This is a genomic window from Variovorax sp. P1_H2, assembly GCF_056405295.1.
Genome location: NZ_JBFUCJ010000012.1, coordinates 1 through 83,548, shown reverse-complemented (window position 1 = coordinate 83,548; position 83,548 = coordinate 1). Strand labels below are relative to the sequence as shown.

The following is an 83,548-nucleotide window of genomic DNA, read 5'->3' as shown; positions in this document are numbered from 1 at the left end:
AATTCATTCTGTGCATGCTTCCAAGGTGGAGCATACACAGCCAATTTCAATGGTTCAGTGGACTAGGTCCGCTTCCATCACGGAACCTGCCTTGCCGATGATTCGAAAGTCGCTTCACTGTCAACGAGCTTGAACGACGTCAGGCGGCCGCGTCGGTTCGAGGCAGATCGCATCGGCCGCTCATGGCGAACCCGAAGGAGATGACATGGTCACCTACGTTGGTTTAATGAGTTTCACCGAAGAGGGCGTGCAAACGGTCAAGGTAACGACCAAGCGCGCCGCCGCGGCCAAGGAAGAAGGCCGCTTTCAACCTTCGCGAACTGCTGAGTGCAGGAGAGCACGGCGTCATACCGACCGAGCGGAGGTGGCATCATGACCGCCAAACTCGTTGGAAATGCAGGCGTTTGCCGCAGCGCCGTCGTGGCTGGTGTCCTCGCTTTCAGCGGCGGAAACATCGCGTTCGCCCAAGGCACGCTCAACACCTGCCTTTCGGGCTACGAGGTCTCGCGCGGCACTGACGTGGCCGGCGGTCTGCTGACCAAGGGCGTGATCTTCGCCGGCGTCGACAACCTTTCCAGTGACGGTGGCGTCCCGACCCCTGCCACATGTCACTGGACCACGAACGGCAACGGCGGTAGCTGGACCGCAAAGATCGACCGCATCGGCGTTGCCGGCATCGGCGGCAGCGGCGTCACAGTCGTCGGCGGAAGCTGGTACTGGTTCGATCGCGACAACAACGTGCACTTCGGCCGGGTCCAGGGGGGCTTCGTACGGTGGCCGGGCACTGCCGATCAGGACATCGGCTGCGGCGCAGGCGTGGYGCAGTTCGCACTGTCGATGCGAGACCAATTTTCTCCCGGCACCATCGCTGGCTGCCTCGACGACACCCACCTCGACCCGGCGAAGCAACCGTTCATCTTTCCGCCGCACATTTCGGGTGCACTCCGCCTGAACTGAGCGCCGGCGCGGCGACGGCGACCGCGAAGCAGTGTGCATGGCCGCCGTTCGGCGGTGCCGGTCAGCCATGTGCAGATCGCCTTCGCGGTCACCTCGCGTGCGAGCTTGCCTGCCAGGCGTCTTTGCCGGAAGGCACGGATGGCATCGTAGCCGTGGAGGTTCTCGCCTGCGCCGTAGCGCAGCGTGTGCGGTGAATCCCAGAACAGGCGGTCGAGCACGTGGATGTCGTTGCCCACCAGCGCGCGTCCATGACCTTGGCCGCGAGCTGACGCTGCTCGCGCGCGCTCATCACGCCGTAGGCCACGTTGAAGAGGATGTCCGGGATATGGCGCTAGATCCGTGTCGTTGCGTCCTCAGTCGTGCAGTAACCGCTCCGGCAGGACAAGACCGAGTGCAGCCGCGCAGTCGAGGGCTCGACGGGAAGGGAATCCAGGGGTAGAACGCGGTACTCGGCCCCTGCCTCTCGAAATCGCAAGCTTTGACTGGCGACTCTCATAGGTGCGGCGCTTCCTGGCAACGGCCGATGGGACGGCGATGCAGCGCCACGATGAGGAGATCTGGCTATGAGAAGTGGATCCGACGCCCTCGATATTCCCGTCTTTCGGGCCGTCGCCGCTCGATTCGCACGTTCTGGCATGCACCCCTCCCTTGCGCCTTTTCTCCCGTCCGCGCTCGTGCTGGCCGTGCTGCTCACTGGCTGCGCCTATCCCGTGCCGGTTGCGGTGCAGCAACCAGCGACCGTCACGACCACCACCACGACCATCACCACGCCGAGACCGGCGGGCACCGCAACGACGGTATCCACCGCGCCCGCGGCGGACGGCACATTCAATCAGGCCCAGATCGACCAGATGATGGCGCCCATCGCCCTGTATCCGGACTCGCTGCTGTCGCAGGTGCTGATGGCGTCGACCTATCCCGCCGACGTGGCTGACGCCGCGAAGTGGTCGAAGGCCAATCCTCAGCAATCCGGCGACGCCGCTGTGCGCGCCGTCGAGAACCAGCCTTGGGATCCAAGCGTCAAGTCGCTGGTGGCCTTCCCGCAGGTGCTGCAGACCATGGGCGACAAGCCCGACTGGGTGCAGAACCTGGGCGACGCCTTCCTTGCGTCCTCGAAGGACGTGCTCGACTCCGCCCAGCGACTGCGTGCCCGGGCGAGAGACAGCGGCAACCTGAAAACGACCGAGCAGCAGACTGTGACCGTCCAGCAAGAGGCGATCACCATCGAGCCGGCCAACCCGCAGACGGTCTATGTGCCCCTCTACAACCCCACGGTGGTGTACGGCACCTGGCCCTATCCGGCCTACCCGCCGTACTACTGGTACCCGCCGGCGATGTACTACCCTGGCTACTATCCCGGCGCGGCGCTCGCCACCGGCATCGCCTTCGGCATCGGGGTCGCGGCCACGGCGGCGCTCTGGGGCAATTGCAATTGGGGCGGTGGCGACATCAACATCAACACGAACCGCTACAACAGCATCAACACCAACCGGCAACTCAACGCCAATCAGAACCGCTTCCAGCACAACGCGCAGAACCGGCGCGGCGTGCCCTACCGCGACAGCCGCAGTCAGCAGCAGTTCGGCAAGAACATGCCGGGTGCGGAGAACCGCGCCGACTTCCGCGGGCGCGACGCACAGCGGCAGCAGGCGCAGTCGACGCTGCAACAACGCGGCATGGACCCGGGCGCCGGACGCGAGCAGTTGCGCAACGATCCGGCCACCCGCCAGCGCGCCGACGCAGCCGCACGAGGCCAAGGAGGGTTCGGCGGCAACGATGGCCCGTCGCGCGCAGGCGCGCGCGGCAGCGCAGGTGGTGAGAACGCCTTCAGCGGTGCCGGCAATGCCGGGCAAGCGCGCCAGCAGATAGACCGCGGCAACGCCAGCCGGCAGATGTCGCAGCCCTCGGGCGGTCGCGGCGGCTATGGTGGCAGCGGTTACAGCGGAGGAAGCAGCCGCGGTGGATACAGCGGCGGCTACGGCGGTGGCGGGGGCCGCGCTGGCGGCGGAGGGCGCGGTGGCGGCCGCGGAGGCGGCCGCCGATAACCAAAGGAGCACGCCATGCACATGCCCAACTGCCGAACCCCTGCACGGCTCGCAGCCGTCGCGCTGATTGCCGTTGCGCCCCTGCTCGTCCCCGGCCTCGCCGGGGCGCAGCAGCCCTATCCCAGCGCCGAGGCGGCCGCCCAGACCTTCCACGATGCTGTGTCCCGCGATGACTCCGTGGCGCTTCGCAAGGTACTGGGGGCCGACTGGAAGCGCTTCTTTCCGACCGACGAGATCGGGCGGGCCGACCTGCAAGCCTTTCTCGCCGCCTGGGACAGGGCGCACAAGGTCGTGGCGACCGGCCAGGACAAGGCCGTGCTGGCCGTCGGCGACGGCGGCTGGACATTGCCCATTCCACTGGTCATGAAAGACGGCAACTGGCGCTTCGATCCGCGAGCGGGCGCCGACGAGATGCGGACCCGGCGCATCGGCCGCAACGAACTGGCCACCATGCAGGCGGTGCTGGCCTACTTCGACGCTCAAAAGGAATATGCCCAGCGCGATCGCGACGGCGACGGCGTGCTCTCGTACGCGCACAAGTTCGCGAGCACACCCGGCCAGCGTGACGGACTGTACTGGCCCGACGACGCACAGGGAGAAAGTCCACTGGGACCGCGTTTCGGTGGCGTGAGGCCGGGTGAGGGCTATCACGGCTACCACTACAAGATCCTCACGGCCCAGGGCAAGGATGCACCGGGCGGCGCCTACGACTACATCATCGGCAATCGCATGCGCGCCGGCTTCGCCCTGGTCGCCTGGCCGATTCGGTATGGCGACACCGGCGTGACCAGCTTCATGATCAGTCACGAGGGCGTGCTCTACCAGAAGGACCTGGGACCAAACGGCGCCGCGATCGCGCGGGAAATGAAGACCTTCAATCCGGATTCGACCTGGAGCAAAGTGAGCGCGCCTTGAATGCAGCGGCGGGCGTGCGTCAAGCATCAGGGCACACTCCGAAGGTCCTTCAGGTGCCGAACGGTTTGCTTCGCAGATAGCAGGACTACCGATGCCCGCCGCCTGACCTGGATTGACTTGGATCAAAGCGATATCAACAATCGGCCAGACGCGCCATGAAACCACTTTTCCAGGAAATCCGCCAAAGCCCACTGCTGTGGCTTCTGGCGTTTGTGCCGGTGGTATTCGTAACCGGAAAGCTCAAGCCCGAATCCCACACGTTGCTCTTCGTGCTGTCCGTGCTCGCCATCGTGCCGCTGGCCGCATTGCTGAGTCACGCCACCGAATCCGTTGCGGCCAAGACGGGCGATGCCGCGGGCGGGCTGCTCAACGCCACGCTGGGAAACCTGACCGAACTGGTCATTGCGCTCACTGCCTTGAGGGCAGGACAGATCATGCTGGTCAAGGCGTCCATCGCCGGCGCGATCGTCACCAACACGCTGTTCGTGCTGGGCGCGTCGTTCCTGCTCGGCGGACTCAAGCACCACGTTCAGGAATTCAACCGGGTCAGCGCCCGCATGCAGGCGGGCCTGCTCTTCCTGGCCACGGTCGCATTGCTGATTCCTTCGGCGATGATCAAGGCCGACTCGGAGGCAGCGGCTGCGTTCACGCAGTCGCTGAGCGTGGGCTTGTCGGTGCTGCTCATCGTGGCCTACGCACTGGGCATGCTGTTTTCGTTGAAGACGCACCGCGAGCTGTTTGCCAGCGCAGCACACGGTGATGACAGCGAAGCGCCTTGGCCCATCGGGCTGGCTCTGGCCACGCTGGGCGGCGTCACTTTGCTCGTGGCGCTGGTCAGCGAGATCTTCGTGGAGTCGGTGCAGAAGGCGGCCGAGGCGTTCGGGATGACCCCCGCATTCGTGGGCTTCATCGTCGTGTCGCTGGTGGGAGGTGCGGCGGAAATGGGTTCGGCGTTCTCCGGCGCGCGCAAGAACCGGCTCGACCTGAGCGTGGGCATCGCCTTGGGCAGCGCGTCGCAGATCGCGCTGTTCGTGGCACCGGCGCTGGTGTTGCTGAGCTATTTCATCGGACCGGCCCCCATGGACCTGCAGTTCTGGCCGGGCGCCGTGGTGATGGTGATCATCGCCACCCTCACGGCGGTGTTGGTCACGAACAGTGGGCGCTCGGCGTGGTTCGTCGGTGTGCTGATACTGATGGTCTATCTGATCTTCGCCATGACGCTCTACCTGATGCCACCCAGGGCGATGGAATGAATGTGCATCCGGGAGACCTCGTCCAATTGTCCCGGAACGTCCCCAACGCAGCGGTTCGGCGAGTCTCCTGGATGCGGGTCGGATTGACGAAGCCATCGCGCAGTGGAAAACTGGCGCGATCGTCGTCCGCTCGGATCCGGACCCACGAAAGCGCAATCCCCTGCGACGGCGTGCGTGCCACCACTTCAACCGACGAAAAGGAGCCCGGGATGACAAAGACGATGAAGGCTGCCGTGGTCCGCGAATTCGGCAAGCCGTTGACGATCGAGGAGGTGCCGGTGCCTGAGGTCGTTCCAGGGCAGGTGCTGGTGAAGATCGCCGCTTCGGGCGTATGCCACACCGACCTGCATGCCGCCGACGGTGACTGGCCTGCCAAGCCGTCGCTGCCCTTCATACCGGGTCACGAGGGCGTCGGTCATGTCGCCGCCGTTGGCGCCGGCGTGAAACACGTCAAGGAAGGAGACCGGGTGGGTGTGCCCTGGCTGCACACCGCGTGCGGTCATTGCGAACACTGCATCACCGGATGGGAGACCCTCTGCGATCAGCAGCAGATGACCGGCTATTCGGTCGACGGAGGGTACGCGGACTATGTTCTGGCCGATCCCGGCTATATCGGGATCCTGCCATCGAACGTCGGATTCTCCGCGATCGCCCCTGTGCTCTGCGCCGGCGTCACGGTCTACAAGGGCCTGAAGATGCTCGATTGCAAGCCGGGCGACTGGGTCGCCATCTCCGGCGTCGGTGGGCTCGGGCATCTCGCTGTTCAGTACGCGAGAGCCATGGGCTTCCATGTCGCGGCCATCGATGTCGACGACGCAAAGCTGAAGTTGGCGATCGAGGTGGGTGCCGAGTTGGTCGTCAACGCCTCCCAGGCGGATCCGGCTGCGACGTTGCAGCGCGAATTGCGCGGGGCCCACGGTGTCCTGGTCACGGCAGCTTCGCGCTCAGCCTTCTCGCAGGCCATAGGCATGCTGCACAAGCGCGGCACGATGTCGATGGTAGGTCTTCCGCCCGGTGATTTCGGACTTCCGATCTTCGATGTGGTGCTCAATGCCAAGACCGTGCGCGGGTCGATCGTCGGGACGCGCAAGGACTTGCAGGAAGCGCTGGCCTTCGCGGGAGAGGGCAAGGTTCACACCGTCGTGACGGAAGACCGCATCGAGAACATCAATGGAATCCTTGATCGCATGCGGCGCGGAGAAATCGAGGGTCGCGTGGTGTTGCGCCTCACCGACGAGCCATAGGCCTGGCTTGCATGCCTGGCGGCCGGCGCGCGGGCGCATGGATCGATCCCACCGCGCAGCGATCAACGTCGTCCGCCGCCGCGTCCGCCCCACCCGACGAGCCGCCAGCAAGGGTGGCGCCGCCACTTCCCCCTTGGGAGTACTTCCCGTGCCTTGAGCATTCTCGAGTGAAGGCGTCCTGCAGCAATCCCCTGTCAGAAATGTAGCCAGGTGCCGATGGCCCATGCCAGCATCGGAGCCACCAGCAACCAGCGGTAGTCCGAGCCTAGAGCGAAGTTGACCGCGCTCATGAGGCCAACGGTGACGAGACCCRTGAATGCCAAGACGCTGACCGTGCCAAGCCGCCCAGTCTTCGGCTGCGACAGCGCAACGTAAAGCGTGAGTGCGCCAGCGCCGGCCATGAAGCCCCCCATCACGACAAAGACCCTCGCGAGCCATTCCTCAAGCGCCGGCGCAGCCGCCCGTATGCCTTCCAGCGTGACTCCGATATACCGCAGATCCTCCGGCAACAGCGGAGGCCGAAACAAGACGAAAAAGGCACCGAGCCCCAACAACCATGCGCCGCAACTGCCCATCAGCCATCGCGACCACCGATGCCGCGTCATGGTCAGTCCAAGCGGGCACTGCGCAGTCGCAGTGCATTGCCGATGACACTTGCCAACGAGAGCGCCATCGCAGCCGCGGCCACTCGAGGCGTCACGGCGGCGAGCGCCAGAAACGTGGCTTGTTGTCTGGCATGTCCGTCTCGACGCTGCCGACAGATGTGGCTACTTGGCCGCTGGAGGCACTGCCGCCTCGCGGTCCACCATCATCTGCATCATCATTTCCATCATGTCCATGCGCTGCATCATGTCCTTCTGCATGGACGGGCCGCCGGGCATCGAGGACATGCCTCCGCCCTGCATCGGCATGCCGCCACCCTTTTGGCTCATCATAGGCATGCCACCGCCCATCTGTCCCATCATGGCCATGCCGTCCTGCATCACCTTCATGTGGTCCTTCATCAACGCAGCGCGCTCTGACGGGGTTTTGGCGGCCATCATCTTCTGATGCATSTCCTGCATCGTCTTCATTTGCTGGTCGAACTTGCCCGGGTCGACCTTCGGTGCGGTTTCAGCCGCCGGGTGATGCGCMTCRTGYTCKTCGGCCTGTTTGGCTGTCGAAGCGGGAAATGAGGAGCAACCGGCAAGCGCGACCGCTGCGGCCGCAGCCAAGATACTTTTGAGCTTCATGTTCTTCACTTTGCGACTTGAGGGCTCGGGGCAGCACTCGATGGCATGCCACGATGCTCGCGAGGACCGCCTTCGAACTTGATGCAAATCAAGGCAGGTGCGCGAACCCCGGCTCAATTTCACAAACCCAAGAAGCCTTCCGGGCTGTCCTTGACTATCCGCAGCAGCATCCGCTTCGCTTGGTCGCAGCAGGGATGGGCGAGGTGCCGTCAGTGACCAATGGGCTGTACCCGGCGTCCCGGATGACGTCGCTCAGTTGTTGAGCGGTTGCAGCGGTCGGCTCGATTMGAAGGCGGTGTGCGACCAGGTCGAACTGGATTTTTGCGCCTTTGTCGATGCTGGCTACCGCCTTGGTGATGGTGCTCACGCAGTGACCGCAGGTCATGTCGTTGACTTCAAAGGTAATCATGGCTTTGCTCTCAGGGTGTTTTCGATGAGACGAATGTCGACCCTCCCATGATGGAAAGGTCAAGTCGTCCAGCAGAACCCCTGAAGCGGCAAGCTTCTTCCGGGATTGATTGACCTTCCCACGAGGCAAGCTTTAAAGCTTCGCGCTACGCTCTCCGTAGAACTCCGCCTCCAGGCGTAAGTCAAGACGGTGAAGTCATCTTGATCGCTTGTCCTCCACGGCCGGCGCGTGCCCTTCGAGCACGCAGCCCCCGACGCTCGCCGTGTGGCAGCTGCCATAACGGTCGGGCAGATCAGCACTTTGTCCCTAACCACAAAGGTCATTCCAAGCTCTTCACAGGACCGGGAGCAAGCGTGACCGTGCCTTGCGCCAGATCGATGTCTTTCCCCATCGCATCGGATTCATGTGACGTGGGCATGGCTGCATCCTTTCCATTTCCTCGCACCCCTTGGTATCCATGCCCTTCATGCCCATGCACCAGACCAGGCGCACGACGCGCCCGAGGGTTGGCGGCTCATTGAGAGCCTTGGGCGACAAGCTCACTATTAGGCAAGGGTCCACGTCGGGTTTCAAAAAGGAGAGTGACGACTACGTCGTATCGTCGATCAACTATGGCGACGAGGAACCGATCCGAATCAACGATTCCGGCAAGGCAGCGGTCGCTCGCGCCCTCGGAGTTCTTCTCCGTCCGGCAACTTGGGCGGAGCCCATCAGGAATTGTTGGCCGGCTGGGCAGTCAAACCCAGGTAGTGGCGACGCCTGCATGCCAGCGGGGCGATCCGCGCCACGCTTGGAGCTGGCGGCTCGAAAAGGTGTTGCCGTAGGCGAGGTGATCGGGTCAGTGTTGGTCGACCGGGCCACGCAGAACAGGGGGGTCATGATGAAAGCCAAATATGTCTTCGCCATCCTACCGCTCGGGGCCCTCGAGACGGCATTTCACGCTTGGGCTCTCGCCGTGGCGCTGGTCACCATCGCGGTTGCCTCTGCTCATGCAGACTCGAGCCTTCGCCTCGTCCACGTCCATGGAATGTCGTACAGCGCCGACGGAGAGACGCTGATGGTGTCCAGTCACGATGGCCTTGCGATGTACGCAGGCGGACGTTGGTCCAAGGCGGAGGGGCCGGCGCACGACTACATGGGCCTCTCCGTCACCCACGACGCGCTGTACAGCAGCGGGCACCCGGCGAAGGGTTCCGAGTTGCCCGATCCCGTTGGCGTGATGAAGAGCCGCGACGGTGGCAAGACTTGGCAGCAGATCGGACTCACGGGCGAAGCAGACTTCCACGTACTGGCAGCGAGCTACTTCACCAACGCGGTGTACGTGTCCAACAAAGCGGCGAACACCCTCATGAGCCAACGGGGCATCTATTACACGCTCACCGACGGCATCAAGTGGCAACGGGCTGCGGCCAATGGACTGGGGCGCTGGCTCCACAGCCTAGCCGTGCATCCCACTGACGCTGCCGTTGTCGCCGCTGGCACGGACGAAGGTCTCTACATATCCCGAGACTCGGCCGAGAGCTTCGAGCGATTGGTCGGCGGAATGGTAACCGCCGAAGGCTTCGACTTGGACGGGCGACACCTTTGGTTTAGCACCTATGCTGGCAAGGCGGTGCTGGCGAGGATCGCATTGCAGGCTGGAGGGAAGGCCGAAGAGGTCCCGATCGCAGTCTCGACAGACGATGCGGTGGCATACATTGCTCAAAATCCCGTTCGCCGCTCCGAGATCGCTGTCTCGACCTTTCAGCGGAATGTCTTCATCAGCAAAGACCAAGGAAGGACCTGGACGCAGGTGGCAAGGGACGGGGCGACTTCTGAGTAGTTCGCCGTCCAGCGCCGGCGCGACACGTCTCTCCCGGTGAGTTCCAGGCTTGCACGCGCCCCTCAGCGCGCCGCGTCAAGGGATCGACAGGCTGAACTTGACACTCGCCCTGTCCTTGCCAGCACAAAGCGCGGCACACCGGAGATCTGGGAGTGGCGGCCCGGCTCAGGAAGAATAGGACGGCTTGTAGAGCGGAGATTTCGATTTCCTCGACAAGCTTGCGGGGTCTACGAAGTACAGGCCTGAGAAGCTCTGAACGTTCTTTTCAGGGTGGCCAGGCAAATACAAGGACCGCTCCGGCACGCGCCATTCGTCCCAGAGCGTGTAACCAAGCATCCGACGATGCGCCCAAGCGCGTGCCCAACCCATCGGCATCGGCGGGCGCTGCGATCCGGCATGATGGCCGGCCGTCGCCGGGAGCTCTCATGGAAAAGATCGATCTCAAGAAAGAACTGAAGCATCTCTACCAACCTTCCGCCAAGGCGGTGGTTCAGGTCGATGTTCCGAGGTTCAGGTTTCTCATGGTCGACGGTCGGGGCGATCCCAACACGTCGCAGGCGTATGCGCAGGCCGTGGAGGCGTTGTTCTCCGTCGCCTACACCGCCAAGTTCATGGTCAAGAACGGGCCGCAAGCGATCGACTATGCCGTCATGCCGCTCGAAGGGCTCTGGTGGGCCGATGACATGTCCGTCTTCGTCGCCGATGACAAGGCGAAATGGCACTGGACGATGATGATCATGCAGCCGGACTTCGTCGCGGACGAAGTCGTCGAAGCGGCCATTGCCGAAGTGCGGCGAAAGAACGCGCTGCCGGCGATCGACAAGCTCCGGCTGGAGAGCTTTTCGGAGGGGGTGTGCGCTCAGGTCCTGCACGTCGGGCCGTTCTCGGAAGAAGGCCCCACGGTGGAACGACTGCACGATTTCATCGATGCGCGAAGTGGCCGGGCCGGCAAGCATCACGAGATCTACTTGAGCGACATACGGCGAGCCGATCCCAAGAAGTGGAAAACCATCATTCGCCAGCCGATGAAATGATGACCGCTCATCCTGCTGCTGCGCCGCAGCGGGGCGCTCAGGCCGCCTGCACGGCAGCGAGCCACAGCTGCGCTCCTTGCTGTGGCGTCGGGGCCCAGGTCACGTTGTAAGTGCCGGCCACGCTAACCTGTCTGACGGCAACGGCGCATTGCACCAATGGACCCGATTCCAGTACCGAATCGATCACCGTGAACCCGTTGTTGGGCACGGCCGTGTGCTCCGGGCCGACACCCGCGTCGCCCCACCACCATGCGACGAGCAGCGCAGCGCCGGTGGTGGTGACACTGGCGCTGGTCAAGGGCTGACCCGACAGCACCTCGCGCCACTGCACATCCCGCACGACGCCACCACCGGTGATCTCGACAACGCTCAGGGTCGTCTCGTCGGTGGCTTTGGGCTTCGCCACGGTGACCGCGTGACCGACCAGGCCCCGGGCCTGCTCGCAGGCATACAAGACCGTTCCCGAGCTTGGCCAGAAGGTGTAGGTGTGCGCCACATCGAGCTGGACGAAGGAATTCCCCAAGTTGTCCGTCGGCGCGATGGCAGAAAGCACACCCCGCCCGACGCAGGCCAACAGGGTGCTTCCGGTCGTGCGGGTGGACATGCCGGAAGTGGACAGCGATGGGGACGACACGCCGTCATGGTTGAAGACGATCGCGTGGGCGCCGAGGGCTGGCGCCGTTGTTGCAGGTGCGGGTGCGGGTGCGGGTGCAGGTGCAGGTGCAGGCGCAGGCGCAGGCGCAGGCGCAGGCGCAGGCGCAGGCGCAGGCGCAGGCGCAGGCGCAGGTGCGGGTGCGGGTGCGGGTGCAGGTGGAGGAGCAGCTACTGTTGTCTGGACGCCGGAGCTTCCGCCACAGGCCGTGAGCGTTGCACTCCCGGATACCATGCTGACCGCCGCAAACGTCCACATGCGGCGCAACAGGTCGCGGCGCTCGTTGATCAGCGCAAATGACGCGCTGTCGGAGGGTTCATTCATGCGGGCACCGCGTTGTCTTCTCCGACATGGTCGTCAAGGCACCTTGGGAAAAAGGCTTGCTGCTCAATCATTGAGACCTCCGCAAATATGTGGTTTCAACTGGGCGAACGCGCCAGCGCCTGTGGGCGTGAAAACATCTCGAATCGTCCTCGCGCCTTGGCTGTAAGTCAATCTGCCCCATTTGCGTCGAAGCACCACAGCATGAACCCCGCGTGAGCACCGGAGGGCCACGACTTCGCGCCCGAATGGCTCAAACTACGAAACTTCACACCCGAGCCCTTCCCCCGGAGCAATCCTTGGCATCCAAAGTCTTCCGCGTCGCACTATCAGCTTCGGCCGCTGCCCTCGGAGGCATCGCGGCCTACTGGACCCTGCTGGCCACACGCCAAGGACACATCCTGTTCGACGCTCGCAAGCACCCCGTCGTTCACCTGTCTGACGACTTTTCCACGTACTCTCACACGGTGCCGGGCGGGATGGTCCGCGGGTATGTCTATCACCGCCAAGGCGAGGACGCGCTGCAGGACCTGTTCATCTATTTCGCGGGCCGAGGCGAAGACGTCCGCGCCACCGCACAGGCGCTGCACTGGCTTCCGGAAGGCTTCGGGTTCGCCGCAGTCAACTATCGGGGGGTGGCCGACTCGCAGGGGCACCCCTCCGAGGTCGCCTCCGTCAACGACGCGAGGCAGTTTGCCAATCACTTGCGCCGAGCCTTCCCGCACGCACGTCTGCACGTCGTCGGTCGAAGTCTGGGGACGGGCGTGGCCATTCAGCTGGTGGCGCGACAAGACTTCTCGAGCCTGCAGCTGGTCACGCCATACGACTCGATGCTGGAGGTGGCAAAGAAGCGCTTCCCGCTCGTTCCGCTTTCCCTGTTGCTGCGGCACCAGTTCAACTCCCTGGCGCACTGCAGGGAGGTCGCAGCGAAAACCCAGGTCTTGCTGGCCGAGCGGGACGATGTCGTGCTGCCGGAGCGCTCGGAGAAGCTCATCGCTGCCTGGCCGACGCCCATCTGCGTGCAGACGATCCATGACTCCGACCACCACAGCATCATGGGCCTCGAAGTGACCTGGCTCCATCTCATCGACTTCGCATTGACAGCCGTCCTCCCGGAGCCCAAGGCAGCATGAGCGCCGCTCGGCCGCCCGAAGGCGCTCGCACCGCAGTGCGAAGCACGAAGGTTCTGCAATGACCCGCTGCACATATTCATTGCCGCAGGTCGCTTCGCGCAGGAGCACAATGGTCAACGACCCGTCGGAAACGGCGTTGCCGCGCCCGCGTCCGGCGGCGACCGATCAACTGCAACGCCATGGCAGGCGACTCTTCCTCCACCGAAGCGCCGGTGCTCCCGGATCGCTCGGGCCAACTGTTGCAACTGGTGCGCAGCCTGGCCGAAGAGTTGCATCGCGGCAGCGGGTTCGCGAAAAGCCTCGGACTTGACCATTCGCTCGCGCGCGACTACGGGCTCGACAGCCTGGCGCGCGCCGAGTTGCAGATGCGGATCGAGCGCGAGTTCGGCATTGCGTTCGCCGAGGCAGCGTTCACCGAAGCCGAGACGCCGCGCGATCTGTTGCGCGCGCTGGCCCTCGCGCCCGCTGCCGACGGCTCATTCGTCGCCCTACCCGAGCCTGCCGCCGAAGCGACCGAGATCCGCTGCCCGCCGGACTCCATCGCGACCCTGGTCGACGTGCTCGACTGGCATGCCGAACACCATGGTGACCGGCTGCTCGTGACGCTCGAATCCGATCACGGGGCGATCACCCAGCTCAGCTACGCCCGACTGCAGATCGACGCACTCGCGGTCGCCGCCTGGCTGGCCGAGCAAGGCTTCGGCGCCGGCGACGCGGTGGCCGTGATGTTGCCGACCGGCAGCGACTTCTTCGCTGCCTTCTACGGCGCGCTGTACGCCGGCTGCGTTCCAGTGCCGCTGTACCCGCCGGCGCGGCTGTCGCAACTCGAGGATCATCTGCAGCGCCTCTTCGGCATCCTGCGCAACGCCGAGGCCACACTGCTGATCACTGTCGCGCAGGCGAAGCCGCTCGCGCGGCTGCTGAACGCACATTGCGAAACGCTCAGGCAGGTGGTGACGGTCGCCGAGCTGGTCACTGCCGGCGCGCCCGCAGCGTCTTTCGTGCGGCCTGCGATCCGCTCCGATGCCACCGCGTTCCTTCAATACACCTCGGGCAGCACCGGCAGCCCCAAGGGCGTCGTGGTCAGCCATGCCCACCTGCTCGCCAACGTGCGGGCGATGCAGCGCGCGGCGCGAATCACGAGCAGCGACATCTTTTTGTCGTGGCTGCCGCTGTACCACGACCTCGGGCTGATCGGCGCCTGCATCGGCAGCCTGTACGTCGGCTACCGGCTGGTGCTGATGTCGCCGCTGGAGTTCCTGGCGCGGCCGGCGCGCTGGCTGTGGGCCATCCACCGCCATCGCGCAAGCGTCTCGGCAGCGCCCAATTTCGCTTACGAGCTGTGCCTGAACAAGCTCGTCGACACCGACCTCGAAGGCCTCGACCTGAGCTGCTGGCGGCTCGCTTTCAATGGCGCCGAGCCGGTGAGCGCGGACACGATCGAGCGCTTCGCGTCGCGCTTCGCACGCTGCGGATTCCGGCGCGAAGCGATGTTCACTGTCTACGGGCTGGCCGAAGGCGTTCTCGGCGTCACGTTCCCGCCGGTCGGCCGCGGTCCGCTCGTCGATCGCGTCGACCGCCGCACGCTGCTTGAGCGCGGCGTCGCCAGGCCCGCCGCTGCCGGTGACGCGAAGGCGCTGCAAGTCGTTTCTTGCGGATTGCCGCTGCCCGGGATCGAGGTGCGTATCGTCGGCGAGGCCGCGCAGGAACTGCCCGAACGTGAGCAAGGCCGGGTCCAGTTCCGTGGGCCGTCGGCGACCAGCGGCTACTACCGCAACCCGGCGGCGAACGCTGCGCTCATCGACGGCGAATGGCTCAACACCGGTGACCTCGGCTACTTCGCTGCCGGCGAGCTGTACCTGACCGGTCGCGCCAAGGACGTGATCGTCCGCCGCGGCGCCAACATCCACCCCGCCGACCTCGAATCCGCGCTCGCAAGCCTGCCGGGGGTCCGCAAAGGCGGCGTTGCGGTGTTCCCGGCGACCGATGCACGGAGCGGCAGCGAGCGTCTCGTCGTGCTGGCCGAGGTGCGCGACACCGACGCGCAGGCGCACCGGCAGATCAGGGCCGCGATCACGGCAGCCGCGGTCGACCAGATCGGCATGCCGCCCGACGACATCGTCATTGCACCGCCGGGAACGGTGCTGAAAACCTCGAGCGGCAAGATCCGCCGCGCCACCGCGCGCGAGCTGTACGAACAAGGCGCGCTCGGGCGTTCGCAGCGCGCGCCCTGGCGCCAACTGGTTCGACTCGTCGCCGGCGCAGCGGCCGCGCAGGCGCAGCGAAGCACGCGCAGCGCCGTGCGACTCGCCTGGGCCTGCTGGGCCGGGGCGGTTTTTTCGCTCGCCGGCATCGGCGCCTGGCTGACGACGATGGTGCTGCCGGACATGGCGCTGCGCCGGCGCGCAGCGCGCGCCTGGGCGCGATCGGCGACCTGGCTTGCCGGTGTCCAGGTGCACATCGAAGGGATCGAGCGGCTGCCGGCTTCGAGCGCCGCCCTGGTGGTCGCGAACCACGCGAGCTATGTCGATTCGATCCTGCTGACGGCCGCGCTGCCGCCGCGTTTCGGCTATGTCGCCAAACGCGAGCTGGCCACCACGATGGTGCTCGGCGTGATGCTCAAGCGGCTCGGCGCGGTGTTCGTCGAGCGTGCCGATGCCGCCGGCGCGGTCGAAGACACGGCGGTGCTCGAATCGCATGCGCGCGCCGGCGAGCTGCTGGTCGTCTTCCCCGAGGGAACGTTCAGGCGCGCGCCCGGGGTGCTGCCGTTCAAGCTCGGCGCCTTTGTTGTCGCAGCGCACACCGCGACGCCGGTGATCCCGGTTGCGCTGATCGGTACGCGGTCGCTGCTGCGCCCCGGGCAATGGCTGCCGCGCCGCACGGAGGTCGTGATCGAGGTCGGCGTGCCGATTGTCGCGTCGCAGCATGACTGGGCCGCAGCGATCGCGCTGCGCGACGCTGCCCGGCACGCGATCCTCGAGCGGGTTCCGGAGCCCGACACTGGAGCCGACCTCGAGCCTGCGGGCGCTCTCGCGCTTTGACGGCGGTCGCCTCGCCGGCGGCGGCACACGGAGCTCAGTGTCAAGTTGCCTTCGATCCAAGGCGTGGTCTTGTTGACCACGTCCCGTTGCTCAGCCTGTCTTCAGCTTCAGGATCATCGTCATCACGCCGGCCATGGCGGAATCGAGTTCCAGGTATCCCTGGAAGTCCTTGCCCTCCATCCAGGAAGCATCCCAGTTCTGGCGCTTGAGCGTTTTCTGCCAGGCATCGGTCTGAACTGCGCGGCGTGCCGCAGCGACCAACTCCTGCTGGCGTTTGGGTGGCACCGCCTTCCCGGTGAAGATGCCGCGCCAATTGGCGAGATCGGCGTCGACGCCCTGCTCGCGCGCGGACGGAATCCCGAGGAAGGGACGTTTCGCGGACACGCCGATGGCGCGCAGCTTGCCGCTGGCGATGCTTTCGCTGAATTCGCTGTAGCCCGAGATGCCGGCCACGGCCTTGCCGGACTCGAGCGCCTCCACGACCTGCGCGCCGCCCGCGTTGGGAAGGTAGACCAGATTGACGGTGCTGCCGGCAAGGCGCGCGAGCATGCCGGCGAACATGTGGTCGACCCCGCCCGAGGAGCCGCCCGCGATGGCCGTCGTGTCCGGGTTGGCGCGAAGCCTGCCGATCAAGTCCTTCACGGTGGCGATGGGCGAGTCGGCCTTCACCGCCACCACCTCGTAGTCACTCGTCAGCCGCGCAACCGGCTGAATGCGGCTCATGTCGACTGCGGGCTTCTGCAGCGCGACAGCGCCCACCATGACCATGCCGCTGATCAGAAGCGCATTCGGGTCCGCATCGTACTTCTCCACGTACTTCGCCAGCCCGATGGTGCCGCCCTTGCCGCCGATGTTTTCGTAGTCGATGGCGCTCGCCACGCCCGCCGCCTGCATTGCAGCACCCAACGCTCGGCCGGTTTGGTCCCAGCCGCCACCTTCGTTGGCTGGAATCACGATGCGCAACCGTGCAAGGGGGGCATTGGCCGCAGGATTGGACGGTCCCGCCTGGGACCACGCCGGGCCGGCCACGGCAACGCTTGCCGTCGCGGCAGCCAGCCAGGCGGCGAAGTCGCGACGCCGCAGGACTTCTCCGTTCGCGCTGGGCACGAGCTGGTTGGAAAAAGGCGAGTTACGGCGATCGATCTTTGGCATTTGTATCTAAAGGTAATTGGCGTTGCCCATCCTATTCAGTGCGAAAGCCATGCCGACGCGGGTAATCCCTGAGCGGCGATGCGCTGCGAGGATTTGGTCACGGAGCGTGAAGCTAAATCGACGCCTTGTGGATCCGATGATGTTGATGGTCACGTTGACCGACCTGGAAGCAAGTCTGTAAGCAGCATCGGTGTCGCACCCCCGTGAGCTGCGGCCGCGACGGCGCAGCCGATCGTCATTCAGCGGCCTGACCCGGCTTTGCCGTCTTGATCGGCATGCTCTTCTTGAAGGAAGTACCAGCTACGCCCGAGCGGGCTTGCCCCCCGTTCGCCGTCGGGTGAGCGCCAGGTTGGCCGTCATCATGGCCGCGACCAGCGTGACCAGCCACGAGAAGTACACCCACAGCAAGAACATGGGGAGCGCGGCGAACGCCCCATACAGTGCCTTGTACGTCGGCACCTTGACGAGGTAGGCGGTGAAGCCGCGCTTGCCGAGTTCGAAGGCCACGCTGGCGATCAAGCCGCCCGCGACGGCGTCGCGCAGCCGTACATGGGTGTTCGGAACGAGGTAGAACATGCTCGTCAGTGCAAGCACGCCGAGCACGAACGGCCCGAGGTCGAGCACGAATGCGAGCGATCGCGGCAGCGCGCCGATCAGGCCCACGGAACTGCCCAGCACATACGACGTGGCCCACAGGCTCAGGCCCAGAACGGGTGGCCCGACGGCCAGCATCAGCAGGTACAGGCCGACCCTCCTGAGCAACGGCCGATTCTTCCGGACCTGCCACATCTGGTTCAGTGCGTTCTCGACGGTCAGCAGCATCGCGACGGCTGCGCCCAGCAGGAAGAGCGAGCCGACCCAGGTCAGGCCGCTGGCGTTCGCGGCGAACTGGGTCAGGTACTTCAGGACCGTGCGTGCGATGTCCGCCGGAAGCAGCCTGCTCAGCAAGATCTCCTGCAGCGCGTCCTTGAAGCGCCTGAAGACCGGGAACCGCGTGAACAGCGCGAAGCTCGCGGCCAGCAAGGGCACGATGGACAACAAGGTCGTGAAGGTCAGGCTCCCGGCGACCTGGGGCAAGCGCTCTTTCCTGGCGCGTTGGAAGGTCAGGCGGGTCAGGGTGAACATGGATCGCTGAAAGAGAAAAAATGGACTGGCTTCGCGGGCGAAGCGACGACTGCCGCCGCCAGGTGGCGATTGTGATGGGTACCCCGGTCGCTTCAGCCGGTCGGATGCATCGACCGGTTGAATCCGCCGCCCGAACCTGCTGTTGCGGCGGCTCCAGAGCGGCCTTCGGGTCAGCCTCGGCGGCCCTGGTTGACAACACCTTTGCCGGCAACCAAGCTTCCGTTCGGAGGAAGTGGCCATGAATCAACGACGGACCTTCATGATTGGCGTGACCGCCGCAGCGATGTTGTTCAACCGTGGCGCGAGTGCCCAAACAAAGAAGGCTCCGGCTGCTGGCACGGAAGGCGATTTGCGCAATGCCATCGCGCAATTCGAGAAGGCTTGGAATCAGCATGACGTCGATGCCGTGCTGGCACTGATGACGGAGGACGTCTGGTTCACACAGGCGCTCGACTACTACGGGCGCATGAAGGGTAAGAAAGCGGTGAAGCCCACCTTCGAGTACGACGTCAAGAGTACCGACCTCCAATGGGAGGTGAAGCGCGTCCGCATGATGCCCGACGGAACAGCCAGCGTCGTGTTGCGTCAGGTCGGTTTGATTCCGCCCAAGACCGATGGCAAGTACAAGCGCGAAGACGTGAGCGAGCCCAGCTTCAGTCGCTGGCGTCTCGAAGACGGCAAGTGGAGGTTGTTCTTCTTCACGTCACACAAGGGCTGGGCTCTGGATGAAATGAAGAAGGACGGGCTGGACTAGCAAGAAGGTACAGGGCGCGCGGCCCACCCCGGTGCCGTGCGTCCTCGGTGTTGAAACTCAAGCCGCGGGTACGGCCGCGCCCACCTGTTGGTACACCGCCATCTCGAAACCCATGAGCGTCTCGACGACCGGCATGTCGAAGAAGGGCAGCAGCTGCGTCATCAGTACCCCGCCGATGCCCTTCGAGCGGTCGATCCAGTAGTACGAGTTGAAGACGCCCGCCCAGTCGCCGGTTCCGTTGCTGCGCATGCCCGGCAGATCGGCCAGCGTGAGATGAAAGCCCAGGCCCCAGGACTGCGGAACCGGAAGTGCGGGCACGTCGTTCGACAGCTCGGGCACCGTCGACTTCATCAGCGTCGGCAGCTGGATCTGGCCAAGGTGGTCTTGCAGCGCCATCTGCACTGTGGCGGGCTTCAGGATGCCGGCGCCGTCGTTCAGCCAGGCCTGCATGAAGCGGCCATAGTCCTGCACCGTTCCGTAGGAGCCGTGGCCGGCGGCGTCCCACTCCGGGGTGGGCGGCAGGTCGTGCGGCGATGGCGCGAGCGTGCCATCGGCTTGACGTTGCATCACGCGCAGCAGACGTTCGCGCTGTTCGGGGCTGGGCGCGAAGGTCGAGTCGTTCATACCCAGTGGCCCGTAGACGAATTGCCGCAGGTAGCTGCCGAGGCTCTGCCCCGAAATCTTCTCGACGATGAGCCCCAGCCAGTCGGTGTTGACGCCGTACTCCCACGCGGTGCCCGGGTCGTTGACCAGCGGTACCGACAGGCTGCGCTTCAGGCCCGACAGCGGGTTGGGCTCCCCCGTCAGCGCGTGGTACCGGAGCAGTTTTTCGTTGACGAAGAAGTACCCCAGGCCGGCCGTGTGCGTCATGAGCTGGCGCACCGTGGCCTTGCTGGCAGGCGGCCGAAGGCGCGGCTTGTCGCCGTCGAAGCCGTCCAGCACGGACATGCGGCCGAACTCCGGCAGGATCGATTCGACGGTGGCATCGAGGCTCAGTCGCCCCTGCTCCACGAGCTGCAGTGCCGCCGTGGTGGCGACTGCCTTGGTCATCGACGCGTTGCGGAACAACGTGCGTTCGCCCGCTTCGCCGGCAGCATGGTGGAAAAGCGGACCGTTGCGGTCGACGACCACCGCCGCAACGCCGTGCAGGATGCCCTTCGATACGGCGCCGTCCAGCAATGCCGCGATGGCCGAACCGTTGAATGCCATGATCGTCTCCTCGTCTCAAGGTGATGCATCCGCGCGCAGGGTCTTGTTCGCCGCACGGGCGGATATTCTGCGCCAAACAGATCGGACGGTGCCGTTGAATTCTGGAGCGGATTCAGGCCTTGCCGTCGCGGCTCGACGCCGGGTTGCGGGCCGAACGGGCGCATGGCCCCATGAATGCGCCAGTCAGTCCAGGTAGTCGAGAAACAGCGGCGTCACTTCCTGGAGAAACGAGATCTCCTTCGCGGCGATGCTTCGGGGTTCCAGATCGAAATGAATGAACGTGCCATAGGGCGTCCCGCACTCGCGGGTCAGCAGCCGCCCGTAGTACGACTCGACGAGACCGACGTAGGGGCGGTAGCTCATCAGGGCTTCGTCCTTGGAGACGTGGCCGGTCACGAATTCGCCCAGTTCCATCGCGTGCTTGCAAAAGCTCTTGTCCAGAGGAACGGCTTTCAACCAGGTGCGGTATTCAGCGCTGCGGTCGAAGACGTGCTCCGCGCGCATCGCTTCGCCGCTCAACTTGTAGATGGCCGTGTATCGGTACTGTGTCCTGTCGTTGAGGAGTGCCAATGCCGGGCGAATCCCATGGGTGGCAAGAACGCTGCGAACCGCCGCTTTCTGCGCGGACAAATCAATCTCGGACATAGGGGAATTCGGGTTAGGCGAAGTGAGCAAGCCCTGGCGGGGGGCGTGGGCACGGATTTTATTGACGCTCCCAAGCCCCGGGGATGTGGGGTTATATGTCCCCGGCTGGCTGGGGCGATTCACCGCCGAGGCGGGTCAAGACAATGACATGGCTCTGGCCAAGTGCGAATACACCGTCGCGACTCGGCGCAGATGGCGTGATTCCGGGTGCGTCAGCAGCCACAGTTCGGTCTGGCATTCGTCGACGATGCCGGTGAGCTGCAGCAGATCAGGCCGTCCCCGGGCCAGAAAAACCGGCAGCATCCCGACCCCCAAGCCAAGCGCCACGAGCTCCATCACCGTGAGGACGCTGTTGACGCGATAGGCGGGCGCGGACTTCGGGAAGCGGCGCTTGCGCCAGACCACGGACGGGTGTTCGGGCAGCGCATCGTCCGGTGCAATCCACGGCGCCTTGCCCGCCTCGACATCGGCGAAGCGCTTCACCGCCCCCTTCTTGGCGGCGTACAGGGCCATGCGAATCGGCCCCACGTGCTTGCCGACCAGATGCTGGGGAGGACGCTTGGTGGCCCTCACCGCAATGTCGGCGTCACGCCGCGTCAAGCTTGCGAGCTCGTTGCCCGTGTGCAGCTCGTACGCCAGCAAGGGATGTTTCGAATGCAAGGCCTTCAGCGCCGGCGCCACCAGGCCATGCAGGATCGTGTCCGTCGTGGTGATGCGCACCGTGCCCGAGACCTGGTCCGGCCGCACCTGGGCGGCAGACCGCGCCGACTCGAGCGCCGCTTCCACCTGCTCCGCCTGCTCGGCCAGCGACTGGGCCAGTTCAGTCGCCAGATAGCCCGAACGCGAGCGCTCGAACAGCGGTTGTCCCAGCCCGCGCTCGATGCGCTGGATGGATCGGAAAACCGTCGATGCATCCACACCCAGCCGTTCGCCGGCCGCGGCAAGCGTGCCCGCCCGGACCATCGCCAACACCATCTCGAGGTCCGAGGCGCTCAGCCGGTATTGCATCGGCGCATTCATTGATTTCTCCGGCGCCTATTTCATAGGCGAATGCGCAATATTAGATTCTTCTCATCGCCAATCTATTGGAAAAATGCAATGAACCCTTCGACCCACGGTGCGGCCGGTGGCTACGGCGTCGACCCTTTTGCGCGTCAGGCCGGGACCGATGGGGCGACCCCGTCGTTCAGGCTGGTGTCGCATGTGCTGTGCCCCTACGTTCAGCGCGCGGCGATCGTGCTCAAGGAGAAGGGCATCGCCTTCGAACGGCGGGACATCGACCTGGCCAACAAGCCGGACTGGTTTCTGCAGATCTCGCCGCTGGGCAAGACACCGGTGCTGATGGTTGGCGACAAGGCCATCTTCGAGTCGGCTGTGATCTGCGAATATCTGGACGAGACGGTGGCGCCGCGCCTGCACCCTGACGACGCGCTGGAGCGGGCACGTCATCGCGCCTGGATGGAGTTCGGGTCGGCGCTGCTGGGCACCATCGCGGCGCTCTACAACGCGCAAGACGACGACGCATTGGCCGCGCGTGCACGGGACATTCGGGCCCGGTTCGAACAGCTCGAGGCTGCGCTGGGCGCCGGCCCTTATTTCGCCGGCCAGGACTTCAGCATCGTCGATGCCGTCTTCGGTCCCGTGTTCAGATACTTCGACGTCTTTGACACGATCGACGACTTTGGCTTCTTCGTCGGCCTGCCAAGGCTGTGTGCGTGGCGCAGCGCGTTGTCCAGCCGGGCCTCGGTCCGCGAGGAGGTGCGCCCCGACTATCCCGAACTGCTGCGTTCGTTCTTGCTCGGGCGCCGGTCGGCGTTGTCGAGGCGCATCGTCTCGACCGAGATCCTCCGCGGCCGTCGTGCAGGGAAAGCCCCCCGCCGCTCACACGGGAATGACCTCCATGATCCACACCGGCGATGCGGTCTCGATGGCGCGCTCGAGCGCAAGGCCTGAGAGCTGGAGCAGTTCGCAAAATTCGGAGGTGGTGCGCTCTCGCGCAGTGCCGAACATGGCCATCATCTGCGTGTCGACCAGATAGCCCGTCGGCCGTCCGAGCGTTGGGTCGGGCTCCAGGATCTGTTCCACGATCAGCAAGCGCGTGCTCGGTGCCATGGCGGCACGGCAGTTGCGCAGGATTCGAATGCAATCGTCGTCGGACCAGTCGTGCAGCACGCGGGCCAGGAGGTAGATGTCCGCGCCTTCAGGGACGAGATCAAGAAAGCTTCCGCCTCGAACGTCGATTCTTCCGCCAGCTCGCGCTTCTGGCGGGATGGCCGCGACGACGTCGTCGCGGTCATAGACCAGGCCGCGTGGCCCTGGGAACCGCGCGAGTATTTGCCGCAAGGCCTCGCCGTTGCCGCCGCCGATGTCTGTGATCAGCTTCGCTTCAGAAAAGTCGAAGCTGGCGGCGAGGGTCTGGTGTCGGCGATCGGGGAAGTTCGCCATGAAGGCGTCGAAGCTTCGAGCCTCGTCGGGATGCTCGCGAAGGTACTGGAAGCGGCCCATGTTCCAGGCGGCCTGATGGGGATTGCCGCCAGCAAGGGCGGAATCCAGAAGGCCCCAAGCCTTCCACGAACCGGGTGCAGTCCAGAACTTCGCGCCATGGTGAAGACTGTTCGGTTCATCGGTCCTCAGGAGCACGGAGCGCGGAGAATGAGCGACGCTGCCGTCCGCGCCAATTCGAAAGACGCCGAAAGCGGCAAGCGCGCGCAGGACCCGCAGCAGCGGCGTGGCAAGCACTGAACATTCCTTGGACAGCTCGCTCACGTGGCGGCTGCCGTCTTTCGGAAGCTTGTCCGCAAGACCGAGATCAGCCACCAATCGGAGCATCCGCGAGACCTGAAATCCCCGGATGAGAAGATCGAGCGCTTCTCGATCGCCTTCGGTTCCATCGTCGGCCATGGCAAACCTCCGTGCTTGGTTGCCTGCACTCAACACCTGGTTTCCGGCGTCCTTCGGATTCGCGCTTGCCCGACCGGGGGCTGATGATGGCACATGCGAAGAACGACTGCGAGCACCAAGACGAGGCAAGCAGGTGCGCGATGGTCTTGGGAAAAGCACATGGCGTTTCATTGCAAAGCAACACGAAATTCCGTGAAACCTTGCCCGGAAGCTCGGCGCGCCGTCGTGACCCGGACCTGCTTGAAGGCATGGCTCGTGCTTGAATAGGCCGGTGGCGATTGCAGTCGATCGGGCAGCGCCTCCACGGCCTGTGCGGCGAGACGCATCCAGGCAAGCCATGCTTGATCGATCACTGCAACGGGACCCCTTTGAGCCACACGACGCTGCGCCGCATCGCGCCCACTCATGAATCGACAGTGCTCTACGTCTGCGAGCCGGCGTACGCCATGATCGATACCGCCATCCTGGCGCAAACGGGTTTCGACCTGCAGGTGCTGCCGCTCGATGCGCTCGAAGCGTTGTCGGACCGTGCGTGCGACGTCGCACTGGTGATCGTCGACTTCACGCCGCAGTCGCTCGCCTTCATCCAGGCCTTCGTCGCTTCCCGCGAGCCGAATGCCCTGTGGACGCCGTTGATCGCGTGCTGCCGCACCAGCGCCGACATCGAAAGGGCACTGGCCATGGGCGTCGACGACTTCCTGCTCGCCTTCGACGCCGTCACCGTGCGTTCCCGGCTGACGGTGATGATTCAGCAGAAGCTGCGCAACGACCAGCTGAACGGCATCCTGAACTGCACCTTCGACGGCATCGTCAGCATCGACGAAACCGGCGCGATACTCAGTTTCAACAAGGCCGCGCAGGACATGTTCGGCTACGAGGCAAGCGACGTGGTCGGCCGCAACGTGTCGGTGCTGATGGATGGCGCCGACGCCGGCCAGCACGACCACCACCTGGAGCGCTACCTCACGACGGGCACCGAGAACATCATCGGCCGCGGCCGGGAACTGGTGGGCCGCACCCGGAGCGGTCAGCTGTTCCCGCTGTTCCTGCAGGTGGCCAGCCTGCGCAGCGGGCCGGACCGCCTCTTCGTCGGCATCCTGAAGAACCTCTCGATGGACGCGCTGGCCAAGGCCCTGCGCGACGAGGTCCTGCACGACCCGATGACCGGCATCGCGAGCCGCCGCCGGGTGCTGAGCGTGATGCCCGACTGGATCGCCCGCCATTCGGCGACGCTGGCGCGGCCCTTCGCCCTCGTGTTCATCGATCTCGACGGCTTCAAGACCATCAACGACACCTACGGCCATGCGGCCGGCGATGCCATCCTCAAGGCGGTCGGGCAGCGCCTTCACGATGGCGTCGGCCGTTCGGACATCGCCGCACGCCTGGCCGGCGACGAATTCGTGGTGCTGCTGGACGGCATCGCGAGCCAGGCCGCCGCCGACCGCGCTGCGGCGCGGCTGGTCGAGAAGATCGCCGAGAAGGTCCGCTACGGCGAGCTGAGCATCGGCGTCCAGGCGTCGGCGGGCGCCGCGGTCTTTCCGGCCGACGGCTCGACCGCCGAGGAATTGCTGCGGCGTGCCGACTCGCTGATGTATGCCCACAAGCAGCGCCGCAAGGCGGCCCCCCGGCAGGGCAGTGAATCAGCTTCGACCCGCCCGCTGGCAGAGATGCTCGTCAAGGCCTGATCCACGCGAGCGAGCCGAAGACCTCCGGCGCGTAGCGCTCAGGCCGCGGCGCTCACCAGCGGCCGCCCCGCAAAGAAGGCCGCCAGGTTGTCCGCCACCCGCTCTCCCATCGCCGCGCGCGTCTCGTGCGTGTTGCTCGCCAGGTGCGGCAGCAGCACGACGTTGTCGAGCGCGAACAAGGCCTCCGGCACCCGGGGTTCGTCCTCGAACACGTCGAGGCCCGCACCCGCGATGCGGCCGCTGGCGAGCGCATCGACCAGCGCCTTCTCGTCGACCACCGAGCCGCGCGAGATGTTGACCAGGTAGCCCTGCGGGCCGAGCGCATCGAGGATCTCGCGCGACACCAGGCCGCGCGTCTCGGCGCCGCCCGCGCTCGCGATCACCAGGAAGTCGGCCCACTCGGCGAGCTCCTTCAACGTTGCGGCGTACCCGTAATCGACATCGGCCAGCGGCTTGCGGTTGTGATAGCGCACCGCCATGTCGAAGCCGGAGGCGCGGCGCGCAATGACGCGGCCGATGCGCCCCATGCCGAGGATGCCCAGGCGCTTGCCCGACACCTTGCTGGCCAGCGGGAACTGGCCCTTCAGCCAGGCGCCGCTGCGCACGAAGCGGTCGGATGCGGTGAAGCGCCGCGCCACGTCCATCACCAGCGCGAAGGCGGTGTCGGCCACGCAGTCGTTGAGCACATCCGGCGTGTAGCCGACCGCGATGCCGCGGGCGCGCGCCGCGTCGATGTCGATGGTATCGAGGCCGACGCCGAAGCTGGAGATCACCTTCAGATTCGGCAGCGCGGCGAGCAGCGCCGCATCGGCACCGAAGCGGGCCGAGGTGGCGAGGCCGACGAAGTCGCCGCCGTGCGCGGCCAGGAAGGCCTTGGCGTCGGCCTCCTTGTGCAGCGGATGGACGTCGTAGGTTTCGGCGAGGCGCGCCTCGAGCGCGGGCAGCAGCGGGCCGTTCTGGAGAATGCGTGGAACAGTCATCGAAGCCTTCATTCGGGCTGGATGCCCGCATCCTTGGCGACCTTCGACCACTTCACCATCTCGGTGCCGATGAAGTCGCCGAACTGCTGGGGCGTGCCGCTGCCGGGCTCGATGCCGTTGTCCTGCAGCGTCTTGCGCACGTCGGGCATCGCCAGGATCTTGTTGACCTCTGCGTTGAGCTTGGCGACCGTCGCCTTGGGCGTGCCGGCCGGCGCCAGCAGGCCGCCCCAGGTGCTGGTCTCGTAGCCGGGCACGCCGGCCTCCTGCATCGTTGGCACGTCGGGCAGCACCGACGAGCGCCGGGTCGTCGTCACCGCCAGCGCGCGCAGGCGGTCGGCCTTGATCTGCACGTTGGCCGCGGCCACGGTGTCGAACATCAGCGAGGTGCGCCCGCTGATCAGGTCGGGATGCGCCAGCGTGCTGCCCTTGTAGGGGATGTGCGTCATCTGGATGCCGGCCATCGACTTGAAGAGTTCGCCCGAGAAGTGCGGCGCGCCGCCGTTGCCGCTCGAGGCAAAGCTCAGCTTGCCCGGGTTGGCCTTGCCGTAGGCGATCAGTTCCTTGACCGACTTCACGGGCAGCTCGGGCGAGACGATCAGCACCAGCGGCACCACGTGCGTGAGCGCCACCGGCTCGAAGCTTTTCACGGTGTCGAAGGGCAGCTTGCTCACCATGCTCGGGTTGATCGCGTGGCTGCTCGCGACCAGTGCCAGCATGTGGCCGTCGGGCGGGCTCTTGGCCACCAGGTCGGTACCGATGATGCCGGTCGCGCCGGCCCGGTTGTCGATGACCACCGGCTGGCCCCAGGCCTCGGTGAGCTTCTGTCCGATCAGGCGCGCCGCCAGGTCGATGGCGCCGCCGGGCGAGGCAGGCACGACGATGGTGATCGACTTGGTCGGGAAGTTCTGCGCCAGCGCCGGCACGGCCGGCAGTGCGCCGGCGAGCGCGAGCAGGGCCGCGGTGGCGGCGAAGGTTCTGCGGTGCATGGGGTCTCCGTGTGTTTCGTGCGACTCAGCGCCCGGCGGCGTCCTGCGCTTTGCGCCAGGCCTCGTAGGCGGCGCGCGTCTCGGCGTTCGGCGGGTAGGTGCCGGCCAGCTTGGCGCCGCCCTCCACGCGCTGCAGGATGAATGCCTCCATCTTTTCCTGCTCGACGGCGTCGCGCGAGACTTCTTCCGCGAGGTGGTGCGGAATCACGACCACGCCTTCGTCGTCGCCGACCATCACGTCGCCCGGGTACACCGGCACGCCGCCGCAGCCGATCGGCACGTCGAGGTCGATCGCGTGATGGTGGATCAGGTTCAGCGGCGCGCTGCCGCCGGCGCAGTACACCGGGAAGTCCATCTGCGAGATCGGGCCGCTGTCGCGCACCGGGCCGTCGGACACCAGGCCCTCGGCGCCGCGCACCTTGAGCCGCGTCGTGAGGATCTGGCCGCCCGAGGCCACGCGCGTCTCGCCGCGGCAGTCGATCACCAGCACATGGCCGGGCGGCACGCTCTCGATGCCCTTGCGCTGCGGATGGTTCGGGTCGTCGAAGGCGCTGATCTGGTCGATGTCCTCGCGCGCCGGGATGTTGCGCATCGTGAAGGCCGGGCCGACCAGGTTGCCGCCCGTGGGCTTTGTCAGGCGCTTCACGTGCTGCAGATAGACGTTGCGCAAGCCGCGCTTGAAGAGCTGCGTGCAGAGCGTGGCGACGCTCACGTGGCGCAGGCGTTCGCGGGCTTCGTCGGAGAGGGGCGTGGGGGTGTCGGACATGTTCGGTCAGGGGATGAAGAGGGGGTCAGTTCGCGCTGGCGCCGGACTTGCGGACCAGTTCGCTCCAGCGCGGGATTTCCTTTTGCATCAGGGCGGCGAGTTCGGCCGGCGAGCCCGCGGCCACTTCCATGCCGAGCTGGTTGGTCAGCTTGTCTTTCACCTCGGGGGTGCGCAGGATCTTGTTGATCTCGGTCGAGAGCCGCTGTGCGATCGGCGCGGGCAGGCCCTTGGGCGCATACACCGCCTGCCACGACGCCATCTCGAAGCCCGGCACGCCGGCCTCCTGCATGGTCGGCAGCGTCGGCGCCAGCGCCATGCGCTTGCCACTGGTCACGGCCAGCAGCTTGAGCTTGCCGCCCTGCACCAGCGGCAGCGCCGCGGTGATCTGGTCGAACATGAAGGTGACCTGGCCCGACGAGACGTCGAGCATCGCGGGCGGCGTGCCCTTGTACGGGATGTGCGTGAGCTTCACGCCGATCATGTCGCCCAGCATCTCGCCCGCCAGGTGGGTCGAAGTGCCGGCGCCGGACGATGCGAAGGTGCGCTTCGACGGATCTTTCTTGAGCAGCGCCACCAGCTCGGCCACCGAGTTGACCCCGAGCGCCGGGTCGACGATGAGCACGTTCGGCAGGAAGGCCACCAGTGCGATCGGGTCGAAGTCCTTCACCGGGTCGTAGGGCAGGTTCTTGTAGAGGCTGGCGTTGATGGCGTGCGTGCTGATGGTGCCGCCGAACAGCGTGTAGCCGTCGGGCTTGGCCTTGGCGACGTAGCCGGCGCCGACCGCGCCCGCGGCGCCGGGCTTGTTGTCGACGACCACCGGCTGGCCCAGGACCTCGCCGAGCTTCTGCGCGATCAGGCGGCCGATGACATCGGTCGAGCCGCCGGGCGTGAAGGGCACGACGTAGGTGATCGGCCGGTTGGGCCAGGCATCGCCTTGCGCCATCGCGTGCAGCGACGCGGGCAGCAGCATCGAGGCCGCGCCGGCGCGCAGCAGCGCGCGGCGGTCGATCGTGGCGCCGCGGTGTTCTTGCTTCGTGTTCATTCGACCTTGACTCCGCGGCTCTTGATGACCTGGCCATAGCGCTGCTTGTCGGCGTCGATGGTCTTCTGCAGTTCGGCCGGCGTGCTGCCGCGCGGCGTGGCGCCCTGGGCGATCAGGGCGCGGCGCATGTCCTCGGTGGCCACGGCTTCCTTCACGTCGGCCGAGATCCGGTCGACCAGCGCCTGCGGCGTGCCGGCCGGCGCCAGCAGCGCGACCCACGAGCCCGATTCGGCATTGGGCACGCCCAGCTCGGCCAGCGTGGGCACTTCGGGCATGGCCGGCGAGCGCTGCGCGCTGGTCACGGCCAGTGCGCGCAGCTTGCCGGTCTTCACGTAGCCCGAGGTTTCGAGGATCGATGCGAACAGCATGTCGACATGGCCCGCCATCAGGTCGGACATGGCCGGGCCGCCGCCCTTGTAGGGCACGTGGACGAAGCTCACGCCCGCGGCCTGCTGGAAGATCTCGGCCGTGAGATGCGGCGAGCCGCCGCTGCCCGAGCTGGCGTAGGTGTACTTGCCCGGCGCCGCCTGGGCCAGCGCGATCAGTTCCTTCGGCGTCTTGGCCGGCACGCCCGGGTTGACGACGAAGGCGAAGGGCAGCTCGGCGAACAGCGACACCGGCGTGAAGGCGCGGTCGGCGTCGTAGGGCATCTTGTAGAGCGAGGGGTTGATCGACTGCGTGCCCACGTTGCCGATCAGCAGCGTGTAGCCGTCGGGCCTGGCCTTGGCCACGAGCTCGGCACCGACCAGGCCGCCGGCGCCGGTGCGGTTGTCCACCAGCACCGACTGGCCCCACTTCTGGCCCAGCCGCACGGCCAGCAGGCGCGCCGCGATGTCGGTGCCGCCGCCGGGCGCGAAGGGCACGACGAAGGTGACCGGCCGGGTCGGCCAGGCCGCCGGTCCCTGCGCGCTGGCGGCCGTCGGCAGCAGCAGCGGCGCGGCGGCCAGCGCGATGCCCGCGGCGATGCCGCCGAGGGAGCGGCGCGAGGACCGGCAGGGGGTGGGGGTTGTCTCCATGGGCTTCATTCCTTGGTCTCTGGATGTCTTCAGTGGATCTCGGGCTCGCCCTTGCCGGCACCGGCTGCGTCGCCGGCGTAGTCGGGGGCGAGGAAATCGAAGTCGCAGCCGGTGTCGGCCTGCTGCACGTGCTTCAGGAACATCACGCCGTAGCCGCGGCTGAACTTCGGAATCGGCTTCTGCCAATCGGCGCGGCGGCGCGCGAGTTCCTCGTCGCTCACGGCCATGTCGATGCGGCGCGCCTCGACGTCGAGCGTGACCAGGTCGCCGTCGCGCACCAGCGCCAGCGGCCCGCCCACGTGCGACTCGGGCGTGACATGCAGCACGCAGGCGCCGTAGCTGGTACCGCTCATGCGGGCATCGCTGATCCGCACCATGTCGCGCACGCCTTGCTTCAGCAGTTTCTGCGGGATCGGCAGCTGGCCCCACTCGGGCATGCCGGGCGCGCCCTGCGGGCCGGCGCTCTGCAGCACGATCACGCTGTCCTTGGTGACCGGCAGCTCGGGTGCGTCGATGCGCGCGGCCAGGTCGTCGTAGTTGCTGAAGACCAGGGCCGGGCCGGTGTGCTTGCGCAGGTGGGGCTCCATGGCGGCCGGCTTGATGACCGCGCCGGCCGGTGCCAGGTTGCCGTACAGCACCGCGAGGCCGCCGCCCTCGAGCAGCGCTTCGCTGCGCGGCCGGATCACGTCGGCGTTGAAGGTCTGGGCGCCCTCGATGTTCTGGCCCAGCGTGCGGCCGTTGCAGGTGCGCTGGCTGCCGTCGATCAGCGCGCCCATCTCCTTCAGGAAGGCGCGCAGGCCGCCGGCGTAATAGAAGTCCTCCATCAGGTACTTGCCGCCGGGCCGCAGGTTGGCGATGACCGGCGTGCCGCGCGCCAGTTCGTCGAAGCGCGCCAGGTCGAGCTGCACGCCGGCGCGGCGCGCCATCGCGATCAGGTGGACGATGGCGTTGGTCGAGCCGCCCAGGCCCAGCACGGCGGTGACCGCGTTGTCGAACGAGCCCGCGGTGAGGAAGTCCAGCGGCTTCAGGTCTTCCCAGACCATGTCGACGATGCGGCGGCCGGTGTGCGTGGCCATCATGGCGTGGCGCGAGTCGACCGCGGGAATCGACGAGGCGCCCGGCAGCGTGAGGCCCAGCACCTCGGCGGCGCTGGTCATGGTGCTGGCGGTGCCCATCGTCATGCAGGTGCCGGCCGAGCGCGCGATGCCGTCCTCCACCTCCTGCCAGTCGCTCTCGCTGATGTTGCCGGCGCGCAACTCGGCCCAGTACTTCCAGCTGTCGGAGCCCGAGCCCAGCACCTGGCCCCGGTAGTCGCCGCGCAGCATCGGGCCGGCGGGCATGAAGAGGGTCGGCAGGTTCATCGCCAGCGCGCCCATGACCAGGCCGGGCGTGGTCTTGTCGCAGCCGCCCATCAGCACGACGCCGTCGGCGGGGTAGGAGCGGATCAGCTCCTCGGCCTCCATCGCGAGCAGGTTGCGATAGAGCATGGTGGTCGGCTTCTGGAAGGCCTCGCCCAGGCTCATCGCCGGAATCTCGACCGGAAAGCCGCCGGCCTGCCAGACGCCGCGCTTGACCTCCTCCACGCGCTGCTTGAAGTGCGTGTGGCAGGAGTTCATGTCGCTCCAGGTGTTGAGGATCGCGATGACCGGCTTGCCGAGGTAGTCGGCGCGGCTGAAGCCCATCTGCGCGGTGCGCGAGCGGTGGCCGAAGCTGCGCAGATCCTTCACGCCGTACCAGCGATGGGAGCGGAGCTCTTCGGGCTGCTTGCGGCGGGGCGCGGGCGCGGGCGCGGGCGGGGTCGGGGCGGGCGGCGTGGGGTCGGTCATGGGGGGCGTCGTTGGTCGTCGGCTCGTCAGATACAAATGTTAGCGCTGTCATTTCGATTCGAACCCAGGGTTTACCTTGGGTAGATTCATGAAATTCGAGTCTGAATGTTTCCGCTGTCAAGGCCGGCGGAGGCCGTCGGAATGCCTCGACTCGCGGCTGCACCGCGGGCAGGCGTGCTGCGCCTCAGACGCTGTCGCGCTCGATCAGTGAAAAGCCGATGTCGACGATCTTCTGCGCGACCTCGATGCCCTTGGCGCGATCGACGATGAAGCGCGCGGCCTGGCGGCCGATCGCGGTGCCGTCGATGCGCACGGTCGAGATCGCGGGGTGCGCATGCTGCGCGAAGGCCAGGTCGCCGAAGCCCATCACGCCGATGTCGGCCGGCACGCGCATGCCGCGCGCATGCGCCTCGGTGATCACGCCGTGGGCCAGCGCGTCGGAGCTGCAGACCACCACGTCGGTCTGCGGGGCGGCCGTCAACAGTTCGGCCAGCGCGGCGCGGCCGCTGCCGAGGGTGGTCGGCGCCGGGACGGTGTGCACCGGCACCTGCGCCACGCCCAGGCCGGCCATGGCGGCGGTGAAGCCCGCGCGCCGCAGGTCGGCGCGCTGGTCGTCGCCGGTCACCACGGCCGGGTGGCGGTAGCCCTTGGCATGCAGGAAGTCCGCAATGGCCGCACCGGCCTTCTCATGGGAGAAGCCGACCAGCATGTCGACCGGCGTCGGCGTCAGGTCCCAGGTCTCGACCACCGGGATGCCCGAGGCGAGCAGCCGGCGGCGGCCGTCGGCCGAACGCATGATGCCGGTCAGCACGATGCCGTCGGGGCGGCGGCCGATGATGGCGTCGATCAGCGCGTCCTCGCGGGAGTGGTGGTAGCCGCTCTGGCCGAGCATGAGCTGGTAGCCGCTCTCGTCGAGGGCCTCCGTCAGGGCCTGGATGGTTTCGAGGAAGACCGGACCGGCGATGGTCGGCACCAGCGCCGCGACCAGCCGGCTGCGGTTGGACGCCAGTCCGCCGGCCAGCCGGTTGGGCACGTAGCCGGTGCGCTCCACCGCCGCGCGGACCTTCTCGCGCGTCTCCGGCGACACCAGCTCGGGCGTGTTCAGCGCCCGCGAGACGGTGATGGTCGACACGCCCGCGACCTTGGACACGTCGCTGAGGGTCATGCCGCCGCTGCCGCGGCGCGCCGAACGGCCGGAGGAATTCTGCTGGGTCACGAATGAGGGGCTCGGGTTGGAAGGAGGGCGAAGGGCGAAGGGCGCGGCAGCGCGTCGAATTATCGATCGATGCGTTCGCGGCACCACGAGGAACACCCCGGCGCGTCGCGCGCGATGTCATCGTCGCTTCATCGCGACGTCACGGCCGCTGCCTAGTCTTGGAAGGCCTCGACGCTCGTCGAGTCCCCACGATTCCAAGCAATGGAGTGTTCCCTCTATGTATTCCTGGTCCATCTTTCGCGCGCCGCTCGCGCTGTCGCTCCTGGCCTGTGCCCTGACCGCCTGCGGTGGCGGCAGCGGTAGCGGCGGCCTCGGCGAGGCCACCGGCGCCACGACCACCGGCACCGCCAGCAAGACCGACACCGCCACGGCCCCGTCCGGCGCGAGCAGCGAGCCCAGCGTGAGCTACGCACCCTGACGCCCGTTCCATCCATGCCGAAACCGACCCCGCCATGACCACACGTCGCAAGTTTCTCCAGAGCTCCACCGGCACCGGCATTGCCGCCGCCACGCTGGCCGCCTTTCCCCCCAGCATCCGCCGCGCGCTGGCCATCCCCGCCCACCACGACACCGGCACCATCAAGGACGTCAAGCACGTGGTGCTGCTGATGCAGGAGAACCGCTCCTTCGACAGCTATTTCGGCACCTTCAAGGGCGTGCGCGGCTACGGCGACCGCTTTGCCCTCCCGGCGCCCAACGGCAAGAACATCTTTCATCAGACCTATACCAAGACGACGCCGCCGAGCACCTACGTTCCCTACCGCCTCGACGAGAGCAAGGGCAACGCGCAACGCGCCGGCAGCACGCCGCACACCTGGTCCGACTCGCAGGCGGCGTGGGACCACGGCCGCATGTACAAGTGGCCGGACGCCAAGAACCTGCTGTCGATGGGCTACTACGACACCGCGGAAGTCCCGTTCCAGCGCGCGCTGGCCGAAGCCTTCACGCTGTGCGACCACTACCACTGCGGCATGCACACGGGCACCATCGCGAACCGCCTGTTCTACTGGAGCGGCACCAACGGCCCGAACGGCATCAGCCCGGTCGACGCCAGCAAGGTGCAGGTGGCCGCCTTGAACAACCAGTTCAACGGTGGCAACGACATCGGCCCGTCGACCCAGGGCTGGACCTGGACCACCTATGCCGACCGGCTGGAGAAGGCCGGCGTGAAGTGGAAGGTCTACCAGAGCCTGATCGACAACTACGGCTGCAACGAGATGATGGGCTTTCGCCACTGGCGCGCCGCGATCGAGCAGATGCCGGTGGCCCGCCGCCCGGTCTATGTCGCGGCGACGGACATCACGCAGCCGGTCACTGCCGCCGGCCCGCTCTACGACCCGGTGGTCGACGACGCGCTCAGCCCGCTGGCCAAGGGCTTCGGCAACACCATGCCGCAAGGTTTCCTGGAAACCTTCCGCGACGACATCCGCAACGGCACCTTGCCCGCGGTGTCGTGGATCATTTCGCCGTCGGCCTACAGCGAGCACCCCGGGCCGTCGAGCCCGGCGAAGGGCGGCTGGTACGTGCAGCAGGTGCTGGACGCGCTGACCGCCAACCCCGAGGTCTGGAGCAAGACCGTGCTGCTGGTCAACTTCGACGAGAACGACGGCTTCTTCGACCATCTGCCGACGCCGTCGGCGCCGTCGCGCAACGCCGACGGGACACTGGCCGGCGGCTGCACGCTGGCCGCTGCCGACGTGGCGGTCGAATACCACGACTACGCGCCCGCGACCTCGAGCCAGCCCGCGATCGATGGCCGGCCCTATGGCCCCGGCCCGCGCGTGCCGATGTGGGTGGTCTCGCCCTGGAGCCGCGGCGGCTGGGTCAATTCGCAGGTCTGCGACCACACCTCGACGCTGATGTTCCTCGAGAAGTGCTTCGGCGTGGTCGAGCCGCAGATCAGCAAGTACCGCCGTGCCGTCTGCAGCGACCTCACCAGCGCCTTCAATTTCGAGCGCCCCAACAACGAGCCGCTGCCCACCCTGGCCGGGCATACGACCAAGGACGAGGCCGATGCGCTGACCGCCGCCCAGCAGGCGCTGCCGAAGATCACCCCGACGACCGACGCCACGCTGCCGGCGCAGGCCACCGGCGTGCGCCCCTCGCGCGCGCTGCCCTACGAGCTCCACGCCAGCGCGCGGGCCGACTCACTCAACGGCCGCGTGCAGCTGCTGTTCGCCAACAGCGGCCAGGCCGCCGCCGTGTTCCACGTCTACGACAAGCTGAACCTGGCGGAGCGCCTGCCGCGCCGCTACGTGGTCGAGCCCGGCAAGCAGCTCGATGGCGACTGGGCCGCCATGGCCGACAACGCCGGCCTGTACGATCTGTGGGTGCTCGGGCCGAACGGCTTCCACCGCCACTTCAAGGGCGACCTGAACCGGCTGCGTGCAGGGGGCGTGGCGCTGCCCGAGATCCGGGTGGGCTACGACAAGCGCCGCGGCGACCTCCACCTTCAGTTGCGCAACGACGGCCGGCGCGATTGCCGCTTCACCGTGCAGTCCAACCAGGTCTATGCGCGTCCCGAGGCCTACGAGGCTGGCGGCAAGGACCGCCATGACGACCGCCGCGACGGCAACGGCCACGGCAACGACGATCACGACGACCGCGGTGTCTACGGCAGCAACCGCGACGGCTCGTCGAGCCTCCGCGTCAACGGCGGCGGCGACACCCGCATGCGCTGGAGCCTGGACGCCAGCGGCCAGTGGTACGACTTCGCCGTGACCTGCGATGCCGACCCCAGCTTCTACCGGCGCTTCGCCGGCCGTGTGGAGACCGGGCGGCATTCGGTGAGCGATCCGGCGATGGGGCTGGCAGACCGCTTCTGAACGCGAAGGCCTGCTGCTGCCTCACTGTCCGGCCATCCGCAGCCCCAGCAGAACGAGCACGGCAGCGGCCAGCAGCACGGTGGTGCACTGCCAGAAGCGCACAGGGTTCCGCTCGATCAGGGCCGACGGCCGCGGGCGCAGGAACTCCTGGCCCGGCGCCCTGAGGTCGTGTGCCAGTTCGGACACCGCCTGCTGGCGCTTGGCCGGGTCCGGGTGCAGGGCCTTCTGCAGCACCGCATCGACCCACGCGGGCAGGTCGGGCCGGAAGTGGCGCACCGGCACATAGCGCAGCCGGCTCGCGTCGGCGCGGGTCCGCACCCGCGAGACCTGCAGCCCATACGGCAACTGCGCCGTCAGCATCTGGTAGGCGAGGACCGCCAGCGAGAACAGGTCCGATCGTGCGCTGCCGCCATGGCCGACGAAATACTCCGGCGCGGTGTATTGCAGGCTCCCTTCGATGGCGAGCGCCCGGGGGTCTCGCGCGCTGTCGGCCAGGCCCGCCACGTGGGTCGTCGCCAGGTCGATGATCTTGACGGTGCCGGTGCGGTCGATCATCACGTTCTCGGGGCGAAGGTCCTGGTGCAGCATCTCCTTGCCATGCAGCGCCTGCAGGCCCTTGGCCAGCTGCTCGACGATGCCGCGCACGCTGTCCAGCGGGGGGCGGGGGTGGTCGACCATCCATTGCGCCAGCGTCTGGCCGTCGACGTACTCCATGGCGACATACAGGTGGCCGCGCGGCCGGTCGATCGCGCTGGCCTTCAGCACGTGGGGGCTGTCGATGCGGCGCGCCACCCATTCTTCGAGCACGAAGCGGTCGAGGTAGTCCGGGTTGTCGCGCAGGTCGACCGAAGGCAGCTTCAGCACCACCTGCCGGCCGGTCGCCTCGTCCACCGCCAGGTGCACGTGGCTGCGCGAGCTCAGGTGAAGTTCGCGCACCAGCGTGAATCCCTCGAAGCTTGCCCGCGGCGCCAGCGGCGGCGGGATCGCCAGGCCCTCGCGCTGCCGCTGCAGCTGCGCGGCATCGGCCAGCGGGAGTTCCTCGATGCGCAGCAGCTGCACCGTGCTGTCGTCGTCGCCGCCCTTCGCCCGTGCCGCCGACGCGAGCAGGCGGGCCGCCTCGTCGAGATCGTCGCCGCAGCGGGCGAGCGCGTGGTGCACCGCCTCGGCATCGATGTGCGCATAGGCGCCGTCGGTGGCCAGCAGGTAGACCTCGCCGACTTCCGCCGGCCAGCAGCGGTAGTCGATCTCGACGTTGGGGGCCGCGCCCAGCGCGCGCCCCAGGTACGACTCGACCGACGACACGTGAATGCGGTGGTCTTCGGTGAGCTGCTCCAGCGCATGCGGATGCAGGCGATGGATGCGCGCATCGCCGACATGCAGCAGGTGCAGGTCGCGGCCCTTGAGGATCAGCGCGCTGAAGGTGCAGACGTAGCCGCTGTCCTTGTCGAAGCGCGCGTCGCTGCGCATGGTCTGCGCATGCAGCCACGAGTTGGTGGCGCTCAGCACCCGCTGGGCCGAGCGGCGCACCGACCAGGCATCCGAGGTCGCGTAGTAGTCGTCGAGAAAGCCGCGCACCGCCGCCGCGCTCGCCACCTGGCTGACGCGGCTGGAGCCGATGCCGTCGGCCAGCGCGACCGCGATGCCCTTGGAGATGCGCAGCGATCCCTCCGGCAGCATGGCGCCGTGGAAATCCTGGTTCAGCGAATGGGGCCCGGCCAGCGAGTGCTGGCCGAGCGTCACGCGCAATGCGCTGCCCATCGGAGCGTGGCGCTCAGCTCAGGACGCGCTTCGGCGCGGTCTTGTAGTGGGTCGCGTACAGGGTCGCGCCGACGAAGGTCAGGCCGCCGACCAGGTTGCCCAGCACCGTCGGGAGCTCGTTCCAGATGAAGTAGTCCATCAGCGTGAACTTGCCGCCCAGCATCAGGCCGGTGGGGAACAGGAACATGTTGACGATCGAATGCTCGAAGCCCATGTAGAAGAAGATCATCACGGGCATCCACATGCCGATGGCCTTGCCGGACACCGTGGTGGACATCATCGCGGCGACCACGCCGGTGGACACCATCCAGTTGCACATCACGCCCCGGATGAACAAGGTCAGCATGCCGGCGGCGCCGTGCGCGGCATAGCCCAGCGTGCGGCCTTCGCCGATATGGCCGAGCTTCTCGCCCACGGCGTTGGGAGCCTCGCTGAAACCGAAGGTGAAGATGATCGCCATGAACACCGCGACCGTCAGCGCGCCCGCGAAGTTGCCGACGAACACCAGCCCCCAGTTGCGCAGGCACCCGCGCCAGGTGGCGCCGGGGCGCTTGTCGAGCACGGCCAGCGGCACCAGCGTGAAGACGCCGGTGAGCAGGTCGAAGCCCATCAGGTACAGCATGATGAAGCCGACCGGGAACAGCATCGCGCCGACCAGCGCATTGCCGGTGTTGACCGAGACGGTGACGGCGAACGCCGCCGCCAGCGCCAGGATGGCGCCGGCCATGTAGGAGCGAATGAGCGTGTCGCGGGTCGACATCAGGAGCTTGGATTCGCCGGCGTCGACCATCTTGGTCACGAACTCGGCAGGGACTAGGTAGGCCATGGGGATTCCTCGGGATCTTGAAAAGACGTGAAGCCGCGAGAGCGGCGGGGATCAGGCCAGCGCGACCAGCACGCGGCCTTCGTGGACGCGTACCGCATGCGCCCGCACCGAGTGCTCGGGCGCTTCCAGGCATTCGCCGCTGCGCAGGTCGAAGTGGTTCTTGTAGAGCGGCGAGGCGACGACGATGCGCTCGCCGATGCTGCCCACCAGCCCGCGCGAGAGCACGCTGGCCCCCGCCTTGGGGTCGACGTTGTCGATGGCGTAGAGCGCCTGTTGCCGGCCGACGCGAAAGATCGCGACATGCACGCCCTCGACCAGGGCGCAGACGCCGGTGTCGGGCAGGATGTCGCCGGCGGCGCACACGGCGGTCCAATGCAGGGATTCGGTGGTGGTGGTGGTCATCTTGGATCTCTTTCGAGCCTTCAGGCGGTGGCGACGTCGTTGGTGCTGGCCACGGCCCGTTCTTCCACGCGGGCGGGCCGGATCTGGCCGCGCTCCTGCACGAAGACGATGTGCTCGTCGGGCTTCTCGCTGTTGACGAAGGAGCGGAAGCGCTGGCGCGTCGCCGGGTCGTTCACCGCGGTCTTCCACTCGCACTGGTAGGTGTCGACCACGTGCTGCATCTGGGCTTCGAGCTCGGCGCCGAGTCCGAGCGTGTCCTCGATGAGCACGCCCTTCAGGTAGTCCAGGCCGCCTTCGAGGTTGTCGCGCCAGGTGCTGGTGCGCTGCAGGCGGTCGGCCGTGCGCACGTAGAACATCAGGAAGCGGTCGATCAGCCGGATCATCTCTTCCTTGCCGAGGTCCGAGGCGATCAGCTCGGCGTGGCGCGGCTTCATGCCGCCGTTGCCGCACACGTAGAGGTTCCAGCCGCGGTCGGTGGCGATGATGCCGACGTCCTTGCCCTGTGCTTCGGCGCATTCGCGGGTGCAGCCCGAGACGCCGAACTTGATCTTGTGCGGTGCGCGCAGACCCTTGTAGCGGTTCTCCAGCTCGACCGCCAGGCCCACGCTGTCGGCCACGCCGAAGCGGCACCAGGTCGAGCCGACGCAGCTCTTCACGGTGCGCAGCGACTTCCCGTACGCATGGCCGGATTCGAAGCCGGCGGCGATCAGTTCCTCCCAGATCGCCGGCAGCTGCTCCACGCGGGCGCCGAACAGGTCCACGCGCTGGCCGCCGGTGATCTTGGTGTAGAGGCCGTATTTCTTCGCCACCTGGCCGACCGCGATCAGCCCTTCGGGCGTGACCTCGCCGCCGGGCATGCGCGGCACCACGGAGTAGCTGCCGTCCTTCTGGATGTTGCCGAGGAAGTAGTCGTTGCTGTCCTGCAGCGCGGCCAGGTCTTTCTTGAGCACGAACTCGTTCCAGCACGACGCGAAGATGCTGGCGGCGGTGGGCTTGCAGATGTGGCAGCCCAGGCCCTTGCCGTGCTTCGCGAGCAGGTCCTCGAAGCTGCGGATCTCGCCGACGCGCACCAGGTGGTACAGCTCCTGGCGCGAGTAGGGGAAGTGCTCGCAGAGGTGGTTGTTGACCGCCAGGCCGCGCTTCGCCATCTCGGCCTTCATCACCTGCGTGACCAGCGGCACGCAGCCGCCGCAGGTGGCGCCGGCCTTGGTGCAGGCCTTCAGTTCGGCGGTGGTGCACGCGCCATCGCCGACCGCCGTACAGATCTGCCCCTTGGTGACGCTGTTGCACGAGCAGATCTGGGCGCTGTCGGGCAGCGAGTCGACGCCGAGCCCGGGCCTGGCCTTGCCGTCGCTCGACGGCAGGATCAGGAACTCCGGATCGGCCGGCAGCGCGATGCCGTTGAGCGCCATCTGCAGCAGGGTGCCGTACTCGGCCGCATCGCCGACCAGCACCGCGCCCAGAAGCTGCTTGCCGTCCTCGCTGACCACGATCTTCTTGTAGATCTGCTTGTGCTCGTTGATGTACTGGTAGGCGCGCGACTTCGGCGTCTTGCCGTGCGCGTCGCCGATGCTGGCCACGTCCACGCCCATCAGCTTGAGCTTGGTGCTCATGTCGGCGCCGGTGAAGGCGGCGTCGTCCTGCCCGGCGATGTGCTTCGCGGCCACGCGGGCCATCTCGTAGCCCGGCGCGACGAGGCCGAAGGTCTGTTCGTTCCACGAGGCGCATTCGCCGATCGCATAGACGTCGCGGTCGCTGGTGCGGCAGTGGCTGTCGATCGCCACGCCGCCGCGCGGGCCGACCGCCAGCACGCACTGGCGCGCGAGTTCGTCGCGCGGGCGGATGCCGGCGGAGAACACGATCATGTCGGTCTCGAGGTGGGTGCCGTCGGCGAACACCATGCGGTGCCGCGCGGCCGCGCCGTCGGTGATCTCCACCGTGTTGCGGCCGGTGTGCACGTGCACGCCCAGGGCCTCGATGCTGTTGCGCAGCGCCCGCCCGCCGCCTTCGTCGACCTGCACGGCCATCAGCCGCGGCGCGAATTCGACGACGTGGGTTTCGAGGCCCATGTCGCGCAGCGCCTTGGCGCACTCGAGGCCCAGCAGGCCGCCGCCCACGACCACGCCGCTCTTCGAGCGGGCGCCGCAGGCCTTCATGGCTTCGAGGTCCCCGATGGTGCGGTAGACGAAGCAGTGGGGCCGGTCGCGGCCGGGCACCGCCGGCACGAAGGGCGACGAGCCGGTGGCCAGCACCAGCTTGTCGTAGTGCACCACCTCGCCGTCGGCGGTGGTGACGGTGTTGTTGCGCCGCTCGATGGCCACGGCCCGGGCGGCCAGGCGCAGCGTGAAGCCGCTGCGCTCGAAGAAGCCGGGTTCGACCAGCGACAGGTCTTCGGCCGTCTTGCCGGCGAAGAATTCGGACAGGTGCACCCGGTCGTAGGCCGGGCGCGGCTCCTCGCACAGCACGGTGACCTGTGCACCGGCGAGGTCGAGCTCGTGGAGTTGCTCGAGGAACTTGTGGCCCACCATGCCGTGGCCAATCACTGCGATCTTCATGTCGGATCCTGCACGCAGCCGGTCTCCTGACGGGGTGCAGACCACAGGAAAGGCTGTCGGAAAGACAGCCTGCAGTGGGCCCCCGCGTGGAACGGATGCGAATTGGGTTGGAACAGGCGAACCGCCAGCGTCGTCGCTCTCGGTTCGCTCGAATCCCGCCGTCATTAGCGGAGGCACTGCAAAAATCCGCGGCAGCGGTGCCGGCGGAACAGTGGAAGGTGTCAAGCAACAACCGTGCCGGGCGCTCGGAGGGCTTTCGGCCCGGAATCAGGCTCGATCGGTCGGCAAGGGAGGGCGCGGCGCGCCGTTGTGGCGCATGGGTCGCCGGATTGGTGCGGCGCGCCAGGCAGGATGGATGTCGCTGTCGGGTCCGGTAGCGGAAAATGGGTCGCCCCCTGCTGAAGTTCAAGGAACCCCCATGTCCAGACTCCGCGTCCAGAGTTTCGCCATCTCCCTCGACGGCTACGGCGCCGGCCCGGGCCAGGACCTGCAGAACCCGCTCGGCCTGCGCGGCCCCGAGTTGATGGAATGGTTCTTTCCCACCCGCCTGTGGCGCCGGATGCAGGGCGAGGCCGATGGCGAGCACGGCATCGACAACCGCATCGCGGAGCAGGGCTTCGACGGCATCGGCGCGTGGATCCTTGGGCGCAACATGTTCGGCCCGGTGCGCGGACCCTGGCCGGACGACAGCTGGAAGGGCTGGTGGGGCGACGAGCCGCCGTATCACACGCCGGTGTTCGTGCTCACGCACCATGCGCGCGCGCCGCTCGCGATGGCCGGCGGCACGGAGTTCCGCTTCGTCACCGAAGGCATCCATGCGGCGCTGGCGCAGGCGAAGGCCGCGGCGGGCGGCCTCGATGTTCGCCTCGGCGGCGGCGTGTCCACGGTGCGGCAGTACCTGAGCGCGGGGCTGATCGACGAGCTGCACCTGGCCGTGCGGCCCGTGCTGCTCGGGGCCGGGGAGCCGCTCTTCCAGGGTCTCGACCTGCCTGCCTTGGGCTACACGTGCGCGGAGAGCGTCGCCGGCGAGCGGGCCACGCATGTGTTCCTGCGCAAACAGGCCTGAGGCGCGCCCATCCCCCCACAATCGCCCGATGAACAAACGACGCTTTCTCGGTACCGCAACCCTTGCCGGGCTGCTGCCTGCCACGCGCGCCCTCGCGGCCGACCCGGTCCCGAAGGGCCCGGGTCTGCTGACCGTCAGCGGGGGGGTCGGCAAGACCAACCGCGGTCCGGTCGATCCGTCGCTCGACCAGTTGATGACCAAGCACGGCGTCAAGTTCGACAAGGCGTACGTGCTCGACGCCGAAGCCCTGCGCCGCCTGCCGGTCGTCCGGATCAAGGCGACGCTCGAGTACGACGCCAGGATGCATGCGCTTTCCGGCCCGTTGCTCACCAGCGTGCTGGAGTCGGTGGGCGTGGCCGGCGATGCGATGCTCGGCCTTCGTGCCGTGGACGGCTATGTCGTGCCGCTGCGCATGGCCGACGCACGCAGCTTCCGCATGATCGTCGCCACCGAGATGGACGGCGTGCCGCTCGCGCTCGGCGGGCTGGGCCCGCAGTGGGCCATCTACGAAGCCGACACGCTCGCGGCCTTCAAGGACAAGCCGCTCAAGGAGCGCTTCGCGCTGTGCCCCTGGGGGCTGTACAGCATCGAGGTCTCGCGCGGCTGACAGGACCCCGCTTCAGGCTGGGCATACTTGCGCCGCGCCCATTTATTCAATTGATTCGGAGACCCCTATGTCAGGAAGCGGCTTTCACGTGCATGGCCCGCACGACCACGAGCTCGAGCACGCCGGTTCGCACGAGACCCACCATTCGGACGCCGGTGACGGCACCGGCCGCAAGAGCATGACCAGCCAGATCGCGGTGTGCACCGCGGTCATCGCCACGGTCGGGGCGATATTCGCCTACATGGGCGGCCACACCCAGGCCAGCGCGGGCCTCTACAAGAACAACGCGGGCATCAAGAAGACCGAGGCCTCGAACCAGTGGAACTTCTACCAGGCCAAGAGCACGAAGCAGTCCCTCGCCGAACTCGCGCGGGACCTGTCGTCGGAGGATCGCAAGCCGTCCTGGCAGGAGAAGATCGCCCGCTACGACAAGGAAAAGGCCGAGATCCTGCTGGTCGCGCAGCAACTCGAGAAGGAGGCCGTCGACTGGGACCGGCAGTCCGAAGAGCAGATGCACCAGCACCATCGCTGGGCCCAGGCGACCACCGCGCTCCAGGTATCGATCGCACTGGCGGCCATGGCGCTGCTCACGCGCCGCAAGTGGCTCGAGTGGGGAATGCTCGGCGTCGCCGGGCTGGGGATCATCGTCGGCGCGCTGGCCGCCTTTCACATCTGACCGGCGCGCGACAATCCCGGGCATGAATCTCAGCAAACTCTTCGTCCCCGTCGGCGGCCTGATCCTGCTCGGCGTGGCCTATCGCAGCTACGGCTGGGCCGGCGTGGCACTGGTCGGCGGCGCCATCGTCATGTTCCTGTTGATGCACTTCAACCGCACGATGCAGGTGCTCAAGCGCGCGGCCGACCGGCCGGTCGGCACGGTGGCCAGCGCGGTGATGCTCAACGCCAAGCTCAAGCCCAAGGCCACCCTGCTGCACGTGATCGCGATGACCCGCGCGCTCGGCGAGCAGCGTTCGCCCAAGGACGAACAGCCCGAGGTCTTCCGCTGGACCGATGCCGGCGGCTCATGGGTCGATTGCACCTTCGTGGGCGGCAAGCTCGCCGAGTGGAAGCTGACCCGGCCCGAGGTGGTCGAGGACGAGGCCATTGCCGAGGCGCCCAGCGCCGATGCAGTCAAGCCCGGTGCGGCGGACGCGCTGCGGCCGCCGGTCTGAACAAGGCCTAGAACGGCGCCGATTCGTCTTCCAGCGCCGCTTCGGCCTCGGCCCTGGGCGCCGCCGAGGCCGCAGGCGCTGCATCCGCAGCAGCCGCCGTCCCCAGCTTCATCTCCCCGCCCAGCGCTTCCAGCAGCTCGGGCACCAGCTGACCCAGCTCGCCGGTCGCGATCGCCGCGTTGGCGTCGAAGTCGTCTTCCTTGCCCGAGGCCGGAGAGTCGTCCAGCGTGCCTTCGAGGAACACGATCTTGCGCAGCTGCAGCCCCTCGGTCAGCTCGAAGGAGACGCGGTCGTCCCAGGTCATCGCGAGCCGGGTCGGGCGCTTGCCGGCGGCGATGTGCTCGCGCACCTCGTCGATGTCCAGCGGGTGCTTGGCGTAGCGCACCACGGCCTTCGATTCGTCGGTGGCCTTGAGCTCGCATTCGCGGTCGATCGTGAAGCCGGCAGGCGGTTCCTGGCTCGACAGCCACTCGGACATCGCCGCCGCCGGCTCGATCTGCGAGTTGACCAGCGCCACCGCAAAGCCGTCGAGCGACTTGACGAGGCTGGTGACCACTTCGTCGGCGCGCGAGGCATTGCTCGAATTCACCACCAGGCGACGGGCCGTGGGGTCGATCCAGACCGCCACCCGCGCATGGCGCGTGAAGGCCAGCGGCAGCAGTTCGTGGGTGACGTCCTCCTTGAGTTCCTTCTTTTCCTTCTTGCCGGGCTTGCGGCCGGTGCTGGCCTCGATCTGCGCGGCGCGCTCCTCGACCTTGCGGCGCACGACGGAGGCGGGCAGGGTCTTGGTCTCGATCATGTAGTCGAGCAGCCACTGGCCGGCGACGGATTCGGCCAGCGGGCCGTGCGCCTGGCCACGGGGCTCGGCCCAGCCGGCGGATTTCTCCTGCGACGGGCTGCAGGGGACGAAGCGCTGCGTGGCCAGCCCTTGCTCGACCTGGTCGAGCGACTGCGACCAGGTGGCTTCGATGCGGTAGACGATGACGTTCTTGAAGACGGACACTGAAATCCTTTTCTCTGGATGAAATGAAAACACCCCCATGCGCCTCTGGCGCTCCCCCTCAAGGGGGCGCACCCAGCGGCCCGGCAAAGCCGGTTCCGCGAGTGCCCTGGGCTTGGCTGCGCCAGTTTCATGGGTCGCGCACGGCGCGGTGGAAGGCAAAGCCGTGCATTGTCGGTGCGGCGGAATCGGGCTCGGCCGTAAAATCGTCAGCTTTTGCGACATACCCCTCCCGCGAAGGACAAAGAAGATGAGCGCACTGCCCCCCGCACTGGACGACCGTGACGGCAAGATCTGGATGGACGGCGAACTCGTGGACTGGCGCGAAGCCAAGATCCACGTGCTGAGCCACACGCTGCACTACGGCTGCGGCGTCTTCGAGGGCGTGCGCGCCTACAACACGGTCAACGGCACCGCGATCTTCCGGCTGGCCGAGCACACCGAGCGGCTCTTCAACAGCGCCAAGATCCTGCGCATGAAGATCCCGTTCAGCCAGGAGCAGGTCAACGAGGCCCAGAAACAGGTGGTGCGCGAGAACAAGCTCGACAGCTGCTACCTGCGCCCGCTGGTCTGGATCGGCTCCGAGAAGCTCGGCGTCAGCCCCAAGGGCAACAGGATCCACGCCATGGTCGCGGCCTGGGCCTGGGGCGCCTACCTGGGCGAAGAGGGCATGAAGCGCGGCATCCGCGTCAAGACCTCCAGCTACACCCGGCATCACGTCAACATCACGATGACGCAGGCGAAGGCGGTCAGCAACTACAGCAACTCGATCCTGGCCAACATGGAGGCGCTCGACGACGGCTACGACGAGGCGCTGCTGCTCGACGCCAGCGGCTTCGTCTCCGAAGGCGCGGGCGAGAACATCTTCGTGGTCAAGGGCGGCGTGGTCTACACGCCCGACCTGTCGGCCGGCGCACTCAACGGCATCACGCGCAACACCGTCCTGCAGATCTGCAAGGACCTCGGCATCGAGGTGGTGCAGAAGCGCATCACGCGCGACGAGGTCTACATCGCCGAGGAAGCCTTCTTCACCGGCACCGCGGCCGAAGTCACGCCGATCCGCGAACTCGACCGCGTCGAGATCGGCATCGGCTCGCGCGGGCCCGTCACCGAGAAGATCCAGAGCGCCTTCTTCGACATCGTGAACGGCCGCAATCCCAAGTACGCCCACTGGCTCACCAAGGTCTGAAGACGATGTCCACCCCCAAGAGCACCATCGAACTCCTCGCCAAGGACCTGAACGACCAGGGCGGCGTGTTCTGCCCGAATCCCAAGGCCGACATGCAGCTCTGGAGCGCCCACCCCAAGGTCTACCTCGATGTCGCCCGCACCGGCGAGGCCAAGTGTCCCTACTGCGGCACGGTCTACAGGCTCAAGGCCGGCGAGGCGGCGGGCCACCACCACTGAGCCTTCCGGGGTTCCCGTGCGCGACTTGTACCTTGTCAACGTCAAGGTGGGGCGAGGCTCGAACGGCACCCTGCCGTCGACCCTTGCCGGCGCCTATGTGTCGGCCTATGCCACGGCGACGGATCCCGAGTCCGCCACGCGGCTCGCGGTCAGGAAGCTGAGCTTGAAGGGCTTCGAGTTCCTGGCCACCCAGGGACCGGTCAGCCGGCTCGACCCGCGGGAATGGTCGCGCCACGTCGCGCAGTCGTGGCCCGAATTCATCGGCGAGCTTCCGACGCAGGACGAGATCGCTGCCGGTCTCGAGCGCGAGATGGTGTTCTTCGGCCCGTTCGTGGGCTATGAGCGGGGGCTCGAGGGCTGAGCTGGGGCCGTTGGACGCTATGCGTCGTTGACGGTCTCGTGTTCAGCCGGCATGAGGATCTCGAGGAGCTCGCAGTCGTCCGACCAGCCGACGACCGTGTGGCGAATGCCGGGCGGCTGGACCCAGCACGACCCGGCGACCAGCCGCTGCGGTCCCACGCCCTCGAAGTCGGTCTCGAACCAGCCCTTGAGGCAATAGACAAGCTGGAATTGCACATCGTGGTGATGTCGTACGCTGAGTTCGGTGCGGAACGGCGCAATCATGCGGATCACATGGGCCTTGGCCAAACCGTTCGTCGCAGCCGCGACGCCCAGATCGCGGTAGGACGAGTAGGCTCGCAAGCCCCCGGTCTTGAAGTCGGCCTCGTTCCAGTGGCTGATCACGAAGCGCTGCGGTGCGGCACGAGACGGGTGTTCCATCCGATTCTCCGAAATGATCGTCAGACCGTAATCTGATCTTCAATTCAGAGCGACGCAAGTGCTCCGGCCGGTGCAGCCCCATTCCACCGCGGCGGCAGCAGCCCGCGCCAGGACTCCCCCGGCTCCTGCGCCAGCCGCAGGTAGACCATCGCGACCCACAGCAGCGCCAGCCCGATCTGCGCATCGCGCAGGGCCGAGTTGACGCTGGTGGCGATCAGCATGATCAGCGTCGCGACGAAGGCCTGGCGCCCGGCCAGGTCGTCGCGGCGCCAGGCGATCCAGACCGCAGCCAGCATGATCACCAGCAGGCTCAGCGCGCCCGGAACTCCGCTTTGCGCGCCCATCCACAGGAAGTCGTTGTGGGGCATGTTCTTGTAGTCGAGCAGCTTGGGCCCGCGCAGGTGCCACTGCTCGGTCCAGCCTCCGATGCCCCAGCCGGTGAGGGGCCGGTCGATGATCATGCGGGCCGTGTCGCGGTACATGTAGTAGCGCACGACCCAGCTGGCTTCGGAAATCTCGCCGGCCTGCGCGGCCTCGATTTCCTGGATGCCGACCGCGAATTTCTGCTGCACCACCGGCGTGTTCCACAGGGCGCCGATGCCGATCGCGCCGACGACCATCAGCACCAGCGCCAGCACCTTGAGCTGCCGCCGCCACTGGTGCACGCAGGCGGCCGGGATCACCAGCAGCAGGGCCAGCAGCGAGGTGCGCGAAGGCAGGGTGAAGGTGATGATCACCATCACCGCCGGCACCAGCGCGAAGGCCGCGGCGGCGCGCCAGGGCCGATGCTCCACCAGCGCCTTGAGCCCGTACACCGCGGCCGTGGCGGCCATGATCGTGAACAGCAGCGCATTGCTGATCGACTTGTTGCCGACCAGGATCAGCACGCCGCGCCAGGGCTCCAGCATCGGGAAACCGACGGTGTAGTAGAGCGCGATCATCACGATGTTCACGAGCCCGATGATCCAGAAGCCGCGCACGGCCCAGATCGCCTCCTCGCGCGTGAGCGCCAGCGCCATCAGCACGGTGGCCGCGATGCGCAGCCCGTGCACCAGGTTCGACGCGGTCTCGGGGTAGTGGGGTCCGGTCGCCAGGATGACCAGGGTCCAGACCACGTAGGCCACCACCGGCCACCACATCGGGTTGCGGCGCAGCCGGACTGCCCGCTCGCGCCAGCCGCCGGCGACCAGCAGCGCGACCATCAGCAGCAGGGCCGAGAGGTAGGTCACGCCGACCGGCATGAACACCGTCAGACCCCAGAACATGGCCGCGGGCCGAACGATGTGCGATCTCTGCATGGTGCCGAATTCTAGAAGGGTGCTACCCGCACAAAGTTCGGCAGGTTGCGCGTTTCGCCCCCCGGTACCCGGCCGGCGCAGCCAGGCCTGTTGGTGGAACACCGCGGAACCGGCTTCGCCGGGCCGCTGGTGTTGCCCCCGGCAGGGGGTGGGCGGGCTACACGAAGTGAGCCCAACCTGGGGGCGAGCCTAATGCGGCAACGAAATGACGAAACTGGCGCCGCCGCCGGGGCGGTCCTCGCAGCGCACGCTGCCGCCGTGGCGCTCGGTGATCGATTTCACCAGCGCCAGGCCGAGCCCGACGCCGCCGTGGCGCTCGCTGGCGCCCGGCAGCCGGTAGAAGGGCTCGAAGATGTGTTCGCGCTGCGCCGCCGGCACGCCCGGGCCGCGGTCGTTGACCCGGATCTCGGCCTGGCCGGCATGGCTGCCGATCTGCAGGTTGATCTCGCCGGCACCGTAGCGGCCGGCGTTCTCGAGCAGGTTGCGGATGGCGCGGCGCAGCAGGCGCGGCACGCCGCGCACCGTGAGGGCGTTGCTGTCGGTGCCTTCCCGGACTTCGAGGTCGGCATCGACGCGGGCGCACTCCTCGGCCGCGAGGCCGGTCAGGTCGACGGCCTCGATCGTGCCCATGTCGGCTTCCTTGGCGTCGAGCCGGCTGGCCAGCAGGATCTCGTCGATCAGCTGGTCCAGCTCGGCGATGTTGCGCGAGATTTCCTTGCGTGCCGCCGGGTTGGGCCGCTCGCCCATCAGTTCGAGGCTCATGCGGATGCGCGTCAGCGGCGAGCGCAGCTCGTGCGACGCATTGGCCAGCAACGACTTGTGCGAACGCACCAGCTGCTCGATGCGGGCCGCCGCGGCATTGAAGCCGTTGGAGAGGTCGGCCACCTCGTCCTGGCCTTCCTCGGCCACGCGCACCGACAGGTCGCCCTCGCCCCAGCGCTGCACGCCGCGCTGCAGCACTTCGAGCCGCTTGGTGAGCCGGCGAACGATCGGGTAGACGCCCAGTGCCACGATGACGCCGACCAGCGCCACCATCCAGCCGAGCCCGAAGGGGGTGCGCCACGGCGACATCGGCGGCGGGCCGCCGGGGGAACGCTCGCGCGGCGCCACCCGCAGCGTGATCGCCCGGCCGTCGCCCAGCGTGACGTCGAACTCCAGGCCCTGGCCCGGCACGCGCAGCGCCTTGCCGGCGCCGATCGGCTTGTCGTCCGAATCGAGCACCACGACCTCGCGCGGCACCGGCGCCAGCCGTTCGCGCTCGCTCTCGGCGGCCTCGCGCACGATCCAGTTGGCCGTCAGCGTGAGGATGAAGACGCCCGCCACCACCGCCAGCCAGATGCGGACGTAGAGGTGCCGGCGGTAGAGCTTGAGGAGCATGTCAGTCCGCCGCCGGGCCGCCCCAAGGCGGACGCGGCCCCCTCGGGGGGCAGCGAGTACACGAAGTGAGGAGCGTGGGGGCCATCTTCTAGTCTTGCTGCTTGGCGAAGACGTAGCCGACGCCGCGCACCGTGAGGATGCGCTTCGGGTTCTTGGCGTCGACCTCGATGGCGGCGCGGATGCGGCCCATGTGGACGTCGATCGAGCGGTCGAAGGCCTCGAGCTCGCGGCCGCGCACGGCTTCCATGATCTGGTCGCGCGTGAGCACGCGCCCGGCGCGCTCGGCCATCGCGACCAGCAGGTCGAACTGGTAGGAGGTGAGGTCGGCAGGCTCGCCGCCGACCGTGACGGAGCGCGCATTGCGGTCGATGTCCAGCGAGCCGAAGCGCATCACGGCGGGCCCCTCGGCCTCGCCGGCGGTCTCGCCGCGGCGGCGCAGCACGGCGCGGATGCGCGCCAGCAGTTCGCGCGGCTCGAAGGGCTTGGGCAGGTAGTCGTCGGCGCCGATCTCGAGGCCGATGATGCGATCCATCGGGTCGCCCTTGGCGGTGAGCATGAGCACCGACACCTTGGCGAGCCCGTTGGGCAGCGCGCGGATCCGGCGGCAGATGTCGAGGCCGTCGGTGTCGGGCAGCATCAGGTCGAGGATCACGAGGTCGGGCGAGCGCTGCTGCAGCATCGCGAGCCCGCTGGCGCCGTCGGCCGCGTGCGCGAAGCCGAAACCCGATTGCGTCAGGTACTCGCCCACCATCTGCGCCAGGCGGATGTCGTCTTCGATCATCAGGAGTTGCGGAGTGCTCATCGGTGTGTCTCCGTGCGGCGTGCCACGGTGGTTGTGCTCAGGGCCCGAGCTTCCTCCCGCGCGGTCGCGCAGGGTTGAACGCTTCGTAAAGATGGGTAAACCTTGGTGACGGGGCGCGCAGCAGCGGCTGCCGGCGTGGCGGCGGGCCTCCGTCGGTCCTCAGCCTTGCGCTTCGAGCTGCACGTCGGGCTGCAGCTGCAGCTGCAGCGACAGCGTGGCCGAGAGCGGGAGACTCAGCGACTCCGGTTCGCCGCGCGCCAGCGCCTCGAACAGCGGCAGGGCATCGGCCATCGCGTTGACCTCCAGCGCGCGGGCCGCCTCGGAGCGGGCGCGCGTGGCCGGCGGGGCGCCGGCCGCCAGCGTCCATTCGAAGGCGGCCACGGTGCGGGCGGTGCGCGTGGGCGACAGCACCAGGGCCACGGCCAGCATCTCGCGGCTGGTGGTGACCGAGGCCAGCGCGCCGACCGCCGGCATGTCGTAGCCGGCCAGCAGCACGGCGCGCTGGTCGGCGGCGCACTGCGAGGCCGCTTCCAGCAGGCCGGATGCGAAGCTGCTCTCGTAGGCCGCGAGCGAGTTGCTGGCCGCCATGCAGCCGGTGCCGATGGTCCAGTAGCCGACCGCTGCGTTGTGCACCGAGTTGTGGAACTTGATCGGCGACAGCAGCAGCGGGTCGGCGGCCAGCGTGCCGCACATGTAGTCGTTGATGCCGAGGTCGCCGTGTGCCGAAGCGAAGACGCAGGGCAGGTCGGCGGCATTGCGGCCGGAAGCGGCCACGGCCGCGGCCGCCACTTCGAGCGCCAATGCCACCGTGTCGGGCGCGCGCCGGCGTTCGGCCGGCGCCAGCAGCTGGGGCGAGGGCCGCTTGGCCGGCGGGTCGGCTGGCGCGGCCTCGCCGCGGAAGACCGCGCTGGCGGTCTGCCAGCCCGGCAGCGTCGCCGACCAGAAGGCCGGTCCTTCGATGTAGAGGGTGGGGGTCTTGGGGGTGGTGTTCATTGGGATACCTTCGTGCTTCGCACTGCGGTGCGAGCTTGCTTGGGAGCGGCCCGGCGCGGCGCTCATGCTGCGGCTCCCTTGCCGAAGACCAGCGAGCAGTTGTTGCCGCCGAATCCGAATGAATTGCTCAGCGCGTAGCGCACCTCGCCGCGCGCGGGCTGCAGCTGGATCTGCGGGCCGCACTCGGCATCGAGCGTGGTGGTGTTGACGTTGCCCGGCTTCAGGCCGGTCTCGATCGCCAGCAGGCTGATCACGGCCTCGACGATGCCGGCCGCGCCCAGCGTGTGGCCGGTGAAGCCCTTGGTCGAGCTGGCGTGCGTGGTGTCGGGGAAGCGCCGCGCCACCATCGCGCCTTCGACTTCGTCGTTCTTGGTGCTGGCGGTGCCGTGCATGTTGATGTAGTCGATGGCGTCGGCGGCGAGGCCGGCGCGGGCCAGTGCGTCGTCGAGCGCCTTCTCTGCGCCCAGGCCCTGGGGGTGCGGGGTGGACATGTGGTGGGCGTCGCTGGCCTCGCCGTAGCCCAGCAGCTCGAGCGGGCCGCGGCCGCGTTCGACCAGCGCGAAGCCCGCCGCTTCGCCGAGGCTGATGCCGTTGCGGGCGGCATCGAAGGGCCGGCAGGGCTCGGGCGACACCAGTTCGAGCGAGTTGAAGCCGAACAGCACGCTGCCGCACAGCGTGTCGACGCCGCCGACCACGGCCGCATCGACCAGGCCGAGGCGGATCAGCCGCTCGGCCGAGGCGAACACCTTGGCGCTCGACGAGCAGGCGGTGGAGATGGTCTCGGCCGGGCCTTCGAGGCCCAGCGCCTGTTGCACGAAGAGGGCGAGCGAATGCGGCGTGTGCACCTTCGGGCGCTGCTGGTCGGCCGGGAAGGCGCCATCGACCAGCTGGGTGTAGGCATCCTCGGTCTCGCCGATGCTGGAGGTCGAGGTGCCGAGGATCAGCGCGATGCGGGTCGGGCCGTAGCGCTTGCGGGCGGCGGCGACCGCTTCCATGAAGCCGTCGGCCTGCAGGCCCAGCCAGGCCAGCCGGTTGTTGCGGCAATCCCAGGGCGCGAGTTCCTCGGGCAGCCGGAGCGACTCGAGGCCGTCGACACGGCCGATCCAGGTCGGCAGCGGCGAGGCGCCGAAGTCGTTGGCGCGCAGACCGCTGCGCGATTGCTCGAGCGCGTCGCTGAGGGCGRCCTTGCCCACACCGACGGCCGAGGTCGCGGTGTAGGCGCTGATCTGCAGGGGGGAAATGCGTGAAGGTGTCACGTTGGGCAGGGTGAGATGTCTAAAACGCGACAGCCTACCAGTTGGGCGATACCCTTCGGGTCGGCCGAAGCCGCGACCCTGCGGCCCCGATCGCTCAGGGCAGGGCGCTCAGGTGGGCTTGCGCGGCCGCGGCGAGCCTGGCGTCGAAGGTGGCCAGCGGTGCCTTGAGTTCCGCCGCCAGCCAGAGATAGGCGGCGTCGTAGGCGGAGAGCTGGTAGCGCACGGCCAGCGCGTACTGCGCGCCGAGGTCGACCGGGTGCAGGTCGATGTCGTAGTCGCCGTAGTCGGTCAGCGCGAGCGCCAGCGACTCGGCGGGCCAGGACTRCCGGCGTTTCTTGAGCGCGACGCTGACGATCTCGTGGTCGAGCAGGTGGGGGGCATGCAACGCATGGCCGGCCAGTCGCGCCAGCGCCGCGTCGCGCGCCGGCTCGTCGAAAAGGATCGCGCCGATCGCGCTGCAGTCGACCACCATCGGCGGGCGCAGGCGATAGGCCGCCGGCGGCTCGGCCACGTGGAGCATCGGCAGGCTCAACGCACGAGCTCCGCGCTTCGCGCCGCGCTGCTCGCCTTGGGAGCGGCCCGGCGGCTCATCGGGCGTCCCGGTCGGCGCGGACGATGTCGACCGCGAGCGGGCCGGTGTCGATCGGCGCCGGGAAGCGGGCCCGGTGCTCGGCGGCGATCTGCTCGATCGGCTTGCCGCCGCGCCGCAGGATGGCGCGGCCGCCCCAGCCCGCACCGACCGGCTGAGCCTGCGCCGGCGCAGGCCCGGGTGCGTCGTCCGAGTCGCGCAGCGCTTGTTCGATGATCGCCATCAGTTCGCCCTGCAACGAGCGATGGTTGCGGGCCGCGCGTTGGCGCAGGCGTTCGGCCACGTCATCCGGGACATCCTTGACTGACAGGTTGGCCATGAATTCCTCCAAATTGGCGCCATTATGACGCCAATTCAGATCTCCTGCGCGGGTGCCGGGCCGGTGGCCTTGCCGTTGCCGTTGCCGTTCCCGGCCGCCCGCGACGCCAGCGCCACCAGCAGCAGCACCGGCACCCCCAGCACCGCGGTGCCGATGAAGAAGGCGCTGTAGCCGAAGTTGTCCACGAAGACGCCGGAATAGCCGGCGATGAACTTCGGCAGCAGCAGCATCAGCGAGCTGAACAGCGCGTACTGGGTGGCCGAATAGCTGATGTTGGTCAGGCTCGACAGGTAGGCGATGAAGGCCGCCGAGGCGATGCCGCCGGCCAGGTTGTCGGCCGACACCACCAGCACCAGCGCCGAAAGGTCGTGCCCGCGCGAGGCCAGGCCGGCGAACAGCAGGTTGCTGGCGGCGCTGAGCACCGCGCCCAGCATCAGCACCCGCATGACGCCCAGTTTCATCGACAGCGCGCCGCCGACGAAGGCGCCGGCCAGCGTCATCACCACGCCGTAGATCTTGCTGACCGTGGCGACCTCGTCCTTGGTGAAGCCCATGTCGACGTAGAAGGGGTTGGCCATGATGCCCATCACGACGTCGCTGATGCGGTAGACGGCGATCAGCGACAGGATCAGCACCGCCTGCCAGCGGTAGCGGCGGATGAAGTCGGCGAAGGGCTCGACCAGCACGCTCCGAAGCCATTCGCGGGCGCCCCTGGGCTGCGGCAGGGCGATGCGCACCGGCTCGGGCGACAAGAGCACCGTCAGGATGCCGACCGACATCGAGGCCGCCATCACCAGGTAGGCGGTCTTCCAGGCGCCGTTCTGGTAGCCGGCGACACCGGGCAGTTCGGCCCAGGCGGCGACCCACAGCACGCCGGCCCCGGCCCAGATCATCGCCAGGCGATAACCGGTCTGGTAGCAGGCGGCCAGCGCGGCCTGCTTGCGGCTGGCAGCCGACTCGATGCGGAAGGCGTCCAGCGCGATGTCCTGCGTCGCTGAGCCGAAGGCCACCAGCAGCGCGCACCAGACCAGCGGCGGCAGGCCGTCGCGCGGATCGTTGAAGGCCATGCCGGCCAGCCCGGCGATCACCGCCATCTGGGCCAGCAGCAGCCAGCCGCGGCGGCGGCCGAGCAGGGTGGTCAGCGGCGGCACCGGCAGGCGGTCGACCAGCGGCGCCCAGACCCACTTGAAGCCATAGGCGAGGCCGACCCAGCTCAGGAAGCCGATGGTGGATCGGTCGATGCCGGCCTCGCGCAGGCGGAAGCTCAGCGTGCCCAGCACCAGCAGCAGCGGCAGGCCGGCCGAGAAGCCGAGCGCCAGCATGCGCAGCGAGGCGGGTTCGAGATAGACCTTGAGCGCGTCGCGCCAGGGCAGGGACGGGGGGGCTTCGGCAGCCTGCGGTGCGGACATTCGGTGCGGGAGGTTGAGGCCCCGCATTATTCCCGCATGCGCCACCGATGCCGGCGGGGCAGCTGGCACATCCTTTGCAAGGCATCTTGTACACAAGACAGGATGCTTGATGATGGTGCATGAACAGGCAGAGCGCTCGGGCGATGCCAAGCCACAGTTGGAAGGCTGGGCCGCCGCGGCGTGGATCACGCGGCTCGCGGCGCCCCTGGCCGGTGCCGCAGCCGGGCCGCTGGCCGGCCTGTGCTTCGCCGCCAAGGACAACATCGACGTCGCCGGTGTGCCCACCACGGCGGCCTGCCCCGCCTTCGCCCGCACGCCCGCGGCGCATGCCCATGTGGTGCAGCGCTTGCTCGATGCCGGTGCGGCGCTGCTGGGCAAGACCAACCTCGACCAGTTCGCCTGCGGCCTGAACGGCACCCGCTCACCTTATGGCGCGGTGCCCAACAGCTTCGATCCGCGCTACGTGTCGGGTGGCTCGAGCTCGGGTTCGGCTTATGTGGTGGCGACTGCGCAGGCCGACTTCGCGCTCGGCACCGACACCGCGGGCTCGGGCCGGGTGCCGGCCGGGCTCAACAACATCGTCGGCATCAAGCCCTCGCGCGGGCTGCTGAGCGCGCGCGGCGTGGTGCCGGCGGCGCAGAGCGTCGACTGCGTCTCGATCTTCGCGCGCACGGTCGCGGTCGCGGCCCGCGTGCTGCACGCGGCGATGGGCTACGACCCCGAGGACCCCTACGGCCGCAAGCTGGCGCTCGCGACCCGGCCGCTGCCCGCGGCCTTCCGCTTCGGCCTGCCTTCGGCGTTGAACTTCTTCGGCGACGCGCAGTCGCAGGCCGCTTTCGAGCGCGCGATCGAGCAGCTGCGCGCCCTGGGCGGCACGCCGGTCGAGATCGACTACGCGCCACTCGCCAATGCAGCCGCGCTGCTCTACGACAGTGCGCTGGTCGCCGAACGCTACGCCGCGGTGCGCGAGTTCTTCGACGCCCACGAAGCCGAGGTGGTGGCGCCGGTGCGCGGCATCCTGGCGCAGGGCCGCGGCTACAGCGCCGCCGACTTCGTCGATGCCCGCACCAGGCTGCACGCGCTGGGCCAGCGCGCCGCCGCGATGTGGAGCGACATCGACGTGCTGCTGGTGCCCACCGCGCCGGCCCACTACACGATCGAGGCGATGCAGGCCGACCCGGTGGCGCTCAACCGCAACCTTGGCGAGTACACGAACTTCGTGAACCTGCTGGACTACGCGGCGATCTCGGTGCCCGCCAGCCTGCGCGCCGACGGGCTGCCCTTCGKCATCACGCTGATCGGCCGTGCCGGCAGCGACTTCCAGCTGGCCGAGCTTGGCCAGCGCTTCCACCATGCCACCGGGCTGCCGCTCGGCGCCACGCGCGAGCCGCTGCCCCCGCTGCAGGACCTGCCGCTGATCGCCTCGGTGCCGACGGTCCAGGTCGCGGTGGTCGGCGCCCACTTGTCGGGCATGCCGCTGAACGGCCAGCTGACCGAGCGCGGCGCCCGCCTGATCGCCGCCACGCACACCGCGCCGGACTACCGGCTCTATGCGCTGCCAGGCACCGTGCCGCCCAAGCCCGGGCTGCTGCGCGTGGCCGCCGGCGAGGGCGCGGCGATCGCGGTCGAGATATGGGAAATGCCGACGGCGCATTACGGCAGCTTCGTGGCCCTGATCCCTGCGCCGCTGGGCATCGGCAGCCTGCTGCTGGCCGACGGCCGCAGCGTGCAGGGCTTCCTCTGCGAGGCGCTGGCGGTGGCCGGCGCCGACGACATCACCGGGCTCGGCGGCTGGCGCGCCTACATCGCCGCGCGCAGCGCCGCCGCGAACTGATTCCTCCTCTTCACCTTCATCCGGAGTACCCATGGCCCCCAGCAAGAAACCCCCGACCCTCGCCACCCCGGCTTCGCGGCGCCAGCTGCTGCAGGCCGGTGCCGCCGGACTGGCGGTGCTCGCCGCGCCGGCCATCGTGCGGGCCCAGGGCGCACCGAAGATCCGCATCGGCTACTGGCCGATCGCCGCCGGCCTGCCCTTCTATTCGGCGGTCGAACTGGGCTACTTCAAGGCCGCCGGCCTCGACGTCGAGGTGCAGCGCTACGCCGGCGCCCAGCAGATCATGGAAGCGATGCTGGCCGACCGCTGCGACGGCAGCGCCAACGGCACCGGCTCGGCCAACATCGCGATCGGCGAGATCGCGGCACCGGGCAGCTTCAAGATCTTCTGCTCCAACCCGAGCAACGTGAAGAACGTGCTCGACCAGGTGCTGGTGCCGACCGCGAGCACCGCCAAGGTGATGGCCGACCTGAAGGGCAAGCGGGTCGCCTCGGGTCCCGGCATCCAGAACGTGACGCTGGCCAAGGCGGTGCTCGAACGCGGCGGCGCCACCGGTGCCACGGTGGTCGAACTGCCGATCGGCCAGCACGTGGCGGCGCTCGCCGCGGGGCAGGTCGATGGCTGCTACACCCTGGAGCCGACCGGCACCATCGGCCGCCTGAACGGAAGCACGCGGGTGCTGGAAGCCGGCGTGATCGCGAAATACGTGCTGGGCGATCCGATGGCGCCATGGTTCGGCGGCTCGGCCTCGCTGACCTCGGCGCTGATCAAGAAGAATCCCGAGGCGGCGAAGAAGTTCATCACCGCCTACGGGCAGGGCGTGGCCTTCGTGCGCAGCAAGCCGGCCGAAGCGCGCCAGTACCTCAAGGGCTATACCGCGATCGAGGGCCCGCTGACCGGCGAGGTGCCGCTGGCGGCCTACACCATGTACAACGAGTTCACGCCCGGCGACATCGCCTACTTCCAGAAGTTCTTCGACCTGTTCTCGGACAAGGGCATCTTCTCGTCGCGCCTGATGGTCGACACGATGCTCTACAAGGGCTGATGCCATGACGACGCCCTCGTCCGGCACGGTGCCCTGGTCGCCGCCTGCCGCCAACGCATCCGCCTCCGCGCCGCCGCGCGAATCGCACTGGGTCAAGGCGCTGCCCTTCATCGGCCCGGTGGTGCTGTTCATCGTCTGGGACCTGGTGGTGCGCTTCGGCCTGATCAAGGCCATCCTGCTGCCGATGCCGGGCGACACGCTGCTCACGCTGCTCTCCGGCCTGGCCGGCGGCGCACTGCTCGGCGACTTCGCGGTCACGGTCTGGCGCACGCTGCAGGCCTTCCTGATCGCGGCCATCGTGGGCGTGCCGCTCGGGGTGCTGCTCGGCAGCAACGAAAAGGCCTACCGCAGCGTCGAGTTCCTGATCGACTTCTTCCGCTCGACGCCGTCTTCGGCCCTGATCCCGCTGTTCCTCATGATCTTCGGCGTCTCGGACGTCAACAAGGTCGCGATCGCGGCCTTCGGCGCCCTGCTGATCGTGGTCTTCAACAGCGCCTACGGCGTGATGAACGCACGCAAGCAGCGGGTCATGGCGGCCAAGGTGATGGGGGCTTCGCGCTGGCAGATCTTTCGCGACGTGCTGGTCTGGGAGAGCCTGCAGCCGACCTTCGTCGGGCTGCGCTCGGCGGTGTCGATGGCGCTGGTGATCGTGATCGTGGCCGAGATGTTCATCGGCTCCGACAGCGGGCTCGGCCACCGCATCATCAACTCGCAGCAGGTGATGAACGTCAAGGACATGTACGCCTCGATCCTCGCCGCCGGTGCGCTGGGCTATGCGCTGAACATTCTTTTCCTCGTGGCCGAGCGCCGCATCGTGCACTGGAGCGGAAGATGAGAGCCACCGTGGAAAAGGTCATCAACGGCCCGGTGTACGCCGACGTGCCGAAGCCGGTCTTCGCCCCGGGGCCGGCCGGCACCCACATCACGATCCGCGGCCTGACCAAGTACTTCGCGGGCTGGCCGCTGTACGAGAACTTCGACCTCGACATCCCCAAGAACAAGATCGTTTCGGTGTTCGGCCCCAACGGCTGCGGCAAGTCGACCCTGATCAACATGATCGCGGGCCTGATCCCGATCGACTCGGGCGAGATTCTGTTCGATGGCAAGTCGCTCGCGGACACCAAGATCGGCTACGTGTTCCAGAACTACCGCGAGGCGATGTTCCCGTGGATGCGGACCATCGACAACATCGCCTACCCGCTGAAGCTCGAAGGCCGGTCGAAGGCCGAGGTGGACCGGCGCATGGAGGAACTGGTGGCCTCCTTCGACGTCAAGTTCGACTTGAAGCGCTATCCCTACGAGTTGTCGGGCGGCCAGCAGCAGACGGCGTCGATCATGCGGGCGCTGGCGCCGAACCCCGAGGTGCTGTTTCTCGACGAGCCGTTCTCGGCGCTCGACTTCGAGATGACGCTGTTCATCCGCGAGAAACTGCAGGAGGTGTTCATGAAGACCGGCACCACGATGCTGCTGGTGTCGCACGACCTCGAGGAGGCGGTGTACCTCGCCGACCAGGTGCTGCTCCTGACCAAGCGGCCGACCAAGGTGGCGGAGATCCTCGACTACCGCGACGAGCGGCCGCGCACGCTCGAGACGCTGAGCTCGGCCAGCTTCGTGGCCATGAAGAAGCTGAGCCTGGAGATCTTCCAGCGCGAAGTGCGCCGCTAGGAGTCGCAACCATGACGTCTTCGGAGATCGAAGCCTATGTCGATGCATCGGCGGCCGTGCTCGGCCTGAGGCTCAGGGCCGACCAGCGGCCGGGCGTGCTGCGCTACTTCACGCTGGCGGCGGAGTTCGCCGCGCTGGTGGATGCGGTGCCGCTCGGCGATCGCGATGAACCGGCGCTGAGCTTCTCGCCGGTGTCGCCACGGGAGAAGGAAGAATGAGCGCCGCGCCGGGCCGCCCCAAGCAAGCTCGCACCGCAGTGCGCAGCACGGAGGTTGCCTTATGAGCGCCGCCGCCCTGCTCGCGCAGGACGCATCCGCAATGGCCGAGGCCGTGCGCGGCAACGCGGTCAGCGCGGTGGCGCTGGTGCAGGCCAGCCTGGGCCGCATCGGTGCCACCGACGCCCGCGTCAACGCCTTCACCGCGGTGCTGCGCGAGCGCGCGCTGCGGCGCGCGGCGCAGGTCGATGCCTCGCTCGCCTCGGCCCAAGGCGCACGGACCCGCGAACTGCCGCTGCTGGGCGTGCCCTTCGCGGTCAAGAACCTGTTCGACATCGCCGGACTCGCGACCCTGGCCGGCTCGAAGATCGAGCGCGCGAGCACGCCGCCGCGCGACGACGCGGCGCTGGTGCGCCGGCTCGAGAGCGCGGGCGCGGTGCTGGTCGGCGCGCTCAACATGGACGAGTACGCCTACGGCTTCACCACCGAGAACAGCCACGCCGGCCCGACCCGCAACCCGCACGACCTGGCGCGGATCGCGGGCGGTTCCTCGGGTGGCTCGGGCGCCGCGGTCGCGGCCGGCCAGGTGGCGCTGACGCTGGGCTCCGACACCAACGGCTCGATCCGCGTGCCCTCTTCGTTGTGCGGCGTGTTCGGTCTCAAGCCGACTTTCGGACGGCTGCCGCGCACCGGCAGCTATCCCTTCGTGTCCAGCCTCGACCACCTGGGGCCGTTCGCGCGCTCGGCGCGCGACCTGGCGCTGGCCTACGACGCGATGCAGGGCCCCGAGGGCCGCGGCCCGCACGACCCCGGCTGCGCGCAGCGCGCGGTCGAGCCGGTCAGCGCATCGCTGACGCTGGGCGCGCAGGGCCTTCGCATCGGCGTGCTCGGCGGCTATTTCCGCCAGCATGCTTCTCCTGAGGCGCTGACCGCGGTCGACGCCGTGGCGCAGGCGCTGGGCGCCAGCCGCACGGTCGAGCTGCCGATGGTTGAGGCCGGCCGGGCCGCGGCCTTCCTGGTCACCAACTCCGAAGGTGCCGCGCTGCACCTGCCCGACCTGCGCCGCCGCGCGCAGGACTTCGAACCGCTGTCGCGCGACCGCTTCCTGGCCGGTGCGCTGCTGCCGGCCGCCTGGGTGGCGCGGGCGCAGCGCGTGCGGCGGCTCTATGCGGAGCAGGTGGCGCAAGTGTTCGAGCGCTTCGACATCCTGCTGGCGGCCGCGACGCCCTCGGCGGCGACGCCGATCGGTGCCGAGTTCTTCGAGATCAATGGCCACCGGTTGCCGGTGCGGCCCAACATGGGCTTGCTGACGCAGCCGATCTCGTGCATCGGCCTGCCGGTGTGCGCGGTGCCGGTCTGGGGTGCCCATCCGGCGCTGCCGATCGGCGTCCAGGTGATCGCCGCGCCGTGGCGCGAGGACCTGGTGCTGCGGGTGGCTGCAGCGCTCGAATCCGCGGGCGCGGTGCACTCGCCCGTCGCTGCGCTGGCCTGAAGGCATGACCCCCACGCTCGTCTCTTCGTGTACTCGCTGCCCCCCGAGGGGGCCGCGTCCGCCTTGGGGCGGCCCGGCGGCGGACTGAGATGACGGCGCCTCGCAAGCACAAAGACGGGGCGCCGGGGCCGCACTGGCGCGCGCGCCGCACAACGCTGGCGCGCCGCGGGCTGATTTCGCCGCCCAAGCGCTGGTACGGTTTATGCACACCATCTTGTATCCAAGACAGGACATCCCGGCCCCCTGATTCCTCAATCACCTGGAGTAAGCACCATGAGCCAGTTCAACCGTCGCGATTCCCTCAAGTCCCTGGCCGCCCTGGCCTCCGCCACCACCCTGGGTGGCTGGAGCGCGCTGGCCAGCGCGCAGAAGYCGCTGACCGTCGGCGTCATCTATGTCGGCCCGCGCGACGACTATGGCTACAACCAGTCGCACGCGCTGGCCGCGGCCGAACTCAAGAAGATGCCGGGCCTCAAGGTGGTCGAGGAAGAGAACGTGCCCGAGACCGCGGCGGTACAGAAGACCATGACCGGGATGATTTCGCAGGACGGCGCCAAGCTGCTGTTCCCGACCTCCTTCGGCTACTTCGACCCGCACATCCTGGCGGTGGCGCCGAAGAACCCCGACGTCCGCTTCTCGCATTGCGGCGGCCTCTGGACCGAGGGCAAGCACCCGAAGAACGTCGGCAGCTTCTTCGGCTACATCGACGAGTGCCAGTTCCTCAACGGGGTCATCGCCGGCCACATGACGAAGAGCAACAAGATCGCCTTCGTCGCCGCCAAGCCGATCCCGCAGGTGCTGCGCAACATCAACGCCTTCACGCTGGGCGCGCGCTCGGTCAAGCCCGGCATCACCTGCAGCGTGATCTTCACGGGCGACTGGTCGATGGCCGTGAAGGAGGCCGAGGCCACCAACAGCCTGGCCGACCAGGGCTGCGACGTGTTCACGATGCACGTCGACGGTCCCAAGGTGGTGGTAGAGACTGCTGCCAAGCGCGGCAAGATGGTCTGCGGCTACCACGCGAGCCAGGCCAAGCTGGCGCCCAATGCCTACCTGACCGGCGCCGAATGGAACTGGATCACGGCCTACAAGACGATCGTCGACGCTGCCCAGGCCGGCAAGCCGCATCCGAACTTCCTGCGCGGCGGCCTCAAGGAAGGCTACGTGAAGATGTCGCCCTACGGCCCGATGGTCACCGATGCGGCCAAGAAGAACGCCGACGAGGTCAAGGCCAAGATGCTGGCGGGCAGCTTCGACATCTTCGTCGGCGGGCTCAAGGACAACAAGGGCACGGTCGTGATCCCGGCCGGCAAGGCGCTCAAGCAGACCGACCTCGAACTGGAAAAGATGAACTACCTCGTCGAAGGCGTGGTGGGTTCGGTCGGCTGACCGGCCGCCGCCTTCACCCCGCGAGCCGACGATGCGCAACGCATTGAATGAGATCGCACTGCCGGTGTTCGCCATCGCGGCGGCACTGCTTCTCTTCGGCGTCTTCGTCTGGTTCGCCGGCGTGAGTCCGCTGGAGGTCTGGGTCATCCTGTTCAAGGGGGCCTTCGGCGACTGGTTCTCATGGCAGAACACGCTGCAGCGCGCCGCGCCGCTGATGCTGACCGCGCTGTGCGTGGCCATCCCGGCGCGCGCCGGGCTGGTGATCATCGGCGGCGAGGGTGCGCTGGTGCTCGGCGGCCTCGCCGCCGCGGCGCTGCCCTATGCGCTGCCGTTACCCGCGAACCTCATCGGAACGCTGGCGTTGTGCGTGGCCGGCGCCATCGCCGGCGCCGCCTGGATCGCGCTGGCGGGCTGGCTGCGCCAGTACCGCGGCATCAACGAGACCATCAGCAGCCTGCTGCTGGCCTACATCGCGATCGGGCTCTTCAAGCACCTGGTCGAAGGCGTGCTGCGCGATCCGGCCAGCCTCAACAAGCCGGCCACGCGCTCGATCGCCGAAGGGCTCGGGATCGGCGGCATCGGCGGCTCCGACGTGCACTGGGGCCTGGTGGTCGGGATCGTCGCCTGCCTGGTCTCGGGCCTCTGGCTGCGCGCCACCGCCTCGGGCTTCTCGGTCCGCGTGGTCGGCGGCAATCCGCGCACCGCCCAGCTGGTGGGCCTGCCGGCGAGCGGGCTGATCCTGGCCGCCTGCGGGATCGGCGGCGCCTGCGCGGGCGTGGCCGGCGCGGTGGAGGTGGCGGCGGTGCACACCAATGCCAATGCCTCGCTGATTGCGGGCTACGGCTATGCCGGCATCCTGGTGTCCTTCATCGCCCGCCACAACCCGGTGGCGGTGATCCCGGTGGCGATTCTTTTCGGGGGCTTCGGCGCCGCGGGCAGCCTGCTGCAACGCCGCCTGGGGCTGCCGGACGCCTCGGTGCTGGTGCTGCAGGGCATGGCCTTCGTGCTGATCCTCGCGAGCGAGGGCCTGCGCATGATCGACTGGAAGACGCTGCTGAAGAACCGCATGCCGCGCGCGGTGCAGCCGAGTCTGACGAAGGAGGTCGCATGAGACACCAGGCCGCTCCCAAGTCGCATACCGCAGCGCGCGGCGCGGAGCTTGCGCCATGACCGCCGACCAGTGGATCGCGCTCGTGGCGGGGATCGTCGGCGGCGCGCTGCGCGTCGGCGCGCCCTTTCTTTTCGTGAGCCTCGGCGAATGCCTGACCGAAAAGTCGGGCCGCATCAACCTCGGCCTCGAAGGCGTGCTGGTGCTCTCGGCCATGGCCTCCTTCGGCGGCGCCTGGCTCACCGGCTCGGCCTGGCTCGGCGTGCTGATCGGCGGCGCCGCGGGCGCGCTGCTGGCGCTGCTGCATGGGCTCCTGTGCTCGCTCGACCGCGTCAACGACGTCGCCACCGGCATCGCGCTGATGCTGTTCGGCACCGGCCTCGCCTTCTACCTGGGCAAGCCGCTGATCCAGCCGCAGGCGCCGCAGCTGCCGGCGATCCCGCTTGGCAACTGGAGCGACAACCCGGTCATCCGATCGGCGCTGCAGGTCAACGCGCTGGTGCCGGTCGGCATCGTGCTGGCGGTGTTCCTGTGGTGGGGCTTCGCGCGCACGCGCGCCGGCCTGCTGGTGCGCATGGCGGGCGATTCGGCCAACGCGACGCGGGCGCTCGGCTACTCGGTGGCCGGCCTGCGAATCGCGGCCACCACCGCTGGCGGCTTTATCGCCGGGCTCGGCGGCGCCTCGCTCACGTTGTTCTATCCGGGCAGCTGGAACGAGGGCATCTCGAGCGGACAGGGCCTGATCGCGGTGGCGCTGGTGATCTTCGCGCGCTGGAGCCCGCTGCGCTGCATCGGCGCGGCGCTGCTGTTCGGCGGCGCCGGCGCGATCGGTCCGGCCCTGCAGTCGATCGGCGTCGGCTGGGGTTATCACCTCTTCAACACCGTGCCCTACGTGCTCACGCTGGTGATCCTGGTGCTGACCTGCAAGCCGGGCAGCGTGGCGGTCGGCAGCCCGGGCGAACTGTCATCCACGCGTTGATCCACAAGGAAGTCGAACCCGAGTTCATCCGCATGAGCACCACCTACGTTTCCGCCGACCCGTACCGCTGGCCGTACAACGGCGCGCTGCGGCCCGACAACACGGCGCTGATCGTGATCGACATGCAGACCGACTTCTGCGGCCAGGGCGGGTACGTCGACGTGATGGGCTACGACCTGTCGCTGGTGCAGGCGCCGATCGAGCCGATCGCGCGCACGCTGGCGCGCCTGAGGCCGCTGGGCTTCCACATCATCCACACGCGCGAAGGGCACCGCCCCGACCTGGCCGATCTGCCGGCCAACAAGCGCTGGCGCTCGCGGCAGATCGGCGCCAACGGCGTCGGCATCGGCGACGCCGGCCCGTGCGGGCGCATCCTGGTGCGCGGCGAGCCGGGCTGGGAAATCATCCCGGCGCTGGCCCCGCTCGCCGGCGAGGTGGTGATCGACAAGCCCGGCAAGGGCTCTTTCTATGCCACCGACCTCGAGCTGGTGTTGCGTACGCGCGGCATCGAGAACCTGATCCTGGCCGGCATCACGACCGACGTCTGCGTCCACACCACGATGCGCGACGCCAACGACCGCGGCTTCGAATGCCTGCTGCTGTCGGACTGCACCGCGGCCACCGACCACGGCAACCACCTGGCGGCGTTGAAGATGATCACCATGCAGGGCGGCGTGTTCGGCGCCCATGCGAGCTCGACGGCGCTGCTCGACGCGCTGCCGCCCCAATAGAACGGAGAGCCGCACGATGATCGCACCGGTCCACCCGACACCCGCCGCCACCGGCGCGCTGGCACTCGACACCTACGAGCTGACCAAGCGCTTCGGCAGCTTCACGGCGATGGACCGCGTGACGATGCACGTGGCGCCCGGCACCGTGCACGCGCTGCTGGGCGAGAACGGCGCCGGCAAGAGCACGCTGGTGAAGTGCGTGGCCGGATTCCAGCGGGCCGAAGAGGGCGCGATCCTGATCGACGGCCGCGAGCAGGACATCGCCAACCCGGTGGTGGCGCGCACGCTCGGCATCGGCATGGTCTACCAGCACTTCACCTTGGCGCCGGGCATGACGGTGGCCGAGAACCTGCTGCTGGCCGGCGGCAAGACGCCGGCGCTGATCGACTGGAAGCGCAAGCGCGCCGAGCTCACGGACTTCCTGGCGACCACGCCTTTCAGCCTCGACCTCGACGTGCGTCCGTCGGAGCTGGCGGCCGGCGAGAAGCAGAAGCTCGAACTGCTCAAGCAGCTCTACCTGAAGCCGCGCCTGCTGATCCTCGACGAGCCGACCTCGGTGCTGACGCCGCAGGAGGCCGACGAGGTGCTGGGCCATGTGCGCGAGTTCGCGAAAAGCGGCATGTGCACGGTGCTGATCATCACGCACAAGTTCCGCGAGGTGATGGCCTATGCCGACAGCGTCACGGTGCTGCGGCGCGGCAAGGCGGTGCACCATTGCCAGGTGGCCGACACCAACCCGGCGCGGCTGGCCGCGGCGATGATGGGCGAGGGCGAAGCGCCGCCGCCCGCCGAGGGCGACACCGCCGCGCCGATCGGCCGTGCCCTGCATGCGATGCAGCCGACCCCGCCCAACGCTCCGATCGCGCTCCATGTCGACGGCCTTCGGGCCCTGGGCGACCGCGGCACGCTGGCGGTGCACGACCTGAGCCTTTCGGTGCGTTCCGGCGAGATCCTCGGCGTGGCCGGCGTCTCGGGCAACGGCCAGCGCGAACTGGTGGAAGCCCTGGTCGGCCAGCGGCCGCGGCTCGCGGGCCGCGTCACGGTGATGGGCGAACCCTACGAGGCGAAGCGCGAGGAGAACCGCCGCCTCAAGGTGCGCAGCCTGCCCGAGGAGCCGCTGCGCAACGCCTGCGTCGGCGACCTCAGCGTGGCCGAGAACATGGCGCTGCGCGACTTCGACCAGCCGCCGCTGGCCTGGCCGGCGCTCGGCGCCGATGTGCTGAACTTCCCGCTGTGGCGCAGCCGGGCCCGCGAGTGGATCGCCGAGTACGGCGTCAAGACCCAGGGCGAGGGCGCGCCGATCCGCAGCCTGTCGGGCGGCAACGTGCAGCGCGCGGTGCTGGCGCGCGAGCTGGCGGGAGACATCAACGTGCTGATCGCGGCCAACCCGGTGTTCGGGCTGGACTTCGCGGCGGTGGCGGAAATTCACAGCCGCATCGTGCAGGTGCGCGCGCGCGGCGGCGCGGTGCTGCTGATCAGCGAGGATCTCGACGAACTGCTGGAGATGGCGGACCGGATCGTGGTGATGAGCGAGGGGCGGGTGGTTTACGAGACGGACGCTGCGACTGCCGAGCGGCATGTGCTTGGTGCGCACATGGGAGGGGGCGATCATCATGCGCCGGTGGCGGCATGAAGCCCTTGCTGTCGTTGGAGAGGCGCCCGACACGCGGTCCCGCACCGCATGCCGCGAGCAGCGCAGGGCAGCCCGAAGGGCCGGTGACGTCGGCCGGCCAAGGGCATACCGCCCACCGCCGCCGCCCACGCGCCTACAACCAGACATCTTCGAAAGCCAAGACATGAAGATAGAAGCCCAGCCCTTCACGTACGAGTTCGACCTGACAAAAACAGCCCTGGTCCTGATCGACATGCAGCGCGACTTCATCGAGCCCGGCGGCTTCGGCGAAACCCTGGGCAACGACGTCTCCCTGCTCGAAGCCATCGTCCCCGCGACACAAAAAACGCTCGAAGCGTGGCGAACAGCGGGCGGCCTGGTCGTCCATACGAGAGAAGCCCACAAGCCCGACCTCTCCGACTGCCCCCCCGCCAAGCGCAACCGCGGCAACCCCAGCTTGCGCATCGGCGACGTCGGCCCGATGGGCCGGATCCTCGTGATGGGCGAACCCGGCAACCAGATCATCGATGCGCTGGCGCCCGTCGAAGGCGAGATCGTGGTCGACAAGCCCGGCAAGGGCGCCTTCTACGCCACCGGACTGCATGAGACTCTGAAGCGGCGCGGCATCACCCACCTGCTGTTCGGCGGCGTCACCACCGAGGTCTGCGTCCAGACCAGCATGCGCGAAGCCAACGACCGCGGCTACGATTGCCTGCTGCTCGAGGACTGCACCGAGAGCTATTTTCCCGCCTTCAAGGCGGCCGCCGTCGAGATGATCCGCGCCCAGGGCGGCATCGTCGGCTGGACCGCACCGAGCAGCGCCTTGCTGGCCGCGCTCGGCACCCACTAACATGGCCGACGTGTCGACCGTTCGAATTCCTCCCCAGCCTCCCGCCGCCGATCCCGTGTTCCGCACCCGGGCCGACGAGGTCTATGCGCAGCTCAAGCGCGACGTCGCCGAGTTCAGCCTGGTGCCCGGCGACCGCTTCACCGAGAACGAGATCAGCGAGCGACTCGGCGTCTCGCGCACGCCGGTGCGGCAGGCGCTCTTCAGGCTGCAGCAGGAGGGCTTCGTCGAAGTCCTGTTCCGCAGCGGCTGGCGCGTGCTGCCGTTCGACTTCGACCAGTTCGAGCAGTTGTACGACCTGCGCATGGTGCTCGAGACCACCGCCGTGCACCGCCTGTGCGAGAGCGACCATCGCGTCGACCGCAGCCTGCTCGACACGCTGGCCGGCATCTGGCTGGTGCCCGCCGCCCAGCGCAGCGCCGACACGGTGCAGGTGGCGCAGTGGGACGAGGCCTTTCATTGCGCGCTGGTCGCGGCCGCCGGCAACGCCGAGATGGCGCGCGTGCACCGCGACGTGACCGACCGCATCCGCATCATCCGGCGGCTCGACTTCACCAAGCAGCCGCGCATCGACGCGACCTATGACGAGCACGGCAAGATCCTGAAGGCGATCCGCGCCAACCGGGGCGACCAGGCCGCGATGCTGCTGCGCGCCCACATCGAGACCAGCCAGGCGGAGGTGCGCAAGATCACGTTGCACCAGGTACACATGGCGCGGCACTCGGGACGGGCCCGGCCGCGCGAGACCTGAGGGCGCCTCGTCCGCTGCTCGGTCGGCAGCGATGCGGCCGCGCTGAACCCCGTCGGCCCAGCCGCTGGCGTCGTTTGTCGATCAGCGCGGAGGTGCCCGCGACGTTGTACGCTCTGTCCGATGCAACGTATCCAGATCACCGCCGGCGGCCTGCGCTTTGTCGCCGAGACCCATCCCGACGCGCCGCTCACGGTGGCCGCCTTCCGCAAGCTGCTGCCCTACCGGCAGAAGCTGATCCACGTGCGCTGGAGCGGCGAGGCCTGCTGGGTGCCGCTGGGCGATTTCCAGCTCGGCGTCGGCTTCGAGAACCACACCAGCCACCCCTCGGCCGGCGACATCCTGTTCTATCCGGGCGGCTACAGCGAGACCGAGATCCTCCTGGCTTACGGCGGCTGCAGCTTCGCGAGCAAGATGGGCCCGCTCGCGGGCAACCATTTCCTCACCATCGTCGAGGGGCGCGAGCAGCTGCGCGCGCTCGGCCACAAGGTGTTGTGGGAGGGCGCGCAGGACGTCCTGTTCGAAGCCCTTACAGGCTGAAGTCGTAGTCCACCGTGATCGGCGCGTGGTCGCTGAACTTGACGGTCTTGAAGATCGACTCCTCGCGCGCCAGTGCCGCCAGCTTCGGCGTCGCCAGGTGATAGTCCAGCCGCCAGCCCACGTTCTTGGCGTAGGCCTGGCCGCGGTTGCTCCACCAGGTGTAGGCCTCGTCGGTGGTCTCGGGCTTGAGCATCCGGTAGACGTCGACCAGGCCCGCGCCGTCGGCGCCGGCGTCGAGCAGCCGGGTCATCCAGGCCCGTTCCTCGGGCAGGAAGCCGCTGTTCTTCTGGTTGCCGCGCCAGTTCTTGAGGTCGATTTCCTTGTGGGCGATGTTGATGTCGCCGCAGAGGATGAATTCGCGCTCGCGCTTCAGCGCGCCGAGATGCGGGAAAAAGCCCTTGAGGAAGCGGAATTTCGCCGCCTGCCGCTCTTCGCCCGATGAGCCGCTCGGAAAATAGCAGCTGATGATCGACAGCTTGGCGCTAGGCGTGTCGAAGCGCAGCTCGAGGTAGCGGCCCTCGGCGTCGAACTCGGCGTCGCCCCAGCCCACGACCACGTCGCTGGGCGCGTGCTTCGTGTAGACCGCGGTGCCCGCGTAGCCTTTCTTCTCGGCGAAATGGAAGTGCCCCTTGAGACCGGCCATCTCCTCGAAGCGCCCCTCGATGTCGCTGGCCTGGACCCTGATTTCCTGCATGCAAATACAATCCGGCCCCAGTCCGCCGACCCAATCGGCGACGCCCTTGGTGGCAGCCGATCGCAGGCCGTTGAGGTTGAGGCTGGTCAGTTTGAACACGAGGACATTCCCTATGGCTGAAAAGATTGGAGAGGACGGCGCGCTGGCACAGGCGTTCGTCCAGTTTGCGCTGGAGTCGGGGGTGCTGCGCTTCGGCGAGTTCAAGACCAAGGCCGGCCGCGTCAGCCCCTATTTCTTCAATGCCGGCCTGTTCGACGATGGCGCCAAGCTCGCGCGGCTGGCCGAATTCTATGCAGACCGGCTGATCGCCAGCGGGCTCGAGTTCGACATGATCTTCGGGCCGGCCTACAAGGGCATTCCGCTCGGCGCCACGGTGGCGGCCGAGCTGGCGCGGCGCGGCCGCAACGTCCCTTTCGCCTACAACCGCAAGGAAGCCAAGGACCACGGCGAGGGCGGCACCCTGGTCGGGGCGCCGCTCGAGGGCCGGGTGCTGATCGTCGACGACGTGATGTCGGCCGGCACCGCGGTGCGCGAGTCGATCGCGGCCATCCGCGCCGCCGGCGCCATCCCGCACGCGGTCGCGATTGCGCTCGACCGCCAGGAGAAGGCCACCGAGAACGGCGTCGACGTGGACCACAGCGCCGTGCAATATGTACGCAATCAGCTCGGACTTGCAGTTATTTCCATCGCGACGCTGGACGACTTGTTACAGTATCTGTCAGGCCGCGCGGATGACGAGCTGGGCGCCCAYCGCCAGCACGTGCTGGCGTACCGGGCTCGTTACGGCGCGGGCTGATTCAACCCGTCTGAAGGACCGATGTTGGCGAGCACCCAAGCACTGAAGGCATTTCTGGCGTTCTCGCTGGCCGCGGCCGGCGCGGTGCAGGCACAGCAACCTGCGGCCGGCGCCGCCCGGCCCTCCGGTCCCGGCATCTACAGCTGCACCGATTCGCGCGGCCGCACCATCACCGCCGACCGGCCGATTCCCGACTGCATCGACCGCGAACAGCGCGAGCTCAATCCGAGCGGCACCACGCGCCGCAAGGTCGAGCCCACCTACACGGCGCGCGAGCAGGCCGAGCGCGATGAGCGCGACCGCCTGGCCCAGCTGCAGGCGGCCCGACAGGTCGAGGAGCGGCGGCGCGAGCGTGCGCTGCTGGTGCGCTACCCCAACGCGGCCGCCCACGACCGCGAGCGGGCCGAGGCGCTGGTGCAGATCGACGTCGTCATCCAGGCCGCCAGGAAGCGGCTGGGCGAATTGGCCGAGGACCGCAAGAAGATCGACGACGAGCTCGAGTTCTACAAGAACGACCCGGGCAAGGCGCCCGACGCGGTGCGCCGCAAGATCGACGACAACGCCAAGAGCGTTGCGGTGCAGAACCGCTTCATCGGCGAGCAGGAAGAGGAAAAGAAGCGCCTCAACGCGCGCTTCGACGAGGAGGCAACGCGCCTCAAGCCCCTGTGGGCTGCCAACGCAGCGGTGAAGTAGGCTCGCCCGCAGGTTGCCCGGCACTTCGTGTCCGGGGGGCTCGAGTCGCTGCCAGAGGCAGCGGCCCTTCGGAGCCGTCCAAGCCTGCGCAGGCAGGCTTGGAGCCGCGGCTCCTCAGCCCCCTGCCGGGGGCAACACCAGCGGCCTGGCAGAGCCAGATCCACGGTGTTTCGCCAACAGGCCTGGCTGCGCCGGCCGGGATCGCTAGCCCAGTTTGGCTTTGAGCAGCGCGTTGACTTGCGCGGGGTTGGCCTTGCCCTGGCTGGCCTTCATGACCTGGCCGACCAGCGCGTTGAAGGCGCGGTCCTTGCCGGCGCGGTATTCGTCGATGTTCTTCTGGTTGGTCGCAAGAACGCTGTCGATGATCTTCTCGAGCGCGCCGCTGTCGCTCATCTGCTTCAGGCCCTTGGCCTCGATGATGGCGTCGACCTCCTGGCCTTCGCCGGTCCAGAGGGCGTCGAACACCTGGCGCGCCGCGTTGTTGGAGATCGTGCCGTCGCTGATGCGCACCACCAGCCGGGCCAGCTGGGCGGCCGTCACCGGGGCCTCGGTGATGGCGATGTCCTGCTGGTTCAGGCGCCGCGCGATCTCGCCGGTGATCCAGTTGCTGGCCAGCTTGGCATTGGCGCCGGCGGCCACCGCGCCCTGGAAGTAGGCGGCCAGGGCCGGGCTCTGCGTCAGCTGCGCGGCGTCGTAGTCCGACAGGCCATGCTCGCGCACGTAGCGCTCGGCCATCGCGCGCGGCAGCTCGGGCATCTCGGCGCGCACGCGCTCGATCCAGTCGGCGGCGATCGCCAGCGGCGGCAGGTCGGGGTCGGGAAAGTAGCGGTAGTCGGCCGCGTCTTCCTTGGTGCGCATGGCGCGCGTCTCGCCCGTGTCGGGGTCGAACAGCACGGTGGCCTGCTGGATCGCGCGGCCGTCCTCGATCTCCTCGATCTGCCAGCGGATCTCGTAGTCGATCGCCTGCTGCATGAACTTGAAGCTGTTGAGGTTCTTGATTTCGCGCCGCGTACCGAGCCTGTCGCCGGGCTTGCGCACCGAGACGTTGGCATCGCAGCGGAAGCTGCCTTCCTGCATGTTGCCGTCGCAGATGCCGATCCAGGTGACGATCTTGTGCAGCTCGCGTGCATAGGCCACGGCCTCGGCGGTCGATCGCATGTCGGGCTCGGTGACGATCTCGAGCAGCGGCGTGCCCGCGCGGTTCAGGTCGATGCCCGACTGGCCGATGAAGTCCTCGTGGAGCGACTTGCCGGCGTCTTCCTCGAGGTGGGCGCGCACCAGGCGCACGGTCTTGGGCTCGTCGCCGACGAAGAAGCTCACCGAGCCGCCCTGCACCACGGGGATCTCGTACTGGCTGATCTGGTAGCCCTTGGGCAGGTCGGGGTAGAAGTAGTTCTTGCGCGCGAACACGCTGCGCGGCGCGATCGTCGAGCCGAGCGCCAGGCCGAGCTTGATGGCGCGCTCGACCGCGCCCTTGTTCATCACCGGCAAGGTGCCGGGCAGGGCCAGGTCGACCGCGCAGGCCTGCGTGTTGGGCTCGGCGCCGAATGCGGTCGAGGCGCGGCTGAAGATCTTCGAGGCGGTAGAGAGCTGGGCGTGGGTCTCGAAGCCGATGATGACTTCATAGCCGCGCACCAGCGGGCCTGTCGGACGTCCGCTCTGCGCGGCTTCGAAAGAGTTGGTTTCGCTCATGTCAGTTCTTCGCCATCAAAAGCCCGCCGGCGTGTGGAGGTGCCAGTCGGTCGCCCGCTGGAAGGCATGCGCCGCGTTGAGCAATTTCGCCTCGGCGAAGTAATTGCCGATCAGCTGGATGCCGACCGGCAGGCCGCCGTCGAATCCGGCGGGCACGCTCATGCCGGGCAGGCCGGCCAGCGAGGCAGGCAAGGTGAAGATGTCGGCCAGGTAGTCGGCGACCGGATCGCCGCCGTGCTCGCCGAGCTTCCAGGCCACCGTCGGTGCGGCCGGGCCGGYGATCACATCGCATTGCCTGAAGGCCTGCTGGAAGTCGTCCGCGATCATGCGGCGCACCTTCTGCGCCTGCAGGTAGTAGGCGTCGTAGTAGCCGTGCGAGAGCACGTAGGTGCCGATCATGATGCGGCGCTTGACCTCGTCGCCGAAGCCTTCCTCGCGGGTCTGGGCGTACATGTCGGCCAGGTCGCGGTAGTTCTTGGCGCGGTGGCCGAACTTGACGCCGTCGAAGCGGCTCAGGTTGCTCGAGGCCTCGGCCGCCGCAATGATGTAGTACACGGGAATCGACAGCTCGGTGCGCGGCAGCGTGATCTCGACGCGGCGGGCGCCGAGCTTCTCGTATTCGGCCAGCGCCGCGTCGACCGCGGCGCGCACGCCGGGCGCCACGCCCTCGCCGAAGAACTCTTTAGGCACGCCGATGCGCAGGCCCTCGAGCGAGTCCTTGAGCGAGCGCGAGAAGTCCTCGGCCGGGCGGGCCAGGGAGGTCGAGTCGCGCTCGGGGTCGGGCCCGCACATCGCCGACAGCAGCAGGGCGCAGTCTTCGGCCGAGCGGGCCATCGGGCCGGCCTGGTCGAGGCTGGAGGCGAAGGCGACCATGCCGTAGCGCGAGGCACGGCCGTAGGTCGGCTTGATGCCGGTGACGCCGCAGAACGAGGCTGGCTGGCGGATCGAGCCGCCGGTGTCGGTGCCGGTGGCGGCCGGGGCCAGGCCCGCGGCCACGGCCACGGCGCTGCCGCCAGACGAACCGCCGGGGATGCGGTCGGTGTCCCACGGGTTGCGCACCGGCACCGCGTGGTCGAAGCCGATCGCGGGCACGGCGACGTTCTCGTTGGCCGAGCCCATCGCGAACTCGTCGCAGCTGAGCTTGCCCAATGTCACGGCGCCGGCCTCGGCCAGCTTGCGGACCACCGTGGCGTCGAAGGGCGAGCGGTAGCCCGCCAGGATGCGCGAACCGGCGGTGGTCGGCAGGTCGGCGGTGACGAAGATGTCCTTGTGGGCGATCGGCACGCCCTCGAGCGCCGAGCCGGCGCCGGCGGCGATGCGGGCATCGGCGGCGCGGGCCTGGGACAGCGTGAGTTGCTCGTCGATGGCCACGAAGGCGCCGAGATCCTGGTGGGCGCGGATCCGGGACAGGTGGTGATGGGCCGCCTCGACCRCGGAAATCTTGCGTTCGCGCAAGGCCGCGGCCAACCCGGCCACGCCCATCTTGTGGATTTCGGCGCTCATTTCAGCCCCCGCTCTCGGCACTTCGTGTCCGCGCTGCCCCCGAAGGGGCGCGATCTTGCTCGGGGCGGCCCGTCGCGGCGCATTGAGGCCCCCGCGCTCGGCACTTCGTGTCCTCGCTGCCCCCCGGGGGGGTGCGATCTTGCTCGGGGCGGCCCGTCGCGGCGCTCATTCGATCACCTTCGGGACCAGGAACAGGCCGTTCTCGACCGCCGGCGCGCTGCGCTGGTTGGCCGCGCGGTTGTTCGGCTCGCTCACCACGTCTTCGGCCAGCCGAAGCGTGATGTCTTCGATGGCGGCCACCGGGTGGGCGAGTGGCTCGACGCCGCCGGTGTCGACCGCGCGCATGCGCTCGACCAGGTCGAAAAAGCCGTTGATCTGGCCGCGCATGCGCTCGCTTTCGTCGGGAGCCAGTTGAAGCCGCGCCAGCGAGGCGATGCGGGCGATATCTGTGGAAGTGAGGGACATCGAAAATGGGCGATTCTGGCGCCGGACGGGGTGCAATCGCACGCCGTAAAGCTGCTCTGAAACGCGGAGCTGTCAGGGGATTCGGTTATTATCCCGCCTTTGCCGCAACCCCCGCGAACGCGCTGGCATTTGCCGCAAAAACGTTTCAAACCACCCTTCACACGACCCAAAAAGAGGGCGACGGCCTGCCGACGCGCATGCCGTGCCCCAGAGGAATTCCACAATGTTTGGAGCTTTCCGTCGGTACTTCTCTACCGACCTGGCGATCGACCTCGGCACCGCCAACACCCTGATCTTCGCTCGCAACAAGGGCATCGTGCTGGACGAGCCCTCGGTCGTCGCGATCCGCCACGAAGGCGGCCCGCACGGCAAGAAGGTGATCCAGGCCGTGGGCCGCGAAGCCAAGGCGATGCTCGGCAAGGTGCCCGGCAACATCGAGGCCATCCGGCCGATGAAGGACGGCGTGATCGCCGACTTCGTCATCACCGAGCAGATGATCAAGCAGTTCATCAAGATGGTGCACCCGCGCTCGCTGCTCACGCCGAGCCCGCGGATCATCATCTGCGTGCCCTGCGGCTCGACCCAGGTCGAGCGCCGCGCCATCAAGGACGCGGCCGAAGCGGCCGGCGCCACCTCGGTCTACCTGATCGAGGAACCGATGGCCGCCGCGATCGGCGCCGGCCTGCCGGTTTCCGAGGCCAGCGGCTCGATGGTGGTCGACATCGGCGGCGGCACCACCGAAGTCGGCGTGATCTCGCTCGGCGGCATGGTCTACAAGGGCAGCGTGCGCGTCGGCGGCGACCGCTTCGACGAGGCCATCATCAACTACATCCGCCGCAACTACGGCATGCTGATCGGCGAGCCGACGGCCGAAGTCATCAAGAAGAACATCGGTTCGGCCTTCCCGGGCTCCGAGGTCAAGGAGATGGAGGTCAAGGGCCGCAACCTCAGCGAAGGCGTGCCGCGCAGCTTCACGATCAGCAGCAACGAAGTGCTCGAAGCCCTGACCGATCCGCTGAACAACATCGTCTCGGCCGTCAAGAACGCCCTCGAGCAGACGCCGCCCGAACTCGGCGCCGACATCGCCGAGCGCGGCATGATGCTGACCGGCGGCGGCGCCCTGCTGCGCGACCTGGACCGCCTGCTGGCCGAGGAAACCGGCCTGCCGGTGCTGGTCGCCGAAGATCCGCTGACCTGCGTGGTGCGCGGCTGCGGCATCGCCCTCGAGCGCATGGATCGCCTGGGCAGCATCTTCACGAGTGAATAGTGCTCGCCCCCAGGTCGCGCGCACTTCGTGTCGCGCTCCCACCCCCTACCGGGGGCGTTGCCTGCGGCCCGGCAAAGCCGGTTGCGCGGCAACCCTGGAACATACGAACAATTAGCGCTGCTCCCTCCGTATCTCTCGTGGCATAAAGCGTCATGCCGCTCGGCACTCTCGATCGCACTGCACCGCCCCTCTTCAACCAGGGGCCGTCGGCGCTGAGCAAGCTGATCTTCTTCAGCGCGCTGGCGCTGTTCCTGATGGTGGCCGACGCGCGGCTCCACATCGTGCAGCCGATCCGGCTGGCGATCGGGACGGTGCTCTATCCGGTGCAGTGGCTGGCGCTCAAGCCGGTTCAGCTGGTGGCGGGCGGCGGCCGCTACCTGGAAGACCTGCAGATCGCGCAGAGCAACGAGGCTGACGCCCGCAAGGCGCTCGCGCTGCAGTCCGAGCGCGCCAGCCAGGCCGACACGCTGGCCCAGGAGAACGCCCGCTTGCGCTCCCTGCTCGAACTGCGCCAGGTCACCCAGACCCCGGGCCGCGCGGCCGAGGTGCTGTATGACGCGGCCGATCCCTACACCCGCAAGCTGGTGATCGACCAGGGCCTGGCCAACGGCATCGCCCCCGGCTCGCCGGTGATCGACGAGCACGGCGTGCTCGGCCAGGTGACGCAGGTCCAGCCCTTCTCGAGCGAGATCACGCTGGTGATCGACCGCGACCTGTCGATCCCGGTCCAGAACGTGCGCACCGGCGCCCGCAGCGTGGCCTTCGGCGACGCCAGCGCGCATGGCGGCGGGCTCGAGCTGCGCTTCATGCAGGCGAACTCGGATGTGCAGGAAGGGGACGTGCTGACCACCAGCGGCGTCGACGGCGTCTATCCGCCGGGCCTGCCCGTGGCCAAGATCGATCGCATCGAGCGCCGGGCCGACTCCGCCTTCGCACGCATCCACTGCGCGCCGCTGGCCCACGTGAGTGCGGCGCGCTACGTGCTCGTGCTGGCGCCCACCGGCGCCCAGTCGGTGCCGAAGCCGACCCCGCCCAACACGCCCTCGGCGGTCGCCGCCAAGAAGAAGGCCGACAAGGCGGACGCCAAGGCCGACGCCAAGGCGGACGCGAAGTCCGCCAAGAAGACCGACAAGAAGGAAGCGAGCCCGCGATGATCATGCGTCCCGGCCAGCAGCAGCTCCTGCTGCCCGTCAGCCCGCTGTTCATGTGGACCAGCCTGGTCGTCGCGCTGCTGCTCAACATGGTGCCGCTCGGCCGCGCCGCCTGGACGCCCGACCTGCTGGCGCTGGCGATCGTGTTCTGGAGCGTGCACCAGCCGGCGCGCATCGGCATCGGCGCCGCCTTCGCGTTCGGCCTGCTGATGGACGTGCACCAGGCCGCGATGCTCGGGCAGCATGCCCTGTCCTACACCACGCTCGGCTTCCTGGCGACCATGATCCACCGGCGGCTGCTGTGGTATCCGCTGATCTCCCAGGCGCTGCAGGTGCTTCCGTTGTTCGCGCTCTCGCACCTGATCGAGCTGGCCATCCGCATGATCGGCGGTGGCGCCTTCCCGGGCTGGTCGCTGCTGGTGGCGCCGGCGCTGGAGGCGGCCCTGTGGCCGCTGGTCAGCCTGATTCTCCTGGCGCCGCAGCGCCGGACCCCGGAACCAGACGCCAACAGACCACTCTGACAGCCCGCCCGCCGCCCGCCGCCCGCAGCCCCATTGCATGCGGGCCTTGCGCGGCCTAAGCTCCAGCTCCCACATGACAGAGATTCGCAATGTCGCCGCCGACCTCTCCCGCTTCAGGCGGCGAGTGTTCGTGATCGGCGCGGTCGTGCTCACGGCCTTCGGGCTGCTCTGCACGCGGCTGGTCTACCTGCAGGTGGTGCGCCACGAGGACCTGGCCGAGCAGGCCGAGAGCAACCGAACGGCGATCGTGCCGGTGGTGCCGAACCGCGGCCTGATCCTCGACCGCAGCGGCATCGTGCTGGCTTCCAACTACTCGGCCTACACGCTCGAGATCACGCCCTCCAAGGCCGGCAACCTCGAGGAGACCATCGACGCCCTGACCGAGGTGCTCGAGATCTCTGCGCGCGACCGCCGGCGCTTCAAGCGGCTGCGCGAAGACTCGCGCAGCTTCGACTCGGTGCCGATCCGCACCCGCCTGAGCGACGAGGAAGTGGCCCGCTTCGCGGCCCAGCGCTACCGCTTCCCGGGCGTCGAGATCAAGGCCCGGCTGTTCCGCAACTACCCCCATGGCGAGCTCGCCAGCCACGTGCTGGGCTACATCGGCCGCATCAACCAGGCCGAGAAGACGGCGATGGAGGATTGGGAGGACGAGGACCTCGCCAATTACAAGGGCACCGAGTACATCGGCAAGCTCGGCATCGAGCAGAGCTACGAGAAGACCCTGCACGGCCAGACCGGCGTCGAGCAGATGGAAACCTCGGCCGGCGGCCGCGCGGTGCGCCGGCTCGCGGCCCACCCGGCGACGCCCGGCAACACGGTCATGCTGTCGCTCGACATCAAGCTGCAGAAGCTGGTCGAGGACATGTACGGCGAGCGCCGCGGCGCGCTGGTCGCCTTCGATCCCAAGACCGGCGAGATCCTGGCTTTCGTCAGCAAGCCGACCTTCGACCCCAACCTGTTCGTCGAGGGCATCGACAGCGAGAGCTGGAAGGAGCTCAGCGAGTCGCTCGACAAGCCGCTGCTCAACCGCGCGCTGCGCGGCACCTATCCGCCGGGATCGACCTACAAGCCCTTCATGGCGCTGGCAGCGCTGCAGACCGGCAAGCGCGGACCCAGCGTGCTGGTCAACGACCCGGGCTACTTCAACTTCGGCGGCCACCGCTTCGGCAGCCCCGAAGGCAACATCGGCAACGTCGACATGCGGCGCTCGATCCAGCTGTCGAGCAACATCTACTACTACTCGCTGGCCGGCGAGATGGGCGTGGACCTGATCCACGATTCGATGAAGCCGCTGGGCTTCGGCCAGATCACCGGCATCGACATCGGCGGCGAGCTGCGCGGCGTGCTGCCCAGCACCGAATGGAAGCGAAACGCCTACAAGCGCCCCGAGCAGAAGAAGTGGTATGCCGGGGAAACCATCTCGCTGGGGATCGGCCAGGGCTACAACAGCTTCACGATGCTGCAGCTGGCGCAGGCCACCGCCATCGTGGCCGATGGCGGCATCAAGCACAAGCCGCACCTGGTGCTGGCGATCCGCGACACGGTGACGGGCGAGGTCAAGCCGGTGGTGCAGCCGCCGGCCCAGAACCTCGGCTACAAGGCTTCCGACATCGCCGTGGTCCGCGAGGGCCTGACCGCGGTGGTCACCGGTGGCACCGCGCGCGGCGTGTTCGCGGGCGCCCCCTACCAGGCGGCCGGCAAGACCGGCACCGCCCAGGCGGTTTCGCAGGCACAGAACACCAAGTACAACGCCAAGGCGCTGGAGGAGCACCAGCGCGACCACGCGCTCTTCATGGCCTTCGCGCCGGTCAACGACCCCAAGATCGCGGTGGCGCTGGTCGTCGAGAACGCCGGCTGGGGCGCCGGCGCCGCGGCGCCGATCGCGCGCCGCGTCTTCGACTACTGGCTCATGAACCAGTACCCGAGCGAGGCCGACATGGCCGCGATCCAGGTCGGCAAGGCCACCGTGCCGATCGGCAAGCCGCGGGTCGCCAGCGAGGTCGCCTGGCAGGATTGAGCTCGCCCCCAGGTTGGGCTCACTGCGTGTAGCCCGCCCACCCCCTACCGGGGGCGCAGTCAGCGGCCCGGCGAAGCCGGTTCCGCGACTGCCCACGAATAGGCGTGCGCTGCGCGCCGCCGTCGAACAACCACAGCGCCAGTATTCACCGGCCGGCGCAGCCAGGCCCGTTGGTGAAACACCGCGGAACCGGCTTCGCCGGGCCGCTGGTGTTGCCCCCGGTAGGGGGTGGGCGCCCGGACACGAAGTGCCGGGCAACCTGGGGGCGAGCCTAGAACCGTTTTTCGAGCACCATCTGGTCGGCGTCGCGGCGCATCGAGAAGCGGCTGATGAAGCTGTTGCCCAGCAGGATGTAGGGCATCGGCTGCTGCGAGACGATGGCGTCGACGTCGTAGACCTCGACATCGCCGACCCGTACCGAGTCGAGCCGCAGGCGATAGCCCGGGGCGACGCCGTTGGCGGTGTTCATGCGCACCGGCTGGCCCTTGCTGAAATCGAGCCCGATGCGCTGGGCATCGGCGGCCGACATCGCGATCGTGGTGGCGCCGGTGTCGAGCATGAAGCTGACCGCACGGCCGTTGATGGCGCCCTGCGCCATGAAGTGCCCGCCGCTGCTCATCGGCAGCACGATGCGGGTGCCGCCGCCGCCCGTTCCGCCGCCGCCGATGCTCACCGGCGTGTCCATGCGCAGCGCGACCCGCTTGCCGCCGGCCTCGACCGTCGCCTGTTCGCCCTGCAGCGAGACCAGCTTCACGCCCTGGAAGGTCTCGCCGATCGCCAATGTCTTGGGCGCCCCGCCGTTCACGATCAGGATCGCGCGGCTGCCGATGGTGCCGGTCAGCGTCACCGACTGGGCCTGCGCGAAGCTGCAGGCTGCGGCGAGCAGCAGCGGGATGAGCGCCTTCATCGGGCCATCAGTCCCTGAAATTGTTGAAGGTCAGCGGCATGTCGGGCACGTCCTTCTTGATCAGTGCCATTGCCGCCTGCAGGTCGTCGCGCTTGGCGCCCGTGATGCGCACCGCATCGCCCTGGATCGCGGCCTGCACCTTGAGCTTGCTGTCCTTGATCAGGCGCTGGATCTTCTTGGCCGTCTCGGACTCGATGCCGCTCTTGACCTTGATGACCTGCTTGACCTTGTCGCCGCCGATCTTCTGGACGTCGCCCTTGTCGAGGAAGCGGACGTCGACGCTGCGCTTGGTCAGCTTGGCGCGCAGGATGTCCTCGACCTGGACGAGCTGGAACTCGGCGTCACCGATCAGGGTGATCTCCTTGTCCTTGAGCTCGACCGCGGCCGCGGTGCCCTTGAAGTCGAAGCGCGTGCCGATCTCCTTGGCGGTGTTCTCGACCGCATTCTTGACCTCGGGCAAGTTGGGTTCACAAACGGTGTCGAAGGACGGCATGAGGTAAAGGCTCCGGCAGCAACAAGAAAAGGAATAGGCCGCGCACGGGTTCGCGCGGCGTGCGAATGCGACAATTCTCCCATGATCGTGGAGCACAACGTACCGCTGCAGCAGCACAACAGCTTCGGCATCGTCGCGCGCGCCCAGCACCTGGCGCGCATCACGGGCGAGGCCGATGTCGCGGCGCTGCTGGCCGACGCGCAATGGCGCGACGCGCCCAAGTTCGTGCTGGGCGGCGGCAGCAACATCGTGCTGACCGGCGACGTCAAGCCGCTGGTGCTCAAGGTCGAGATCAAGGGCCTGCGGCTGGTCGAGGAGACCGCACGGGCCTGGATCGTCGAGGCCGGGGCCGGCGAAGTCTGGCACGACACGGTGCACTGGACGCTCGACCAGGGCTTTCCGGGCCTCGAGAACCTGGCGCTGATCCCGGGCACGGTGGGCGGCTCGCCGGTGCAGAACATCGGCGCCTACGGCGTCGAGCTGCAGGACCGTTTCGAGTCGCTCGACGCCATCGATCTGCAGACCGGCCGCGCCTTCACGCTCGATGCGGCCCAGTGCGCCTTCGGCTACCGCGATTCGGTGTTCAAGCACGTGGCCAGCGGCGACAACGATTTCGGGCTGGCGGGCCGGGCGCTGATCACGCGGGTGCGCTTCCGGCTGCCCAAGCCCTGGAAGCCGGTGCTGGGCTACCTCGACCTCGAGCGCAAGATGGACGAGACCGGCAATTTCCAGCCCGGCGCGTTCGACGTCTTCGACTGGATCTGCGCCATCCGTCGCGCCAAGCTGCCCGACTGGCGGGTGCTCGGCAACGCCGGCAGCTTCTTCAAGAACCCGACCGTGACGCCGGAGCAGTGCGCCGACATCATTGCCCGCGACCCGAAGATCGTGCACTACCCCATGGCCGACGGCAGCATCAAGCTGGCGGCCGGCTGGCTGATCGATGCCTGCGGCTGGAAAGGCAAGTCGGTGGGCAACGCCGGTGTCTACGAGCGCCAGGCGCTGGTGCTGGTCAACCGCGGCGGATCGGCCAACCCGGTGACCGGGGGCGAGGTGATGACGCTGGCCAAGGCGATCCAGACCAGCGTCTACGAGCGCTTCGGGATTCGCCTCGAACCCGAACCCGTCGTGGTCTGACCACCGGCCGCGCGAAGCGCCGGCCCCTTCGTGAAACACCGCGGAACCGGCTTTGCCGGGCCGCTGGTGTTGCCCCCGGTAGGGGGTGGGAGGGCTACACGCAGTGAGCCCGACCTGGGGGCGAGCAACAGTGCCACCGCGGAACCGGCTTTGCCGGGCCGCTGGTGTTGCCCCCGGTAGGGGGTGGGAGGGCTACACGCAGTGAGCC

83 protein-coding genes and 1 pseudogene are annotated in these 83,548 nt (G+C 68.0%); 44 read left to right on the top strand and 40 right to left on the bottom strand.

The window, feature by feature from the left end; all coding sequences use genetic code 11:
- Positions 1-205 precede the first annotated feature (205 nt).
- Entirely contained in the window at positions 206-376 is a 171-nt protein-coding gene (locus AC1D2E_RS07085; RefSeq protein WP_478196738.1) for a hypothetical protein, read from the top strand.
- Positions 373-957 carry a hypothetical protein gene (locus AC1D2E_RS07080; protein ID WP_478196737.1) on the top strand — a complete coding sequence of 195 codons (585 nt, stop codon included), beginning with the start codon at positions 373-375 and terminating at the stop codon, positions 955-957. Before AC1D2E_RS07085 ends, AC1D2E_RS07080 begins: the two co-directional genes overlap by 4 nt.
- A 65-nt stretch (positions 958-1,022) precedes the next feature.
- Here AC1D2E_RS07080 and AC1D2E_RS07075 read toward each other — a convergent pair.
- Positions 1,023-1,202, bottom strand: a pseudogene (locus AC1D2E_RS07075) (AtzH-like domain-containing protein); the annotation flags it as partial.
- A 390-nt stretch (positions 1,203-1,592) separates the two neighbouring features.
- Here AC1D2E_RS07075 and AC1D2E_RS07070 point away from each other — a divergent pair.
- From AC1D2E_RS07070 to adhP, 4 genes are all read left to right on the top strand, one after another.
- Positions 1,593-3,002: a DUF3300 domain-containing protein gene (locus tag AC1D2E_RS07070; protein WP_478196736.1), complete on the top strand. Its 1,410-nt coding sequence runs from the start codon at positions 1,593-1,595 to the stop codon at positions 3,000-3,002.
- Positions 3,003-3,017: 15 nt separating this feature from the next.
- On the top strand, positions 3,018-3,917 hold the full coding sequence (locus tag AC1D2E_RS07065; protein WP_478196735.1) for a DUF2950 domain-containing protein: 900 nt from the start codon (positions 3,018-3,020) through the stop codon (positions 3,915-3,917).
- Positions 3,918-4,072: 155 nt separating this feature from the next.
- The gene (gene cax / locus AC1D2E_RS07060; RefSeq protein ID WP_478196734.1) at positions 4,073-5,170 is read left to right on the top strand and encodes a calcium/proton exchanger; all 1,098 of its coding nucleotides are present in this window, start codon (positions 4,073-4,075) and stop codon (positions 5,168-5,170) included.
- 209 nt (positions 5,171-5,379) lie between these two features.
- Positions 5,380-6,414 carry an alcohol dehydrogenase AdhP gene (adhP, locus tag AC1D2E_RS07055; RefSeq protein WP_478196733.1) on the top strand — a complete coding sequence of 345 codons (1,035 nt, stop codon included), beginning with the start codon at positions 5,380-5,382 and terminating at the stop codon, positions 6,412-6,414.
- Between the two features lie 194 nt (positions 6,415-6,608).
- On the opposite strand, the gene AC1D2E_RS07050 is transcribed toward adhP, so the two are convergent.
- The 4 genes from AC1D2E_RS07050 to AC1D2E_RS07035 form a co-directional block, all read right to left on the bottom strand.
- Complete coding sequence (locus AC1D2E_RS07050) at positions 6,609-7,019, bottom strand: hypothetical protein (protein ID WP_478196732.1); 411 nt, start codon at positions 7,017-7,019, stop codon at positions 6,609-6,611.
- Positions 7,020-7,181: 162 nt separating this feature from the next.
- A complete protein-coding gene (locus AC1D2E_RS07045; RefSeq protein ID WP_478196731.1) occupies positions 7,182-7,646 on the bottom strand; it encodes a hypothetical protein in 465 nt (154 codons plus the stop codon).
- A gap of 154 nt (positions 7,647-7,800) precedes the next feature.
- Positions 7,801-8,055, bottom strand: a complete 255-nt coding sequence (locus tag AC1D2E_RS07040; RefSeq protein ID WP_478196730.1) for a heavy-metal-associated domain-containing protein — start codon at positions 8,053-8,055, stop codon at positions 7,801-7,803.
- A gap of 195 nt (positions 8,056-8,250) precedes the next feature.
- Positions 8,251-8,346, bottom strand: a complete 96-nt coding sequence (locus AC1D2E_RS07035) for a DUF411 domain-containing protein (RefSeq protein ID WP_478196740.1) — start codon at positions 8,344-8,346, stop codon at positions 8,251-8,253.
- Between the two features lie 586 nt (positions 8,347-8,932).
- On the opposite strand from AC1D2E_RS07035, the gene AC1D2E_RS07030 reads away from it, so the two are divergent.
- Together AC1D2E_RS07030 and AC1D2E_RS07025 are read left to right on the top strand one after the other, a co-directional pair.
- The gene (locus AC1D2E_RS07030) at positions 8,933-9,877 is read left to right on the top strand and encodes a F510_1955 family glycosylhydrolase (protein WP_478196729.1); all 945 of its coding nucleotides are present in this window, start codon (positions 8,933-8,935) and stop codon (positions 9,875-9,877) included.
- Between the two features lie 425 nt (positions 9,878-10,302).
- Positions 10,303-10,911: a GyrI-like domain-containing protein gene (locus AC1D2E_RS07025; protein ID WP_478196728.1), complete on the top strand. Its 609-nt coding sequence runs from the start codon at positions 10,303-10,305 to the stop codon at positions 10,909-10,911.
- Positions 10,912-10,948: 37 nt separating this feature from the next.
- Here AC1D2E_RS07025 and AC1D2E_RS07020 read toward each other — a convergent pair whose 3' ends face one another.
- The gene (locus tag AC1D2E_RS07020; RefSeq protein WP_478196727.1) at positions 10,949-11,515 is read right to left on the bottom strand and encodes a hypothetical protein; all 567 of its coding nucleotides are present in this window, start codon (positions 11,513-11,515) and stop codon (positions 10,949-10,951) included.
- 77 nt (positions 11,516-11,592) lie between these two features.
- On the opposite strand from AC1D2E_RS07020, the gene AC1D2E_RS07015 reads away from it, so the two are divergent.
- From AC1D2E_RS07015 to AC1D2E_RS07005, 3 genes are all read left to right on the top strand, one after another.
- Positions 11,593-11,775, top strand: coding sequence for a hypothetical protein (locus AC1D2E_RS07015; RefSeq protein WP_478196726.1), 183 nt, complete (start codon positions 11,593-11,595; stop codon positions 11,773-11,775).
- 408 nt (positions 11,776-12,183) lie between these two features.
- Positions 12,184-13,017, top strand: a complete 834-nt coding sequence (locus tag AC1D2E_RS07010; protein ID WP_478196725.1) for an alpha/beta hydrolase — start codon at positions 12,184-12,186, stop codon at positions 13,015-13,017.
- 179 nt (positions 13,018-13,196) lie between these two features.
- A complete protein-coding gene (locus AC1D2E_RS07005) occupies positions 13,197-16,058 on the top strand; it encodes a 1-acylglycerol-3-phosphate O-acyltransferase (RefSeq protein ID WP_478196724.1) in 2,862 nt (953 codons plus the stop codon).
- 90 nt (positions 16,059-16,148) lie between these two features.
- On the opposite strand, the gene AC1D2E_RS07000 is transcribed toward AC1D2E_RS07005, so the two are convergent.
- Both AC1D2E_RS07000 and AC1D2E_RS06995 read right to left on the bottom strand, forming a co-directional pair.
- Positions 16,149-17,210 (bottom strand): Bug family tripartite tricarboxylate transporter substrate binding protein, encoded by a 1,062-nt coding sequence (locus AC1D2E_RS07000; protein ID WP_478196723.1) that lies wholly within the window; start codon positions 17,208-17,210, stop codon positions 16,149-16,151.
- 300 nt (positions 17,211-17,510) lie between these two features.
- Entirely contained in the window at positions 17,511-18,335 is an 825-nt protein-coding gene (locus AC1D2E_RS06995; RefSeq protein ID WP_478196722.1) for a YihY family inner membrane protein, read from the bottom strand.
- A gap of 238 nt (positions 18,336-18,573) precedes the next feature.
- Between AC1D2E_RS06995 and AC1D2E_RS06990 the strand changes: the two genes are divergently transcribed.
- Entirely contained in the window at positions 18,574-19,089 is a 516-nt protein-coding gene (locus tag AC1D2E_RS06990; protein WP_478196721.1) for a nuclear transport factor 2 family protein, read from the top strand.
- 57 nt (positions 19,090-19,146) lie between these two features.
- On the opposite strand, the gene AC1D2E_RS06985 is transcribed toward AC1D2E_RS06990, so the two are convergent.
- The 3 genes from AC1D2E_RS06985 to AC1D2E_RS06975 all read right to left on the bottom strand — a co-directional run bounded on the left by AC1D2E_RS06985 (position 19,147) and on the right by AC1D2E_RS06975 (position 21,963).
- On the bottom strand, positions 19,147-20,298 hold the full coding sequence (locus AC1D2E_RS06985) for a serine hydrolase domain-containing protein (RefSeq protein ID WP_478196720.1): 1,152 nt from the start codon (positions 20,296-20,298) through the stop codon (positions 19,147-19,149).
- A gap of 183 nt (positions 20,299-20,481) precedes the next feature.
- On the bottom strand, positions 20,482-20,943 hold the full coding sequence (locus AC1D2E_RS06980; protein WP_478196719.1) for a hypothetical protein: 462 nt from the start codon (positions 20,941-20,943) through the stop codon (positions 20,482-20,484).
- A gap of 135 nt (positions 20,944-21,078) precedes the next feature.
- Complete coding sequence (locus AC1D2E_RS06975; protein WP_478196718.1) at positions 21,079-21,963, bottom strand: LysR family transcriptional regulator; 885 nt, start codon at positions 21,961-21,963, stop codon at positions 21,079-21,081.
- A 171-nt stretch (positions 21,964-22,134) separates the two neighbouring features.
- On the opposite strand from AC1D2E_RS06975, the gene AC1D2E_RS06970 reads away from it, so the two are divergent.
- The gene (locus AC1D2E_RS06970; protein ID WP_478196739.1) at positions 22,135-22,896 is read left to right on the top strand and encodes a glutathione S-transferase family protein; all 762 of its coding nucleotides are present in this window, start codon (positions 22,135-22,137) and stop codon (positions 22,894-22,896) included.
- On the opposite strand, the gene AC1D2E_RS06965 is transcribed toward AC1D2E_RS06970, so the two are convergent.
- Positions 22,825-23,844, bottom strand: coding sequence for a methyltransferase (locus AC1D2E_RS06965; RefSeq protein WP_478196717.1), 1,020 nt, complete (start codon positions 23,842-23,844; stop codon positions 22,825-22,827). The two genes, AC1D2E_RS06970 and AC1D2E_RS06965, sit on opposite strands and share 72 nt — an antisense overlap.
- Positions 23,845-24,011: 167 nt before the next feature.
- Positions 24,012-24,197 (bottom strand): hypothetical protein, encoded by a 186-nt coding sequence (locus AC1D2E_RS06960; RefSeq protein WP_478196716.1) that lies wholly within the window; start codon positions 24,195-24,197, stop codon positions 24,012-24,014.
- Between the two features lie 15 nt (positions 24,198-24,212).
- Between AC1D2E_RS06960 and AC1D2E_RS06955 the strand changes: the two genes are divergently transcribed.
- Entirely contained in the window at positions 24,213-25,529 is a 1,317-nt protein-coding gene (locus tag AC1D2E_RS06955) for a diguanylate cyclase domain-containing protein (RefSeq protein ID WP_478196715.1), read from the top strand.
- 38 nt (positions 25,530-25,567) lie between these two features.
- On the opposite strand, the gene AC1D2E_RS06950 is transcribed toward AC1D2E_RS06955, so the two are convergent.
- The 7 genes from AC1D2E_RS06950 to AC1D2E_RS06920 form a co-directional block, all read right to left on the bottom strand.
- Positions 25,568-26,509 (bottom strand): 2-hydroxyacid dehydrogenase, encoded by a 942-nt coding sequence (locus AC1D2E_RS06950; protein WP_478196714.1) that lies wholly within the window; start codon positions 26,507-26,509, stop codon positions 25,568-25,570.
- Positions 26,510-26,517: 8 nt separating this feature from the next.
- Positions 26,518-27,495 (bottom strand): tripartite tricarboxylate transporter substrate binding protein, encoded by a 978-nt coding sequence (locus tag AC1D2E_RS06945; protein ID WP_478196713.1) that lies wholly within the window; start codon positions 27,493-27,495, stop codon positions 26,518-26,520.
- A 25-nt stretch (positions 27,496-27,520) separates the two neighbouring features.
- Positions 27,521-28,261 carry a ribonuclease activity regulator RraA gene (locus tag AC1D2E_RS06940; RefSeq protein ID WP_478196712.1) on the bottom strand — a complete coding sequence of 247 codons (741 nt, stop codon included), beginning with the start codon at positions 28,259-28,261 and terminating at the stop codon, positions 27,521-27,523.
- A gap of 25 nt (positions 28,262-28,286) precedes the next feature.
- Entirely contained in the window at positions 28,287-29,303 is a 1,017-nt protein-coding gene (locus AC1D2E_RS06935; protein ID WP_478196711.1) for a Bug family tripartite tricarboxylate transporter substrate binding protein, read from the bottom strand.
- On the bottom strand, positions 29,300-30,319 hold the full coding sequence (locus tag AC1D2E_RS06930; RefSeq protein ID WP_478196710.1) for a Bug family tripartite tricarboxylate transporter substrate binding protein: 1,020 nt from the start codon (positions 30,317-30,319) through the stop codon (positions 29,300-29,302). Before AC1D2E_RS06930 ends, AC1D2E_RS06935 begins: the two co-directional genes overlap by 4 nt.
- A gap of 29 nt (positions 30,320-30,348) precedes the next feature.
- On the bottom strand, positions 30,349-32,145 hold the full coding sequence (gene araD, locus AC1D2E_RS06925; protein WP_478196709.1) for an L-arabinonate dehydratase: 1,797 nt from the start codon (positions 32,143-32,145) through the stop codon (positions 30,349-30,351).
- A 184-nt stretch (positions 32,146-32,329) separates the two neighbouring features.
- Complete coding sequence (locus AC1D2E_RS06920; RefSeq protein ID WP_478196708.1) at positions 32,330-33,361, bottom strand: LacI family DNA-binding transcriptional regulator; 1,032 nt, start codon at positions 33,359-33,361, stop codon at positions 32,330-32,332.
- A gap of 217 nt (positions 33,362-33,578) precedes the next feature.
- Between AC1D2E_RS06920 and AC1D2E_RS06915 the strand changes: the two genes are divergently transcribed.
- Together AC1D2E_RS06915 and AC1D2E_RS06910 are read left to right on the top strand one after the other, a co-directional pair.
- Positions 33,579-33,779, top strand: a complete 201-nt coding sequence (locus AC1D2E_RS06915) for a hypothetical protein (protein ID WP_478196707.1) — start codon at positions 33,579-33,581, stop codon at positions 33,777-33,779.
- A 34-nt stretch (positions 33,780-33,813) separates the two neighbouring features.
- A complete protein-coding gene (locus tag AC1D2E_RS06910) occupies positions 33,814-36,186 on the top strand; it encodes a phosphocholine-specific phospholipase C (RefSeq protein ID WP_478196706.1) in 2,373 nt (790 codons plus the stop codon).
- Between the two features lie 21 nt (positions 36,187-36,207).
- On the opposite strand, the gene AC1D2E_RS06905 is transcribed toward AC1D2E_RS06910, so the two are convergent.
- Genes AC1D2E_RS06905 through nirB form a run of 4 tightly spaced genes read right to left on the bottom strand, consistent with a single transcriptional unit; the run spans position 36,208 to position 41,727 of the window.
- On the bottom strand, positions 36,208-37,944 hold the full coding sequence (locus tag AC1D2E_RS06905; RefSeq protein WP_478196705.1) for a bifunctional protein-serine/threonine kinase/phosphatase: 1,737 nt from the start codon (positions 37,942-37,944) through the stop codon (positions 36,208-36,210).
- A gap of 13 nt (positions 37,945-37,957) precedes the next feature.
- Entirely contained in the window at positions 37,958-38,770 is an 813-nt protein-coding gene (locus tag AC1D2E_RS06900) for a formate/nitrite transporter family protein (RefSeq protein WP_478173173.1), read from the bottom strand.
- A gap of 51 nt (positions 38,771-38,821) precedes the next feature.
- Positions 38,822-39,172, bottom strand: a complete 351-nt coding sequence (gene nirD, locus AC1D2E_RS06895) for a nitrite reductase small subunit NirD (protein WP_478196704.1) — start codon at positions 39,170-39,172, stop codon at positions 38,822-38,824.
- Between the two features lie 20 nt (positions 39,173-39,192).
- The gene (nirB, locus tag AC1D2E_RS06890; RefSeq protein WP_478196703.1) at positions 39,193-41,727 is read right to left on the bottom strand and encodes a nitrite reductase large subunit NirB; all 2,535 of its coding nucleotides are present in this window, start codon (positions 41,725-41,727) and stop codon (positions 39,193-39,195) included.
- Positions 41,728-42,145: 418 nt separating this feature from the next.
- On the opposite strand from nirB, the gene AC1D2E_RS06885 reads away from it, so the two are divergent.
- The 4 genes from AC1D2E_RS06885 to AC1D2E_RS06870 all read left to right on the top strand — a co-directional run bounded on the left by AC1D2E_RS06885 (position 42,146) and on the right by AC1D2E_RS06870 (position 44,572).
- Complete coding sequence (locus tag AC1D2E_RS06885; protein ID WP_478196702.1) at positions 42,146-42,793, top strand: dihydrofolate reductase family protein; 648 nt, start codon at positions 42,146-42,148, stop codon at positions 42,791-42,793.
- Positions 42,794-42,821: 28 nt separating this feature from the next.
- Positions 42,822-43,400, top strand: a complete 579-nt coding sequence (locus AC1D2E_RS06880; RefSeq protein WP_478196701.1) for a putative pterin-binding protein — start codon at positions 42,822-42,824, stop codon at positions 43,398-43,400.
- Positions 43,401-43,467: 67 nt separating this feature from the next.
- Positions 43,468-44,076: a DUF4337 domain-containing protein gene (locus AC1D2E_RS06875; protein ID WP_478196700.1), complete on the top strand. Its 609-nt coding sequence runs from the start codon at positions 43,468-43,470 to the stop codon at positions 44,074-44,076.
- Between the two features lie 22 nt (positions 44,077-44,098).
- Entirely contained in the window at positions 44,099-44,572 is a 474-nt protein-coding gene (locus tag AC1D2E_RS06870; RefSeq protein WP_478196699.1) for a glycerate kinase, read from the top strand.
- Between the two features lie 7 nt (positions 44,573-44,579).
- On the opposite strand, the gene AC1D2E_RS06865 is transcribed toward AC1D2E_RS06870, so the two are convergent.
- Positions 44,580-45,575 (bottom strand): recombination-associated protein RdgC, encoded by a 996-nt coding sequence (locus AC1D2E_RS06865; protein WP_478196698.1) that lies wholly within the window; start codon positions 45,573-45,575, stop codon positions 44,580-44,582.
- A 247-nt stretch (positions 45,576-45,822) separates the two neighbouring features.
- On the opposite strand from AC1D2E_RS06865, the gene AC1D2E_RS06860 reads away from it, so the two are divergent.
- From AC1D2E_RS06860 to AC1D2E_RS06850, 3 genes are read left to right on the top strand one after another with little or no spacing between them, the layout of a single operon-like run.
- Positions 45,823-46,761: a branched-chain amino acid transaminase gene (locus tag AC1D2E_RS06860; RefSeq protein WP_478196697.1), complete on the top strand. Its 939-nt coding sequence runs from the start codon at positions 45,823-45,825 to the stop codon at positions 46,759-46,761.
- 5 nt (positions 46,762-46,766) lie between these two features.
- Positions 46,767-46,979, top strand: a complete 213-nt coding sequence (locus AC1D2E_RS06855) for a zinc-finger domain-containing protein (protein WP_478107436.1) — start codon at positions 46,767-46,769, stop codon at positions 46,977-46,979.
- 16 nt (positions 46,980-46,995) lie between these two features.
- A complete protein-coding gene (locus AC1D2E_RS06850; RefSeq protein ID WP_478196696.1) occupies positions 46,996-47,340 on the top strand; it encodes a hypothetical protein in 345 nt (114 codons plus the stop codon).
- A 17-nt stretch (positions 47,341-47,357) separates the two neighbouring features.
- On the opposite strand, the gene AC1D2E_RS06845 is transcribed toward AC1D2E_RS06850, so the two are convergent.
- The 9 genes from AC1D2E_RS06845 to AC1D2E_RS06805 all read right to left on the bottom strand — a co-directional run bounded on the left by AC1D2E_RS06845 (position 47,358) and on the right by AC1D2E_RS06805 (position 55,802).
- Positions 47,358-47,759: a cupin domain-containing protein gene (locus AC1D2E_RS06845; RefSeq protein WP_478173183.1), complete on the bottom strand. Its 402-nt coding sequence runs from the start codon at positions 47,757-47,759 to the stop codon at positions 47,358-47,360.
- Between the two features lie 44 nt (positions 47,760-47,803).
- On the bottom strand, positions 47,804-49,057 hold the full coding sequence (locus AC1D2E_RS06840) for an O-antigen ligase family protein (protein ID WP_478196695.1): 1,254 nt from the start codon (positions 49,055-49,057) through the stop codon (positions 47,804-47,806).
- Between the two features lie 189 nt (positions 49,058-49,246).
- Positions 49,247-50,434 carry a sensor histidine kinase gene (locus AC1D2E_RS06835; protein WP_478196694.1) on the bottom strand — a complete coding sequence of 396 codons (1,188 nt, stop codon included), beginning with the start codon at positions 50,432-50,434 and terminating at the stop codon, positions 49,247-49,249.
- Between the two features lie 88 nt (positions 50,435-50,522).
- On the bottom strand, positions 50,523-51,236 hold the full coding sequence (locus tag AC1D2E_RS06830) for a response regulator (protein WP_478196693.1): 714 nt from the start codon (positions 51,234-51,236) through the stop codon (positions 50,523-50,525).
- A gap of 159 nt (positions 51,237-51,395) precedes the next feature.
- A complete protein-coding gene (locus tag AC1D2E_RS06825) occupies positions 51,396-52,229 on the bottom strand; it encodes a beta-ketoacyl synthase chain length factor (protein ID WP_478196692.1) in 834 nt (277 codons plus the stop codon).
- A 62-nt stretch (positions 52,230-52,291) separates the two neighbouring features.
- The gene (locus tag AC1D2E_RS06820; protein ID WP_478196691.1) at positions 52,292-53,485 is read right to left on the bottom strand and encodes a beta-ketoacyl-[acyl-carrier-protein] synthase family protein; all 1,194 of its coding nucleotides are present in this window, start codon (positions 53,483-53,485) and stop codon (positions 52,292-52,294) included.
- A 94-nt stretch (positions 53,486-53,579) separates the two neighbouring features.
- Positions 53,580-54,017 (bottom strand): type II toxin-antitoxin system VapC family toxin, encoded by a 438-nt coding sequence (locus tag AC1D2E_RS06815; RefSeq protein ID WP_478196690.1) that lies wholly within the window; start codon positions 54,015-54,017, stop codon positions 53,580-53,582.
- Positions 54,018-54,072: 55 nt separating this feature from the next.
- The gene (locus tag AC1D2E_RS06810; RefSeq protein ID WP_478196689.1) at positions 54,073-54,393 is read right to left on the bottom strand and encodes a FitA-like ribbon-helix-helix domain-containing protein; all 321 of its coding nucleotides are present in this window, start codon (positions 54,391-54,393) and stop codon (positions 54,073-54,075) included.
- A 35-nt stretch (positions 54,394-54,428) separates the two neighbouring features.
- Entirely contained in the window at positions 54,429-55,802 is a 1,374-nt protein-coding gene (locus tag AC1D2E_RS06805; protein WP_478196688.1) for an AmpG family muropeptide MFS transporter, read from the bottom strand.
- A gap of 109 nt (positions 55,803-55,911) precedes the next feature.
- On the opposite strand from AC1D2E_RS06805, the gene atzF reads away from it, so the two are divergent.
- The 14 genes from atzF to AC1D2E_RS06735 all read left to right on the top strand — a co-directional run bounded on the left by atzF (position 55,912) and on the right by AC1D2E_RS06735 (position 70,007).
- Positions 55,912-57,636 carry an allophanate hydrolase gene (gene atzF, locus AC1D2E_RS06800; RefSeq protein ID WP_478196687.1) on the top strand — a complete coding sequence of 575 codons (1,725 nt, stop codon included), beginning with the start codon at positions 55,912-55,914 and terminating at the stop codon, positions 57,634-57,636.
- Positions 57,637-57,667: 31 nt separating this feature from the next.
- Positions 57,668-58,681 (top strand): ABC transporter substrate-binding protein, encoded by a 1,014-nt coding sequence (locus tag AC1D2E_RS06795; RefSeq protein WP_478196686.1) that lies wholly within the window; start codon positions 57,668-57,670, stop codon positions 58,679-58,681.
- Between the two features lie 4 nt (positions 58,682-58,685).
- Positions 58,686-59,516, top strand: a complete 831-nt coding sequence (locus AC1D2E_RS06790; protein WP_478196685.1) for an ABC transporter permease — start codon at positions 58,686-58,688, stop codon at positions 59,514-59,516.
- A complete protein-coding gene (locus tag AC1D2E_RS06785) occupies positions 59,513-60,346 on the top strand; it encodes an ABC transporter ATP-binding protein (RefSeq protein WP_478196684.1) in 834 nt (277 codons plus the stop codon). Before AC1D2E_RS06790 ends, AC1D2E_RS06785 begins: the two co-directional genes overlap by 4 nt.
- Before the next feature lie 11 nt (positions 60,347-60,357).
- A complete protein-coding gene (locus AC1D2E_RS06780; protein ID WP_478196683.1) occupies positions 60,358-60,564 on the top strand; it encodes a DUF4089 domain-containing protein in 207 nt (68 codons plus the stop codon).
- 61 nt (positions 60,565-60,625) lie between these two features.
- Complete coding sequence (locus AC1D2E_RS06775) at positions 60,626-62,053, top strand: AtzE family amidohydrolase (RefSeq protein ID WP_478196682.1); 1,428 nt, start codon at positions 60,626-60,628, stop codon at positions 62,051-62,053.
- 273 nt (positions 62,054-62,326) lie between these two features.
- Positions 62,327-63,442, top strand: coding sequence for a BMP family ABC transporter substrate-binding protein (locus AC1D2E_RS06770; protein WP_478196681.1), 1,116 nt, complete (start codon positions 62,327-62,329; stop codon positions 63,440-63,442).
- A 31-nt stretch (positions 63,443-63,473) separates the two neighbouring features.
- Complete coding sequence (locus tag AC1D2E_RS06765; protein ID WP_478196680.1) at positions 63,474-64,553, top strand: ABC transporter permease; 1,080 nt, start codon at positions 63,474-63,476, stop codon at positions 64,551-64,553.
- Between the two features lie 55 nt (positions 64,554-64,608).
- Positions 64,609-65,529: an ABC transporter permease gene (locus AC1D2E_RS06760; RefSeq protein ID WP_478173198.1), complete on the top strand. Its 921-nt coding sequence runs from the start codon at positions 64,609-64,611 to the stop codon at positions 65,527-65,529.
- Between the two features lie 32 nt (positions 65,530-65,561).
- Entirely contained in the window at positions 65,562-66,260 is a 699-nt protein-coding gene (gene biuH, locus AC1D2E_RS06755; RefSeq protein ID WP_478196679.1) for a biuret amidohydrolase, read from the top strand.
- A 16-nt stretch (positions 66,261-66,276) separates the two neighbouring features.
- Positions 66,277-67,893 carry an ABC transporter ATP-binding protein gene (locus AC1D2E_RS06750; protein ID WP_478196678.1) on the top strand — a complete coding sequence of 539 codons (1,617 nt, stop codon included), beginning with the start codon at positions 66,277-66,279 and terminating at the stop codon, positions 67,891-67,893.
- Positions 67,894-68,056: 163 nt separating this feature from the next.
- Entirely contained in the window at positions 68,057-68,722 is a 666-nt protein-coding gene (locus AC1D2E_RS06745; RefSeq protein WP_478196677.1) for a cysteine hydrolase family protein, read from the top strand.
- Between the two features lies 1 nt (position 68,723).
- Entirely contained in the window at positions 68,724-69,470 is a 747-nt protein-coding gene (locus AC1D2E_RS06740; protein WP_478196676.1) for a GntR family transcriptional regulator, read from the top strand.
- Between the two features lie 120 nt (positions 69,471-69,590).
- Positions 69,591-70,007, top strand: a complete 417-nt coding sequence (locus AC1D2E_RS06735) for a DUF3830 family protein (RefSeq protein ID WP_478196675.1) — start codon at positions 69,591-69,593, stop codon at positions 70,005-70,007.
- On the opposite strand, the gene AC1D2E_RS06730 is transcribed toward AC1D2E_RS06735, so the two are convergent.
- Positions 69,997-70,800, bottom strand: a complete 804-nt coding sequence (locus AC1D2E_RS06730; RefSeq protein ID WP_478196674.1) for an exodeoxyribonuclease III — start codon at positions 70,798-70,800, stop codon at positions 69,997-69,999. The genes AC1D2E_RS06735 and AC1D2E_RS06730 overlap by 11 nt on opposite strands.
- Positions 70,801-70,813: 13 nt before the next feature.
- On the opposite strand from AC1D2E_RS06730, the gene pyrE reads away from it, so the two are divergent.
- Positions 70,814-71,497, top strand: a complete 684-nt coding sequence (gene pyrE, locus AC1D2E_RS06725; protein ID WP_478196673.1) for an orotate phosphoribosyltransferase — start codon at positions 70,814-70,816, stop codon at positions 71,495-71,497.
- Positions 71,498-71,521: 24 nt separating this feature from the next.
- Complete coding sequence (locus AC1D2E_RS06720; RefSeq protein WP_478196672.1) at positions 71,522-72,190, top strand: DUF4124 domain-containing protein; 669 nt, start codon at positions 71,522-71,524, stop codon at positions 72,188-72,190.
- Positions 72,191-72,394: 204 nt separating this feature from the next.
- Here AC1D2E_RS06720 and gatB read toward each other — a convergent pair whose 3' ends face one another.
- From gatB to gatC, 3 genes are all read right to left on the bottom strand, one after another.
- Complete coding sequence (gene gatB, locus AC1D2E_RS06715; RefSeq protein WP_478196671.1) at positions 72,395-73,882, bottom strand: Asp-tRNA(Asn)/Glu-tRNA(Gln) amidotransferase subunit GatB; 1,488 nt, start codon at positions 73,880-73,882, stop codon at positions 72,395-72,397.
- A gap of 15 nt (positions 73,883-73,897) precedes the next feature.
- Positions 73,898-75,385: an Asp-tRNA(Asn)/Glu-tRNA(Gln) amidotransferase subunit GatA gene (gatA, locus tag AC1D2E_RS06710; protein WP_478196670.1), complete on the bottom strand. Its 1,488-nt coding sequence runs from the start codon at positions 75,383-75,385 to the stop codon at positions 73,898-73,900.
- A 165-nt stretch (positions 75,386-75,550) separates the two neighbouring features.
- A complete protein-coding gene (gene gatC, locus AC1D2E_RS06705) occupies positions 75,551-75,850 on the bottom strand; it encodes an Asp-tRNA(Asn)/Glu-tRNA(Gln) amidotransferase subunit GatC (protein WP_478196669.1) in 300 nt (99 codons plus the stop codon).
- A 223-nt stretch (positions 75,851-76,073) separates the two neighbouring features.
- On the opposite strand from gatC, the gene AC1D2E_RS06700 reads away from it, so the two are divergent.
- From AC1D2E_RS06700 to mrdA, 4 genes are all read left to right on the top strand, one after another.
- Entirely contained in the window at positions 76,074-77,117 is a 1,044-nt protein-coding gene (locus AC1D2E_RS06700) for a rod shape-determining protein (protein ID WP_077002382.1), read from the top strand.
- A gap of 152 nt (positions 77,118-77,269) precedes the next feature.
- Positions 77,270-78,271 carry a rod shape-determining protein MreC gene (mreC, locus tag AC1D2E_RS06695; RefSeq protein WP_478196668.1) on the top strand — a complete coding sequence of 334 codons (1,002 nt, stop codon included), beginning with the start codon at positions 77,270-77,272 and terminating at the stop codon, positions 78,269-78,271.
- Complete coding sequence (mreD, locus tag AC1D2E_RS06690; RefSeq protein WP_478196667.1) at positions 78,268-78,789, top strand: rod shape-determining protein MreD; 522 nt, start codon at positions 78,268-78,270, stop codon at positions 78,787-78,789. The genes mreC and mreD overlap by 4 nt, the downstream gene beginning before the upstream one ends.
- A 73-nt stretch (positions 78,790-78,862) precedes the next feature.
- Positions 78,863-80,806 (top strand): penicillin-binding protein 2, encoded by a 1,944-nt coding sequence (mrdA, locus tag AC1D2E_RS06685; RefSeq protein WP_478196666.1) that lies wholly within the window; start codon positions 78,863-78,865, stop codon positions 80,804-80,806.
- A gap of 271 nt (positions 80,807-81,077) precedes the next feature.
- Here mrdA and AC1D2E_RS06680 read toward each other — a convergent pair whose 3' ends face one another.
- Positions 81,078-81,713, bottom strand: a complete 636-nt coding sequence (locus tag AC1D2E_RS06680) for a retropepsin-like aspartic protease family protein (RefSeq protein WP_478196665.1) — start codon at positions 81,711-81,713, stop codon at positions 81,078-81,080.
- A gap of 7 nt (positions 81,714-81,720) precedes the next feature.
- A complete protein-coding gene (locus AC1D2E_RS06675; RefSeq protein ID WP_478174656.1) occupies positions 81,721-82,206 on the bottom strand; it encodes a YajQ family cyclic di-GMP-binding protein in 486 nt (161 codons plus the stop codon).
- An 81-nt stretch (positions 82,207-82,287) separates the two neighbouring features.
- Here AC1D2E_RS06675 and murB point away from each other — a divergent pair, with 81 nt between their 5' ends.
- Entirely contained in the window at positions 82,288-83,340 is a 1,053-nt protein-coding gene (murB, locus tag AC1D2E_RS06670) for a UDP-N-acetylmuramate dehydrogenase (RefSeq protein ID WP_478196664.1), read from the top strand.
- Positions 83,341-83,548: the final 208 nt, after the last annotated feature.

Bases quoted from the DNA above. Each gene is read 5' to 3' on its own strand.
- AC1D2E_RS07085 (WP_478196738.1), top strand. From the start codon at position 206: ATGGTCACCTACGTTGGTTTAATGAGTTTCACCGAAGAGGGCGTGCAA.
- AC1D2E_RS07070 (WP_478196736.1), top strand. From the start codon at position 1,593: ATGCACCCCTCCCTTGCGCCTTTTCTCCCGTCCGCGCTCGTGCTGGCC.
- AC1D2E_RS07065 (WP_478196735.1), top strand. From the start codon at position 3,018: ATGCACATGCCCAACTGCCGAACCCCTGCACGGCTCGCAGCCGTCGCG.
- cax (WP_478196734.1), top strand. From the start codon at position 4,073: ATGAAACCACTTTTCCAGGAAATCCGCCAAAGCCCACTGCTGTGGCTT.
- adhP (WP_478196733.1), top strand. From the start codon at position 5,380: ATGACAAAGACGATGAAGGCTGCCGTGGTCCGCGAATTCGGCAAGCCG.
- AC1D2E_RS07030 (WP_478196729.1), top strand. From the start codon at position 8,933: ATGATGAAAGCCAAATATGTCTTCGCCATCCTACCGCTCGGGGCCCTC.
- AC1D2E_RS07025 (WP_478196728.1), top strand. From the start codon at position 10,303: ATGGAAAAGATCGATCTCAAGAAAGAACTGAAGCATCTCTACCAACCT.
- AC1D2E_RS07020 (WP_478196727.1), bottom strand. From the start codon at position 11,515: ATGTCCACCCGCACGACCGGAAGCACCCTGTTGGCCTGCGTCGGGCGG.
- AC1D2E_RS07005 (WP_478196724.1), top strand. From the start codon at position 13,197: ATGGCAGGCGACTCTTCCTCCACCGAAGCGCCGGTGCTCCCGGATCGC.
- AC1D2E_RS07000 (WP_478196723.1), bottom strand. From the start codon at position 17,210: ATGCCAAAGATCGATCGCCGTAACTCGCCTTTTTCCAACCAGCTCGTG.
- AC1D2E_RS06995 (WP_478196722.1), bottom strand. From the start codon at position 18,335: ATGTTCACCCTGACCCGCCTGACCTTCCAACGCGCCAGGAAAGAGCGC.
- AC1D2E_RS06990 (WP_478196721.1), top strand. From the start codon at position 18,574: ATGAATCAACGACGGACCTTCATGATTGGCGTGACCGCCGCAGCGATG.
- AC1D2E_RS06985 (WP_478196720.1), bottom strand. From the start codon at position 20,298: ATGGCATTCAACGGTTCGGCCATCGCGGCATTGCTGGACGGCGCCGTA.
- AC1D2E_RS06980 (WP_478196719.1), bottom strand. From the start codon at position 20,943: ATGTCCGAGATTGATTTGTCCGCGCAGAAAGCGGCGGTTCGCAGCGTT.
- AC1D2E_RS06975 (WP_478196718.1), bottom strand. From the start codon at position 21,963: ATGAATGCGCCGATGCAATACCGGCTGAGCGCCTCGGACCTCGAGATG.
- AC1D2E_RS06965 (WP_478196717.1), bottom strand. From the start codon at position 23,844: ATGGCCGACGATGGAACCGAAGGCGATCGAGAAGCGCTCGATCTTCTC.
- AC1D2E_RS06950 (WP_478196714.1), bottom strand. From the start codon at position 26,509: ATGACTGTTCCACGCATTCTCCAGAACGGCCCGCTGCTGCCCGCGCTC.
- AC1D2E_RS06945 (WP_478196713.1), bottom strand. From the start codon at position 27,495: ATGCACCGCAGAACCTTCGCCGCCACCGCGGCCCTGCTCGCGCTCGCC.
- AC1D2E_RS06940 (WP_478196712.1), bottom strand. From the start codon at position 28,261: ATGTCCGACACCCCCACGCCCCTCTCCGACGAAGCCCGCGAACGCCTG.
- AC1D2E_RS06935 (WP_478196711.1), bottom strand. From the start codon at position 29,303: ATGAACACGAAGCAAGAACACCGCGGCGCCACGATCGACCGCCGCGCG.
- AC1D2E_RS06930 (WP_478196710.1), bottom strand. From the start codon at position 30,319: ATGGAGACAACCCCCACCCCCTGCCGGTCCTCGCGCCGCTCCCTCGGC.
- araD (WP_478196709.1), bottom strand. From the start codon at position 32,145: ATGACCGACCCCACGCCGCCCGCCCCGACCCCGCCCGCGCCCGCGCCC.
- AC1D2E_RS06915 (WP_478196707.1), top strand. From the start codon at position 33,579: ATGTATTCCTGGTCCATCTTTCGCGCGCCGCTCGCGCTGTCGCTCCTG.
- AC1D2E_RS06910 (WP_478196706.1), top strand. From the start codon at position 33,814: ATGACCACACGTCGCAAGTTTCTCCAGAGCTCCACCGGCACCGGCATT.
- AC1D2E_RS06905 (WP_478196705.1), bottom strand. From the start codon at position 37,944: ATGGGCAGCGCATTGCGCGTGACGCTCGGCCAGCACTCGCTGGCCGGG.
- AC1D2E_RS06900 (WP_478173173.1), bottom strand. From the start codon at position 38,770: ATGGCCTACCTAGTCCCTGCCGAGTTCGTGACCAAGATGGTCGACGCC.
- nirD (WP_478196704.1), bottom strand. From the start codon at position 39,172: ATGACCACCACCACCACCGAATCCCTGCATTGGACCGCCGTGTGCGCC.
- nirB (WP_478196703.1), bottom strand. From the start codon at position 41,727: ATGAAGATCGCAGTGATTGGCCACGGCATGGTGGGCCACAAGTTCCTC.
- AC1D2E_RS06885 (WP_478196702.1), top strand. From the start codon at position 42,146: ATGTCCAGACTCCGCGTCCAGAGTTTCGCCATCTCCCTCGACGGCTAC.
- AC1D2E_RS06880 (WP_478196701.1), top strand. From the start codon at position 42,822: ATGAACAAACGACGCTTTCTCGGTACCGCAACCCTTGCCGGGCTGCTG.
- AC1D2E_RS06875 (WP_478196700.1), top strand. From the start codon at position 43,468: ATGTCAGGAAGCGGCTTTCACGTGCATGGCCCGCACGACCACGAGCTC.
- AC1D2E_RS06870 (WP_478196699.1), top strand. From the start codon at position 44,099: ATGAATCTCAGCAAACTCTTCGTCCCCGTCGGCGGCCTGATCCTGCTC.
- AC1D2E_RS06860 (WP_478196697.1), top strand. From the start codon at position 45,823: ATGAGCGCACTGCCCCCCGCACTGGACGACCGTGACGGCAAGATCTGG.
- AC1D2E_RS06855 (WP_478107436.1), top strand. From the start codon at position 46,767: ATGTCCACCCCCAAGAGCACCATCGAACTCCTCGCCAAGGACCTGAAC.
- AC1D2E_RS06845 (WP_478173183.1), bottom strand. From the start codon at position 47,759: ATGGAACACCCGTCTCGTGCCGCACCGCAGCGCTTCGTGATCAGCCAC.
- AC1D2E_RS06840 (WP_478196695.1), bottom strand. From the start codon at position 49,057: ATGCAGAGATCGCACATCGTTCGGCCCGCGGCCATGTTCTGGGGTCTG.
- AC1D2E_RS06835 (WP_478196694.1), bottom strand. From the start codon at position 50,434: ATGCTCCTCAAGCTCTACCGCCGGCACCTCTACGTCCGCATCTGGCTG.
- AC1D2E_RS06830 (WP_478196693.1), bottom strand. From the start codon at position 51,236: ATGAGCACTCCGCAACTCCTGATGATCGAAGACGACATCCGCCTGGCG.
- AC1D2E_RS06825 (WP_478196692.1), bottom strand. From the start codon at position 52,229: ATGAACACCACCCCCAAGACCCCCACCCTCTACATCGAAGGACCGGCC.
- AC1D2E_RS06810 (WP_478196689.1), bottom strand. From the start codon at position 54,393: ATGGCCAACCTGTCAGTCAAGGATGTCCCGGATGACGTGGCCGAACGC.
- AC1D2E_RS06805 (WP_478196688.1), bottom strand. From the start codon at position 55,802: ATGTCCGCACCGCAGGCTGCCGAAGCCCCCCCGTCCCTGCCCTGGCGC.
- AC1D2E_RS06795 (WP_478196686.1), top strand. From the start codon at position 57,668: ATGGCCCCCAGCAAGAAACCCCCGACCCTCGCCACCCCGGCTTCGCGG.
- AC1D2E_RS06790 (WP_478196685.1), top strand. From the start codon at position 58,686: ATGACGACGCCCTCGTCCGGCACGGTGCCCTGGTCGCCGCCTGCCGCC.
- AC1D2E_RS06785 (WP_478196684.1), top strand. From the start codon at position 59,513: ATGAGAGCCACCGTGGAAAAGGTCATCAACGGCCCGGTGTACGCCGAC.
- AC1D2E_RS06780 (WP_478196683.1), top strand. From the start codon at position 60,358: ATGACGTCTTCGGAGATCGAAGCCTATGTCGATGCATCGGCGGCCGTG.
- AC1D2E_RS06775 (WP_478196682.1), top strand. From the start codon at position 60,626: ATGAGCGCCGCCGCCCTGCTCGCGCAGGACGCATCCGCAATGGCCGAG.
- AC1D2E_RS06765 (WP_478196680.1), top strand. From the start codon at position 63,474: ATGCGCAACGCATTGAATGAGATCGCACTGCCGGTGTTCGCCATCGCG.
- AC1D2E_RS06760 (WP_478173198.1), top strand. From the start codon at position 64,609: ATGACCGCCGACCAGTGGATCGCGCTCGTGGCGGGGATCGTCGGCGGC.
- biuH (WP_478196679.1), top strand. From the start codon at position 65,562: ATGAGCACCACCTACGTTTCCGCCGACCCGTACCGCTGGCCGTACAAC.
- AC1D2E_RS06750 (WP_478196678.1), top strand. From the start codon at position 66,277: ATGATCGCACCGGTCCACCCGACACCCGCCGCCACCGGCGCGCTGGCA.
- AC1D2E_RS06745 (WP_478196677.1), top strand. From the start codon at position 68,057: ATGAAGATAGAAGCCCAGCCCTTCACGTACGAGTTCGACCTGACAAAA.
- AC1D2E_RS06740 (WP_478196676.1), top strand. From the start codon at position 68,724: ATGGCCGACGTGTCGACCGTTCGAATTCCTCCCCAGCCTCCCGCCGCC.
- AC1D2E_RS06735 (WP_478196675.1), top strand. From the start codon at position 69,591: ATGCAACGTATCCAGATCACCGCCGGCGGCCTGCGCTTTGTCGCCGAG.
- gatB (WP_478196671.1), bottom strand. From the start codon at position 73,882: ATGAGCGAAACCAACTCTTTCGAAGCCGCGCAGAGCGGACGTCCGACA.
- gatC (WP_478196669.1), bottom strand. From the start codon at position 75,850: ATGTCCCTCACTTCCACAGATATCGCCCGCATCGCCTCGCTGGCGCGG.
- AC1D2E_RS06700 (WP_077002382.1), top strand. From the start codon at position 76,074: ATGTTTGGAGCTTTCCGTCGGTACTTCTCTACCGACCTGGCGATCGAC.
- mreC (WP_478196668.1), top strand. From the start codon at position 77,270: ATGCCGCTCGGCACTCTCGATCGCACTGCACCGCCCCTCTTCAACCAG.
- mreD (WP_478196667.1), top strand. From the start codon at position 78,268: ATGATCATGCGTCCCGGCCAGCAGCAGCTCCTGCTGCCCGTCAGCCCG.
- mrdA (WP_478196666.1), top strand. From the start codon at position 78,863: ATGACAGAGATTCGCAATGTCGCCGCCGACCTCTCCCGCTTCAGGCGG.
- AC1D2E_RS06680 (WP_478196665.1), bottom strand. From the start codon at position 81,713: ATGAAGGCGCTCATCCCGCTGCTGCTCGCCGCAGCCTGCAGCTTCGCG.
- AC1D2E_RS06675 (WP_478174656.1), bottom strand. From the start codon at position 82,206: ATGCCGTCCTTCGACACCGTTTGTGAACCCAACTTGCCCGAGGTCAAG.
- murB (WP_478196664.1), top strand. From the start codon at position 82,288: ATGATCGTGGAGCACAACGTACCGCTGCAGCAGCACAACAGCTTCGGC.